Origin of the sequence: Pseudobutyrivibrio sp. AR14 (assembly GCF_900101325.1) — a bacterium.
In the GTDB taxonomy this organism is placed as follows: domain Bacteria; phylum Bacillota; class Clostridia; order Lachnospirales; family Lachnospiraceae; genus Pseudobutyrivibrio.
On record NZ_FMUY01000003.1, the window covers coordinates 115,343 to 230,685 of the forward strand.

Sequence of the window (115,343 nt, forward strand, 5' to 3'; positions counted from 1 at the left end):
GCATGCAGACAATGTGGGAGTTAAAGTAGGAGATACTATTAAGGTAGACGGAACAGAAATGAAAGTCTCTGGTTTTGTTGCCCTTGGTGATTATAGCACCTTATATGAAGATAATAGCGAAATCATGTTTAACGCCCTTACATTTGATGTAGCTTTGGTTACTAAGGCGGGCTTTGACAGTATTAAGGGCCCAACAGTCTATCAGTACGCATACAAGTATAATGACAAGCCAGCAGATACTGAAGAAGCAAAAGAAAAATCCGATGATTTTGTGGAAGAGTTATACAAGCTTGCTGTAACTGGAGGAGATGTAGATAATCCAGATTTTGATAATCTAAACGAAGTCACTGGATATTTGCCGGAGTATTTGAATCAGGCCACCCACTTTGCGATGGATGATATAGGACAAGACAAGGTAATGGGCGAGGTGCTTCTTATTATTCTGATAGGTGTTATAGCATTTATTTTTGCAATCGCTATAAGTAACACAATTATAAATGAAGCATCTGTTATAGGTACACTTAGAGCATCTGGCTATAGAAAAGGAGAGCTTTTGCGCCATTATGTTGCTGTGCCAATATATGTGACACTTTTAGCAGCTATTATTGGAAACATTTTGGGCTATACCTGTTTTAAGAATGTAGTAGTGAACATGTATTACAATTCATATAGTTTGCCAACTTATGAGACCCTTTGGAATACAGATGCATTCATAAAAACTACCGTATATCCGGTATTGCTTGTAATTGTAATTAACATATTTGTAATTTCTTCTAAGCTTCGCTTTTCTCCTCTTAATTTTTTGAGGAGAGATTTGAGTAAGTCAAAGAGAAAGAAAGCAATTAGACTTCCAAAATGGAGCTTCTTAAATCGCTTTAGATTGAGAGTTCTTATGCAAAATGTGACAGGATACTTTACACTGTTCCTTGGAATTTGTCTTGTTATGATTTTGCTTAATTTTGCAGTAGGCCTCCCAGCTACATTAAAGCATTATCAAGACAATGCCCCTGAATATATGATTACCGATTATCAATATATTTTAAAGAATACTATTGATAAAGAGGGCAATGAAATAACAACAAATACTAAGGGGGCAGAAAAATATAGTTCTAGAGGCTTGCTTACAGTAGATGGTGTCCATGTGGATGAAGAAGTTACCGCCTATGGATTCAATAAAAATAGTAAGTATATTAATCTTCCTTACGATGGGTCAGATCATGAAGTATGGATATCAGAATCTTATGCTGAAAAGTTTGGTCTGAAAGAGGGAGATAACATTACCCTAAAGGAAAGATATACAAGTGATACCTATGATTTTTCTATAAAGGGAATTTACAATCAGCCGGGAATGATTGCCATTTTCATGCCAAACGACAATTTTAATAGAGTATTTGATTATGAAGATAATCATTTTACCGGATTCTTCTCTGACAAAGAGATAGATGACATAGATGATGATTATATTCTTTCTATAGTTACTATTGATGATATTCTAAAAATGGCAAAGCAGCTTGACCATTCTCTTGGAGCCTATATGAATTATTTTGGATATGGATGTATGGCTCTTTCAGTTCTTTTGATATTGCTTTTGACAAAGATAATTATTGAAAAGAACATGGTGTCTATATCAATGCTAAAGGTTTTGGGATACAACAATTCTGAGATAAACAGCGTCTTTATTAGACTAACCACAATAATGGTAGTAATCTTTGCTATTATTTCAACTAAAATTAGCGGCTTGGTTTTAGATGAAATATGGAAGAATGTAATGTATAACCTTAACGGTTGGTTTACCTTCTATGCTGAAGTGATTGATTATATAAAAATGGTTGGGATGGTTGTTGTGGCTTACTTGATTGTAGTTCTTCTTGATGTACGTCGAATTAAGAAGATTCCTATGACAGAGGCATTGAAAAATATTGAATAGATTTAATAAAACCAGTACTGCTGAATGCAGTGCTGGTTTTTTGTTTTTACAGGACCGCAATTGAACTTATGGAGTTAGTTTATCCCACAAAAAACTAAAAGTGTGAAACTTTAGTTAGTTGCTTGCAACTATAGTTAGAAGGTGGTATATTATATTTGCGTTAGAAGGAGCTAACACGAATTATATAAATGAAATCGAGGTTAGATAATGATGCCATTAGTTGTAGCACCAGCTGGTGAAGAACAATTGATTAAGAGAATCGGTGGTAGCGAAGTGGTTAAGCGCCATTTACAGGAGCTTGGATTTGTTCCGGGCAGCTATGTCACTGTGGTAAGTGAGATTGGAGGCAATCTCATTGTCAATGTAAAGGAATCTAGAGTGGCTGTAGATAAGCAGCTTGCTCAGAAGATAATGGTTTAAAAAGGAGAAAAAATTATGACACTGAAGGATGTTAAGACCGGTGACACCGCAAAAGTTGTAAAAGTTTGCGGTGAAGGCGCGGTAAAGCGCAGAATTATGGACATGGGAATCACAAAGGGCGTAGAAATTTTTGTTCGCAAGGTCGCACCACTTGGAGATCCTGTTGAGGTAACAGTTAGAGGTTACGAGCTCTCAGTACGTAAGGCTGATGCTGAGATGATTGAAGTAGAGTAGGAGGAAAGAAAAGTGGGAATAAGAATTGCGTTAGCAGGTAATCCAAACTGTGGTAAAACAACATTATTTAATGCCCTTACTGGATCAAACCAGTTTGTGGGTAACTGGCCAGGTGTTACTGTAGAGTACAAAGAGGGAAAATATAAGGGAGATAAGGAAGTTAAAATCGTTGACCTTCCAGGTATCTATTCTCTTTCTCCATACACTTTAGAGGAAGTTGTATCTAGAAATTATCTTATCGATGAGAAGCCTGAGGCAATCATCAATGTTATTGATGGTACAAACCTTGAGCGAAATCTCTATCTTACAACTCAGATTGTTGAGCTTGGTATTCCAGTAGTTATCGCTATCAACATGATGGATGTGGTTGAGAAGAATGGCGATAAAATTAATACAAAGAAGCTTTCAGAGGAGATTGGCGTTCCTGTAATCGAGATTTCTGCTCTTAAGAACAGAGGTCTTAAGGAAATCGTTGATGCAGCAGTTAAGGCTGCCAAGGAAGCTAAGCCACAGTCTCCAAAACATAGATTTAATGGTTCTGTTGAGCATGCATTTGCTCATATTGAGGAGCTTTGCTTACATGGCATCGAGGACGAGAATGTTCAGAGATGGTATTCAATTAAGTTATTTGAGAGAGACGAAAAGATTCAGGAGAAGCTTGGTCTTTCTTCAGATGTAATTGACCATATCGAAAAGGATATTGCTTCTTGCGAGAAGGAGCTTGATGATGATGCAGAGTCAATCATCACAGGTGAGAGATACAATTACATCGGCACAATTATCAATGACTGTGTTAAGAAGGCTGCAAAGGGTCTTACTATTTCAGACAAGATTGATAAGGTAGTTACAAACAGATGGCTTGCACTTCCAATATTTGCAGTAGTAATGTGGCTTGTATACTACATTTCAGTTACAACAGTTGGTACATGGGCTACTGACTGGGCAAATGATGGTGTGTTTGGCGATGGATGGCATTTATTTGCTATCGGTTCTAGCGATTACGCTGATGCGGCTGATGAGTTTACAGCAAATCAGCTCATTGTAGATGGATATGATTTATATGTAGAGGAAAATGGCTCAGAGCCTACTGGTGATTTTGAGTATCCAGTAGAGGATGAGGAGACAGCAGCTGTTGATTACGAGACAGCTAGCCTTGATGATTATGCAGCAGCAAAGGCATATGTTGAGTCAAATGAGGAGCCAGATCCAGCAAATTATGGTGTATGGGTTCCAGGTGTTCCTGTATTTGTAGAGGCTGGTCTTGATGCTATAGGATGTAATGATGTGGTTAAGGGACTTATCCTTGACGGTATTGTAGCTGGTGTTGGTGCAGTTCTTGGATTCGTTCCACAGATGCTTGTACTTTTCATCTTCCTTGCATTCCTTGAGGCATGCGGTTATATGGCAAGAGTTGCATTCATCATGGACCGTATTTTCAGAAAGTTTGGTCTTTCAGGTAAGTCATTCATTCCAATGCTTATCGGTACAGGTTGTGGTGTCCCTGGTATCATGGCATCACGTACTATCGAAAACGATAGAGACCGTAAGATGACAATCATGACAACAACATTTATTCCATGTGGAGCTAAGCTTCCATTTATCGCAATGGTAGCTGGTGCTATCTTTGGTGGCGCTTCATGGGTTGCTCCATCAGCATACTTCCTTGGAATATTTGCAATTATCACTTCAGGAATCATGCTTAAGAAGACAAAGATGTTTGCTGGCGACCCAGCACCATTTGTTATGGAGCTTCCAGCTTACCACTGGCCAACACTTGGCAATGTTCTCCGCAGCATGTGGGAGCGTGGCTGGTCATTTATCAAAAAAGCTGGTACAATCATCTTACTTTCAACAATCGTAGTTTGGTTCTGTACATTCTTCGGTGTTGTTGATGGCGCATTCACAATGCTTGAGGAAGATCAGATTGATCACTCAATTCTTGCAGGACTTGGCAGATGCCTTGCATGGATTTTCCTTCCACTTGGCTTTGGCGATTGGGAAGCAACAGTTGCTTCAATCACAGGTCTTGTTGCTAAGGAAAACATCGTTGGTACTCTTGCTATTATCTACGGTGCTTCTGGAGATGTTTACGAGACAATGCGTGCAGCATTTACAGATGCTTCAGGTTTTGCATTCCTTGCATTCAACCTTCTTTGCGCTCCTTGCTTCGCAGCTATGGGTGCAATCAAGCGAGAGATGAACAATACAAGATGGTTCTGGAGAGCTATCGGATATCAGTGTGGTTTCGCATGGGTAATTGGACTTATCGTATATCAGGTGGGTAAGGTATTCACAGGCGAAGGATTCACAATCGGAACAATCTTTGGAATCGCAGCTATCTGTGTACTCCTTTATGGATTGTTCCGCAAGGACAAATATAACAAGTAATACTGGTCACAATAACAAGCATTTATGTTTTCCGCTAGACTACATGTCTTGCTTGAGAATAAAATAGCTTGTTATCTATCAGTGATTATTAGCAGTACACGTCAGCTTGGCTGACGATTTGAGGTAATTAATATGGGTACAGTTATAGTAGTATTAATTTTAGCGTTGGTCGTTGGCGCGATTGTGCGTTCAATGGTTAAGGCTCACAAGCGTGGTGAACACCCAGCTTGCGGTGGTGACTGTGGTCATTGTGGCGGAAGTTGTGGGTGCCACTAAATTTAATATTAAAAATATAGTTCTTTTACCGATATAACATTTGTAGGATTATAACTTAGTAAAAGGATTTACGGGTATCAATGGATTGATTTCTGTTGATACCTTTTTTTATTGGGTATAGCCTGTTTGAGATGGTAAGCAACAATTGAAGACTCCTATATTTTTATTTAAGAAAATATTAATGAAAGGGCGTGGGATTAATGGATAAAGTGCTTTTAGGTGCAAGTATTAAAATTGAAAATTTCAATTTTGAAGTACCGAATGATAGCAAAAAAGATAAGGTTAGATTGGGAGAAGAAATAGCTTCTAAAATTAGAGAACAAGTCCGCGAGTCTAGCAATGATAAATCTCAGAATGACGAAAAAATGATGAGGAAAATCATGGCAAAACTTAAGAGCGGAAAAAAGCTTACCACCAAAGAGGAAAACTATCTGAAGCAGCATAACCCTGAATTGTATTTGCAGTATCTTCGCATAAGACGAATGGCAGAAGCTTTGGAGAGCAGACTTAAAAATGCAGACTCAAAAGAAGAGGTAAATGACATTATTATGGAATCCTTGTCTGCAATTTCGGACAAGGACCCATACAAGGAATACATTATAGCTGCCCTTGATGAGGTGGCTAAGGAATTTAAGAATTCTGATGGATATGAGGCCCTGCCTGCCACATCGGAGGAGGCATCAGAGAAAGCGGGCTCTTCTGGTAAATCTGAGGGCAAGAATGACTCTTCAAATGATAAGAATTCCGAGGATGATTTTGATCCAATGAGCTGGTCGCCCCTCCAGGAAATAGTAGATTCTATGCCTACAATCGACTTCCCAGCATAGGAGAATGAAAAAAACATTTGGCAGTTGCTACTACAATTTGGCGGCTGCCATTACTATTCGGGACAAGGTTTTGCATTGACGGTGATTATAATTTATCATATTAAATAATTAAGATTGTCAGAGATAGTTAGGAGAAAAGGGGATTGAGCATGTCAAAAATAAAAGACAAAGCGCTGGATGAATTGTTGGCTGAATTGGATAAGGTAGGTGCTGATAAAGCTGAAGAGGAAGATACTAGACGATATATTAAAACTCTTAGAATATGGGAGCTGGCGGAATTGCTAGTTCTTGCGGTTTCGATTTTTTCTTTAATAAAACCTGAATTTGTGATACCTAAGGGTGATATTATTCTGCCTGTTTTGGTGGCAGTTGTAATTATAGGATATATTTTCTTTTTGCAAAAAAGAAGAAAATATATTAGCACCATTTTACTCCAGGATTGCAATGTTGAAAAAATGCTTGGAGTTCAGAGAATATCTATTCTCAAATTCCGGAACAAAAGGGAAAGAGCTAGGAATTTTTACACCATGATTAAAACTCTAATCATGGGTGGCTATACTGATTTGGCTCAAAAATATATAGATAAAATGGCTGAGTATGCCGAGCCTCATTTGTCACGTATATACGGAGCGATTCTCAAGATGGAAGTATATTTAAAGCTTGAGGATTTTCGCGCCATGGGACGTGAGATGACAGAGATGAAAAGGATAAATAAGGAGGAGAGAATTACTCCAGATATACTTCAAATATATCGCAGTGGCGCGGTAATCTATGAGCTTGCAAGCAAGTGGGATATGGAGGAGTATGAGGCTCTTTTAAAAATGCTTGAGAAGGTTGCAACTGCAGCGGAGGTGACAAATCTAGCGAGAGTGCGTGCTTCTTACTATGCATATAGAGTAGCCCAAAAGATGGGTGATAAGGAAAAGGAACAGACCTACAAAAATTATGTGATTGAAAATGGTGGTACCACATTCTATAAAAAAGAGCTGGCATCTGCTAATTAATACTGTGGGACAATAATTAAAATCATGGGTATTAACAGCTTGGGCGTTTTTTGGTATCATGGGATTATGAGCGACAATATTAAGTTTTCCGTGATAATGCCTACCTACGGAGTGGGCGATTATATTGGTGATGCCTTAGGATGCTTGATGATGCAGACTTATGACAACTTTGAAGTTATTATTGTCGATGACTGCTCTCCAGACAAATCTGGAGATGTGGCTAGGAGCTTCCTAGAGCGTGATGATAGATTTTACTACTATCGACATGACCACAATATGGGAGTTTCGGCAGCCCGCAACACAGGTATTGAAAAGGCCACAGGCGACTACATTTTGTTCTTGGATCCAGATGATTTATATGAACGAAATTTGCTTAGAGTTTGTGCAGCCATGCTTCAGAGAAATCCTGTGGATTTGTTGGTGTACAGCTTTACTGAGGACTATCGCAATTCTGAGGGAAGAGTTGAGTACATGAAGGGGATTTCCCTTGAAAATATGGACTATGATGATGACACAGTCACCACCAACGACCCAGCACTTATTCACAAGATGGTTATGCAGATGGAAGAGATTACCATGCTTGGATATCCATGGAACAAGTGCTACAAGACCAGCGTGGTTAAGGAAAATGGTGTCAGATTCCAGGACATTAAGCATGTAGAGGATATTCTTTTTAACTGTGATTTCCTTGATTATGTTAATAGTCTTACAGTCATAAATGATGTACTTTATCATTATAGAAATCAGGGCCAGCCACGTCTTACTGGTGGCGCTATCGATGACTATTTTGAATTACAAAAGATTAGAGTAAAGAGAATTTACGACCAGCAGCAAAAATGGAAGAGCTGCGATTTTGAGGTTCTTGGAATTTTATCTAAGGAATATTTTAGAAGCTTTCAGTCAGCTATGGTTCGCCAGCTAGAGGCAGGAGCAAAATGCGATGACATTCTCGCCTGGTGCAAAAAGCAGCAGGGCACAGAGGCATACAGGGAGCTTCGCAAATATTTGCCTAATGATTCTAAAATCATTAAGTTTTTATATAAGCCACTTGCTGAGGGCATGTTTGGCACAGCTCTTACAAGAGCCAGACTTATGGGATATACCAAGCATCATTTCCCTGGACTTTTTAATAGAGCTAAGCAAATCAGATAAGATAGCTAAAGCCACCCCAAGCGGGTGGCTTTGTTGTTTTTTTAGATAGAATTTTTATAATCATGATACGCTTTATTTACTCGAGATGCTTGAGCACTGAGAATGGCTGGAGCTAATGGAATAGCCTTGCGCATCAATGGCGATTTATTCTTGGCGTCATTCCCTGATTACGCGAGGTGGTTCTTTCTGGTATTGTAATACCCTGATTAGCTCCCGTATTATTAGGATTTACGACTACCTTTTGTTTTGCACCAGATAGTAAGCTATTCGATTTAGAATTCTCTTTAGGTTGATAATAATCATGACCTATAACGGAATATGCGGCATTAATTTGACTATTTAGGTATTTTTTATCTACACGATAACGGTGGATAAGATATTTATAATACGTGTTGAATTTTATTGATGCCGTTTTCTTCTTTATAGCTGTGATGAAATTATTCTTTTTTTTATGTTGTTCTTCTTTTTTTATTAGATTGTGGTAACGACTGGTTAAATCATTAATATGTGGTTCGATTTTTGAGTTTTGCTTATCTTTCTCATCCCTTAGTTTATCCCATTCAGGATCGTCTTTAGTGGGAGTTATCGATGTTCTATCGTAGTAATCTTGAACAGTATCTAGTACGTCGTTAAATAAGCTTTCATTATCATCTGTGTAGTTTTCAATTAAGCTTTCATTATCATCTGTGTAGTCTTCAACGAAGCTTTCATTATCATATGGGTAGTCTTCAAATGAGCTTTCACCTAGGTTGTATTCTACCAAGTTTTCACCATCAACTTGGATATCATCAACAGAATCATGTAAGTTATCACCTTCATCTTGGTTATTTACACCATAATTATACAAGCTTATGTTATCATCATCTCGGAAGTTTTCAACAGAATCAAACAAGTTTTCACCATCAACTTGGATGTCATCAACAGAATCTAGCAAGTTATCATCATCAACTTGGTTGTCTATAACTGAATCAACAAAACTTTCATTGTCATCTGCGCTTATATCTGAATTATCATCGAAACTGTTAACAGTTGGGTACGTTTCATGATAAGTATTATTAGAATCAAATGTTACATGCTTATTAGATGCATTAGTCCCAGTATTATTTGTGGGAGAATTAAAATAATCTTCATACAATTTTGTTTTTTGTTCGCTAGGAATTATCTTGCTAGCGAATTTTAGTTTTCTTATGGTTTCAAGGTTTACGTTTTCCGCGTAATCTTCCAACAATTCTTGTCGTTCTTTTGGATCATCGGTTGTCTTTTCAATTCTTTTTTTTTCTTTTACAATTGTTTTAGCATCTTTTTCATATTGTTTAAGAGCAGCGATTCGAAACTTATAGGCATTTATTGTCATTATGTCTTTTGGATTATCACTGTTTAATAACCTGTTTCTAGAATATTGTAATGAAGCAATTTCAGCTCTAGCATTCTTTCGAATTTCTTCTGCTAAAATAAAAATATATGGATCTTTAGTATTGATTAAAGCCATGTTTTTCTCCTTTTCTTTTACTAAGAAATCTTTAACTTCATTTGTATTTCAATAAATAATATTTTATTTTTCCATTTAACATAAAATTACCTAGCTTTGGACGTAGATTTTGGTAGGTTAGATAGAAAATTACCTTTCAGAGCTGATGAGAAAGGCCTAAATTTGATTTATGGTTTGGTTAGCTGTATAATCAACATAGGTTTTTTAAAGAGGAGGTTAAGGATGACAGATCAGGGGTTTTTAATTTTCTTTTTTGCACTTATTCTTTTGGTTGTTATAGTTGCTGTGATTGCAGTTGTTTCAGCGGTGTCTGGAGCGGCAGCGGCGATTACAGATGAAGAGGACGAAGAGGATTCGTAAGTAGAGGTTGTATTTGTAGGGCACCTGTTAGGTGCCCTATAGTTTTAATAGGAGTTAATATTGGATATAAAATTATTAATTGCGTTACACAAGCCTTTTCAGGTGCCAGAGGAGGGGATTTACATTCCACTTCAGATGGGAGCTGATGGAAAAAAAGGAATCAGAGTAAAGGATTGCCCAGGAGCCCATTTGCCAAAGGCACACAAGGAGACAGGGGCAATTTTACGAGATGATGACGGGGACAATATTTCCAAGAAGAATCCATATTATTGTGAGCTGACAGGTCTTTATTATGGATGGAAAAATGTGGAAGCAGATGCAATTGGACTGGTTCACTATCGCAGATATTTTTCTATGAAATCCCGCAACTATATTAAGAGCCACGGAGCTTTTCAGTCAGTGCTTACAGAGGATGAGGCCACAGCTCTTTTGACTAGGGCGGATATCGTGGTTCCTAAGAAGCGTCGCTATTATATTGAGAGTTTGTACTCTCATTATGCACATACTTTAGATGGCAGTCATCTTGATTTGGCCAAGAAAATTGTGGGCGAAAAATACCCAGAGTATATGTCAGCATTAGCTAGAGTTTATGAGCGCTCATGGGGATATATGTTTAATATGGCAATTTTTCCTAAGGAATATTTGGATGAGTATTGCACTTGGCTTTTTGATATTTTAGGAGAGCTTGAAAAAGAAATCGATGTGGATGGACTTGACGCATTTTCTGCTAGATTATTTGGCCGAGTTAGCGAGATTCTTTTCAATGTTTGGATTCTTAAAAAACAGGGGGAGGGTCTTTCTGCTGTAGAATGCAACGTGATAGATATGGAGCCTATTAATTGGCCAAAGAAAATAATGGGATTTTTACAGGCTAAGTTCTTTGGCAAAAAATATTCTAAGAGCATGTAGTATAGTGACTAGCTATGAGCAATTGTTTGTTAGTACACTATCATTATATTAGGTGAGAAATATTATGAAAATTTCTGTGGTTACTCCTTTTTATGAGGGGGATAGATACATGCAGGACTATGTGGACTGCATGGAGAAAAATAGAGAGATGCTAGCACAGGCTGGCCATGAGCTGGAAGTGATTCTTGTAAATGATAGTCCATGGAAGACTCTTAAGGCGCCTGCTAATGGAGGTCAGTATTTTAGGGTTTTAACTAATAGTGAGAATAGGGGGATTCACTACAGTAGAGTCAGTGGACTTACTGAGGCTACTGGCGAGTATGTGATGTTTTTGGACCAGGATGATTTGCTAGCTGAGGACGGTTTGCTGAGACTGATGGAGGTGGCCCTTAAGAATCCTGCTGATATAATTATCGGAAATGCGAATTTAGGTCAGGCGGATGGCAGCAATTTAGTTTGGTATCGCACCGCTGACCATGTGAAGCTTATTTGGGATTTGCAGACATATCTCAATGTGGGGATTCAGATTATTTCCCCTGGCCAGTGTCTTATAAAAAAGGATGCAGTTCCTCAGTTTTGGAAAGAGCATTTTGTCAGAGTAAATGGGGCTGATGATTATTACTTATGGCTACTTATGATGGCAGCTGGCAAGACTCATAGTTTCTGCGGAGGCAGCCCAGTATATAATCACAGATTTACTGGGGACAATATTTCAGCAGATACTACCGCTACTGACGATTCAGTGTATGATTTTTTGGAGTTGCTTTCAGAGTGTGACTATTTCAAGCAGGAGGATATTTTTAGACTCCATGAGATGATTACTTACAAGGCACAGTTTAGAAAAAGCAACTTGTTTGGCAAGCTCACATGCACCATTGCTAACTTAGATATTTTTATTGCCAATTTGAAATTTAAAAAGGTAACAAAAACGGGGTACGGTTTTAACCGATAATTTTGGAGAATGTTTATGAAAAATATTGTTGTCTTATTGGCTACATATAATGGTAGTCAGTACTTGAGAGAGCAGTTGGATAGTATCTTTGCTCAGAGTTTTCAGGACTTTAGACTGGTGGTTCACGATGATGAATCAACTGATGATACCACTGCAATTATTAACGAGTACTATGAGAAATATCCAGATAGGATAGAGATTATATATGGTAATCGCCTAGGTAGCGCAAAGGCCAATTTCATTTATTTATTAAATAAAAGTGAAGCTGACTATTATTTCTTGTGCGACCAGGACGACGTATGGCTTCCTGACAAAATGCAAAAGATGATGGATGCCATGATGGAGACTGTCTCTGGGAATGATACTGTTCCCGCTGCAGTTTTCACTGATATGTATGTGGTGGATGATAAATTATCTACCATGTCAGATTCGTTTATACGATATATAGGTCGCTCTCCAAAAAATATCGCATATACGCAGATTCTAATTGATAACCCAGCGGCAGGCACAGCTATGTGTATTAATAGGGGTCTTAGGGATATTGCTATTTCCAAGAAATCTATTAACTGGGAGTATGTGCCAATGCATGATGCATGGCTTTTGGAGCTGGCTGCTATTTTTGGTGAGATTAAATATATTGATGAACCACTTGTTTATTACAGGCAGACCGGATACAATACCATGGGTGCTGAAACTGAGACAACTATGGACAAAATCCGTCGCAACATGGAAGACACTAAGGGGCTCATTGAAAAAAAGAAGGCATTTATTAATGAGGCCAGGTCTTTTGCTAGAGAGGTCCTTAAGCTTGAAAATATTCCAGAGGACAAGCTAAAGGTGCTCAGTGATTTTGTAAATATCAGCACAAGGCCTAAGCTATTTAGAATTAAATTTTACAGAGAAAAGAATTTTACCAGAGCCCATCACAACCTATGGATGAGACTTTGGGTATAGGAGTTTTATTACGTGGAAAAGTCGGCAGTATTTTTTGATATAGATGGTACACTTTGGAACTATGACAAGTACATACCTGATAGCACTCGAGTGGCTATTAAAAAGCTTAGAGAGAATGGGCATTTAGCTTTTATATGTAGTGGTAGAGCCAGAGCTTTTATTCAGGACAAGGATTTGCTTAGCCTTGGATTTGATGGCATCGTTTGTTCTTGCGGTTGCCACATTGAAATTGATGGCAAAATTATCTACGAAAAAATATTAGATAAGGGATTTGCCAAGGAAACAATCGAGCTAGTTCGTAAATACGGTATTCGTCCTATATTAGAGGGGCCTAAGAAAATCTATATGGACGATAGCGAGTTTGGATTTGATGATGGATTTGGCAATATACTTCGTAGAGATGTAGGCGAGGATCTTGTGCCAATCGGTGGCGATTATTACGGCGATTGGGTAATCAATAAAATGTCTTGCGCTACAGATATTGAGGCTGACAAAAGAATTGAGTGCTTTGAGAAGTTATCTGAGCATTACTCAATTATTGAACATAATTCAGGCGTATGTGAGCTTGTGCCAGCAGGGCACAGTAAGGCAACTGGAATGCTTAAGGCCTGTGAACTGGTAGGTATTGATCCTAAGAATACATATGCAGTAGGCGACAGCGAAAATGATTTGGAGATGCTTCAGACAGCAGCCTACGGTATTGCTATGGGCAATGGTACAGACAGAGCAAAAGCCGCAGCGGACTATGTCACTACGGCCTTTGATGAGGATGGCATTTACAATGCCCTTAAGCATTTTAATTTAATTTAGTTATCAGAACTAGAACTGTCTTCCCAGGTGGAGTCAGTTCTTTTTTCCTGTAATGAACAATCCTCATTACAAGATTCATTTGAATTATCCTGACCAGCGGAAGAATCATCGCTGCTGGAGTTAATAGGTGTTTCAGATTCGGAAGTTTCTTCTTTGTTAGATTCTTCTGAATCTTCTGAGTCACTAATTACAGTTACTTGGCATGATACAGTTTCAACATCTTTTTTACTAATGCTTTCAATCTTTACTTTGTTATCCGCATATACGTATGCTCTGATTTCAAAACTATTGTCTATGTTATTAGATAGCTGATCTACAGAAGAAATAATTTTCCTAACTTCTGGTGAGATATCATCTAAGTCAACAGCTAGAGGCACCCCTTTTTTGACACTGAAACTAGCTGAAAGTTCCATCACTTCCAATTCCCCTGTAGGGCACAAATTTTCAATGACGTAGTATTCTTGATTATAGATGATATCTATGTGGCAGATATCGGTGCAGCTTTCTTCAGTAACCTCTAATAGAGAATCGCTGGTATCTAAAGCGTCGTTCTCAGTTTCTACCTCAGAGTCATCAGAATCTAAATCCTCGTTCTCTGTTTCTGTCTCAGAGTCATCAGAATCTAAATCCTCGTTCTCAGTTTCTGCTTTAGAATCAGTAGAACCTAAATCCTCATTTTCAGTTTCTATTTCAGATGCGTCAGAGTTTAAATCCTTTTCATCAGAATCTAAGCTGTCTTCATGATTGTCATCACAACTGGTGGAACATATATTATTATCTATAGTTTCTTCAGCGGCCACTACTGTGGTTGATAATGAATATCCAAAAATTGCAGCGCATATTATGACTATTCCAATTTCTCTTTTTTTCATGTGAAAATCTCCTCTATAATTTGAAAATATCAATTGGTTTTCTTTAATATTTTATGGTTATATAGTTGAAATTGATGGTGGAAGTGGATTTGGCACCCTGACCAATTTCCATGCCTGAGCGATATTCATCCTCCGAGTACATGTTGATTACTACATAGGCACCATCAAGCTCAGCGTCAGAACAGCCACTTAGGTCAAAGGTATATTTTGTCTCGCCCTGATAGAGGGACAGGAGGGTAATTGTCTTTATTGCACCACCTTTTTTGTTATAAATGGTAAATGTATTTTTTGAACCGGAAGCTGAGATAGTAATAGATTTTGCACCTGGTTTGATATATCCGGAGGAAAGAGAGCAGGTGCCGGATATTGAGGTGTGGAGAGTGAAGCCTGCTCCAGTATATATTTTAGATACGGACTGAGAATCGTGGGTCTTTCCAGAAATGGCATTCTTATCACTTGCTCTATAAGTATAGGTTCCAGTTGATTTTTCTACTCGAGTGCTTCTTGGAGCAACAGGAGTATGGGCAAAATCTGCGGTGTAAATATAGGCAGAACTGTCTTCAGTTTTTGATAAAGAGGAATCCACAAATGATTTTCTGTCACCGCACCCACGACAAATTCCCTCTGCAGTACATGATTGGTGATTGGAATCGAAATGGTATGAATATTGATAATCGTGTCCGTTTACCTCACATTTATTTAAAACTACATAGGTCCAATTTACACTAGTAGTCTCCTCGCCAGAGTAGCATGCCCCAACGCCAATTAGTTCTCCTTTTTTCTGGAAGTATGATTCTACGTAGACTGAAATAGAAGAGGACCATATATATTTGGCGTCCAGTTTTATTGTAGGAGAAACACTATAGTTTTCCATATTCTCAGAAATAACAGTACCGGTTGCGGTGTCCACGATTTTCCATTTGTATCCCTTGGCTTTTGAAGTGAAGCTAATATATTCAACTCCAACAGGCTTTTGAACTGTGGCATAACCGGTGGTGCTGTGGCCAGGACAATTGAATCCAGCCTTGTTAGGATTCCACACCGCTTTGTTACAGCCTGGCATAGTAGCAGACCCGCAAACTATCGTCTCTGTTTGTCCTTGCTTTGCGATGGCGTTAGCTACGCTGCTTGTGGCTCCAGTTGAAGAATGCTTTGCATAGTATCTAAGAAGCCATTCTTTTTTTAGGATTGCAGCAGCTGAATCTCCATCTGTGAAAGTTCGGATTCGACTCCAAATACCATCCCCAGAAAAGCATATATTATATGCAAACCAGTCATAGTCTCCATCACCTAGACTACTTCCGTTGTAATCGCAATCTGCATCGCCGCCGAAGATTCCATTTAGATTTACTTCGGTGTAGACATCAGATGTGCGGATGTCTCCGGTCTTCTTATTTGCAGAAAAAATATTATTAAATAATTCGCCTATACGAATTTCATTATTGCTATTTGCATAGCTGAAAAATTCTTGACCTTTTGTGGAATTGAAACCCTCGTTTGAAATAGTCATTAAGTTATATAGGTCTTCGTTGTTATTTTTTGCAGCAATTGCACTAGCGCCTCGTGATTCATAGTCGGGAATGAGATAAGGCAAATAGGTTTTGCACCAGTTCTTTTGTGTGGTGCTGATTTCATTCCATTTGAAAGAGAGAATGGCAAGCACCTTCAAATCCCAATAATCTTTATTCGTAAATCCGTATTCGAAAATGTTATTGGTTTTTTTGTAGCCACCTCCCAACATGTAGCCATTTTTAGTTAAGTCCACAATACCATCGCAGAAAACAGGGTGGTTTTTATAGCCGTTGCAATAACCTTCAAATACAGTTGGGATTGTATTTATCCAATTTGAAATAAAATCAGAATTTGAGGTGATGGTTCTATAAAGAAATGGATCAAAGCTGGAATTGTATGTTACCTGAGTGTTTTTAGAAGAGAGGGTGATGCCTGTTGAACTGGTGTAGTCACTGTAGTAGGTGCTAGACCAGTTGGGGGTGTCTGTCTCTTCTTTAAATAATCTAAACCATTGAGACTGGATGATGGTATCTTTGTTTCCGGCATTGCTAGTAACATATTTTACTAAATCACTTCTAAAGGGGATGAAAATCTTTTGACCTTGGGATTCTTCCGCTGAAGAAATGGTTCCGGTGTTTATAAATGTTCCTGCTATGATGGTTCCGGATAGCAGGATGTTAATTGCGGTTTTTAGAATTTTTTTCATAACTCTATCCTCTGTTAAAATGGTTTGAATTGGCCGTTGACGTAATATCCGTAAGCACCTGTCTGTGAGTTATAGCCGAATTCAAAAGTCATATTGTTATCGTGAAGTAAATCGTTGATTGCATCAATCTGAGCCTGAAAATCATTACCCTGATTGCTGATTGTCTGATTTACAGTGTTAATCTCATTTGAAAAATATGCATTAGAATCATTTATTTGATTAGTGAGATTTTGATTTGAGTCGTTGATCTGGTTAGTGAGATTCTGGTTTGAGTCGTTAATTAGGTTTGTCAGATTCTGGCTAGTATCATTGATTTGATTGGTTAAATTTTCATTAGTTTCATTGATTTGATTTGTAAGATATTGATTTTGCTCAGCCAAACTTTCTGAAAGTTCCTTGTACATTCTTTCCATTTCTTCGAAAGCTGTACGCTGCAAATTACTAATGATTTCATCCAAATCAGATAGCTTCCAGTTATCAGCGTTCTCAGGTGAGGATGAATTGTTATCGATTGTTGAGATGTAAAGGCGCTCGTTGTAAATTACATAATCGCCTGCGTTATAAATATTTTCTGACCCATAATCTTTTGCTCCAAGAGAATTTTCATAAGTACGTCGAAGCTCGTTAATCATTGAATTCAAATTTGAATTGTTTTCAGCCATTCGATTATCGGCGTAGTTTTGAAGCTTTTCGATCTGCTCATTTAATTCCTTGTAATGGGATTCATCGATATTCGTATTTGCGGATATTTCATTTAAAAGTAATTCCTTTAGCTGGGAAATATATTCCTTGTTCTCTGAATATTTATTTTCGATTAGGTTGGAAATGTTTCTGATAGCATTTGAATTTTGATTAACATCTTCATAAATAGTTGTGCTTAAGAGATATTCCTCGATTATGTGATTTAGTGCTTCTTGCTGTTGGTCAGTAAATCCATTACTTGATTCCAAATATTCTGCCAGCATTTTTAAAATGTTCTCTCTGGCCTTATCCTGATTAATATTTCCATCTCCATATTTACTTATGGCATCCAAATAGGAATTTGTAATGTAATCTTGGATTTCTTCAATGGTAAGCTCCGAGGCAGTGACTGTATTCATCTTGCTGATATTTTTAATTCCGTCAATGACGAAGTGTCCCACAGTGATTAAAAGGATTAATGCAAGTGTTGAAATAAACACCGCAACTTTATTTAATGTCCCGTCTGGATAGCGGTAAGTATCCATTATGTCCTGAAAAAGGGTATAGTCTTCCCTTGTTGTTTTTCTTGTTTTTTTCATAAACTCTTTCTCCTTAAAAAATATAGCTGATAGTTAAATAGTTTAGGGGCTTGTCTTTGGCTTAAATTGTGAGATAGTCCTCCTTTCTTTTTAGTTAAAAAAACTGATTAAAAATAAAACCTAAACTGGGTAATTTGGCTGACACGCCAATGAATGTGTCAAATCAACACGAGCGATACTTTATCACAGATCCAAAATGATTACAAGTAAAAATTTTTTTGTTATTGCGAAAGGATATGTAATGAATTGGCGCTATCCCTGTATTTTTCAAGGGAAAATGGCCTTTAGAAAAATTCTGAATTGATAAGGAATAGTGAATTATAAAGGATAAAATATGAAAATATGTGTAAAAATACACAGGTGAGTAAGTTGCAAAAAAGACTTTCTTTTTATGTAATAATTGTGTAATATATTCGAGAGAAATGTGAAATACATTTCTCGAGACAACTTTGTTAGCAACATAAGAATATTTTATTAAAGAGTTTTTATGTTTGCAAATACATTAGCGTCTAAGATGAAGATGACTACATTTGATTTGACTTGAAACAGTAAATGTATTGCGGGATGCTATCCAACAGCGGTGGAGTGCTATTTTTGGGAGAGTTTCTTGGACGCGGGAGTAACTTTTTTAAGGAAGAATGAGGTGTTTATGAAAAACAAGAAATTATGGTTAAGCGTTCCTAGCGTAGCCATGGCTATTACGGTGGCCCTTTGCCAGCCAGTGAAGGCTTGCGCTATGGAAGAGACAGAAGCGCAGGAAGTGACAGAAGTTCAGGAGGCAACAGAGACTCAGGAGGTATCTGAGGAAAGCGCTAGTGCAGTAGTAATAGTAGTTCAGGGTACTGATGCTGCTAGTACTGAAGAAGAGACAGATGAGGAAAAAGTGGCAGTAGAAGATGAGTCTGCAGAAGATGCTGAGGAAACAGAATCTGCTGAGGCGCCTGTGGCCGCAGATATTGATGACATGGACGTGGAAGATACAGATGTGGAAGACGTAGAAGACACAGATGTAGAAGATACAGATGTGGAAGACACAGAAGATACAGACGTAGAAGATACAGATGTAGACGATACAGATGTAGAAGTCATAGACGTAGAAGACACAGAAGATACAGACTTGGAAGACACAGATGTGGATGACATAGACGACACAACAGATAGTGAAAATATTTCGCCTGGATATCCATATGGATATGACGCTGTGGTAAATCCTGAGATTGCAGATGCTGAAAAGTGTGGCGTAAAAGGTTATGATGCTAATCTTTGCTGGGCAGCATCGGCATCAAATGCGCTATGGAATGCAGGCTACCCACAGCATGCCATTAACCCATTAACTAATGAGGTATTTAAGAGTGAGGATGAGGTCTTCGATTTTTTTAGAACATGTTTTACAGATGAGGGCGGCTATCCAGAGTCTGCATTAATGTACTTTATAGATGGAGCATATCCAGATCAGGGAGCGGAGAAGGTAAGCCAGTTGAAGTCCACTGCTCCAGATGGAGGATTTATTCCAGAAATTAATGCGTCAGATGTGATAATTATTGAGGCTGATGATGGTGACTTGAGCACAAATATGCTTGGTACTTACGAGGAATTAGTAGAAGAATATGGCGGCTCTTTAATTCTTACTATTGGTATCTGGGATAATAAAGCCAAGGAGTACTCCGATTATCATGCTATTACAGCAGTATCTTTTGAGAAGGATGAAGCAGGTAATTATACTGGTGTATGGTTTGTTGATTCAAATACCGATTATTATACAGGCATAGCGGAAACTGACGCAGAAAAAGCACAGGCTGCTGCAAACGCACCAAATAGGCTGGAGTATTATCCATTGTCAGCAAAGGAAATTGATAATGGAAATTATTGGGTAATGAATAATTATTTTAGCGACGAATCTGTTATTAATATAATTACATATTTAATGGCGTATAATCCTGAGCTATTTGTAACAATCAATGAAGGTGGTACTGTTGGATTAGGTCAAGGGACTCCGTCAAATTCAATTACTGAAGAAGCATTTACTGCTATCAGAAATATGATGGCTGATGCAGGATGGGTTATCTATTCACCATCTAACACAATCTATGACGCTACAAAGGATACAGGTTACAGTGTATTTGCTAATAGACCAGCTACAGATTTATTAAATGTTTACGTTGATGGTCAGCGTTTAAGTGCTGGTGCAGGCGAATTTAAGGTATACATGAGTCCAAGCGGTGTATTCTCACTTACAATTGATACAGCAATTATGAGATCATTAGCATCAGGTGAGCACACACTTACATTAGACATGAACACAGGCGAAGATATTGTAACAACAATAAATGTACAGTAATAAAAATACTCGAAATAGGATAGGGGAAATGGCAAATGCTTTATATGTCCTTTTCGAGATAAAGCACTCAGATAGCAAAATTAAGGCAGTATCGCAAATGCGGTACTGCCTTATTACCCTATTACCTAGCTTGACAGAATGGGGAATTTTTTCTATTATTAGTTAAGTTTAAATGCATAGATGAAGAGGAGTACGCAGAGCTCGTTCTGTAGAGAGGACCGCTCACCGGCTGAAAGGTGGTCTAGAATAGAATTGCGGAAGGTAGCTTCGGAGCAGGTGGTGAACAAAGCGTCCTATGGTCGTACAAGCCAACCCGAGTCGTTCCCGTAAGGAATAAGATGAGTGATAAATGCAGGTGGTAACGCGTGATAATCAACGCCCTGTGTACAGCAATTTGCCGTACACAGGGCGTTCTTAATGTGGTGGCTAAATACGCCAGTTACGGCTACAAGCCTTAGATTCTCTTCGCTCAGCGTAAAATGCTTCGCTTAAGAGAACTAAGAGCTTGATGCCTACTGGCTTAGTTTGCAAAGCGGCTACATAGCCATGGCCTGCGGGAGCATGAAGAAATAAATTGCCGCGTTACTATTAACGGAGAAAGGATAGTTAGAGATGAAAGAATTAGCAAAGACTTATGACCCTAAGGGCCTAGAAGATCGTTTGTATAAGAAGTGGGAGGAGAATGGCTATTTCCACGCTGAGGTGGACCGCAGCAAGAAGCCATTTACTATTGTAATGCCACCTCCAAATATTACGGGACAGCTCCACATGGGACATGCCCTTGATAATACAATGCAGGATATTCTTATTAGATATAAGAGAATGCAGGGTTACTCTGCGCTTTGGCAGCCAGGTACTGACCATGCAGCTATCGCTACAGAGGTAAAGGTTATTGAGCATCTTAAGAAGCAGGGCATCGAAAAGGACGACCTTGGTCGTGAAGGATTCCTTGAAAAGTGCTGGGATTGGAAGGATGAGTACGGAACACGTATTATCAACCAGCTTAAGAAGATGGGTTCTTCTGCTGACTGGGAGCGCGAGAGATTCACAATGGATGAGGGCTGCTCAAAGGCTGTAGAGGAAGTATTTGTTAAGCTTTACAACGAGGGCTACATCTACAAGGGCAACCGTATCATCAACTGGTGTCCAGTTTGCCAGACTTCTATTTCAGATGCTGAGGTTGAGCATGAGGAGCAGGCAGGACATTTCTGGCACATGAAGTACGAAATCGTAGGTGAGCCAGGTAGATTTGTAACATTTGCTACTACACGTCCTGAGACAATGCTTGGTGATACAGCTGTAGCTGTAAACCCTAAGGATGCCCGCTATCAGGATATCATCGGAAAGACTGTAATGCTTCCATTTGTAAATCGTGAGATTCCAGTTGTTGCTGATGAGTATGTAGATATGGAGTTTGGTACTGGTGTAGTTAAAATCACTCCAGCACATGACCCTAACGATTTTGAGGTTGGAAAGAGACACAATCTTCCAGTTATTAACGTTCTCAATGACGATGCTACTATCAATGCAAATGGTGGCGAGTTTGAGGGAATGGATAGATATGAGGCTCGTGACATCATCGTTAAGAAGATGGATGAGATGGGACTCCTTGTTAAAATTGAGGACCACTCACACAATGTAGGTACACATGATAGATGTAAGACTACTGTTGAGCCTATGGTTAAGCCACAGTGGTTTGTTGCTATGGAAGAGCTTGCAAAGCCAGCTATTGAGGCAATCAAGACAGGTGAGCTTACATTCGTTCCAAAGAATTATGACAAGACATATTTACACTGGCTTGAGAACATCCGCGACTGGTGTATTTCACGTCAGTTATGGTGGGGACACAGAATCCCAGCATACTACTGCGAGAAGTGTGGTGAGACAGTTGTTGCACGTTCTTCAGAGGCACCAACAGTTTGCCCTAAGTGTGGACACACTCACATGAAGCAGGATGAGGATACACTTGATACATGGTTCTCATCAGCACTTTGGCCATTCTCAACACTTGGTTGGCCAGAGAAGACAGAGGAGCTTGATTACTTCTATCCAACAGATGTACTTGTTACTGGATATGACATCATCTTCTTCTGGGTAATCAGAATGGTATTCTCAGGATATGCTCACACAGGAAAGAGCCCATTCCACACAGTACTCATCCACGGTCTCGTTCGTGATTCACAGGGCCGCAAGATGTCTAAGTCACTTGGAAATGGTATTGATCCACTTGAGATTATTGACAACTACGGTGCAGATGCACTTAGACTTACACTTATCACAGGTAACGCACCTGGTAACGACATGCGTTTCTACAACGAGCGTGTAGAGAACAGCCGTAACTTTGCAAACAAGGTATGGAATGCATCAAGATTTATCATGATGAACCTTGCAGACAATGCAGTAACAGAGCCAGCCGATGCAGACCTTGCTACAGAGGATAAGTGGATTATCTCTAAGGTAAACACACTTGCCAAAGATGTTACTGAAAATATGGACAAGTTTGAGCTTGGTATCGCTGTTCAGAAGGTATATGATTTTATTTGGGATGAGTTCTGCGATTGGTACATCGAAATTGTAAAGCCACGTATGTACTCTGCAGAGTATACAGCTAGCAAGAATGCGGCACTTTATACTGCAAAATATGCACTTACTAATGCTCTTAAGATGCTCCACCCATTCATGCCATTCATTACAGAAGAAATCTTCTGCACACTTCAGAGTGAGGAGGAGACAATCATGCTTTCAGCTTGGCCTGAGTATGATGAGTCTAAGAACTACCCTGTAGATGAGGCAAAGGTAGAGCGTGCTAAGGATGTAGTTCGTGGTATGAGACAGCTTCGTACAGATATGGATGTTCCACCTTCAAAGAAGGCTGCTATCCACATCGTTGCTGAGGATGCTGATGTACGTGCTACATTTGATGAGATTACACCTATTTTTGCAACACTTGCTGGTGCAACAGATGTAATTGTTCAGGCAGACAAGCTTGGTATTGGTGATGATGCTGTTTCAGCTGTTATCCCAGATGCAACACTCTTTGTTCCACTTGAGGATCTTGTTGATTTCGAGAAGGAAAAAGAGCGTCTTACAAAAGAAAAAGAAAAGCTAGAAAAAGAACTTGCGCGTTCTCGTGGCATGCTCTCAAATGAAAAGTTCATGAGCAAGGCTCCAGAGGCAAAGGTTGCTGAGGAGCGCGAGAAGCTTGCTAAGTACGAGGCAATGATGGCGCAGGTTGAGGCACGCTTAGCTTCCATGCGTTAGGAAACTTACGCCGGTTACGGCTACAAGCCTTAGATTCTCTCCGCTCATCTAAAACGATTCGCTTGAGAGAACTAAGAGCTTGATGCCTACCGGCTTAGGTTACGAGGGCTGCTCAACCTTTATGGCGACGGGGTTACGGCTACAAGCCTTAGATTCTCTCCGCTCAGCGTAGAATGCTTCGCTTAAGAGAACTAAGAGCTTGATGCCTAACGGCTTAGGTTACGAGGCGGCCACAACCTGATGGGACGGTGGTTACGGCTACAAGCCTTAGAGTTTGATGCCTACCGGCTGGTATTACATGAACAGCCACACAACCTTGGCAAGCGCGAGCAAGAGGGCCCCATGGGTGCAACAGAGGGGACCCACGCCGGCGGGGAGTTTCTGTTGCGACCAATGGGAGTTGGCTTGCGGGAGCACGGAAAACTACGGGGCTGTTCGATTTAAAGGAGGATTATAAATAATGGATGTAAAGAATATTTTAAGCAAGTGTGACCATACTCTACTTGGTGTGGATGCAACATGGAATGACATAAAGGGTATTGTTGATGATGGAATGAAGTACGAGACTGCTTCAGTTTGTATTCCAGCTAGCTTTGTAAAGCAGGCTGCAGACTATGTTAAGGAGCAGGGCGGACATCTTCCAATCTGTACAGTTATTGGTTTTCCAAATGGCTATGCAACAACAGCTTCAAAGTGTTTTATGGCAAGTGATGCTGTAGATAATGGTGCAGAGGAAGTTGATATGGTTATCAATGTTGGTTGGGTTAAGGAAGGCAGATATGATGATGTTCTCGCTGAAATTAATGCAATCAAGGCTGCATGCAAGGGCAAGCTTTTAAAGGTTATTATCGAGTGCTGTCTTCTTACAGATGATGAGAAGATTAAGATGTGTGAGGTAGTGTCAAAGTCAGATGCTGATTACATCAAGACTTCTACTGGTTTCTCTACAGGTGGAGCTACATTCGATGATATCAAGCTTATGGCAGACCATATGACAAATGGTAAAAAGATTAAGGCAGCAGGCGGTATCGCAAATCTTGATGATGCTCAGAAGTTTATTGACCTTGGAGCAAGCCGTCTTGGTACAAGCCGTGTAGTTAAGGCTGTTAAGGGCCTTCCAAACGACGGAAAGTACTAAATTGTGCCTAATAATGAAAATTTAATGAAAATTCTGTTATTGTTTGAAAATTCAATGACAAATGACGAATAAACTAATATAATTAATATGATGTAACATAAACTAATTTTAGGCATTTCATGGGGGACCTATGGCTGAGGCTGTTAGCGCATTTGCTCCAAAAGTTCAAGTTTCGTCCGATGGATTGCAGGCAACTATGACCTTCAAAATCCCGGATGGAAAAAATGATGTACCCAAGTTTTCTGTGCAGCAGTTACTTGGGTTCTTGACCAGTGCCAATGTTTCCTTTGGCATTGACCAGGATGCAGTTGCGCGCCTTGCTGAGAGTCCTGTATATGGAAGGCCTATTGTTGTTGCGGAGGGAACTGCTCAAGTTCAGGGTACACCAGGATATTTTGAATATTGCTTTGAGACTCAGTTCAATCACAAGCCTACCATTAGGCCTGATGGAACTGCAGACTACATGAGTATCAAGACAATTGAGACTGTAAAAGAGGGTGATGTGATTGCAGTTTATCATCCAGCTGTACAGGGAGCTCGTGGTATGTCTGTCCGCGGTCAGGTCCTAGAGCCAAAGCCAGTTAGAGATTTACCACCACTTATCGGTAGAGGTTTTGAACGCTCAAATGACAACTTGACTTATACTGCAAAGCTTGATGGCAAAATCGAGGTTAACCAGGGCAAGATAAATGTATCTCCTGTTCACGAGGTCAGCGGTGATGTTGGCATTGAGACAGGAAATATCAAATTCAATGGAGATGTTATTGTTCATGGTGGCGTTCATGATGGAGCTATTATAGACGCTGCTGGCAATGTAATTATCCATGGATTGATTGAGGATTGTGATATCAGAGCAGGCAAGGATTTGTTCTTACTTTCTGGAGTTAAGGGCAATGAAAAGACTGTCATTAGTTGCAAGGGCGATATAACAGCTCAGTTTGTGGAGTATGCAGTTATAACTTGCTCAGGCAATATTAGTGCTGACTATTTCTTCAAGAGCAAAATAAGTTGCGAGGGAAGAATAGAACTTACTGGCAATAATGCCTCTATCATAGGCGGATTTGTCTCTGCAGTGCAGGGTATTGAGGCCAATGACATAGGTAATTCCTTTGGAACAATAACAAATGTTGCAGTTGGTGTGGATGAAGAACGTTTGGCTGAATTTGATATTCTTGCCAAGAAAATTGAGTCAATATCATCCAATGTTGCAAAGATTAAAAAGGGTATCGAGGAGTTTGACCGTCTGGGAGAGCAGAGGGGAATCAACTTCAAAGAGGATCCACGACGCATGCAGCTTCTTAGAGTTAGAATACGAGATGAGGCTGTTGTACAGGAAGAGACGAGGCGTCTTGCTCAAATGAAAGAGATAATTGTCTCTGGTAAAGATGCAACTATCAAGGTGTATAGAAGAGTGTATGCTGGTAGCAATATCACTATAGATAATCACCATGTTTCTATTAATGATAATCACGAGAGAGTCGAGATTTCTAAGAGCGAAGAAGGTGTTAAACTCACCAGACTTGTTGAACAAGCAGCTAGCAATTAATGAGGTACAAAAGTGATTGATTTTGAAGAAGAATTAAAGAAATATGAGCCTGCTATCGAGGTAGAACAGGCGGAAGCAGACATAAAGGCAAGAGATTTGACTGATTTGACAGACCTCTTGTACAACATGACTGCTCAGCAGAATAACGGGACTAAATAAGCAGGTTTACGGAGAATAATAAATGCAATGTTATATGTGTGGTGCCGAGGTGGGAAATAGCAAAGTCTGTTTTAACTGCGGCGCCGATATTTTGTTATATAAACAAATCATTTACACGTCATATGTGTTCTACAATCAGGGCTTAGAGAAGGCAAAGGTAAAGGATATATCTGGTGCAATAGAAGCCCTCAAATCTTCTCTGCAATACTATAAGTACAATACCACAGCCAGAAATTTACTTGGACTGTGCTACTATCAGGTGGGGGAGACAGTAAGAGCTATCAATGAATGGGTTTTATCCAAGAATCTTCAGGAAGATAATAACCCTGATGCTGACAGATATTTAGCGGAAATAGAAAATAATCCAGGTCTGCTCAGTAAGGCTAATTCCACCATCAAAAAATATAATCAGGCTATTGAGTACTGCAAGGCCGGCAGCCGTGACTTGGCAATGATTCAGCTGAAAAAAGTTATCAGCCAGAATCCTAATTTGATTAAGGCTAATCAGCTGCTTGCCCTTTTGTATATACAGGACAAAAAATATGCGGATGCAAGGAAGATTCTTTCTGCTATTTCTAAAATAGACAGTAATAATACAACTACCATTCGCTATATCCATGAGGTAAAAGAGCGTCTCAAGGCTGAGAATACTGGCCGTAGGAAAAGGAAAAACGATGTTGTCACCTTTGCTGATGGTAACGACACAGTTATCATGTCAGAGCATTCCTTTAGAAGTATGCTTGATAACTCCAAGGCTAGCTTCATGAATATTCTTATGGGTCTTGTGGTTGGTCTTTTGATTTGCTTTTTCCTTGTAGTTCCAACTGTAAAGGAAAATGTTACTGGCGGTAATACTCAGACAGTGCTTGCTCTAGACGAGGAGCTTTCGTCTGCTAGATCTGAAAATAAGAGTCTTCAAAATGAGATAGACAGTCTAAGAGAAGACCTTAGCGCATATGATAACAAACAGGATATTCCTACTTCATATGAGAATCTTATTGCCGCTCAGAATTTATATGCTGACGGGGATGCACAATCTGCCAGCGATTATATTCAGCTTGTTTCCAAGGATGTTTTGGGAGAAGCAGGCAAGAGGGCATATGACAGTCTATATGAAGAGTTAGCACCTACTATTATCGAGGGTTACTACAACGATGGTAATACATTCTACACAGAGGAGAACTATGACAGTGCCATAGCAAATTTCCAGACTGTAGTAGATATAGATGAATCATATAAAGACGGTGCTGCACTTTTCCTGTTAGGAGATAGCTACAGACTTACAGGAGATACAGAGGCAGCCCTTGAGTGTTTTGAAAAGGTAGTGGAGCTTTATCCAAAAAATAAATGGGGCAAACAGGCTGCGGTTTACATTGCGGCAGACGATACCGAGTTAAGCGCAGCGGATGTTGGTGAATAATTAGGGTATTGCTAATGAGAAAGATTAATGTTGGGGAAATTAAACCTGGAATGATTCTGGCGGAGAGAATCGTCAGTCCTAAGGGGCAAGTTTTAGCTGAGCCTGGTACACCAGTTACCGCTCAGCAGCTCTTGCACGTGACTTACTATGGCTTGGAACAGCTTGCGGTGCAGGATGAAAAGGATGCCATTAAACAATACGATTTTGAAGCGCCAGATGAATTTATAGGTGAGACACAGTCATGGAGAATCGTTAACAGCGAGGAGTTCCATGAGTTTAAAAGAGCCTACAACAAATGCTCAGATAAGTTGGAGGCTATAGTAGAGGATTTTGTAAATCATCAGACCCCTCTTAAGGATGAGGAATTAATCGAAGATTTACATGTTGTATTTAAAAAACATGCAACAGGTCTAGGCATCATGGCTATGATGCTTAATATCCAAGAGATAGACACAAGTACATACAAGCATTCTGTCAATGTTGCAATCATCTCTAGAGTCCTAGCTACTTGGCTTGGAATAAAGGATGAAAAGGAACTTGATGTGGTTACCATGTGTGGACTCTATCATGATATAGGAAAGGCTTTGATTCCTCAGAGTATTCTTACTAAGCCGGGGGCGCTTAACGCGGAAGAATACGGACGAATGGCTGAGCATCCAATTCTAGGCTATAACATGTTAGATGGTGTGCCTATCGACAGGCGCATTAAGCTAGCTGTGCTTCAGCATCATGAGAGAAATGATGGAAGCGGATATCCTTATGGTCTTACTAAGGATTTCATCGGCCGATATTCCAAACTTATTGCAATTACAGATGTTTATGATGCCATGACTGCGGATAGATGTTATCGAGCAGGCATTTGTCCATTTGAGGTTATCGCCCAGTTCCAGAGGGAGGATAGGACAAAATATGACCAGGGCATATTACAGGTATTCCTGAAAAATATAGCTCAGTCCTATATAGGGACAGGTGTACTTTTGTCGGATAATTCTCGTGGTATTATTACAATGGTTGAGGATAAAGCATTATCAAGCCCGCTTGTTAAGCTTGATGATGGCTCTTTTATAGATCTCCAGGAACGGACTGATTTGTTTATTAGGGCTTGTATTTAGGAGTGTGTAGGTGTCACTTGGGGACAAAATGCTTTTTTTTTAATTAAAAAGAAGTATAATATTTGTTATAAGAGGACATTTGACCTTTTTGGTTTGCACATAACAGTTTATTATGTATACATATAAACTGTTATTGTAAATAAATACAATAAACAAAAGAGAAGAGAAGGAGAAATCTAATGAAAAAGAAGATTTTATCAGTACTCATGTGCGCTGCAATGGCAGTGTCTTTGATGGCCTGTGGTGGCTCATCAGACAAGACATCTAATTCAGGAGCAGCTACTTCAGAGGGAGGAGCAGCAGAGAGCTCAGAATTAAAGATTGGTCTTGTTACAGACGTCGGTGGTGTTAACGACCAGTCATTCAACCAGTCAGCATGGAAAGGTCTTCAGGATGCAGAGAAGGACTTTGGCGTAACAGTTAACTATCTTGAGTCAAAGACAGATTCTGACTACAACGCTAATATTGAGTCATTTATCGATGAGGATTATGACTTAATCATCTGCGTAGGTTACATGCTTGCAGATGCTACAAGAACAGCAGCTGAGGCAAATCCAGACGTTAAATTTGCAATTATTGATGATGCTACAAACGCAGATCTTGACAATGTAACATGTCTTACATTCAAGGCTGAGCAGTCATCTTACTTAGTAGGTTATGTTGCAGGTCTTACAACACAGAAGAACAACGTAGGTATCGTCCTTGGTATGGCTTCTGAGACAATGCACGGTTTTGGTTACGGTTATGTAGCAGGTGTTCTTGATGCTAACCCAGATTGTAAGGTACAGCAGATTAATGCTAACACATTCTCTGATTCAGCAGTTGGTAAGACATCAGCTAACACAATGATCACAAACGGCGCTGATATCATCTTCCAGGCAGCTGGTGCTACAGGTATCGGTGTTATCGAGGCTTGTAACGAAGCTGGCGATGGCATCTATGCTATCGGTGTAGATCAGGATCAGGCTTACCTTGCTCCAGATTCAGTTCTTACATCAGCTATGAAGTCAGTTGACGTTTCTGTATATGATACAGTTGAGAATCTTGTAAACGGCACACTTGAGGGTGGTAACGTAGTATACGATCTTGCATCAAACGGTGTTAATATCGCTCCTACACAGGACCTCCTTACAGATGATGTAATCGCAGCAGTTGAGGATGTTAAGGCTAAGATCATCAGCGGCGAAATCCAGGTTCCAGCTACACAGGCTGATTTCGAAGCTAAGTACGGCGATGTTTACGAGTTAGACTAATTTAGATAGACATAATTTAAAATTTAAGTGACAATAGCCACTATACTAGAATACCGAATCGGGGTCTCCCTGGTTCGGTATTCTTAATCAAGGAGGAGAAATCATGATTAGACCAATTTCTAACGATAGAGTTGAGAAGACTCGAGAGGAAATATTAGATATTATTAAGAGTTCAACTCTTACTCATGAGCAGAAGGTAACATGTCTTGCTAACAAGGCAGATTCATTGCTTGAGGTTCTCGATGAAGTGCCAGGACTTGATGAATTATTAAATTGCCCACAGGAAGACAGATGCATCTGTGATTTATCAGAAGGACATGCACCACTTCGTCCTAGATATATTGCTCCAGATTATCAGAAGCTTATGAAGGAAGGCTGTACATATTTGAACTTGGCTCCTCCTACTGATTTATACGAGGCATTAAACACACTTTTGATATTCTATAAGCACGTTCCTAGCGTTACCAACTATCCAGTATATTTAGGGCAGCTTGATGATTTGATTGAGCCATTTATTGACACAGTTGATGAGAAGACAGCTGCAAAGCTAATCAAGCTTTTCCTGTTAAATGTAGATAGAACAGTTTTAGATTCATTTGCTCACGCAGATATTGGACCAAAGCCATCTAAGACAGCTCACTTTATTTTTGAAGCTGAGAAAGAATTAGAAGATGCGGTTCCAAATCTTTCCCTCAAATATCAGGAGGGGGTTAGCTCAGATGAATATTTAAAAGAAGCGGTAGAATGTGCATTAGTGTCTGCTAAGCCAAGCTTTGCAAACCACAATATGTTCTCTAAGGAATTCAAGGGAGAGTATGTTATTGCCAGCTGTTACAATGGTCTTTACCTTGGTGGCGGCTCATACACACTTTGCCGTCTTATTCTTGGAAATATTGCAAAGCGTTCTTCTTCAATAGAAGACTTTAAGACAAAGCAGCTTCCATATGTTATGGATGTTATGGCTAAATACATGGATGCACGAATCAAATTTGAGGTTGAGGAAAGCGGTTTCTTTGAAAACAATTTCCTTGCTCGAGAAGGATTTATTGCACGTGATAAATTTACAGCAATGTTTGGCTTAGTTGGCATGGCTGATGCTGTTAATATGCTTCTTGAAAAAGAAGGCAAGACAGGTCGCTATGGTAGCGATGAGGCTGCTAACCAGCTGGGTGTTGAGATTATGGAAATCATTGATAAGTTCAACCAGTCTCACACTAACAAATACTGTGAGGCAACAGATGGACACTTCCTCCTTCACGCACAGGTAGGTTTGGCAGAGGATGTTGGAGTTACACCAGGTACACGTATTCCAATTGGAGAGGAGCCAGAGGAGCTTATTGATCAGCTTAATGTTCTCTCTAAGTTCCATAAGTATTTCCCATCTGGAACAGGTGATATTTTCCCAATAGATTTAACTGTTCACCGCAATCCAGAGTACGTTATGGATATAATAAAAGGTGCATTCGCAAAGGACATTCGCTACATGTCATTTTATTCTAGCGATAGCGATGTAATCAGAGTTACAGGATATTTGGTTAAGCGCTCAGAAATGGAGAAGCTTGACGCTGGAAATAATGTAATTCAGGATACTACAGCGCTTGGACTTGGAGCAGCAAAGAACGGCCATATATTAGAAAGAAAGGTAAGATAAAATGCTAGGAGTTGTTACCAAAATAATTCCTTTCAGTTCGGTTGACGGACCTGGAAATCGAACCGCTATCTTTTTACAAGGTTGTAATATAAACTGCAAATATTGCCACAATCCAGAGACAAGAAATCACTGCGTTAACTGTGGGTTGTGTGTACAAGTATGTCCTCAGAAGGCACTTTCCCTTGAAAATGGGAAGGTGTCTTTTGATGCGTCTGCGTGTATTTCTTGTGATACATGTATCAAGACATGTCCTCATGGCAGCACTCCAAAGACCAGGCTAATGACAGCTGAGGAAGTCATGGAAATAGTGAGAAAACAGGTACCTTTTATCAGAGGTATAACTGTCTCTGGCGGAGAGTGCATGTTGCAACCAGATTTTGTTGCTGAGTTGTTCAAATTGGCGAAAAAAGAAAATCTGGGGACATTAATCGACAGTAATGGTACAATAGACTTTAGAGAGTACCCTGATTTGTTATCGGTATCTGATGGAGTGATGCTGGATATAAAGGCATTTTTCCCAGAAGACCACATGAATGTGACGGGTGCTGATAATAATAAAGTACTTGAAAATGCAAAGTTTTTAGGGGAAAATAATAAGTTGAGTGAAGTCAGAGCAGTTATTGTTCCTGACTTATATGACGTTGTGAAAAACGTAAAAGCAATGGGAGAATTTCTAGTCCCATTATATAAGATAAATCCATTTCGAATTAAAATCATTGCTTTTAGACCAATGGGTGTCAGAGAAGAATATGCCGATATGCAGGTACCTACTAGACAATTACTCGAAGAGCTTAGAGGCATTCTGGCGGATATGGGTTTTGAAGATATAGTTATCATCTAAATCTAATTCAAGGGAGGTATAAAGATTGGAAAAGATGAGCCATATGGATCCAAATACTGTTGTAGTTGAAATGAAAGAAATCGTTAAAAGATTTGGCAACTTCACAGCTAACGATCACATTAATCTGAAGGTACATAAGGGTGAAGTACATGCAATATTGGGTGAAAATGGTGCAGGTAAGAGTACATTGATGAATGTACTTTATGGCCTTTACAAGCCAACAGAGGGCGATATTTATATCAATGGTGAGAAGACTGATATCCATAGCCCAAAGCATGCTATTGAGCTTGGAATAGGTATGGTACATCAGCATTTTATGTTGATTCAGCCATTTACAGTTACCGACAATATTATCTTGGGAGTTGAGCCTCGCAAGGGTATTGTGGTAGATAAAAAGCTTGCAAGACAAAAGGTTTTAGAGATTTCTGAGAAGTACGGTATGGCTGTTGATCCAGATGCTAAAATCGAGGATATTTCTGTAGGTATGCAGCAGAGAGTAGAGATTCTTAAGGTTCTCTACAGAGGTGCTGATACTCTTATTTTGGATGAGCCTACAGCATCTCTTACTCCACAAGAGATTGATGAGCTTATGGAGATTATCAAGAATCTTACAGCAGATGGTAAGAGCATTATTCTTATCACTCACAAGCTCAAGGAGATTAAGGCTTGCGCGGACAATTGCACAATTATCCGTCTCGGTAAATATATCGATACTGTCAAGGTAGGCGAGGTTACAGAGAATGATCTTGCAGCCATGATGGTTGGTAGAAATGTTAATTTCAAGGTAGAGAAGAAGGAACAGGAAGCTGGAAAGCTTGCCCTTTCTATCAAGGATCTTCACGCCAAGGATTACCGTGGAGTTGAGATTCTTAAGGGACTTAGCCTTGATGTTCATGAGGGCGAGATTGTTGGTCTTGCCGGTGTAGATGGTAATGGTCAGACTGAGCTTGTAGAGATTCTTACAGGTCTTAAAAAGGCAGAGTCTGGTGAGATTACTATGGCAGGAACAGACATCTTCAACAAGACTCCAAAGGAGACTTTTGAGGCAGGTGTTTCATCTATCCCAGCTGATAGACAAAAGCATGGTCTTGTTCTTGAGTTCTCAGTTGCTGACAATCTTATCCTTCAGCATTTTGAGGAGGCTCCATTTTCTAAGAATGGTATCTTAAGCAAGAAGGCTATTGCAGACAATGCAAGCCAGCTTGTTGAGAAGTACGATATCAGACCCCCACACTGTGAGAACCGTCCTGCAAAGACTCTTTCAGGTGGTAATCAGCAAAAGGTAATCATCGCTCGCGAGGTTACTAATGACAAGGAATTACTCATAGCAGTCAACCCAACACGTGGACTTGATGTTGGTGCTATTGAGTTCGTTCACAAATACATTGTTGAGCAGAGAAATAAGGGAAGAGCTATTCTTCTTGTTTCTTTCGAGCTTGATGAGATTATGAGTTTGTCAGATCGTATCGAGGTTATTTTCGATGGTCAAATTACAGGAAGCGTATCAGGCAAAGATGCTAATGAAAAAGAGCTGGGCTTCTTGATGGCAGGAGGTAAGAACCATGAATAAGAAAACCAGTATTTTACATAGCAATTTTCTTTATACAATCATTGCGATTTTAATTGGATTTATCATAGGTGCAATCTTCCTTGTATGGGCAGGCGTTAGCCCAATGGAAGCATACTTTAAGATTCTTGATTCAGTAATCAGCAAGCCAAAGAACATTATCACAACACTTGCTTATGCTGCACCAGTTATTCTTACAGGTCTTTCAGTTGCATTCTCTTTCCGTACTGGTGTATTTAATATCGGTGCTGAGGGACAGTTCGTTGTAGGTACACTTGCAGCAGCACTTATTGGTATATTTGTAGATGTTCCAGCAGTTATTCATATTCCACTTTGTATAATTGCAGCAGCTGCAGCAGGTGCTTTATGGTCACTTGTCTGTGGTGTAATGAAGGTTAAGAGAGGTATCCATGAGGTCCTTTCCTTCATCATGTTCAACTGGATTGCTTATTATCTTTCAAATTACGTTGTTAATATCGAAGGCGTTAAGAAGGAAAGCGGCGGAGAGGCTACAAAGGATTTGTTAGATTCAGCTAGATTGATTGTAGACGGCAACAATTGCGCTATTTTCATCGCAGTAGTTCTTGCTGTTATTACATGGGTTATCATCGAGAAGACTACTCTTGGTTACAAATTAAAGGCCGTTGGTTTCAACAAGTTCTCAGCTCAGTACGCTGGTATTGATTCAGGCAAGTCAATCCTTACAGCTCTTGCTATTTCAGGTGCACTTGCTGGTATTGGTGGAGCGGTTCAGGTTATGGGTATGGGCGGACGTGTCGCTCAGTTTGCCAGCCAGGAAGGCTACGGATTTGAGGGTATTACAGTTGCGCTTATCGGTGCATCTAACCCACTTGGAGTTATTTTTGCCGGCATCTTCTATGGTGCTATGAAGTTTGGTGGATCAAAGCTTACAATGATTCATGCACCTTCAGAGATTATCAATATTATCATGGGTTGCGTAGTTATCTTTATAGCTATCGCTCATGTATTCAAGGCATTATTCTTAAGCATTGGTAAGAAGAAGGAGGCAAACTAATGGATATGTTAATTACAAATTTAGGTATATTAATTAATGCAGCGCTTATTGCTACACCTCCACTTCTTTTTGCAGCTCTTGGCTCATGCTTCTCAGAGCGTAGTGGTGTTGTAAATATCGGTATCGAGGGTATGATGACAATCGGTGCTGTTACTGGTGCTATCACAGCACTTACAACTGGCAATGGTCTACTTGCATTCTTATGCGGTGGCTTGGCCGGTGCGTTATTTGGACTTATTCACGCAATTGTCTGCGTATCATTACATGCTGACCAGACAATCGCAGGTACAGCTATCAACTTTATTGGACCTGGTATTGCTGTATTCTTGTGTAGAATCCTATACAATTCTTCAGATACACCAGCTATTGATGCATCTGCTAAGTTGCCAAAGCTTTTTGATGGTATGTTCAAATCAGGTAGCTTTGCATACAACGTATTTAGCGTATATATCATGGCTTATCTTGTATTTGTTGTTGCATGGATTTGCTGGTTTGTATTCTACAAGACTAGATTTGGCACACATTTAAGAGCCTGCGGTGAGCACCCAGAAGCTTGTGAGTCACTTGGTATTGATGTATACAAGGTGCGTTATATTTGCGTTATCCTTTCAGGATTTTTAGCAGGTCTTGGCGGAGCATTTGTTACACTTGCAACTGTTTCTCAGTTCAGACCAACAGTTATCGTAGGTCAAGGTTTCATCGCTATTGCAGCAGTTATCTTTGGTAAGTTCTCTCCAGAGGGAGCTTTAAAGGGATGCTTGATTTTCGGTATTTGTAACGGTGTAAAGTCACTTGCTACACAGAGCAATATTATTTCAGTAAATATTATTTCAATGATTCCATACGTTGTTACAATCATTGCACTTATCGCATTTGTTGGACGTGCTAACGCTCCAGCAGCTAATGGTAAGCCATACATCAAATCTCGTTAGGAGGCATTGTTATGGTGTCATATGATGAGTTGATTGCCCAGGCCCTTGATGCCAGGGAATATGCATACACACCTTATTCTCATCACAAGGTAGGGGCTGCGCTTTTATGCACTGACGGTAAAGTTTATACTGGCTGCAATGTGGAAAACGCAGCATATACACCTTGCAATTGTGCAGAACGTACTGCAGTTTTTAAGGCTGTTAGTGAGGGACATAAGGATTTCAAAGCCATCGCAATTGTGGGTGGCTTTGATTCTACAGAAAAGCTACCTTTCTGCGCTCCGTGTGGAGTTTGCAGACAGGTATTAATGGAATTTGTGGATCCAGCTACATTTGATGTGGTACTTGGCACAAATGTACCTGGAGAGCAAAAGGTCTTTAAGTTTCAGGAGTTACTTCCACTAGGCTTTGGACCTGACAATTTAGGAGTATAAATAATTAAGGAGTTAGAATGCCAGTAGTTGCGGAAAAGATGCCAAAGATAGATTTGCATTGTCATTTGGACGGCTCGTTAGATTTAGAGGTTACACATAAGCTGCTTGCAGAGCGTGGAGAGAACTACGATTTTCAGGAGTTCAGAAAGCTTATGCAAGTGGACCCTGATTGCCAGAATCTGGCTGAGTATCTTAAGAGATTTGACTTGCCAAATCGTTGCCTTCAGGATGTGGAGGGGATTAAGACATCTGCTTATCATTTTGCAAAAAATGCGGCACTTGAAAATGTTAAATACATAGAGGCTAGATTTGCCCCTGTTCAGTCTATGAAGCAGGGACTTAAGCCTATTGAGATTATAGAGGCTGTTGAGGCTGGTTTGGCTCAGGCTCGCGGTGAATTTGATATTGAGACCGGTATGATTATCTGTATGATGCGTGGAATGGATGATGAGTTTAATTATTCCATTGCAAAAGCTGGCCGCGAGATGCTCGGTGCCGGGGTAGTTGCATGCGATATTGCTGGAGATGAGGAGTCTTATCCAATGTCTCAGCAGATGGAATTATTCAGATCGGTTAAGGCACTAGATATGCCTTTTACAATTCATGTAGGCGAGACAGGTAATGCTCAAAATGTACGTGATGCTATTGATGTAGGGGCAGTTAGACTTGGTCATGGTATTGCCATGGCAAGGAATGAGGAGCTTATGAAATATTGTGCTTCTCGTCATGTTGGAGTGGAGATTTGCCCTACTAGCAATCTACAGACAAAAGCATACAGACACATTAAGGATTGTCCGATTTGCCTATTTATGGAGCATGGCATTCCAGTGTCTTTAAATACTGATAACAGAACTGTTAGTAACACTAATCTTTCTACAGAGTTTGACAAGGTAAGTGTTAGCTTTAGACTTACTGATGAGCAGATTCACAAGATTTATACTGACTCTGTTGAAATGAGTTTTGCATCTGACGATGTTAAGCACAGGTTGCTTAGTAAATGGAGATAGTATGTCATTAGAAGAGAACATTAGTCGAATTATGGAATTGCAAAATAATTTGCCTAGGGAACAATCAGAGGCCCTTAACAAATTACTTAGCAATGCACCACGCTGGGTTCTTGAGTCTACACAGATTGTCAAAAAAGAAAAAAATACCATTTTCGTAGAGGAGAACACTCCTGCAGATACTGTCTATATACTTGTGGACGGTACAGTTAGAGCTATTGATTATAGAATTAGAGGAGTGGTCTATGACTACATGTGGTTTCATGCCATAAAAGTATTTGGTTCAATGGAGATTTTCTTTGAGATTCCTCTATATATGACTACTCTTAAGACGGTAACTGATTGTACTATGCTTGTTATGAGCAGAGCTAGTTTTGATCGTTGGATTTGGGATGATAAAAATGCTCTTCGAATGGAGATTGCCAGAATTGGAGATTATCTTTTGGAGGAGAGTAGAAATGAGCGCGTTATTCTGTTTTTACAGGGTGCAGACCGCATTATTTATCTTCTGACTAAGAGTTATGAAGCTAAGAATCCAAAGGATGAATATATAGTAAATATCAGCCGTCAGGAGCTAGCAGAGCGAAGCGGATTTTCAATTAAAACTGTTAATCGCTCAGTGCAAAAGCTACAGCAGGATGGTTTTATAGGACGTCGTGGTAGACGAATAGTTATTAGTAGAGCTCAATACGATAGTATGATTAACTATCTGGAGCCTATCATAGCCCATGAGTGGGAGAAAATTTAATAGCAAATAATAAGGGCACCGCTTATACGGTGCCCATTTTATATTCAATTATATTAGGTCTCGATATATGTGCTAGAGCTAACAGTAGAAATATTTTCCATGTAGCTTAAGTTATATCCGCCACCACCATAGTTTGGAGCAGTGTTGTCATTTGCTGACTTGTAGTTGCCATCTTTCCACTGTTTAAACTTATCCTCTACTGCATCATATGTCTTTGAAGAAATCTCTGGCAATTCCTTACCCCAAGTGCCTGTAGCTTCCTTATAACCTTTTTTGAAAGCATCCAAAAGCATATCTGCCTTTGATGTGTCGCCACCTGAAAGTGCAATTGCGAAATCAACGATTCTGTCGGAAGTCTTGTTTACGCCCCAGTAACCATCTTCTGAAATGTCCTCTTTTGCCTTTTCAATTGTCTCAGGATCTGCTGTAAATTTTCCCTCTGCAAGGAACTTCCACATGTCATCCTGTGTAGCGATTGCAAAAGTGCTACCCTGACCCTTGATGGTCTTCATGACAATGTCAAAAAGATTGTTAATCATCCTTTCTTGGTCAGCCTTAAGCTGCTGAATAAGGGCTGTTCTATCTGATTTTTTGTATGTATCTGTTGTGAGAGCTTTGTCATCAGATTTTTCATAAACGGCTGCAGCATCAGAAAACTTAGATGCTTTAACCTCTTCTTTTGATGCGCTGAATTCAAGAGATTCTGTCACAGAACCATCTGCATTAGTGGTCTTTTTATAGGTTCCTGCAACATTCGAAGAAACGCTGCTATAAGTACTAACATCCATAATCTAACCTCCTTGTTAATGTGGCCAATACTACTAAACCAGACGGAAATCCTTTTCCTAATCTATTTATCGGATCTTTAATGAGAAAAAATCACTAGTAGATTGTATTTATTTTAATACAAAAATCTTGTAAATGTGTGGTATCTTTGTTAAAATTTATTAAGATTGAATACAAAATACACGCAAGTGCAAAATACATGGATGTACAATGGATAAAATAGATGTTAAAGCATTAGCAAAAATCAATATAGGCCTTGATGTTACAGGCATTCGAGATGATGGCTACCATGAGGTCAAGATGATTATGCAGACGGTGAATCTCTTTGACAAAATCACCATTTCCAAGGTGATAGAGCCGGGAGTTTCCATGACCACCAATCTTAAGTTTTTGACTGTTGGAGATGACAATCTCTGTATTAAGGCAGCCAAGCTACTCATAGAAGAGTTTGATATAAAAGAGGGTATTAGAATTTCCCTTGAGAAGCATATTCCTGTAGCTGCTGGTATGGCCGGGGGCTCTACCGATGCGGCAGCCATTTTATTTGGCATGAACAAGCTGTTTAAGCTTGGACTTTCTCGCAAGGATATGATGGAGCGAGGTGTCAAGCTGGGAGCTGATGTACCTTACTGTGTTATGAGAGGCACAGCCTTGGCAGAGGGCATAGGAGAGATACTTTCTCCACTTCCACCTATGGTGAAGTGCCCAGTTTTAATTGCAAAGCCAGGCATTGCAGTTTCTACAAAGCAGGTCTATGAGGCTTTGGATTCATGTTTTGATAAGGTGGTTCATCCAGATATAGATGGAATTATTGAGGATATTAAGAATCAGGATTTAGCATCCATTTGCAGCAAGATGGGCAATGTACTGGAGGATGTTACCATTCCTATGCATCCAGTTATTGCAGACATTAAAAAATGCATGATGGATAATGGGGCTGTTGGCGCCATGATGAGCGGTAGTGGTCCTACAGTATTCGGATTCTTTAATGATAACAAGACAGCTAGAGCTGCCAAAGAGGCACTTACCAAATCGGGGATGGTAAAGCAGCTTTATCTTACTACGTTATTCAATAACAAGAATTAACCTTGAAAAGGAGAATAAATATAATGACAGAAAATCTTACACTTCAGATGGACGATTATTTGCCACTCAGAGATGTAGTTTTCAACACACTTAGGGAGGCAATCTTAAAGGGGGAACTTAAGCCGGGCGAGCGACTTATGGAGATGCATTTGGCTACAAAGCTTGGGGTTAGTCGTACTCCTATTCGTGAGGCAATACGTATGCTTGAGCAGGAGGGGCTTGCGGTTACAATTCCTCGCAAGGGTGCTCAGGTTGCTAAGATGACAGAAAAGGACTTGCAAGATGTGCTAGAGGTACGAGATGCCCTTGATGCTCTTGCAGTAGTATGTGCATGTGAGCGTATGACAGATGCTCAGTTTGTGGAGCTCAAGGAGGCTATGAAGGCTTTTGAGAATGCTACCCATACAGATGATGTACGTAAAATCGTAGAGACAGATGAGGCATTTCACGATGTGATTTATGCTGCAGCTGCTAATCCAAAGCTTGAGAATATTATCAATTCAGCTAGAGAGCAGATGTATCGCTATCGCTACGAGTATGTTAAGAACCCTTCAGTGTATGCCCAGCTTATTGCAGAGCACAGAGCTATCATTGAGGGATTTAATAGACGTGATGTAGAGTATCTTAAGAGCATCATGCACACACATCTTTCAAACCAGATTAACGCAGTTCGCGTGGTTATTAGAGAACAAGTATAATAGATAGGAATAAATATGGCAGGAACATCTTGTAAGATTTCGCTGTGTTCTAGGCAGCGAATGGGTGGTGATCAGGAGATATCAGAGGAGAGCTATTTGGGCTCATTTATAGAGCGAGGAGACAAGAAATATCTTTCCTATAAGCGCACCACGGAGGATGGAGTTGTGGACTGTTTGATATCCTTCAATCGCAGGGAATTTACCCTTACACAAAAGGGCAGCCTCAGTTCTAAGATAGAGCTAAGACCAGGAGAGAAGACTGTTAATAAATACAGCACCTCTGTTGGCAATCTATCAATAGAAATATTTACTCGCAGGTATGAGTTAATCGAGCAAAAGGATGATATTCGAATCGGAATAGAGTATGACATTATAACAGGCGCTGATTCGATTCAGACCACAATGGATATTAAAGTAAAAATCAAAGGAGAAGCTTAATTATAGCTTCTCTTTTTTGTTTGCATCTGAGTTGGAGTTTTGCGAAGCAAAACTCTGTTTTTGTATAACTCAAAGAGGGGATAGTCGCTCCAAAATGGGAATTATTTTGAATAATTTAGTTAAAAACTCTTAGGTAAGTTTGTGAGATTTATACAAAAAATGAGGGGGTTCTCTTGTGCGAAAACGTTATACAATATAACAAAACTTGCCAGATGATGTTAGTTTTTGCCTACATATGGAAATCTACTAACCAAAACTGCTACATTTTGTGCTAGGGAATTTCACAGATTGTCTTGGCTGAGAAAAATGACAATTTGTGATATGAGTTGTGGAGAAGTGAAGTTGTAGTTTCAAGAAATGGTTAGTAGGAGGACTTGTATGAAGAAACATGTGGTAAAAGGGCTATCTTTGGGCCTATCAGCAGTAACACTTGCTGGTTCAACATCAATCACTGCTTTTGCAGATGAAATTGATGAATTCAAGGATGGAGAGCAAACACAAGAAAGTCAGCAGGAAGCCAATCAGGCAGAAAAAACTTTCGCTGATGCGACAGAATCATTAAATGAGGACTTTAATGAACAGGAGTTTTCAGGGGTTGGTTCTGAAGAGGATGCAACAGGTGTGGCAGAGTTAACTGAGATTATGGCTGATGAAATTGACTCAGAGGACTCTCCAGTAGCAGGTGAGACTTGCACAATTACAGTTGTTGATGAGTTTGGCAATGTTGTAACTGATGAAGAAACAGGAGATGTTGTTACAGAGGACGTTACATTTGGCGAGGCAGCAGATATGGCTGCAGCAGTTACAGACGATGCAGCAGCAGATATTGAGAACTTGAATCAGGCTGCTCAGAATCTTTATACAGCAGCAGGGGAGATGGATGCGGCTGAGAAGAATGCAAACTCAGAAGTAGGGGATGCAAATCAGGCAGCTGAGGACGCTGAGGTAATTGCAGGTGAGGCACTTGCTGCTTCAAATGCGGCACTGGAGGCCGTAGAAAATGAGTCTAAAGAAAATGCTGCTTCTATTATTGCTACAACACAGGATACTTATGACAAGGCAGTAACAGATTTTGAGGATAAAGAAAAGGCTTACAATACTGCAAAAACAGAGTATAAAACATACGAGCAGGAGTTCCAGCAGAAGGTTGCAGATTACAATAATAGTTTGAATTCTGCTTATACAAATCTTGAGTGGGCTGAAGAGGATTTGGCAGCTTCTAAGCAGAGACTTGCAGATCTTCAGGAAAACTTACAGAAGGCTTATGATGCTTATCTTTCATCAGCAGCAGGTGTTCTTGCTACAGCAGAGCAGACATATCAGGATAGCGACAAGACAGATGATGACAAGAAAGAGTATCTTAAGGCGATTCTTGAAAACTACTACATTAAGGCAGAAGAAGGCCAGACAGTTTCAGTTACTGAGATTGGGGATTTCGTAGATTACGAGGGAACTGAAAAGGATCTTATTACTGTTAAATATCAGATTATCGATGATGCTACTGGCACAGTTGTTGAGGACAAGAAGATTAATCTTGGCTACGATATCAGTGGCACTCAGGTAGATCTTTACGAGAAGGTTACTTACTATGATTATTTAGATGAGGATGGAAATGTAGTTCACATCACTCAGGAAGATATAGATACAGAATTAGCAAAGCCAAAGGCTGAGCAGAAGATTGTTAAGAGATATAAGAAGACAGTAGAGGTTGATGGTGAGGAAAAGACATCATACCTTATTGCTGATGCTTATGACAAGCTTACTGACGAAGAGAAGGCTGAGTACACACTTGATTATATTGTTCTCGGAGATTGGGACTGGGATAATGCAACAGTTTCAGGTCTTGATAAGACATATACATCTTATACAGATTTAGATGGCAAGACAGTTGAGGGTGCAGTTGCTTCAGAAGAAATTGCAACAGATGATGAGGTAATTAGAGTTTACTCATTTGATGTAGATGGCAATTATATTTGCACAGCTACAAACCTTAGTACTAAGAAGGTTTACACATATGTAAACAACAAGCTTTCAGCAACTGAGTATTTAAAGAGCACTGATTCAGCTGCAACTATTGCAGCATCTAAGACAGGCTATCAGATTCTCGATGCACGAGATGTATTTAAAGCATCTGGCTACTATGTGCCAAGATATGTAAGAGTAGTTTCATATAGTGCAAATCGTGAATTAGAATGGTCTGCAGACCTAAAGACCAAGACTGTTCTTGGAGTACCTTGGCCAGATGGTGTTACTCCACATGCTCAGCCAACAGCTGCAGAGGCCATTGTAAATGGTAAAAATAATGCAGCAGCCAATGCTGGAAATCCATATGATGATAAGTATGAATATTATGGATTTACATTTGACGGCTATAATAATGATTGGACAGCGGTTAAAACTGCTGAAGACGCTCCATACAATGTGACATGGTTTGTATTTGATGGAAGTGTTACATACCATGTGGCAGGTACATACAATATTTCCTACGACATAGTTACAGATGATACAGTACATTACACTGTAGGTGATGGATGGAATGACTTCTGGACAAAGGTAGGAAACTTCTTTACAGGAGCTGATAAGGAGACTACTAAGGAAGCAATCATCAGACAGTATGAGGAAGATAATCATACAAAAGTTGTTGGAGTTAAGAGCTGGAACTGGGATGCAAAAACTGCAGAGTTCTATGTTGTTAAGCCTACAAATGTAAATACTACAGGTAGCACATATGCAGCAGTTGAGGTAAACACTAATGTAGATGCAAATCTTAGCAATCTTACATATGGAAGAGATATTAGCTATGTAGGAAAATCTACTGCTACATCTTCTGATGAGTACAACAAGGAAGCATCTATCGACCAGAATGTTACAGATGAATTCTTCTACAACAATGGCGATGCAGTATTTAGCAATGCAGCAAGAGCCTATGTAGAAGGACTTGAGCAGGCTGGCGCAACAATGACAAAATTCTTTGACCTTATTAATCTTGTTAATACTGCAAAGGAAGCAGTGGAAGATGCTCAGCAGCAGTGCGAAGAGATTAGAGCTCATATCGAGGACCTTAACAAGACATTGGCTCTTGGTGATTTGGAAGTAATGCCAGAGTTAGCTGAGTGGGAAGGAAAGCTTGAGAAGGCAGAGGAAACCTACGATAAGGCTAAGGAAGATCTTGGCAAAGCTAAGGATAACTTAGATAAGGCTAAAGAAAACTTCAAGAACAAGTATAGTGATGATGAAACAGGAGCAAATGGTGAAGAAGGTACTGGAACAGAGGGTGCAGGCACATCAACATCTGGTGGCGCAGCAGGTGGTACTTCAGGAACTGATTACCCAGCTGCAACATTAACTATCACTGACCCAGCTACACCACTTGCAGGTGACACAACTGCAGATAATACTACAGCACCAAACAGAAATACCAGAAGAAATGCCGCTAATAATGCCGCTGCAAACGCAAACGCAAACGCTGATGCTAATGCAGACGCTGATGCAGATGCAGATAATGCAGTAGTAGCAACTCCAGAGACAGATGAGGACGAGGAAATCAAGCGTATTGCTGATGAGGCTACACCTCTTGCAGCTGAGAAAGAAAGCTCAACTTCAAAATTAGGTTGGTGGATTTCAATTCTTCTTGTTATTGTTGTAGTAGCAGGTGCAATCGCATACTACAAGAAACAGCTAGATGCTAAAAAGCTTGACGACAAATAATCGCCAGCACTAATCATTTTTCACATATCATTTTTCAAAAATAGGAGGTACTTCTTTCGTGAAGTACCTCCTGTTTTGCATTAAGAGATAATAAATTATTTTGTAGTGGCCATATGTTTAATGTAGTCCATAAGAGTTCTAATAGGTGGAAGTATAAGTACAATGTATGTTACAAAAGCCTCTGCAAAAATATAGATGCCATTGTAAATAAGTGAATAAGGAAGCGGACTCATGTTGTAATCAGCCGCATACTCACCAAAGAAAAGACAGCCAGAAAGAACGGCAAAGAAATATCTGCCCAGTATTGCAATACCGTATCCCTTAAGTAATCCGTTTTTAGATTTTGCAAAAAATCCTGAGAGGCCAAGTGCCGCAAATGCAAGGATATAATCTACGATTACTTGTGCAGGGAAAAGAATATATGGATCTACAATCAGATTTAAAAGACCGTAGGCAATGCCGGAGATAATTCCAAGAATTGGTCCGAACCAAAAGCCTGGAAGACATGCTACAAGCATAGAAAACAATGTGATTGAGCCGCCCATTGGAAGCTTGGTGAATTTGATGTTAGAAAGGACAAAAGCTAGTCCTATTGAAGCTCCGCAGAATGCTAATTGCCTTGCGGTAAAAATAATTTTTGAGTTGAGTGTTGATGCTTGATTACTCATTAAAAAATCTCCCTTCATACAAAATGATGCCAGGAGATCCACTAAGCTTCCTTACGCTGGTATTGTCCAGTTCAAGTAATAAGGGTCGGTGTAAATCACCTCTCAGCAACTGCGCCCCTAGCAACATATTTATTTAGCTAGATACAACATAACACTAGAGTATTGGGACGTCAATATGAGATGACGAATAGCTCTGAAAAGATAGTAATTACGGTTGTATAGATGAGAAAAGATAATTTTATAGTGGATATATACAAATGAAATTAGATTTTTTATGTTTACTATATAAATGGAAAAGGCTCTTTTTCTGTACTATTATTAGTATTAACCTATGTCAGAGAAGTGGCTTATTTGTAGTTTTTTTACGGATAAGGGCTGCGCAAGATAAGCGTCGCTCTCGATAATGTAGAACATAATAATTAAAGGAGAGTACAAAATATGGATGGAAAACCTATTGATTCATTTGCGTGTAGATTAAAGATGGCATTAAAAGAAAGAGGTATAACACAAACATATCTATGCAAATTGACAAACACACCTAAATCTTCAATGAGTCAATATTTATCTGGGAGGAATCTACCTAAGACAGATAGGATATACAAATATTCAGAGGTATTAATGGTAGAGCCGAAATGGTTATTAGGCTATAACACTCCTATGTTAAGAGAGGAGACATTAGATAATAATGCAATTGATGCAAATGCTTTCTGTACAGACTTTGATATCGACCGCGTTGAGGATAGTTTGAATGAAGCTTCTAAAGAACAATTAAAAAGGATAATAGCTTATGCTAATTATTTGTTATTGAAGAAAGAAAGCGAAAAATAAGTCTAAATAACTAAGAGAGTAAAAGATTAGTCCTTTAAATAGATATTGAAAGGAAAAATATTATGAATAAAAAATCATCATTGTTGATATATATTTCTTACATAGTAATATACCTTATTTATACAGTGGCAAGTTGTATTCGAATTGGAAAATTTCTTGATGAATACATATATGAATCAATGAAAGTTGATGTTCATAATGTGGGAAGTGTTGTCGCATTTGGAGTAGTTTATAATCCAACAAAAGTGTTGCTAACCACAATCATACCATTTGTAATATTAACTATTTTAATGACTATTTTTACAGTTATATTTTTTACTAGAAAAGAGAAGTCATAGAATTGCAAATGTATTTGTTGATGCTACTGCCTGTAGCGAATTTTATAGATTAGGCAGTAGGAAAATGCTAGGATGTTACTGCCTGTATGGAAAAATGAAAAGTAGGCAGTAGGGGATTTTGGAAAAGTTACTGCCTATAGAGAAAAATGCAGAATAAGCAGTAAGAAAAATGAAAATGGCTACTGCTTAAATAGAGAAATGCCAAATAAGCAGTAGTGTAAAGGAAAAAGACTACTGCCTGCCTAGTAAAATGCCAAAAAAGCAGTAGGAAAAATGAAAAAGGCTACTGCTTAAATAGAGAAATGCCAAATAAGCAGTAGTGTAAGGGAAAAAGACTACTGCCTGCCTAGTAAAATGCCAAAAAAGCAGTAAGAAAAATGAAAAACTACCTTCTGGATTTTTTTTATGACAAAATGATGCAAAAATGATGTTTATTACATATATAATTAAAATAGGGCATAATTGCGACACTAGGAATATTGTAAAAACTAATTTTATTTGGAGGAAAAGTTATGAAGAGAAAAATGATTTTGCAGTTGTTGGTAGTATCTGTAATTGTTACAGGATGTGGTAAATCAGAATCAAGCAATGTGGCAGCTTCTAGCGATGAAGCTATTTCAAGCAATGTTGCAATAAGTGACGAAACCACTGTGGGCGGCGAAGTGAGCCAAACAGACAGTGCAAGTGACTTAAGCGAAGAGACAAGTTCAGAGGACAGCGTGGAGGACAGTGCAGAGGGATATAAGAAAGCATATATTGAGGCAGCTAAAAGTATAAAAGAGAAACATGATTTCGATAGTCTCAAATTTGGCCTTATAGATTTTGATGGAGACGATACGCCTGAATTGGTGGCTAAAATGAGCGGCAGTTGTTGGCTATATACATATGAAGATGGAAAACTCAGATGTCTAATGGATGATTGGGTATATGGTATGGCCGGCGATCTTGGTTATGAGTACGCTCCGGGAAAAGGTATTGTTAGAGATGGGGGAAGTCCTTTTTATGGAGCGTTATACTATAGCGCTTATTTTTCAAAGCATGAAGAAGGTGAGCTGGTGTTAGACTACAAAGAAGAGGAGTATCACTTTGATGATAAAGACGGTGATGGCTTTCCATCTGATGAAGAATTAGAGGGATTTTCAGAGCAGAAAGTTTTCAAGATGGAGTATACATGTGAAAACGGTGAGAATCTAAGTGAGGAACAAATAAAAGAAAAAATCGATAGTTATGATAGCTACACTTTTGAGTTCTTAGAAGGTACATATAGCTACGAGGAGTTTATAAAAGAGCTTTCGTAATCAATTGGAAAAAGGTACCAAGAAATTAGAGTATTTGTAAGAAAAGGAATAACAGACCATGGATAATCGAGCTGAATTGTTGAAAATGGAAGTTGGTGAGAGGTGTTAGAACTGAAAAATATAGTAAAGCGATATGATTCAAAAACGATTTTCGAAGGAGTGAATATGTGCCTTAGAGAAGGCACGGTGACCTGCCTGGTAGGCCACAATGGATGCGGAAAGTCCACGTTACTGAAAGTGACAGGAGGGCTAATTCCAAAGGATGGCGGCGAGGTAATCCGTGAAAAGAATTACAGGATTTCATTCGTTCCGGATCACTTGCCGGTGGCAAATATGAAAGCCGGGGTCTATCTAAATCATATAGCCAAAATGGCGGGGCTAACTTCTGAAAATGAGAGACATAAATTAATCTCAAATTTTGCAGCGGACTTCTTTTTGAGTGACATGCTTGATAAGAAAATGAAAAATCTATCTAAAGGTTCACTCCAAAAAGTAGGTGTAATACAGGCTTTAATAGTCAATCCTGATATTATATTACTAGATGAACCCTTGTCAGGGCAGGACTGTGATTCGCAGCAGGTATTTATCCCAAAAATGCTTGAGTTAAAGGAACAACGAAAGATTATTCTGCTTGCTTCTCACGAACAAAACCTAATTAAGGCCATAGGAGATGAGACCTACACAATTGAAGGAGCTAGACTTATTCCATACACTAGGGCAAATCATAAGATGTATAGCATTGTTTTAGAAGATGATGGAAGATGTATCCCTTCAGATGAGATGCATATGGAAAATGGCAATTATATTGTTAAAACAACTGATGGATTACTGTCTATAACCATAGATAGATTGATGCAGGAAGGATGGCATATCAAAGGTGTTTACGAGGTTGAGTAATAGAATTAATTTTAGGATGAGTGGGTATTTTGGAGGAACAGGTGCTGTTATTCCTGTGTTGATGATTCTATGTTTTACAGCTGTTATGTACTCTATTAAACCTGGAAATATTATAGATTCTTACATAGTTTCAGGGGTATTTGCCTTTTGTTTGATGGTATTTGTAGCGGTTGGCATTGGAGGTAAGGAAAATACAGTTCAAGAACAGATTCTTTTTCTTATAGAGAAGCGATGGGTAGACTACTACATTGCCAGGGAACTTTCTTTAATAGTAATAACTATAGTTTATTGTTTTTTTATAGCACTAGGTCCGGTATATGCAAATCTAGTTTATCGCTTTTCCTTTTTTACTAGAATTCTTACGGTAAATGATGTTATTGCAGGATTCTTTGTGGTTTTGGCAGGTGGCTTGTCAGGATATACAATAGGAGACTTTCTGAACATTAGAGTTATGAAAAATAGAAGAATGGCATTGATGCTGACTGTGTTGATTGCGTTACTTACCACTGTCTATGAAGGGATTTGCCAGGAAGTACCTAGGGTGGCTATTTTGGGTTATCTTTTCCCACCAGTAATGCTGCCGGCAAAGGAATTTATAGGAGGAGAGATTTTTGAAGCGGGCAAAGTATTTGCAATAGTAATGTATACAATTGTCTATTGTCTTGTACTTTCGACAATTAAAATTGTTCTGATGAATAGAAATAGATTCGAATAATAGACCTTATCATCCGAAAAATGTTATTATGGAAGAGGTGGGATGGCCCATCTATTTATAAATAGGAATTAGGTCAATGATAAATACAGAGAAGATAATTGAAAAAGTAATATTAGTTGCAGTCTGTGAGGGTGATGAGGTAGAGGCTAAGGATTCTATAGATGAGTTGGCAGAGCTTTGTGAGACTGCAGGAGCGCAGGTGGTTGGTCAGATTATGCAAAATCTTGAGCGCAGAAATCCAGGTACCTATGTAGGCACTGGTAAGGTTGAAGAGATTGCAGACTTAATCTGGGAAACTGGGGCTACTGGTATTGTGTGTGACGACGAGCTTACACCGGCCCAGATGAGAAATTTGGCAGACGCTCTTGATACAAAAGTTATGGATAGAACCCTTATTATCCTTGATATTTTTGCAGCTCGAGCAGGTACAGCCGAGGGTAAGATTCAGGTAGAGCTGGCACAGCTTAGATATGAGATGACCCGTCTTACAGGATTTGGTAAAAACATGTCTCGAGTTGGTGGTACTGCAGCAGGTGGTGGTGGAGCCATCGGTACTCGTGGACCTGGTGAGAAAAAGCTGGAGATGGATAAGCGCCTTATTGCAGGTCGTATTTCTCAGCTTAAAAAAGAGCTTGCTGATGTGGTAAGTCACCGTGAGCTCACTCGTGCTAAGAGACAGAAAAATGGTGTCCCAGTGGCTGCTATTGTAGGCTATACCAATGCAGGTAAATCATCTCTTTTGAATAAACTTACTGATGCAAATATTTTGGAGTGGGATGCGTTGTTTGCCACTCTTGATCCTACTACTAGAGAGCTGTTTTTAGATAATGACCAAAAGGTGCTCCTTACTGACACTGTTGGTTTCATTAGAAAGCTTCCACATCATTTGGTTGATGCATTCAAGAGTACACTTGAGGAGGCAAAATATGCTGATTACATTATCCATGTTGTAGATGTGAGCAATCCGCAGATGGATAGACAGATGGAGATTGTGTACGAGACTCTTGATAAGCTCGGTGTTAATGACAAGCCTGTTATTACCATATTTAACAAGGTTGACAAGGTGTTAGACGAGCACGACTATCATGATTTAAGGGCGGATTACACGGTACACACATCAGTGAAAACTGGTAAGGGCCTTGATAGAGTAAGAGAGATTCTGGCTGAACTTCTCCGAGATGGAAAAGAGTATGTTGAGAAATTGGTTCCATATTCAGAGGCTGGCAGTATTGCGAAAATAAGAGAAAATGGAGAGCTTATTTCAGAAGAATATCGTGAAGACGGAATTTTTATCAAAGCATATATATAATTTTAAAAGAATTTTACGAAATACTTAGACATTCTTTACTAGTCATGTTAAACTATCTTCGGACAAATAAGAAAAGGTTTAATTATTTATTTCTCGTGAAGGAGAAATACGGTAGAAGGAGAAAGAAATGACAATTGCACAATTCTTATCACTGCTAGGTGGAGTGGGCTTGTTCCTTTTTGGAATGTCAATTATGTCCACTGGACTGAAAAATAGTTGCGGTGACAATCTTCAGATAATCTTGGAGAAGGCTACTACAAACAAGCTAGTAGCTGTTCTTGTGGGAATCGCTATGACGGTTCTCGTTCAGAGCTCTTCAGCCACAGATGTTATGGTTATCGGCTTCGTTAATTCGGGCATGATGGCTCTTTCACAGGCTATTGGAGTTATCCTTGGTGCCAATATTGGTACTACAATCACAGCACAGATCACAGCTTTTAATATCGCTACATTCACACCATTCTTACTTTTCATTGGTGCTGTAATGTATCTTTTCATTAAGAATAATCTTACCAAACATATTGGTTCAGTTATCATGGGATTTGGTATGCTCTTTCAGGGTATCACAATCATGAAGACTGCTATTGCACCACTTTCACAGTCGGCGCTGTTTGTTAATTTCCTTACAACACTTAAGAATCCATTTTTAGCATTGCTTTTCGGTATTGCATTTACTGCATTACTTCAGAGCTCATCATCTTCAACAGTTATCTTCCAGGCTTTTGTAGTCCAGGGAATTCTTGATTATGATGTTGCAGTATATTTGGTAATCGGTGCTGCTATCGGTTCTGTTACACCAAACCTTTTAGCATCACTTACAGCCAATAGAAATGGTAAGCGTTCTGCTATTTTGAATTTGTTATTCAATGTTATCAGAGCACTTGTAATTATTGTGGTTATAAATGTAACACCACTTTTGTCATGGATTCAGTCTACATCAGCTGACCCAGGACGTCAGATAGCTAATACACATACAATCTTTGCGTTGATTGCAGTGTGCATTATCTTTCCATTTACAGATTACATAATCAAGCTTACATACATGTTTATCCCAGAGCTTCCAGAGGAGACTCGTGCAGCAGAGGATAGACAGCTTGTATTTATGTCGCAGGTGACAAATGTACCACCTCATATGGCTATTCACCAGGCACAGCTTGAGGCAGCCAGAATGGGTGCTATTGCAGCAGAGAACTTTGAAAAGGCAATCGATTGCTTCTTTGACTATTCACCAGAAAAGGTGGAGGATGTTGAGGAGCGTGAGGAGACAGTTAATATCCTCAATCATGCTATCCAGGATGCTATGGTCAAGCTTCAGGCTCTCAACCTTACACCTGAGAACCTCCGTAAGATATCAGCTATTACAATCGCTGTAACTGATATGGAGCGTATTTCTGACCACGCTGAGAATATTATCGAGTACGCTACTCGTATGAAGAATAAAAAGACCAAGCTTTCTAAAAAGGCAGCCAAGGAACTTAAGGATATGGCTGAGAATTCTATGGAAGAAGTTGAGCTTGCACTTGAGATTTTCACTTCAGAGAATTACGAGAGCTTGCCTAAGATAGAAAAGCTAGAGGCTAAGGTAGATAAGCAGGAAAAGCAGCTTATCAATCATCACGTAGAGCGACTTATGGACAACAAATGTGAGCCTATCGCCGGAGTTATTTTCTCTGATATGGTTACTGACCTTGAGAGATGCGCTGACCACGCTATCAATATCGCATATGCGTTAAAGGATCACTAGTGGACCAGGGGGACGGGGTTCATGGTCCATTTTATAAAAGGTTAATTTAACCCCTCTTTACCAGATAATTGGTGAAGAGGGGTTTTCCTTTATAAAACATATATGCATTAAGAAAGGTATTTTTATGATTTGGATGTTGATGTTTGTTGGAGCGGCAGTAGCTTCAATTCTAGGAATTATCTATATGACAAATTCCATTGCCAAGTTTAAAGTGATTAAAAATAAACTTGTGGCGTTTTTGATTTTGGTGGCTTTATTTTTGATATTTACATTTACTTTGGAATGGATAAATGCGCTTACCATCACAATCTATACCACGGGCTTCTTCTTGATTTTTGGGTTACTTGGAAGAATCGTAAGGCGTTTTTCTAAAAGAGAATTTAAAGTACACTGGCAGGGAGTGCTTGCTATTTTGTCATCTATTTTATTTCTAGGTACTGGATATTACCTGTGCGCTAGCGTGGTGGAAAAAGACTATAACTTGACTACAGAAAAAGATACTGGAGATATAAAAATAGCAATGATATCAGACTCTCATATTGGCACTACATTTGATGGAGAAGGATTTGCCAAGCATCTAAAGACTATTGAGGCTCAGTCGCCGGATATATTGCTTATAGTGGGAGATTTTGTGGATGATAGCTCTAAAAAAGAGGATTTGGAGGTTGCCTGTAAGACTATAGGTGAGATGGATTTAAAGTATGGCGCATGGTTTGCATACGGCAATCACGACAGGGGTTACTTTAATCATAGAGATTTCACAGCAGAGGATTTGGAAAATACACTTCTGAAAAATGGAATCCATATTCTTGAAGATGAATCCGTATTGATTGACGATAGGTTTTATCTAGTGGGACGAGCTGATAAGGGATATAATCCTGACCGATTGACAATGGACGAGCTCTTACAGGATTTAGACACCAGCAAATACATAATAGTTATGGACCATGAGCCTGCCGATTATGTTGCTGAGGCCCAGTCTGCTGCTGACCTGGTACTGTGCGGTCACACCCACGGCGGACAGATGATTCCTATCACAAAATTTGGGGTATGGTCAGGGATAGACGACAGTACCTACGGATTGGAGGAACACAATAATACAAATTTCATCGTATCCTCAGGCATTTCCGACTGGGCTATCAAGTTCAAAACAGGAACTAGGTCAGAGTATGTGGTCGTAAATGTGAGCTCTAAAATGGCCCACTAACCCCGTCCCCTAGGGCCAAAATTATAAAAAACTATTGCATTAAACGTGGCTTGCGCATATAATACAGGAAAATTAGAAATGCAGAGTAGACTGTAAAGCGTTAAGTGCTGTGTGAACAGGGAGTTGTCACGCAGACGAAGGGTAACCCGCGGTTTTATGGTCGCATCCCGCTGCTACATAGCGAGGTTTATATACACCTTCATTGTAGACAAAAGGAACTGCAAAGGAGGTGTATTTTTTATGAAAAAATTATCTAACACTAAAACACTCACACTTGCAGCAATGCTTACAGCAATCGGTATTGTACTTGGTTATTTTAAATTTCCAATCAATCAGTTTATTGAAATCCGATTTGCTTTTGTGCCACTTTGCTTGGCAGGTCTTTTGCTTGGACCTGGTATTGCTGGAGTTATGGGAATACTTGTGGATGTAGGAGGATTTTTGATGTATCCTACTGGCCCATTTTTCCCTGGATTTACATTCAGTAGTATGATGACTGGTGTGATTTTTGGACTTTTCCTTTACAAGAAGAGAGTAACACTTCAGCGCATGATTGTGACTATGGTTACATACACAATGGTTGTAGGTGTTTTACTTAATAGTATCTGGCTCAACATGCTTTATCTAAAGCTTGGATACTTCAACACTATTCTCTACCGTCTTCCTAAGGAAGCAATTATGCTTGTAGTTAACACAGCTATTATTTACACATTGTTAAAGGCGTTTGAGAGCGTAAAACTTTATGAAAAAATATAGTTACCAAGAGGCAATTTCTTTTTTTGAGGAATTGCCTCATTTTAAACCACCAAAAAATACAGGGACACCTGTGAAGGATATGTTTTCCCTTGATGCAGAGCTTGCCCTTCTAGAACAACTAAATAATCCACACATGGATTTGGAGTATATTCATGTGGCAGGCACCAATGGAAAAGGCTCTACGGTGGCTTATATTTCGTCCATTTTAAATCAGGCGAAACTGAAAATAGGCACTTTCGCATCTCCATTTTTACACAGATACAATGAGCTATTTGTGGTAAATGGAAAAGAGATTACAGACGATGATTTTGCTGCTGTTTTTACAGAGGTAAAGCCTGCCTACGACAAGCTTGCTAAAAAAGGCATCCTCCCTAGCGAGTATGAGATTCTCACAGTAATGGGTTTTTTATATTTCAAAAAACGTAAATGCGATGTGGTGGTTTTGGAGGTAAGCATGGGTGGCAGAGTTGACACTACCAATGTCATCCCCGCGCCCATAGTGACGGTTATAGCACCAATCAGCTACGACCATATGTCGATTCTGGGGAATACTTTGACGGAAATAGCCACAGAGAAGGCTGGCATAATTAAACCTGGCACCAAGGTGGTATCTGCCATTCAAGAGGCGGAAGTAAAAAAGGTGCTAAGTCAGACATGCAAAAAGCAAAAGGTCCACATAGATTACATTAAAAAACCTAAATTAATCAGGCAAAATCTTAGGGGCCAGATATTTGAAATAGACCGTATTTACGAAACTTCACTTCTTGGAACCTATCAGATTGAAAATGCTGCACTTGCCATTCTTGCAATAAAAAAGTTTAACGAGTGCTTTAATAGCAAGAAATTCCATATTTCAGAAGAGATGATAGAGGATGGAATAAAGGATACTAGATGGTTTGGAAGATTCACTCTTGTAAGCAGGCAGCCATATGTAATTGTGGATGGAGGTCACAATAGACAGGGGGCTAGGGTCCTTAGAGAATCGTTGCAGCAGTATTTCCCTGATAAGAAGATTACCTTTTTAATGGGAATACTAAAGGATAAAGAGGTGGATATTATCCTTGATGAATTGCTGCAAGTAGCGAAAAAATGCTACACCATGGCGGTGCCAAATGACAGGACCATGTCGCCCGGAGAATTAGCTGAAAAAATAAAAGAAAAAGGTGTTGAAGCTCAGGTAATTTCAGCTGCGGATACAGACAGATTAGATGTGGATAAGCTAGTAGAAAAAGACGATGTTTTGTGCATATGTGGTTCATTATATTTACTAAGTTTTTTCACATTTTAATGCTACAATCAACAAAAATAGGTTGACTGTGTCTTAAAGGCCGGGGGGTAGCTATGAGTGACAATTACTACATTACAGATATGAGTGGGCGTTTGCCAGTTGGTTTACCAGGTGGATTTTTCATATATGAAGCGGGCGGAAATGAGCAAATACTCTTTGCAGATGAGAATGTAATTAGGCTCTTTGGTTGCAAAACTTTTGATGAATTTTTAGAGTACGTGGATGGCACATTTAAGGGGATGGTTCATCCTGATGATTTTCACAAGATTGAAAATCAGATAGAAGCTCAGACTATCTACGCTGAGAAGCGCCACGATTATGTGAGATATAGAATTATTCCTAAGAATGGCGATGTCAGATATATAGAGGACTTTGGACATCTTTTACATTGGCCAAATGGCCGAAGCTTTTACTATGTATTCATAGTGGATGTTGAGGAGAATGAGTATGCCAATAATGCAAGCAACTCGTTTGCCGAGGCAGAAGTACTTGCCGCCAATCGTGAGACTGATGAACTTACAGGCTTGCTTACCATGGCATTTTTCTATAACAAGGTTCAGGTGCTTCTAAATTCACCGGATTTTAGACGTCAGGATGTGGCCTTTATTCATTTTGATATTCCAAATTTCAAACTTTACAACGAGCGCCATGGATTTATCATGGGTGATGAAATCCTAAAGGATTTGGGAAAGACAATCCGGACAGTTTTTAGCGGCGCTACTGTAGCCAGATTCTCTGATGATCACTTTGTTGTATTTACAACTACTCCAAAGGACGAGGTAATTGAAAATGTAGAAGAAATCTACAGAAAGATGCTTCTTACAGAGGATGTAAATAAAAAGGTAAAGGTCAAGGCTGGTATTTATTTCATGGAGGACCCTCACGCTGAGGTTGGTCTGGCGTGTGATCATGCCCGACTAGCTTGTAATAGTATAAAGAATCGTCATGATGTAAATTATTGTATTTACGATGACATAATCCGTGATGGCTTGCGCCGTCAGCAGTTTGTTGTTGACCATATTGATGAGGCTATTGCCAATGACTATATAAAGGTATTCTACCAGCCTATTATTCGTGTGGAGACTGGTAAAATATGCGGATACGAGGCTCTTGTTAGATGGATTGATCCAAATGATGGAATGCTTCCTCCTAGCTATTTCGTGGAGACGCTTGAGAAATTCCACTTGATTCATTTTGTAGATGAATTCGTGGTAAAAAAAGTATGCCAGGATATCAGGAGACTTGCCGACCAGGGGGAGGAGCTAGTTCCAGTTTCTATCAATGTGTCAAGACTTGATTTTGAAGTCTGTGATGTGTTTAAGCTGCTTTCTGATTTCTGTGAGATATATCAGATTCCGCATAATATGCTTGAGGTGGAAATTACTGAGAGCGCATTTAATGATAATACAGGTATTATCAAGGATGCCACTAAGAAGATTAGAGAAGCCGACTTTGATGTTTGGATTGATGATTTTGGAAGTGGCTACTCGTCTCTTAATACAATTGCTGAGTATGAGTTCGATGTACTAAAGCTTGATATGGTATTTTTAAGAGGTTACGAGAAAAATCCAAAATCAAAGCCTCTTATGAAATACATTGTAAGTGCTACCAATGCCATGGGAATTCTTCCGCTTTGCGAGGGCGTTGAGACTGAGGAAAGCTATGAATTCTTAAAGGAAATCGGATGCAATATGGCTCAGGGATACTATTTTTCAAAGCCAATGCCACTAGATGCGTTAATTGATTCTATGTACGCTAAGGGGTATGAATGGGAAGAGTTAGGATAACTGATTTTTAATGGAGTCTGGAGAAATCCAGGCTCCTTTTTTTCCGGCTTTCGTACTTTATTTTCAACATGAAAAAAATTATAATAATTTCATGAGATTATCACAGTTATTAGAATTCGAAAATATAATAGTTCAGTGCCACAACAATCCTGATGCAGATGCTTTGGCGTCTGGTTATGCGGTGGTCAAATACCTGAAGGCCAAAGGGAAAAACGTCAGGTTTATTTACGGCGGCAATTTTGAAATTTCCAAAAGTAACCTTAAGTTGATGGTGTCAGATTTATCTATCAAAGTTCACTATATTCGTTATCAAGAGCAGATAAATGAATTGTTAGGTATAGAAAAGGGACAGCTTCCAGATGTGATTGTCACAGTGGACAGTCAGTATGGAGAGGGTAATATTCAGAAGTTCGAGGCGAAAAATATTGCCATCATTGATCATCATCAGGTATCTCGTTCCCTTCCAGAACTTTCAGAGATTCGCTCTTATCAGGCAAGTTGCGCTACTGTAGTTTGGGATATGCTTCGTCAGGAAGATTTTCCGGTTAACGATGATATTCTTTTAGCTACTGCATTGTACTATGGTCTCATGACAGATAGTAATGGATTTTCCGAGGTTCATCATCCTCTTGATATGGATATGCGAGATGAGCTAAGATTCAGCACTTCTATCATTACAAAGTTTAAAAATTCAAATATTTCCCAGGATGAGCTTAGGATTGCAGGTATCGCCCTGCTTGGTTCTGAGTATTATAGGGATTACCATTATACAATCGTTAAAACTGACCCTTGTGACCCTAATGTCCTTGGTATCATTTCTGATATGTTGCTTGAGGTGGAGGATGTGGACTGTTGTCTTGTCTACTCTATTCACGAGGGTGGTATCAAAATCTCAGTGCGCAGCTGTGTCAGAGAAGTAAAGGCTGACGAGCTAGCTAAGTTTATCTGCAACGGTGTTGGAGATGGTGGCGGACACAGAGTCAAGGCCGGCGGTTCCATTAGACGTGCTCTTTTAGAGCTTCAGGAAATGGACTATGCAGCGCCTACTATTCAACAGTTCTTCAGAAGTCGCATGCATTCTTACTTTAGAAATACTGAGATTATCTATGCTGACAGCTATAAGGCAGATACTTCTAGTATGCAGTCATATCGCAAGAAGCGAATTAAGGTGGGCTATGTGAAGGCCACAGATGTGGTGCCTGCAGGTACTCGCAGCATTATTCGTACCCTTGAGGGTGACGTGGATATGCCAGTTACTGACGATACTGTTATTGCTATTGGTATTCAGGGTGAGATTTATCCTATGAAATGGGATGATTTCATTAAAAAGTATGAGCCTATCTCTGAGCCATACAATTATCCAGGTCAATATGCGCCTACCATTAAGGCTGTGGAGACTGGCGATAGCAAGAATCTATTGCCATTTGCTCATTCATGTATTTCCCTTGGCACCGGTGAGATTTATGCCAAAGAAATCAAGATACGTACAAAGGTATTTACTCGCTGGGACCCAGATAGCTATTACCTTGGCAAGCCAGGAGATTTTATGGCAGTATCAAAGACCGATACTTCAGATGTTTACATCATTGAGCGAGATATTTTCAGCAAGACATACGAAATAATAGAATAAATAGAGTTTTGCTTTGCAAAAAAAATGGGCTTTGGGATCCAACTAAACTGGGAGGTACCAAAGCCCTTTATAATTTAGCGCCAATGGCGCATTTTACATTAAAATTTAATTAGAAAGAAACAATAGAAAAACCGTCTTTTAGGCCCTTGACCTGCAGATAGGATTTTACATTGATAACTCTTTTGGTCAGCTTGTGGCCTGTCTGGGTAAATCCATCAGATTCCACTTCATTGAAAATAATGTCATTACCTTCTTCGATGCCACGTCTGTCTGTAATATGGTATTTTACAAGGCCAGTTGCAATACCTGCAAATTCTTCCTTAGACACTAAAACACTGACTTCTGTATTGCCACCTGCGGCACCAGTTCTAAGGGTGTTGGTGTCTGCGAAAAACTGACGGCCCAGTTCATCTTCTTTAGAGCCATTCATTGCTTGACTTAATCCTTTAATCAGGTCTTCTCTGCTATCCATGAGCCATCCTCCTGTAGGTGAAATATTTGAGTTTCAGTACATATAGAATACAATGTATGTTTGAATAAACTGTGATAAAAACATGAAATCTGATACAATAAAAATCGAGGGCAAATGGCCTATTAGGATTTGGAATAATAGTGTATGAGAAGAATTAACGAAGATATTAAAAATGAAAAATTTAGAAATTTATATTTGCTCTACGGAGACGAGGAATACCTGAAGCAGCAGTTTAAGGACAAGCTGATTAAGGCTCTTGTCAACGAGGGAGATACTATGAATTTCTCCAAATATCATGGCAAGGATATCAGTGATAGAGAGATTATCGATTTGGCTGAGACCATGCCTTTTTTTGCCAAGCCTGTAGGTGCTGATGGCACTCAGTATAGAGTTATTCTTTTAGAGAGATGCAATCTGGCCAGCAGATCTGCTACTGCTAAGAAAAAAGATGAGCCAGATTTAATAGAGTATTTTGCTGCATTGCCATCTCATGTTATTTTTATAGTACTTGAGGACGCAGGAATTGGCCGCAGCAAGCTATTTAAGACTGCAAGCTCTGCTGGACTTGCAGTTGAGTTTACCATGTTAAATGATGCGGACCTAGCCAAGTGGATTGGCGCCAAGCTCAAGGCCGAGGGCAAGATGATGAAGCAGGATGCTTTTCAGCTTTTCCTTAAGATGACCCATGCCAACATGAGCAACATGGATACAGAGCTTGAAAAGCTCATTAGTTATGTGGGAGACAGAGAGCAGATTCTATCTGAAGATGTGTCTGCTATATGTGTTGCCGGCGTAGAGTCCAAGGTATTTGATTTGGTTAATTCCATTTCAGAGAAAAATCTGAGACAGACCATGGACATTTACCAAAAGCATTTGGCTCTTGATACTAATCCTAGAGAGATTTTAGGTGCTTTGATTGCTGAGTTTAGACGCATGCGTGTAATCAAAGAATTGTATGATGCTGGTGACGATTATCGCACCATTGCAAATAAAATGGGAGCGAAAAGTGAGTACGGCATCAAGATGACAATCCCTAGAGCAAAGCTTATGACTATATCAGAGATTGACGGTATTTTGAATGATTCAGCCCAGTATCTACAGCAGATTAATACTGGACTTTTAAACGATAAAATGGCTATTGAACTGCTTATTATGAAATATGCAGGCAAGACTTCTTAAGCTAGAAAGGAAAGTGTATGAGTTTTGTACATCTGCACACCCATACAGAATATTCACTGTTAGATGGTTCAAATAAAATAAAATCCTATGTAAAAAAGTGTGTGGATATGGGCATGACTGCTGCGGCAATCACTGACCATGGAAACATGTATGGTGTAGTTGATTTTTATAAAGAATGTAAAAATGCAGGCATTAATCCTGTTATTGGCTGCGAGGTGTATGTGGCACCTGGCTCTAGATTTGACCGTGAGCGTGTTCAGGGTGAGGATAGATATTATCATCTTATTTTATTGGCGGAGAATAATGCAGGTTATCAGAATCTGATTAAGATAGTCTCAGCGGGATATGTGGATGGTTATTATTACAAGCCACGTGTGGATTTTGAGATTCTCGAGAAGTACCACGAGGGTATTATCTGCTTGTCTGCTTGCTTGGCAGGTGAGGTGGCAAGAGCTCTCAATCGTCAGCAGTATGATGAGGCAAAAGCAGTTGCTCTTAAATATTTAGAGCTTTTCGGTGAGGGCAACTATTATCTTGAGATGCAGGATCATGGTATACCTGAGCAGCAGACTGTTAACCAGGGGCTTATGCGACTTTCTCGTGAGACAGGCATTCCTCTTGTTGTTACCAATGACTGCCATTATACAAATAGAGAGGATGCAGACAGCCATGATGTACTGCTTTGTATTCAGACAGGCAAAAAGCTTAACGATGAGGATCGAATGAGATTTGAGACTCAGGAGTTTTATGTTAAGTCTGAGGAGGAGATGCTTGAGCTTTTCCCTTACGCCAAGGAAGCAGTTGCTCGCACTCAGGAGATTGCTGATAGATGTCACGTGGAGTTTGAGTTTGGCGTGACCAAGCTTCCTCATTTTGAGGTGCCTGAGGGATATGATTCTTGGACTTATCTTAACAAGCTCTGCTACGAGGGACTTGATAGACGCTATGGAGATAGAGCACAGGAGCTAAAGCCTCGTCTTGAGTATGAGCTTGATGTTATTAAAAATATGGGATACGTTGATTACTTCCTTATAGTATGGGATTTCATCAACTATGCCCGTACCCATGGAATTCCTGTTGGACCAGGTCGTGGTTCTGCGGCGGGAGCATTGGTTAGTTACACAACAGGTATTACTAATATTGATCCAATCAAATATTCACTTGTGTTTGAGCGTTTCCTTAATCCGGAGCGTGTCAGCATGCCTGATATAGATATTGATTTTTGCTTCGAGCGACGCAGCGAGGTTATCGACTATGTAGTTCGTAAATACGGTAAGGACTGCGTTACTCAGATTGTTACCTTCGGTACTTTGAAGGCTCGTGGCGTTATTCGCGACGTAGGTCGAGTTATGGATTTACCTTATGGATATGTGGATTCCGTAGCCAAGATGATTCCTACCGATTTAGGTGTTACCTTGGACAAGGCTCTTTCCATGAATCCTGAGTTGAAGGCTCTCTACGAGGCGGATGATCAGGTGAGAAATCTCATCGATGTTGCCCGAACACTTGAGGGTCTGCCTAGAAATACTGGTATGCATGCTGCCGGTGTTGTTATTGCCGGCAAGCCAATGGATGAGTATGTTCCACTTTCTCGCGGCGGTGATGGTACCATTGTTACTCAGTTTGTCATGACTACAATCGAAGAGCTTGGCCTTTTGAAGATGGACTTCCTCGGCCTTAGAACTCTTACTGTTATAAATGATGCTGTTAAGCTTGTGGAGAAAAACTACGGCAAGAAGCTTAACATGGATGAGATTGATTACAATGACCAGGCTGTTATGGATATGATTTCTGCAGGTAAATGCGAGGGCGTTTTCCAGCTGGAATCTACCGGCATGAAGAACTTCATGAAAGAGCTTAAGCCTCATTCTATCGAGGATGTTATCGCCGGTATTTCCCTTTACCGTCCAGGCCCTATGGATTTCATTCCAGATTACATTAAGGGTAAGAACTCAGGTGAGGAGATTACCTACGACTGTCCTCAGCTTGAGCCGATTCTTGCTCCTACCTACGGATGTATCGTTTACCAGGAGCAGGTTATGCAGATAGTTCAGCAGCTTGCTGGCTATTCTCTTGGTGGCGCTGATGAAATTCGTCGTGCCATGAGTAAGAAAAAGCAATATGTCATCGAAGAGAATCGTGAGATTTTCGTTAACGGTGGACAGATTGAAAATCACATCACAGGCAAAATTACTAAGATTCCTGGCTGCGTGGCCAATGGCATCTCGGCAGAAGTTGCCAACAAGATTTACGACCACATGGTTGATTTTGCCAAGTATGCATTTAACAAGAGTCATGCAGCAGCCTATGCGGTTGTTGCCATCCAGACAGCTTACCTCAAGAGATACTACCCACTTGAGTTTATGGCTGCCCTTATGACATCTGTTATCGATAACAATGGCAAGGTTTCTGAGTACATTGCAGTCTGCAGAACCAACGGAATCGATGTGCTGCCTCCTGATGTAAATAGCGGAAGCGGAAGATTCTCTGTTGATGATGGCAAGATTCGATATGGCCTTTACGCTATCAAATCTGTCGGTCGCAATACTATAGATGCTATTATTTACGACAGAGAGAAAAATGGTCCATTCAGAGATTTGGAGGACTTCATCAATCGCGTTAGCAACTACGACGCCAACAAGCGTACTATTGAGAACCTGATTAAATCAGGCGCTCTTGATTCTATGGAAGGAAATCGTCGTCAGAAATGTTTGATTTTCCCTTCTATTTTAGATTCAGTTAACAGCGGCAAGAAAAATAACATTCAGGGGCAGATGTCACTTTTTGATTTTGCAAATGATGAGCAAAAAGAAGATTTGAAAATTGCCCTTCCTGAGGCAGAGGAATTTGACAAGGAAATCAAGCTTGCCCTTGAAAAAGAGCTAATGGGTGTATACGTAAGTGGACATCCTCTTGATGATTATATTGGATTGCTTGAGAAAAATATTACTGCAAAGGCTTCCCAGTTTATGGTGGATGATGAGACAGGTCAGGCAGCGGTAGAAGATGATAGTGTGGTTGTAATTGGCGGCATGATTAGTGGCGTTACTATTAAATACACCAAGCAGAGCAAGGCCATGGCATTTATCAACTTGGAGGATTTGACCGGCACAGTAGAGGTGGTTATTTTCCCTAACAGCTACGAGAAGGCTCGCTCTCTAATTTCAGAGGGTAATAAGGTATTCATTCAGGGTCGAGTTCAGGTTGAGGAAGAAAAGGATGCCAAGCTGATTTGTCAGGATATCAAGTCTTTTGATGATTGTGGAAGAGAAGTTTGGATTCGTTTTGCCAATAAAGATGCTTATGAAGCTGCAGAGGGCCAGTTGACTGAGATTATCAGACAGATGGATGGAAGCGATGGACTGGCTATTTACCTTACAGAAGAGAAGGCGATAAAGCGTATGGGTCCTAACTGGACGCTGGCTGCTTCCCTAGAAAATCTTGAGGTTCTATACCAAAACTTTGGACAGGAAAATGTCCAGGTGGTGGAAAAGAAGATAAAATTCGACAGTGGAAAGCGTAGATACTAGCAAATAATTGATAAAATGCCTATTGAAAACGTTTACAAAAGAGTATAAAATTACAAGGAATTGTTTTGAAGCGGGATATTAGGAGGAATAATCAAAATGGCAGATAAAGTAAAAACTATCGGTGTTCTTACTTCAGGTGGTGATGCCCCTGGTATGAATGCGGCTATCCGTGCCGTTGTTCGTCAGGCTATTGCCAGAGGAAAGACAGTTAAGGGAATCAGAAGAGGTTATGCGGGACTTCTTTCTGGTGAAATTATAGATATGAATGCACACAGCGTTTCTGAGACTATTCAGCGTGGTGGTACTATTCTTCAGACAGCACGTTGTTTAGAGATGCTTGATCCTGAGTATCAGGAGAAGGCAGCTAAGAATGCAATCGCAGCTGGTATCGACGGTCTTGTTGTTATCGGTGGTGACGGTTCTTTCAAGGGTGCTCAGAAGATTTCTAAGTTCGGAATTAACACAATCGGTCTTCCAGGTACTATCGATCTTGATATTGCTTGTACAGAGTACACAATCGGTTTCGATACAGCTGTTAACACAGCTATGGAAGCTATCGATAAGGTTCGTGATACATCTACATCTCATGAGCGTTGCTCTATTATCGAGGTTATGGGACGTGGCGCTGGTTATATCGCTCTTTGGTGCGGTATTGCTAACGGTGCTGAGGATGTTCTTCTTCCAGAGAGATATGATTACGATGAGCAGAAGCTTGTTAATCACATCATCGAGGGACGTAAGAAAGGTAAGCAGCACCACATCATTATCAATGCTGAGGGTATCGGTCATTCTACTTCTATGGCTAAGCGTATCGAGGCAGCTACAGGTATTGAGACACGTGCTACTATTCTTGGTCACATGCAGCGTGGTGGTTCACCTACATGTAAGGACCGTGTATATGCATCTACAATGGGTGCTATGGCAGTTGACCTTCTTTGCGAGGGCAAGACTAACCGTGTAGTTGGTTACAGACACGGTGAGTTCATCGACTTTGATATCGATGAGGCACTTGCTATGAAGAAGGATGTTGATGAGTATCAGTATCAGATTTGCAAGTCTTTGAACAATGATTACAAGTACTAATAACAATCAGATTAAAAACATAATTGCACTTAACAAAAAAGCCAGAGAGCGTCGCGCTCAAAGGCTTTTTGTGGTTGAGGGGATTCGCGCGGTAGCTGAGGTGCCGGGCGACCTTTTGCATGCCATCTATTATATAGAGGGCTTTGGCGACTCTGTCGATGGCAAAGAATTTTTGGCCGAGATTAAGGCAAAAGCTTCTGATGTGCCTTGTGAAGAGGTGGCAAAATCAGTATTCAACTCAATGTGTGATACAGTTACACCACAGGGAGTGCTGGCATTAGTTAAGATGCAGGATTTCTCTTTGGAGGATATTTTAGGAGCCACTTCAGGAAGGCCAGCGCATATTATTATCCTGGAGTCATTGCAGGATCCTGGCAACATGGGCACTATTGTCCGCACAGCTGAGGGGGCAGGTGCCACTGGCATTATCATGAATAACACTACTGTAGATATCTATTCTCCAAAGGTGGTGCGCTCTACAATGGGCAGTATTTTTAGGGTGCCACATTTGATAGTTTCTGATTTGGGAGATACAATCAAGACACTTGAGGATAAATACGGTGTGGCTGTATATGCAGCACACCTCAAGGGAGACAAGTTCTATACTGAGCTTGATTTTAAGGGGCCTACTGCATTTATGATAGGTAACGAAGGCAACGGACTTACAGATGAGATGGCAGACTTGGCTACCTCATATCTTAAAATACCTATGGAGGGACAGCTTGAGTCTCTCAATGCATCAGTTGCCGCCAGTCTACTTATGTACGAAACACATCGTCAAAGATATTAATTACTAGAGAGGTTTTATGCGTATTTGGTTTAAATCATGGAAAGACAATCATATGCTTCAGGATTATGTGTGGGAGGACTACTCTGAGGAGACTCGCACACACAAAATCTTTGCAGCAGTAGATAAGGCAAGCTACGAGTTCGACACCAGCAAGCCAGTATGGCTAGACTCTACCATCCGCGAGTTCAAGCGCCACGGCAAGGCCCGATTCACTCGCGACAACTTCGTAGACGAAATCCCTTTCGACTACTTGGAAATCCACATCCTTGACGAAGACTAAATATTTCCCATCTTATAGGATTAATCCACGCCCAGCAAATAGGCACAGGTGCGGTTCTTCTATGGTGGGAGTTCTTTCGATTATTTTGCAATTCTGATGCTACAGTTCGTGGAAGACAGACACATATATTTTTAAATATAGCTTCCAAGGCAAGATTAGGAATAATTGCGTGATTTTGGAGTGAGCTTAGTGAAATAAAAAAGAGTTTTGCAATGTATTAGCACGAGCCGCCATGGACGGCGGCGAGAGTACGAAAGCAACACGACGTTGCATAAAGTACGGTGCTAATACATACAAAACTCATTTTTTTAATTTCACTTAGCGAAAGGATTATGAACGCAATTATCCTAATTCTTGATTGGAAGCTTTTTTATATATCATCCATGTCTGTCTTACACGTACAGCATCTTCGAATGGCAAAATCAGTGAATGGACACTCACTGGATGGCGCACCTGTGCCTATTTTTTGGCGCGGCTAGGGATTATCTGGGCGGATGGGAGATATTTAATAAAGTATTAATAAAAATTAAGGGGGATTTATGGTAATATATAAGTGGGAGCCTAGATGGGAGGTGGAGAATTGTGGACATGAATATGTTTCAGGACGATGGCGTGAATTCTTGGAATACCGTCATGCTTTTGTATGAATCCGCGATTAAGAAATTCCGTACCAAGGTTGAGATTTTAAATGATGAGTTTCAGCAGGTACATCAATATAATCCAATTGAATATATTAAGACTAGAGTTAAGACTCCTGAGAGTATTGTTAAGAAGCTTAAGAAGAATGGCTACGATGTTTCGATTCCTAGTATGATTGAGCATTGTAATGATATTGCAGGTGTCAGAATTGTATGTTCCTTTACATCAGATATTTATGAGATAGCAGAGATGATTGGTCGTCAGACTGATGTTACTGTTATTTCGATTAAGGATTATATCAAGAATCCTAAGCCTTCGGGTTATAAGAGCTATCATATGCTCGTTAAGATTCCGATTTATTTGTCAGATAAGACAGTAGATACAAAGGTGGAGATTCAGATACGTACAATCGGTATGGATTTCTGGGCCAGCCTTGAGCACAAGATATACTATAAGTTCGAGGGTAATGCGCCTGATTACATTAGTAGAGACTTGAGAGAGTGTTCTGAGATTGTATCTATGATGGATACTAAGATGCTTCAGCTTAACGAGGCAATTATGCAGACCAAGTTAGAAGAGGCTGAGCGTCAACGTGAGGAGAAGCGCCATACTAATGGATGGCAAGGGAAAGTTGTAGAGGGTAATACCCTATAACATTTTCTTATACAATTGAATATGATATGATAAACACTGTTGGGATTTCCCGACAGTGTTTTTCTAATTAATAAGACACAATAACCTCCTAATAGCTTGTAGCTGTAACTAGGAGGTGTTAATGGAGGATAGTGGAATGTTAGAAATTATAAAAGCTATTTTGTTTGGTATCGTAGAGGGAATTACAGAGTGGCTTCCTATTAGTAGTACTGGACATATGATTCTTTTGGATGAGATTGTAAAGCTTGATGTTTCTGAAGAGTTTTACAGCATGTTCCAGGTGGTTATTCAGCTTGGTGCCATTATGGCGGTAGTGATTATTTTCTGGAATAAGATTTGGCCATTTGGCAAGAAGACAAATGTGGCTCCACTTAGCAAATCGGGTGTGGGCGCGTGGGTTAAAAAAGATATTTTTGTACTTTGGTTTCATATCTTACTGTCATGTATTCCAGCGGCTGTTGTAGGAGTGCTTTGGGATGATTTGTTTGAAGAACTTTTCTATCACCCAATTCCAGTGGCACTTGCTCTTATTGTTTTTGGTGTGGCATTTATTATTGTTGAAAATATGAATGCAGGTAAAAATGCTAAGATTACTGCTGTTGCAGATATTTCTTATATGACAGCTTTCCTTATAGGTATGTTTCAGCTTATAGCTGCTGTTTTCCCAGGTACATCTCGTTCGGGAGCTACAATTGTTGGTGCTTTGATTATCGGCGTATCAAGAACTGTTGCAGCTGAGTATACATTCTATTTGGCAATTCCTGTTATGCTGGGAGCTAGCTTACTTAAGATAGTAAAGTTTGGCCTTGATTTTACGGGAATGGAAGCAGCCATCCTATTGGTGGGAATGGTTGTAGCATTTGTAGTTTCAATGTTTGTAATTAAGTTTTTAATGGGCTACATCAAGAAACATGATTTTAAGGTATTTGGATGGTACAGAATTGCACTTGGAATTATTGTGGTTGCTTGTGGTGCACTTGGCTTGATCCAGTAAAATACGCATAGTAAAAGCCCCGTTGTGCATACGCATAGCGGGGCTTATTTTAATGAGCTAGTAGTTCACAAGCTCTTAGTTCTCTCAAGGTAATCGTGTTAGATTAGCGAAGAGAATCTAAGGCTTGTGAATGTAACTAGCGGACTATAGGTAACTAGCGGCCTATAATTCTGATGTACAGTGTGGGCAACGAGTTGCCTTAATATCAATTTTGCTGAAGCAGTATGGGCACTCCTTTTCTGTAGGAGCAGCAGCCTCAGCATCTTCTTTATTTTTCTTTACAAGAGCAGCAGCCTTTTCTGATGCCTTGTTGATTGATTTGATAATGATAAAAATAACAAAAGCAGTAATAAGGAAATTAATAACTGCTGTAATGAAATTTCCATAAAGAAGAGTAGGTGCATTTTCGCCAGAGCCAAGTGTTACTTTTAACTCAGAGAAATCTGTTCCACCAAAGATACCAAGGATTGGTGTAAGGATATCCTCATTCAAAGAAGTAACGATAGCTGTGAATGCGCCACCTACGATAACACCGACAGCCATGTCCATAACATTACCGCGAAGAATAAACTCTTTAAATTCTCCAATAAAACCTTTCTTTCCGCTCATAGATTACCTCCCTTTCTAAGCTGAAGTGTCAATTAATTGTCAGAATTATTATAGCAGTATATTTATAGAAGAAAAAGCCCCAAAACTGTGTAAAATCTGAATAAAAATAAAAGCTACAATATTTATATTAGATATGTTAAGCTAGTACATAGAGTGCGTCAAAACGCATTAATTTTATTCAAAACGCGGAGGTTTATGATGGAAAAATCAAAATTAGGTATTGCTAAGGAACTTTTAGCAGCAGGTATCTTTGTTGGAGCCCTTGCTGGCGGTTACGTTTTCGCTGGTCTTATGGTGCTTTATGTACTGTTAAAGGAGGATGATCAGTGGCTTAAGGAGATGGCAGTTAAGGCTATCGTTACACTTATGGTATTTAGCTTTTTCATGAATGCAGTTTATCTTTTACCAGATGTTGTTAGATGGTTTGGTACATTAGCAAACGTTCTCGATGCTGGTTGGGATTCATACAAGCTTACAAGTGGTCTTGAATTAATTACAGATGTTATTGATATTGTGAGAACTATCTTTTTCTTAGTACTTTCAGTTAAGGCTCTTAAGCACCAGACTATCAATGTTCCAATCGTTGACGACTTAATCAAAAAGTATGTTTAAAATAATTACTTGATATTATTTTAATAATATGCAATAATGTTTCTAGCGTATTTTTAATCTATAAATAGGGAGGACAGGAATATGGCATTTTGTAAATATTGCGGAAGCCAAATAGAAGAAGGACAGGTATGTAATTGCGAGGCAGCACAGGCAGCTAGAGCAGCAGCAGCGGCACCACAGCCACAGGCAGCTCCACAGCCACAGGTAGCACCACAGCCTCAGGTTACAGTTTCAGCACAGCCTACACAGGCATCAGTTATTGCTAGCAACATAGGACCTCAGATGGGTAGCCTCATCAAGAAGTTCTTTACAGCACCACTTGCAGGTGTAGAGGAGGCTTATGCAGCTACAACACATGCAGCTCAGTTTATCTTTGGCGGCATTTTCATTGTGCTTTCACTTCTTTGCTTCAGCTTATGCTTTAAGGATTTTGTTTTAGCTCTTGAGATTACTTTATTAGTTCTTGGAATTAAGCTTGTCCTTGCAGTTGTTTCATTTTTGACAAAGACCGTTGAGGGTGGTTTCCTAAATACACTTTCAGCTTTCAGTTACACAACACTTACATCTAGCTTATTTACAGTTCTTATTAGTATTGTGTTTGGACTTAAGGGCTATTCATTTGCAATCGCACTTGTTGTAGTTTGGGTTGTTATTGGTGCTGTTCATACAGCATATGTATTCCATGTAATGCATACAGGTTCAGAGAACAAGGGCGCTATTGTATATCTTATTACAGTTGGTATTGTTACAGTAGTAGCTGCACTTATCGCTGGTAAGATTGCTTCAGCTGCAGTTATGTCACTTGTTGAAGATATGATTTATGGCTCTTTCGGTAGTATGTTTGGTTATTAATCCGGTTTAGAGAGGTAGTTAAAATGTTTTGTGAAAATTGTGGTACAAAGTTAGAAGACGGTACATTGTTCTGTACTAATTGTGGTGCTAAGCAGGATGTTCCTGAGGTTGCACCAGAGTTTACACCTGAGGAGCCTGCTGCTTCAGAGGTGGTTTCGGAAGTTGCTTCTGAGGTATCTGCAGAGGCTACACCAGAGGTAGCTCCACAGCCTGCAGTTGCTCCACAGCCAGTAGTTACTCCACAGCCTACAGTAGCTCCACAGCCACAGGTTGCAGCTCCAAAGAAGCCAAGCTTCTTTAAGAAGATTCCTACATGGGGATATATTGTTGGCGGTATTGTACTTGTTGCTCTTATCGTTGGCGCTTGCTTCTTATTTAAGTTTGTAAATGAGAAGAGACATACAGTTAATGTAGCAGATTATCTTACTGTTGAATTTGAAGGTTACGATACTGTTGGTAAGGCAACAGTAGAGCTTGATGAGGAGTTCTGGGAGGTAGTATACGAGAAGGCTAGCTTCAAGGATAAGTCAAGATACGAGAAGGAAGACTATTTCACATCTTACTTCACAGAGGCTGAGTACATGGAGAGCGAAATTGGTCCATGGTTCTCATATGAGATTGACAAGAGCTCAAAGCTTTCAAACGGCGATGAAGTAAAGGTTGAATACAAGGTTAAGGCTGAGAAGATTAAGAAGAAGTATGGCGTAATCATCAAGGCTGAGACTCAGAAGTTCACAGTAGATGGACTGGAGGAATGTGATACATTTGATCCATTTGAAGATATCGAAATTAAATATACTGGTGTATCAGGAAACGGTGAAGTTGAATACGAAATCGTAAATGATAGAGATGTATATGATGATGTTACATTCTCATTTGACGAGGATTATTACCTTGAGGAAGGCGATGAGATCACTCTTACATTTGGACCATACTATGACGAGGACGAGCTCCTTGAGTACTGTGCTGAGAATTATGGATGCATCCCAACAGCTACAGAGAAGAAATACACTGTAGAGGGACTTGGTTCATACGTTAAAGATGCTAATGAAATCAATGAGACTAATGCAGCTGATATGATTAGCGAAGCTACAGAGAATATCAAAGAGGATTTCGAAGATAGCGTTGGCGATAAGTATACATTAGAGAACGTTGAGTATATTGGTGCCATGGTAGCAGATGATGACGGCTATGCTGAGACTTTCTTCGCTTTCAAACTTACAGTTTCTAATGGCAGCAAGACTGTTGACGCATATGTATACAATCAGTATTACAAAGTAGTTATCAGTGCTGATAAGGCAACATGTTCTTATGAGTATGATGAAGGACCTTCATACAGCATCTATGAATCAGTAGAGGATCTTAAGGACTCACTTAGCTACTATGATAGATACTACGATACAACATATACTTTCTAGGTTTAGCTAAAAATTAAATAAATTTAATAATTATTAAATCTTTGCCATCCGGCCCATTTCGGGCTGGATGGTGTTTTTTTTTACCCCAAGATAGACTATAATGTTAAAGATTACTAAATTAAGGAGAGTTTTTGTTATGGGTTTATTTGACAAGAAAAAAAAGGAGCATTCAGCTGAAAAGTCAGAGGAGAAGCTTACATTAGAAAATACAGAGATTACTGATGAGGATAGTACAGAACGCTTTTCTGTATTAGTAGAAAATGTCACTACTATGCTAGATGGTGAGGGGCGAGTTGTTATTGGTACACTGAATGGTAAGATTACAAAGGCTGATAAGGTTTTTATTTATCAACCAGGAGTGCAGCCTGTTAGTACCAAAATCATTGCTATCGAAGCTAAGCTAGATAATAGAACAGCTATTGTGGATGAGGCAGAAGATACTACTGTTTCCCTTCAGCTTGAACTTGATTCGGATGTTGCGATTAAAAAGTTTGCAGTACTTACCAACGTAGGACCTGAGGCTGATGCAGGTGTTAAGACACTTGTAGAAAATGCGGCATTATCTGGCGTTATTACAGGTATGGCTTCATATGGCAAAGACAATAATTACCATGCAGTATTATCTTATTGGGTTAGCCATGCTCATTTTATTACACCTATCAAGCTTGACGTTGAGCCAAAGCTTAATGATAAGGGAATAGCTCAGATAGATAAGAACACTAAGGTGGCATTTTATATGCTTAAGTCTAGCGTTAAGCTTACAGGTACACCTGAGGGCAAGGACAGCATGGTGCTTCCATTATTTACAGATTGGGAGTCTCTTCGCAGATGGGAGGGACTTACTAAGGATGGTCAAAAAGTCCACACACAGATACTTAGTTTCCAGCAGCTTTATGGCATGCTTAAGCGTGGTGATGTATATGCAGGTATCGCTATCAATCCATTTAATAAGGTACCTTGTACACTTCCAATTCCATACCTTGATACAATCACAAATACCCCTGGATATAAGCACGAGTTTGGAGAAAATCAAGGCGAGATGATTCATGAGGAGAAGCAGAAGGCAGGTCAGAAGATTCTTCTTGGTCTTCCAAAGGAGACAGAGGAGATTACCGCTATCCGCCAGAAGCTTGTTGAATATGGAACAGGCCATGAGGATATCTTATCAATTGGCTTCCTTACAAAGGTTGAGGAAGCTACAAAAGTAGTACGTCATTTGATAGTACTTGAGTTCAATGATGAATATACACCAGAGCAGATGAAGCCACATATGGAGGCGATTTTCAAAGAGATTAATCCTCTTACACAGGAGATTAAGCAGATTGAATATGCTGTTAAGGGTAAAATCAAGGCAATTGATGACATTGTTGCTCAGCATAAGGACAAGATGGTTATTTATAGTAAGTAGTTAGTTAGGAGTTATTTATGTCAAATCAGGATTTTAGAGAGTTTGACCCAGACGAAAATACAGTAGATATTTCAGATGAAATTATAGAAGAAGTAACTGGCCACGAGGATGGCAAGAATGGCAATAATGATAAAAAGGATGATAAGCCTATTGAGTTTTGCTACATGTGTCATAGACCAGATACTATCACAGGTCCACTTATTAAGATGGCGCCAGGTATGAGCATTTGCAAGGATTGTATGCAACGTACCTTTGATACAATGGGAAGCTTTGGATTTGGTGGCGGCGATAATTCAAAGAACAATATGGACATGAATAAGATGCCAAATATCAGCTTCTTAAATCTCGGTTCTCTCTTTGGTGAGGGACCTAAAATTAAAAATGCACATGGATATGGAGAGGCCAAGGAAAAAGAGGATAGACCGGCTCCTGCAATTGATATCAATAATATCATTCCACCTCACAAGATTAAGGCCATGCTTGATGAATATGTTGTGGGACAGGATTATGCTAAAAAGGTTATGTCTGTAGCTGTTTACAATCACTACAAGCGTGTAGCTACTGGCACAATGGATGATATTGAAATTGAGAAATCAAATATGCTTATGCTTGGACCTACAGGTTCTGGTAAGACATATTTAGTTCGTACATTAGCAAGACTTCTTGATGTACCTCTTGCTATAACTGATGCCACATCTCTTACAGAGGCAGGCTATATCGGTGACGATATTGAATCAGTTGTCAGCAAGCTTTTAGCTGCATCAGGCAATGATGTGGAGAGATGTCAGCAGGGTATCATTTTCATCGATGAGATTGATAAGCTTGCTAAAAAGAAAAATACTAATCAGCGTGATGTAAGTGGTGAATCTGTTCAACAGGGTATGTTAAAACTCTTAGAGGGAGCAGATGTGGAAGTACCAATTGGAGCGTCTAGCAAAAATGCAATGGTACCTACCACCACAATAAATACTAGAAATATTCTCTTTATCTGTGGCGGTGCATTCCCTGCTATGGATGAGATTATAAAGGCTAGATTGAATAAGCATTCTTCAATGGGATTTATGGCAGATCTCAAGGATAAATACGATGAGGATAAGAACATTCTTCAAAAGGTTACTGTAGAGGACTTGAGAGAGTTCGGTATGATTCCAGAGTTTATCGGACGTCTTCCTATTGTCTTCGCAACAGAGATGCTGGATGAGGACATGTTGGTTCGTATTTTAAGAGAGCCAAAGAATGCGATTATAAAGCAATATCAAAAGCTGCTTGAACTAGACGAGGTAAAGCTTGAATTTGATGATGGCGCCCTTCATGCTATTGCTCGAAAGGCACTTGATAAGAAACTGGGAGCTAGAGGACTTCGTTCAATCATTGAGGAGTTCATGCTAGATATCATGTATGAGATTCCTAAGGATGATAATATTGGACAAGTAATAATTACAGAGGACTACATAGAGAAAAAGGGTGGTCCAAAGATATTAGTTAGAACGACTGGCATTTTGCCCGAAAAAGCGGCTGCTCAGTAAAGTGATTTTTACCAAGTGACCAAACTCCAATATGTAATAAGTAACGAAATTTGAAATTTGTTCAAAATATTCGGACATTTTCTTTACTTTGAAAAAGTGTTCTGTTAAACTAAATTTAGTCGAGCAAAGCTCGGCAAGTAATATATTGGAGGTACTTTAGCATGAGCAAAGGTACAGTTAAGTGGTTCAACAATTCAAAGGGCTACGGATTTATCTCAGATGAAGCTGGCAACGATGTATTCGTTCACTTCAGCGGCATCAACTCAGAGGGTTTCAAGACTCTTGAAGAGGGTGCTACAGTTGAGTATGAAGTAACTGATGGGGCAAAGGGACCACAGGCTGTTAACGTAACTGTTGTACGTTAATCAAGTTTTCATTAATCATATGTTTTGGGATACCTTTGGTTATGTTATGAAAAACAAGCTTTAGGCAATACAAAGAATGATTAAGGGGGAGAGGCAGCGTTAGAGATAACGCTGCCACTTTTTTTACTTAAGTAGGAAATTACTTTGTAATATCCTATTAAGCAAAAAACAAGCTGCGCTTGAAAGATGTGTTTCGCTGGCAGATGAATTTAATTGCTTACAGCAATTGCCAGCTCCCACTGCTGGAGTTTTGCAAAGCAAAACTCTATTTTATAGAGAGGTGAGTTATTGAAGAGATTTATACTAGTTCTGCTTAGAACTCTATCCACTTTTATGATAATTGCGGGATTACTCATAGGTGGAAAAGCACTATTAGATAAGAAAATAAATAATAACCAGACGGTTGAATATAATCTTCCAGAACCAATTACAGTGCCTAGCGTATCTTATGATAGATATGCATATCAACATATTTCTGAAGTTGCACAGAAGACTTATGATCAAATTTACAACTGCATAATTAATTACAATAAAAGTGTGGTGCTTACTACTACGGATGAAGATGTGCTTGCTACTGCATATGAAGCTATGATGGCAGACTATGGTAACCTTTTTTGGGTTAATGGTTATCAGTACAATTCATATACTACCGGGGAAAAGGTTGAAAGCCTAGAATTTTTGCCAAGATACACTATGACTGAGCAGCAAAAGAAGGCATATCAGAATAGTGTGGATGAGGCTGTATCACAGTGGCTGTCTGGAATCAGCACAGATGCAAGTGATTTTGACAAGGCGCTTTACGTATTTGAGACTTTAATTGAAAAGGTTGATTACAAAGAAGATAGCAAGGAAAACCAAAATATTCTCAGTGTATTCTTGTATAACGAGACTGTTTGTCAGGGATATGCTGATGCAGCATGGTATCTGTTAGATCAGCTTGGCATCAGAAGTACAATAATCAGCGGCACTGCTAATAATGAGAATCATGCATGGAATCTTGTATATCTGGATGGTGCATACTACTTCATGGATGTGACCTGGGGCAATAGCAAATATTTGAACCAAAATCAGGATACTGCAAAGAGAGTGAACTATGCATACATGGCTATGACTTCCGAGGAGATAAGCCAGAATCATGTAATTAACAGTAGCTTTGAGATTCCTGAGTGTATGTCAAATGCAGACAATTATTATGTTCACCAGGGACTTTACTACGATTGGTTTGGAACAGACTCTATTGGTACTAGACTTGCTGAGTCATATAGGGCAGGTGATGACGAATATTCCTTAAAGTTTAGCAGTTCTGATTTGTATAACCGAGTGATTGAGTATTTCTTTGAGGAAAAGCATATTTCAGAATATGTCCCAGAGATTAGTTCTATATATTATCTTTTGGATGAGGACGCAAATGTACTGACAATTCAGTGGAAAGAGTAAGGAAAATAGATAATATACAGATGTGGTTTTGAAAACTACGTGATGGATTAATAAAAACTATTTACGTGGTATTCTTTTGGTGGTAAGATATACCTGTTAAGAAATCCGGAGGAATACTATGTATAAAATTATTGTAGACAGTTGTGGCGAGCTCACAGAGGAAATGAAGAAAGACGGACATTTTGTAAATGTGCCTTTGACCCTCGAGATTGATGGTGAGCATATTATAGATGATGAGACTTTTGATCAGGCTTATTTTATAGATAAGGTGGCTAAGAGCCCTAATGCTCCTAAATCTGCCTGTCCATCACCTAATGCATTTATGGAGGAGATGGAATGCGACGCAGATAATATTTACGTTGTAACACTTTCAGCAGAGCTTTCAGGTTCATACAACAGTGCATGCCTTGGTAGAGACCTATTTGAGGAAGAGGATGAGTCAAAGAACATCCACATTTTCAATTCCAAATCTGCTTCTATTGGAGAGACTCTTATTGCTCTTAAAATTGCAGAGTGTGAGAATGCAGGCATGTCTTTTGAAGAGGTTATAGCTACAGTTGATAAATATATTGCAGAGCAGCATACTTTCTTCGTGCTTGAGACCCTTGAGACTTTCAGAAAGTCTGGACGTTTATCTGGACTTAAGGCAGTGCTTGCTGATACATTAAATATCAAGCCAGTTATGGGTTCTACAGATAATGGTTATATTCAGCAGCTTTCAAAGGGCCGCGGCATGAACAATGCAATTGATAAGATGACAAAGTGTGTAATGGATGTTACTACCAATTGCGAAGAGAAGATTCTTGCAATTTCTCATTGCAACTGCCCAGAGCGTGCTCTATCATTAAAGAAAAAAATGGAGTCGATGGCCAAATTCAAAGACATCTTAGTTGTAAATATGAGAGGTGTCAGCACTATGTATGCTAGCGATGGTGGAGTTATTTTGGTCGTCTAGTTACGAGTGATGACATACGAACAGGTAGTTAATACAATTGATAATAAACGCCGATTTGGTAAGGCATGTGGAAGGGATGTTACCAGAGAGTTTATGACTGCTTTGGGCCATCCTGATAGGGGGATGCATTTCATCCACATTGCTGGGACCAATGGCAAGGGATCAGTAGCAGCTTTCGTGAGTAGTATCTTGCAGGCTGCTTCTTTTGCGTCTGAAAAATCATTTAAGGTGGGACTTTTTACATCCCCTCATTTAATAGATTATACAGAGCGCATTCAGATTGATGGGGTCCAGATTCCAAGAGAAGAGGTAAGGCGAATCGGTGAATCACTTCTTGGAATGGAGCTTAAGCTTGAGCCTACAATGTTCGATTATTGGCTAGCTATGGCCATAATTTATTTTAAAGAACAGCAGGTTGATTATGTTGTGCTTGAGACAGGACTTGGGGGCACCAAGGACTCTACCAATGGACTTAGTCAGCTTCCAGATGTGAGTGTCATCACATCTATTGGTCTGGAGCATACTCAGTATCTTGGAAATACACTTGCTGAGATAGCAGGAGAAAAGGCTGGAATCATTAAGCCTGGCGTGCCTGTAGTTATTGGCCAGATGGATGATGAGGCGGCCGAAGTCATAGAGGCTCGTGCCCGAGAATTGGGTTGTATACTTCATCTGGCTGGTACTGTGGATAAAGATGTAAAATTAGGACTATTTGGTGGATACCAGAGAAAGAATGCAGCAGTTGCAATAGAAACAATAAGGCGTCTATCACTTCCTGTGGATAATCAGACGATTGCCACTGGTCTTGCAAATGCCAGATGGCCAGGCAGGATGGATATCATTAGTGAGGATCCATTTATTTTGATTGATGGCGCCCACAATCCTTCTGGTGTAAGGGCTCTGGTAGACAGTCTAGTGGGAGAATTTCCAAATATTAAATTTTCATTTATAATGGCAGTAATGGCAGATAAAGATTACGTTGAGATGGCGCAAATAATTTCGCCTATAGCAGAGCGTATTTTTACTGTAACAATCGATTACTCTAGAGCATTGCAAGCAGAGACGTTGGCAGATGACTTGAAAGGGATAGGTATGGAGGCTACTGCCTGCAAGGATTATAAGGATGCTATTAATAGGGCATCTGCACAGGATAATCCTATAATTGTTATGGGGTCATTGTATTTTATTGGAGAGGTTTTAAATGATAAGGACCAGGTATGAGGCGTGTTTAGCTCTAGGACTTAGCGATGGAGCGACGATTACTCAGATAAAAGCAGCATATAAGGATTTGGTCAAAAGGTGTCATCCCGATGCCACAGGCAATCACGATGCTACTATTTATAATAGAATAACTGAGGCATATCAATTTTTGATGACAGAGCACAAGGGCAAGGCTTTGACCCACACAAAAGTAGTTGGAGGGGCAAAGTCATCTACAAAGTATGGGCGTACCGCCAGCAATGCTGATTACGTAGCTTTTCAAAAGAAGGTCCAGAAGGCCAAAAACAAAAAAGCTGAAGAATTTGAACAAAAACAAAAAGATTTTTCTGCAAAGATAAAAAAGCAGGAAGCTGATTATAAAAGAGCCATGGAAGCTATAGATGCAATACGTGTTGCCAGGGCTATCGAATCCATGGTTTGGGCAAATGGATTAGGAAAAGAGAATCTTAATGATAAAGACAAGGACTGGTGAAAATATATTTTGGGCAGTGGTAACTGTGGCACTTCCTACTATGCTAGAACAGATTTTATCTGTTCTTATGCAGTATGTAGATACTGCCATGGTTGGAAGACTTGGCGCTGATGCCACAGCTGCTGTATCTACATCTACCACCATTACATGGTTAATTGGAAGTATGCCTTACGCTTTTGGTGTGGCAGCTATGACACTTATTGCTCAGGCAATAGGGGCAGGTGAAGAGCATCAGATAAAGGATGTGGCAAAACAAAGCCTTTTATTTGCTATTGGCGTCGGTGTAGTGCTTGAGGTTATATGTCTTGCACTGAGCCCATTTGTTGCTACATGGATGGGAGCAGAAGAGGCTATTCGTCCTGTGGCTACTAGATATTTCTTCTGGATATCGGTGCCAATTATTTTTAAATCAATCCAGTATATTTTGGCGTCGGCTATCAGAGCTACAAAAGATACCAAGACCCCTATGTTTATCAGCATCATAATAAATGGAATCAACTTGGTGCTTGATTATATATTTATTTATATATTTGGATGGGGAGTAGATGGTGCAGCATACGCTACATGTATTTCTGCAATTCTAGGTGGAGTATTTACTCTAATTGTATTCTTTAGGAATCCGTATTTACGTTTTAGAGGTCATTTGTTAAATACAGATAGAGAGGTCACTAGGAAAATGTGGAATCTATCTCTGCCTGTACTTCTTATAAATATAGCGTCCACATCTGGATATGTGGTTTTTGCAGGTCTTGTATCTCACATGGGAACTATTATATTTGCAGCCCATAGTATAGCTGTTGGGGCAGAGGAGCTGTTTTATATTGGCGGATATGGATTTAAGTCAGCTGCCACCACTATGGTAGGAATATCATTTGGCGAGCAGAATCACGAAAAATACCGCAAGGTTTGTACCAGCAGTGTGATAAGCACGTTGGCTGTTATGACACTTAGTGGAGTGCTTTTGTTTATATTTGCTGAGCCTCTCATGTCCTTTTTTACAAAGGACGCAGATGTAATTGCCCTTGGTACAAAGGTCCTCAAGATGGTAGCTTTCAACGAGCCTTTCTTTGGCTTATATATAATTTCCGAGGGTATCTATTATGGATTGGGACGCACCAAATATCCATTTATAATTGAGACAGTTGGAATGTGGCTAGTACGCATTTTATCTACTTATATCGGCATCCATTTCTTTGGAATGGGCCTGATAGGTGTTTGGTGTTGTATGATAGCCGATAATGTGCTGAAGGCTATTTTCCTTACAGCTCCGGTTGGATTGCTGTGGAATAAATCTGTAAATAATGGAAAAGTATAACAAAAAAGAAGTGGTCACTTCAAAAGTGCCACTTCTTTTTGTTTATCATATTATGCTTTCCAAAGTCCGTGTAAATTGCAATATGCATATACGCCTACAACTGAATCACCCTCAGCAAGGAAAAATTCTGTGCATGGCTTCTCGCCTGGCTGTAATACATTGCGCTGGCAACCTTTCTTGGTCTCAATAGCGATCCACTCGATGAAATGCTCTGGAGCCATTGGGTGCTCAACTGAGCCTACAGTGACAGTAACCTTGTTGCCATCAACTGTATAAACTGGCACATGCTTTTCTACAGCGCCATCAGATGTACCAGGCACAAGCTCTGTCATCTTTTGGCCACAGCAGGTCATAGGTGCACCGGATTCTTTGACCATCTCTACAAAATTTCCACATACCTTGCATACAAAAAATTTCATACTCAACCTCCTAATAAATTATTAGACCCCATAGTTCTTTATTCCTAAACGATAAGCTACATATGCCAGTATATTTATATAAATGTAGATTATTCGTTATTAGGCAGTTCAACTTGGAAGAAGCGGATATTTTCTGTGAGCTGTTCAGCAATATTTTGAAGCTCCTCAGCCTGTGTTACAACAGCTTCCATGTTGCTATCAAGCTGGGTTAAGCTAGCGCTTGTCTCTTGGGTTGATGCTGCATTTTCTTGAGAAATGCTTGAAAGAGAATCAACAGAGCTTAATATGCTGTTCTTATCTAAGTTAACTGATTTAACGAGCTCAACAATCTGCTTATTTCCAACTTCAGTTTCCTGAAGAAGTTTAATCATTTCGTCAAATGTCTCACTCATATCTGAAAGAGCTACAGCCTCATTAGAAGTTGCCTCCTTGATGTCCTCTGCCAGTTTTTTGTTTGTGTCAGAATAATGAGTGATAGTTGCAAGCATGCCTGTGATTTCCCCGGCAAGGTTGTTGGTTTCCTCTGCCAGGTTTTTAATATTGTCAGCAACAACGGCAAATCCCTTGCCTGCTTCACCTGCTCTGGCAGCCTCAATAGAAGCATTGAGCGCAAGCAAGTTTGTCTGGCTTGAAATATTGATGATACCCTCGGCTGCTTCTGTGATTTGAGCAACAACAGTTGCTGTTTCACCAACGGAGCTTGCAACTTGCGATGCAATAGCATCAGTCTTTTGATCTTGAATCTTAATCTGCTCTAATTTTTCTTTGATTCTAGTAGATTCGTCAAATACCTGCTGGCCCTTATCCAAGTTGCCATTTGCAGAATATAAAACATTTTCTACAGAATCACCGATGCTAGCTGTGATAGTAGATGTCTGAGAAACATCCTGAGCCATAGCTGTTGCACCTTCGGCAATGTCATAAACTGCTGAGCTGATATCGTTTGTTGTGTGCTGAGAAGCGGCGATATTGTCCTTTGTTTCCTCAGCTTTATTATTAACGCTTGTAGCATAATCAATGACTCTTACTAAAGCATTTCTCAAATCATGTCTCATAGATTCAAGAGAAAAACCTATTTCGGCAAAGTCAGTGATAATTGTCCTTGGTTTAATTTTTGTAACAAAATCACCTTCAGAAATACGACGAACTGCATTTCTAATACCCTTCATATTTCTTGAAATATTCATAAGAATGATAATAGTAAATATGAAGAGAATCACAGCTATAGCTGCAAATACTATAGAAGAAATTAAAATTGTATTTTGAATCTTAGCATCAGTTGCACGATTTTCATTTTGCGCCCATGTGGTTACGATAGAATCCATGATAATGAGCTGATTTCGGCTGGCTGTATAGCTTTGCGTCCATGGCTCAGCAGTAGCGGCAGAGGTAGTTTTAGCGTAATCCTCTTTCCATTTAGCATAGGATGTAGTGAAGTTATCGTAAGCTGTGGCGAAGTTGATGCCATCTTCAGTTGTAAGCTTTGACCAAAGTTTATCGTTGGTTTTGGCCATTGTGATTGCCTGATCAAGTTCCGAATCAATGTTATCAACCATTGTCTGCCAATCGGCATCCATTGCCTCTAAAACTGATTGAACTACGAATTCTTTATAGGCAAGTTTCTGTGTTCCAAGAAGCTGAGCCTGTGTAAAATCACGCTCTGCTTTTATTAGATTAGAACTGATGCCATAAAGCATGTTGTAGTAGGTCTCTTCTGTAGTTTTCTTGATTCTGTAGGTGTTGAATGCGTTAAATACATTGCAGATGATTAGTGCTGCAATAAGTGGAATTGCGATTATTAGAATTAAAATATTCAGACTAACCTTTGCTTTTTTCTCGTTTCTGTCTTTCATTTGTGCCCCTCTCCTTACCCCTATTGTTATAAAAAATCAAAAGCATTCAGTTGATGTGTATATATTTTACAATAAAAATCTGACAAAATGAATAGATTGATAAAAAAATGATTCTATTACTGTGTATTAATAGATAGTTCAAATTATTGAAGTTTATATTGGAACATTTTTGGCAAGAAGTGCGTTATAATGGCAAATTCTATTGAAAATTAGTGTTGACATATAACGAAAATCGTGATAAAGTGCTATTGTTTTGTGGATATTATTGGTTTTGCACAGTTTCGAGAGGTGAAATATGGAACTTACAACACTTAATAAAGAATACAAATTATTACGTGCCGACAGCGGCGATAAGTTTGTTAAGATGAGCATGATCGACCCAAAGGTTAACTTGGTTGAGGAGTATTGGATTACATCAGACCATACTCTTGGTAATAGTCGAGCATATTTTGATTCATATGAGATGAGTATTGAGTACGCTCTTGATAGAGTTGATTACAGAATGACACTTAATGCAGATGGACAGAAGCCATTCATTATTCTTGTCAATGGTAAGGCTATCAATACTTACGGTCAGCTTGAGAACTTCTTAAATGGAGAGTTCACAATCAAGGCGACTAATATTATCGAGAGCAACGTAAAGAAGCTATATTCATAATTTTTATTTCACTTATTGCTTCAGTAGATTATTCTACTGGAGCCTTTTTTATTTTGCAAAGTAAAACTCTATTTTTGGTAGTTATATAGTGAAAAAACTGTGTCCGATTGGACAAGTTGTATAATTTTTGTCATTTTTAGCAAAGGGTCTATAATATTTGCTATAATTACCGATAAATAACGTGTTGGACAACGTTTATGGAGGGAATAATAATGGGAGAAAAATTTCATTATGCGGAAAGAAGTGAGCAGGTAAAGCGAATCAATCGTCTAATGATTCTTACATTTGCGGTATATTTTACCTTGCTTACAACAGTTGTAGTTATAGCTTATTTAAGAGAATTTAGATCTCTAGGCTATTTGCTCACAATATGCGGATTAGAGGTGGCTACTCTTTTAACACTCTCTATTATTTATGTGAAGAAACAGGATTCAGTGGCTATTAGGTGGGTATCACTTGCATTTTTGGCTGCGATTGGTCTCCTCAGTACTTATGGTTTTATAAGCTATTATGTACGATTTGCCATGGTGGTGCCAATGGTTCCATTTATCCTATATTATGATAAGAAATTTATTAGAATTTCTGCACTTGTATTGGCATTGGTAGAGCTTGGAACTTATGCTATGCATTTTATGGAGCCAGCAATGTATACTTCAGATGAGGCAATAGATAATGCTGCAGCAATAGGTTGTTCTTTTGCAGCTGTTGTCCTTTGTGTTTGCATAGAGAATATGTTTGAGACCTTTGAAAGAGATGTGGTAGGTCTCATGCAATACCAGGCAAAGAAACAATCAGATATGATGTCTGAAGTGATAGATGTGGCATCAAGGGTTAATGAAGGTGTTAGCCAGGCAATGGATAATATGAACAAGCTTGATGTTACAACTGCTACTGTTAGCGGTGCTATGGATGATATTTCAAACAGTACCCTTTCAAATGCTGAGCACATTCAGGAGCAGACAATTATGACTCAGAATATTCAGGATCTTATCGAAGAGACTGTTGCCCGTTCTGAGGAAATGGTTGCTGTGGCAAGCGAGGCTAGCAACATCAACAACGAGAACTATGAGATGATGAAAGAGCTGAAGGAGAAATCTGAGACTATCGGTCAGATTAATAGCAATCTTGGTGATGCTATGACAGTGCTTGTTAAAAAGGGCGATGAGATGAAGTCTATCACTGAGGTGATTTTGGATATCAGCACCAGAACTAATTTGCTTGCCCTTAATGCTTCTATTGAGGCTGCTCGTGCAGGCGAATATGGTAAGGGATTTGCTGTTGTTGCCAACGAAATTCGAGATCTTGCTGAGAAGACAAAAAATGCTACTGAAGATATTACTCGTATGATTGATGAGTTTGGCAATAACGCTCAGCAGGCTGAGTCAGCTGTACTTCAGGCATGCGCTGCATCTGAATTACAGGGTGAGTTGATTGAACGTTCGGCTGCAAGCTTCATTCATTTGAATGAGGATGTAAACAATCTTACAGCTAATATAGAGGGCGTTGAAAAGATGATCGAGAATCTTGCTGTTTCTAACAACAAGATTGTTGAAAACATTTCACAGCTTTCTGCCATAACAGAAGAGGTTACTGCAGCAGCTACACAGGCAGCAGAGCTTTCTAATGACAATAAGAATCTTTCTAACGAAGCAAGAGAATTGCTTGTTAGTGTACAAAATACAGCAGCGGCTCTTGATAAATATAACAAGGATAAAAAAGCAAGTAGTAAGGAACAGGCTGTCAGTCAGGAAAAGGTGAAAAAAGAGCCTAGAGCAGTGCAGGCTGCTAGAGAAATTAGAGAGTCAAAAGAGTCTCAGGCTGATAGCACAAGAGAGCACAAAGAACCAAGAGCAGTTAAAGCCGCAAGAGAAATACAAGAAGCTAGGGAAGCTCGAGAAGCTGCAACAAAAACTAACGCTGTAAAGGCTGTTGAGGCGCCTACAAGACCTGCAAGGGTTGGTGCTAATGGCGACACTGTGTCAGTAGACAATACAGTAAAGACAAGCGTACGTAGTGCTTCAACAGAAGTATCTGCAGATGCTTCTGTAGAGGCAAATAAAGATAAAGGCTTAAATTTAGCTTAGTAATTGAATTATATAATTGATAAATTGGCCCCCATAAGTGGATATGTAATCTGCTTACGGGGACTATTTTTATTGGATTTTAAAATGTAACAATTTTGAAATAATTTCCAAAATATGTTAGAGTGTTTGGATACAAAGAAAGGAGGCAATGAGTTATGAAAAATAGATTTATTACTATGTGTTTAATAGGTTCTGTATCCATGGCTTTCATAGCATGCGGAAATCAGAAGGGCGATACTGTTGAAGAAACAGCTCCTGTAGCTGTAGAGGAGACAGTTGATGAAGGTGCGCTAATAGAAAACCTAAATGAAGAGGTTGAGTCTGAGGATAATCAGCCTGAAGAAGTTGACTATGAAGTGTTCACTAGCAAGGGTTCAGAAGCCGTAGAAGAATATGCCAAAGAAATAAAGGATGCAGCTCTTGACGAGGACTGGGACACTATCGGAGATATGATTGCTTATCCCATTGGTTCAAAAGAAGATGGGACTCTCTGTGAGAACAAGGAGGATTTTATTGAGTATGCTACAAATGTAGGATTTGACCAGAGCTACTATGATTCTCTAGAGGAGTGGTCTTTGGAAGATTTATGGGCTAATTACCAAGGTGCTATGCTGGATAATGGAAATATCTGGTTCGCAGATGTATATGTGGATGATACCAATTGCGAGTTGAAAATTATTAGTTTTTGGGGATTGCACAATAGTTAAAGCGATAACAGAAATAAAAATCCAAGGTCTATTTGACCTTGGATTTTTGTGTATATGCTTTTGTTGTAATTCTAAGAGTTCATCTGCTTGATTCTAGTCTTTTGAAATAGAATGAGAGAACCTGCAATAAGGACTCCTACAAATGGTAAGAATCTATTGAAATTACCTAGTAGAACACCAGGAAAGGCAATTAGGAATATCGCATATACGATAATCTCTAATACGAGAATTCCATAAACCATTTTTATGCTGCCTGGCTCATCGCATCGATCAGCAAAAAGAATGCATGTGCAGGTTGCAGCTATAAGGATGAATCTTGCCAGATATCCTGCTACAGCTGGTACATTTTCAGTGTGTAAAAGAGAAGCTCTCAAAGCCTCTAGCACAGCGTAGGAATAGATAGTCCATTTGAAATGCTTGGTGGTACTTTTCTTCAGATGGCAGACAAAATAGAAAATAAATAGTGCGCAGGTTACAGCTTGACCAATATAAATAATCAACCTGTTTACATCTCTTGATTTAACAATGGCTACGATTGTTAAAACTAGTGCAACTACTAAAAGCAGTACCTGAAAAAATAGACCAACCCCAATCTTCTTATTAACCCCAGTACTTTCGTTATTCATAAAAACCCTCCCTATAATTAAATATTTAATTGTTTATAGTATAACTGATTTTTATGTGGAATTGTTGAAAATTAAACTCTAAGATTATCCTAAGCAACCTATTTTTGTCTTAAGAATTGTTTTTCTTTGCAACTAAATGTAACAAGAATTGTACAAAATGTATGGTTTGGTTGGTGGATTACTGAAAGCAAGGTAGATATAATAATGTTAACAATAGTTGCGAATGTTATATTTTTATTACAAGGTGGAAATATATGAATAATGATAAACAAACAGCTAGAAAGGATTATTTGGAGAATATTCGCTGGATTACGGTTGTGATTGTTGTTTTATACCATGTATTATATATGTACAATGCTGAGGGTGTGTTAGGGGGAGTTGGTCAGATTACAAAATTATCAACTCAGCCTTACGATATCTTCCAGTATCTGGTATATCCGTGGTTTATGCCGGTGCTTTTCATTGTGGCAGGTATAAGTTCAAGACTGTATCTGGAGAAGCATACAAATAAGGAATTCATAAAAAGTAGAACTACTAAGCTCCTTGTTCCTTCTACAATAGGACTATTCGTATTCCAGTTCATTCAGGGATATGTAAGTATGCATCTGGCAGATGGAGCAAAAGAGCTTGCAGCCATGGGAGTTCCAAAGTTTGTTATCTATCTGATTATGGTTGCGTCAGGAAGTGGAGTACTCTGGTTTGTTCATCTACTTTGGATATATAGTGTGGTGCTTGTACTTTTGAGAAATATAGAAAAAGGAAAGCTTATCGAGGTCTGCTCAAAGACACAGATATGGCTGATGGTTCTTTTCTTCTTCCCAATCTGGGGAGCTGCACAGATACTTAATACACCAATCGTTCAAGTCTATAGATTCGCTTTCTATTTTGTATTCTTCATTATGGGTTATTATGTATTTTCTAATGAAGAAGTAATGGATAAATTAAAGAAATACGCAGTAGTATTTATAGTAATCGGAGTAGCACTCTGCATTACATTTGCGGTAGTTAATTTTGTTATCCTTGGTGGAACAAATTATGCCGATAAGCCGGTTAATAGAGGTCCACTATACGTGGCATGCTCGTACTTTGGTTCCCTGGCGATGCTCTCCAGTATGGCAAGATACGGAGACTTCAGTAATGATTTCACAAAGTGGATGAGTAGTCATAGCTTTGGGTTATATGTATTCCATTATCTTGGAATATCCACAGTTGCACTTGTTTTCGCAAAGAATGCACTCCTTCCGGCGCCTCTTTGCTACCTACTTAGTTTAGTAGCAGGATTCTTATTTGGATATGGACTTTATGCCATTATCAGTAGGATTCCATTCTTCAGATGGGCAGTTCTTGGAATCAGTAAGAAAAAGGTTAAGAATACGAGCCGGTAGGCGAGACCTCGAACCGACCAGGGCCGTATGGGACTACGCACTCGACGGGAATAAATGGTTTATCTAGATTATGTAATGTGTAATGCGCGAGACGGGGTGCGGGTGTCCAGTGGACACCTCTGCGAAGCAGAAGCACCGACCGAGCCGGCAGGCGAGACCTCGAACATTCGAGGCCCGTATGGGCCTCGTTAATTAAAAAAGGACATATCCATTAGGATATGTCCTTTTAATTAATAAGAGCGCGAGACGGGACTCGAACCCGCGACCCCCACCTTGGCAAGGTGGTGCTCCACCAACTGAGCCACTCGCGCTTAGTGTTCTTGCGAACAATGGTTATTCTATAGGAATATTAGCCATAAGTCAAGGGATTTTCTAAAGTTGCAAAGCTTTGGAAAATCCCTTTGATTTTCTGACAATTATTCTTAGTTCTTAGGGCTATCGTATTCGATAGAAATAAGGCTTTCTCCATCGAAAATAAATACGAGACCCATACCATCTTTTTCATACTTCATAGAGCCTGTTTCCTCTGATGTTGGCTCACCATATGCAGCGATAATGTCATCTCTAGAGCTTGAAAGGTCAATACCTTCAGCTGTGGCTACATTATCTGTTCTAAGCTGAACATAGAGTACTAAATCCTTGTCACCATCTGGGTATGTCTGGATTTCAAAGTCATTATATGTATATAAATGACCATCACCCTGACCTGCACAACTTGGTGATGTGAATTCATCTTTTGGCTCGCCAAGAGCATCTAAGATAGGAGCAACATCTGCGTCTACAGGAATTGCTGTTCCATTATACGTAAATACGTATCCAGCTGAGGCTGTAGAACTGCTTTGACCTGCCTGTGCAGAACCGTTTGATTCAATTACTTTTGTGTCGCTAGAGCTACCGCAGGCAACCATTGAAAGGGCCATTGCAGCAGTAAGAGCTAATACTAAAAATTTGTTTTTCATTACATTACCTCCTTGGGGTTATTGAATTGTTGGATATTTGCTAGGGTCATAATTGTGGGTGTTGCCGTGGGAATTTGAATATGCCCATAGGTCGGCATCATGCCAATAGAATATAAGTGTGCCATCAAGCTGCAAGTTAGGATCATAGTGATACCAACCTTCACCTACGTCTATCAATAACCAATAATGACCACGTGTATCGCGGATTTTTTCAATTTCCATATTTTTAATGCCTAGTCTGTTGAGAAGAACTTCGGCAGTCTTTTGCTTTACAGTACAATCACCAACATGATAATACATGCCCTTGTATGCGGCTGAAAGTAAATCATCAATACCGGCTGATTCTGAGTATGTAATATTGTTTACAACCCAGTTGAATACAGCTCTGGCCTGAGCTTTTTGGTCCATTCCATCAGTAATAATCTGAGCAAGGATATCATCTGCTAAGGCATATACAGTTTCTTCTGTAGCTGCAGCAATTTTCGCTGAAACTATTCTAACGGTAGTTGTTTTTTCTGTGACATTTCCTGCATCGTCAGTTGCAATATATCTGACGGTGTAGACGCCACGCTTGTCGACATTTACCTCAGAACTGTCCACCTCAAGGGTAGGATTTGGATCTAGATTGTCAGTGACTTCTATATTTTTCTTGTAGGAAACTGTGTCGCCCTGTGCAATTTCAATTGGCGCGATGCCAGTGATTTCTGGAGGAGTGATGTCCTCGACAACAGTGCATGGCACAGTGATCTCAGTAGCATTATTTGAAGTGTCAGTTACAACAACAGTTATATCAAATGAACTTTCAGAAGAAAAATCATAGGCTTCTTTGTAATCGATTGAGCAGTTTGTTATATCGCTAACTGACTCAACCAAGTCTGCTGCAGTTGGTGCTGGAGCAGTGGTGTACATTTGAATGGATTCAGTTGTAAGCGTAACTTCTGGAGCGGTAGTATCCTGTACATGTAAAACTGTATCATATGTCTGTTCTCCGAAAACAGGCATTTTCCACTTGATTTGCAATTTGTAATCTCCAGGAACATTTGCATCAAAAGTAGACTCTTTGGTAAAAGCAGCTCCTTTTACATCTCGCTTTAAAAATTCTTTAACATTACATGTTGATGTGCCAGCCTCCACATAAACTTCAGAATAAACCAAATCTGAATTGATGTTATAGTAAGCGATTGTGCCAATGATTGCAGCCAAAATAATCAATGCAATTGGCAAAATAATAATTATTAATTTTTTCCGTTTCATATTTTTTCTCGCCATCTAATAGAATTTAACTACAAAATTATATCATATTATTAGAAGAGAAAAATATATCTTATTGTTTTTATAAAATACAAGGCAAAATACGGGAAAAAGTTTAATTGAGAAAAATAGTACAGGAAGTATATCTTTAAAATATTAGATATTTCCTGTATTCTTATATGTGAGTAAAATTTAGGATTAGAGGGATGAAGAAGGGGTTAATAGTTCATGAATAGGATTTTTGTTAATCAAGTAGGGTTTTTACCAAATGCTTCAAAAAAGGCAGTGCTGAATTTTCCTTGTGAGAGTTTTAGTGTTTTCGACACTGATAATCATGTGGTTTTACAGGGGAGGCCAGTACATTTTGGCGGCGATGATATATCAGGTGAAGATGTTTTTGTCGCTGATTTTAGTCAGCTTACTAAACCAGGCAAATATATAATTGAGGCAGAGAAAAATAAAAGCGCAACATTTGAAATATCGCAAAATGTATTTGAAAAACTTACCCATGACGTGTGCAAATGTTTCTATTATCTCAGATGCGGTCATGGATTAGATCAAAAATATGCAGGTAAATATTTCCACAGCCCATGTCATTTGACCAAGGCCACTGTATATGGGGAAGATGTTGAGTCTGTTGATGTAAGTGGCGGCTGGCACGATGCAGGAGACTACGGAAGGTATTCCACTGCTGGAGCTGTTGCTGTGGCGCATCTTTTGTATTCAGTCAGATTGTTTGAGAATTTCATTAATCTAAAAATAGACATTCCAGAAGAAAATTGTGATAAAGGGATTTTACCTTCAATTCTCTCAGAGGTGAAGGTTGAGCTTGATTTTCTCATGAAGATGCAAAGAAAAGATGGCTCTGTTTGGCATAAAGTTACTACATTTAATCATGCCCCTTTTATTATGCCTGAAGAAGATAAGGAAGAGTTGTTTTTGTTTAGCGTTTCTTCCCTTGCTACTGCAGATATAGCGGCAGTTTTTGCTTTGGCATATACAGTGTATAAAAATTTTGATATCGCATATGCGGATTTATTATTGGAAAAATCTCTTAAAGCGTATGAATGGCTGGAGAATAATCCGGAACCATTATTATTTAAAAATGCTGAGGGTTCAAATACCGGAGAGTATCCAGAGCCTGAGGATTATTCTAATAGATTTTGGGCGGCTTGTGCATTGTACGAGGCCACAAGTAATAAGAAGTATTATGGGGCAGCACTTGGCCTGAAGGATAAGATAGTAAAATACGATGAGAATGCAACCGATAAGGGCTATCAAGGCAATGTGTTTACTTGCTTTGGCTGGGCTGATGTTGCAGGACTTGGCTCTCTTTCTTTGATTTTGAAAGATGAAAATAGCGATTTAGAAAACTATGTTAGAGATTGTTTTGGCAGTGAAGCTGATAGACTATTGAACAATGCTGAGGAAAATGGATTTGGTCTTTGCATGACCAAGGAAGATTTTATCTGGGGCAGTAACATGGAGCTGCTGAAATACATGATGGTACTGTGCGTTGCTGACACTATCAATCACAAAGCGGAGTATGAGAATGTCATAACTTCTGGGCTTGATTATTTGCTGGGATGCAACAGCATGAATGTGAGCTATGTTACTGGAAATGGGGAAAATGCATTTAAAAATCCACATCTTAGACCGACAGCAGTAGATAATATAGATGAGCCATGGCCTGGACTGGTTTCGGGTGGCCCTAATGTAGGACTTCAGGATGAGTTGGCTATGAGTATTCCAAAAGACACAGCTCCAATGAAGTGCTTTCTTGATAAAGTAGAATGTTATTCATTGAATGAAATAACTATCTACTGGAACTCGGCATTAGCTTTTGTTATAGCTTCTTTTTATAATGGGAATAGTTGATTTTTAAGGCGAATATGATACAATTCGATTGTTCACAATCGTTTGGGTAACTAGAATAATTTTTATATAGGAGGACAATTATGGAATTTCAACAGGTAATTGACGCTAGACAGAGCGTTAGATCATTCAATGGTAAGCAGGTTTCAGAAGAAATTTTGCGTGAGATGGTATCAGCTGCACAGGCTGCACCTTCATGGAAGAACACACAGACTTCTAGATACTACTGCATTTCTACTCCTGAGCAGGTAAGCAAGTTCAGAGAAACTGTACTTCCTGAGTTCAATCAGAATAGTACAAAGGATGCAACAGCATATGTTGTTACAACATTTAGAAAGAACATTTCTGGCTTCAACAAGGCAACTGGTGAGGCTGACAATGAAGTCGGAAACGGCTGGGGAGCATATGACCTTGGATTACACGATATGTTGCTTTGCGCAAAGGCTGTAGAGCTTGGCGTTGATACACTTATCATGGGTCTTAGAGATGCTAGCGTTGTTGCAGATTTCTGCGGAATCCCAGAGGATGAGCAGGTTATGAGCATCATTGCAGTTGGTTACAGAAGCGAATCTGTAAGCAACAAGCCACCTCGCAAGAGTGTAGATGATGTAGCAAAGTTTATTTAATGCAAAAAATGAGGCCATCCAAATGGATGACCTCATTTTTCGCATTAAAAGAGCGCGAGACGGGACTCGAACCCGCGACCCCCACCTTGGCAAGGTGGTGCTCCACCAACTGAGCCACTCGCGCATTGTACTAAAAATATTCACTGTTCTTGCGAACAATCGTTATTCTATAGGAACAATCGCCTTGTGTCAAGAATAATTTTAATTTTATTGTCCATTTTTTTATATAATGCTAACATTTACTTATATTTGGAGATGGGAGTAATGCAATGGAGAGGATTTTACTTCAAAATGAATATGTAAGTGTAATTAGAGCGGGTGAGCCAGATGGCTCATGCGGGGGCAATCAAAACTGGTTTAGAAACACACCTCTTGAGTATGCTGCCAATCAGGGCTGTGGAATGATTGCAGCAGTTGATGTTGCAAATTTTATGCAAAATAGAGGCAGGATTTCCTACGATGAATATGAAAAATGTATTGTTAGTTTCATAAAGCAGCATCCTTTTACTAAACTTTTTTTACATGAGTTCAGGAGAAGGAGTAAATCCGCATTTGCGATAGGGATATTGCCAAATCAGATTAGTAGATTTTTAAATAAAGGCGACAAGAAAGCAGGGGTTCCTGTTAGATTTAAATGGAATGGTTTTCATGGCCACAAAAATATGTACCAAAAGATAAAAGCAATGATAAATGCAAACATTCCTGTGGTGTGGGCAATATATAGCAGAAAGGGCAGACTGAATCTCTATAGATTTAATCAGGCCACTAGCAAATATGAGGTGATTGCATCAACCAACAATCATTTTGTAACGGCTATCGCGGTGGAAGAATCCCATGAAGGTCAAAAGTTAAGAAGAATGATAGAAGTATCTAGCTGGGGAAAAGGATTTTACATTGATTACGATGAGTATCTAGAATTTGTAGGCAGCAGCCTGATAAACAAATACTGTTCAAATATTATGGTGAGAAGATAAAAAAGGCGCCGAGGGAAATCTCGACGCCTGTAATTTTATTCTTGAAGTGAACCTAAATATTCCTGAAGTGCACTAGAATCGATTTCGTAAAACTGCGATGTGGCATTTGCCTCTTTTGAATCCTCGACTTTAGTGTAAACTGAAAAACCAATCCAAGCTACAATACCAACAGCGATAACGCAAACACATGCGATGCTTAAAAACTCCTCAAGCTTCTTCTTTCTAAGAAGTGATCTACGGTGAGTTTTCTCAAATTTCTTTTTATCAACTTTTTCCTGACTCATTTCTTCTCCTTAGCTAGTATCGTATATTTTCCAAAGAATGATCTAGCCATAAACAACTACAAAATATAGTAACCTAATGAGACTCATTTTTCAAGGTGAAATCCTTACTGGAGAATATTTACTAACAATAGGAAAAAATCTATTCAAAACCCAAGATATTGTGGTAGAATTTAGTTTGAAAAGTTATAGCATAGAATACTTATGGCTATCTTTAGATTATAAGGAGAGGATAATGAGTAAAGCAGATATTATTTTCAAAAATATGTGCCGTGACATTTTGGAAAATGGCACAGATACAAAAGATGAAATCGTGCGACCAACTTGGCAAGATACAGGCGAAAAGGCCTACACTATCAAGCAATTTGGCGTTGTAAATAAATATGATTTGAGAGAGGAGTTTCCAGCTCTCACTCTCAGAAAGACAGCCCTTAAGTCATGCATGGATGAGGTGCTTTGGATTTATCAGCGCAAGTCTAACAATATCCATGATTTGAAGCCTCATGTATGGGATGAATGGGCCGATGAAAATGGCTCAATCGGCACTGCCTACGGCTATGTTGTAGGTGAGAAATTTGAATATAAGGGAGAGCAGATTGATCAGATGGATTATGTGCTCAAGCAGCTTAAGGAGACACCATATTCTCGCCGTATCATGACTAATCTATATCAGTTCCATGACTTGGCTACCGGTCATTTGGACCCATGCTGCTATTCAGCTACTTACAATGTCACCAAGGACAGGGAGTCAGGTAGGCTTGTTCTTAACATGGTTTTAAATCAGCGTTCTCAGGATATTCTTGCTGCTAATAACTGGAATGTATGCCAGTATGCAATTCTTCTTATGATGGTTGCTCAGGTTAACGATATGATTCCAGGTCAGCTGATTCACGTTATTGCTGATGCTCATATATATGATAGACATGTGGATGCAATTAAGGAGCTTCTTAGTCGACCAGAGCTTCCAGCTCCAAAGGTTCGTCTCAACCCAGAGGTGAAGAACTTCTACGATTTTACAACTGACGATCTTATCGTAGAGGGCTACGAAGCCGGCGAGCAGATACGTAACATACCTATAGCTGTTTAAAATCGCTGCATAGACTCGGCGAGCGAGAGTAGGATGGCCTCCGGGGATTGATAAAGTAGATTGGCTGATTGGAGGAGAATAATGAATTTAATTGTTGCAGTAGATAAAAACTGGGCCATAGGCAAGGACAATAAATTGCTTGTGAGCATTCCAGATGATATGAAATTTTTCCGTGAGACTACCAGCGGTAAGGTGGTGGTGATGGGAAGAAAGACTCTAGAGAGTTTCCCAAATGGCAAGCCTCTTAAGAATAGAGTCAATATAGTTTTGACAAGAGATGAGAATTATCAGGTCAAGGACGCTATCGTAGTTCATTCTAAGGAGGAGCTGGATAAGGAGCTTGCAAAGTATAATTCCGATGATATTTTTGTTATCGGTGGCGAGAGTATTTACAGAATGCTTCTCGATGATTGCAACACAGCATTTGTCACTTATATTGACTACGCTTACGATGCTGATACATTCTTCCCTAATCTGGATGAAAAGCCAGAGTGGAAATTGGCGGAGGAGTCAGAGGAACAGACATATTACGACATAGAATTTTATTTCAGAACATATACAAAATAGTAACCATTAACAAGCACTAGATAAGGACGTAAATAATGGCACTTAATATTACAGGACGAAAGTTATTTGTTAAAGCTTTGAAGGAAGAGGGAGTAGACACAATATTTGCCTACCCAGGCGGCATGATTACTGATATTGTGGATGAGTTATACAAGACCGAGGGCATTCGAGTCATTCTCGGTCGTCATGAGCAGGCTCTAGTTCACGAGGCTGAGGGCTACGCTCGCGCCACAGGTAAGACAGCAGTAGTTTTGGTGACTTCAGGTCCTGGTGCCACTAATACAATCACAGGTATCGCAGATGCATATTATGACAGCATTCCTATGGTTATTTTTACTGGTCAGGTCCCACTTCATCTGATTGGAAACGATGCTTTCCAGGAAGTTGACATTGTAGGTATGACCCGTTCTATTACAAAATATGGCGTGACTGTCCGCAATCGTGATGATATGGGACGCCTTATTAAAATGGGATTCCAAATTGCCTCAACTGGCAAGCCAGGTCCAGTTCTCATTGATATTCCAAAGGATATACAGACTACTAGTGGAGCTCCAGAGTATCCATCTCAGGTTGATATTCGTGGATATCATCCAAATGAGACAGTTCACATCGGTCAGTTGAAGAAGGCTTATAGACTTTTGAAAAATGCTAAGCGTCCACTTATCTTAGCAGGTGGTGGTGTGAGAATTGCAGGCGCTCAGAAGAAGCTTTTGGAATTTGCTTCAAAGATGAATGTGCCAGTTACCACAACAGTTATGGGAAAGGGTGTTATGCCAGAGGACAATCCTCTGTTCATCGGCAATTGCGGAATGCACGGTAGATATGCTGCCAACAAAGCAGTCACAGAATGCGATGTGCTCTTCTCAATTGGTACACGTTTTAATGATAGAATTACAGGTGAGTTGGATGAGTTTGCGCCAAAAGCTCAGATAGTTCACGTTGATATAGCTTCTGCATCTATTTCGAGAAATGTAGTGGTAGATGTTCCGGTTACAGCAGACGCTAAGATCGCGCTTGAGCGATTGGTGGAATATGCTGAGCCAATGAAGACAGATAAATGGATTGCTAAAATCGGTGAGTGGGAGCAGGAACATCCACTTACCATGCCAAATACTAAAATTGGCAATTGTCCTCAGGATATTTGCGAAGGAATCAATGAGGTCTTTCCAGATGCTAACATTGTTACTGACGTTGGTCAGCATCAGATGTGGGCTAGTCAGTTTATTAGACTTCATAAGGGCCAGGAGTTCATTACTTCCGGAGGCCTTGGTACCATGGGATTTGGATTCCCAGCTGCTATCGGTGCAGCTGTTGGTGCCCCTAAAAAGCCTACAGTCCTCATTACAGGTGATGGTGGTTTTCAGATGAATATGCAGGAGATGGCTACTGCAATGTCTGAAGAAATTCCGGTTGTTATATGTATATTTAATAATTCTAATCTCGGCATGGTTCGCCAGATGCAACAGCTATTCTATGGCAAGAGATACGAGATTACCGATTTATCTGCTAAAGACGGCGGCTATTATCCAGACTTTTTGAAATGGGCTGAGAGTTATAGTTGCAAGGCAATTAGGGTTACTTCCTCAGAGGAGATAATTCCAGCGCTTAAGGCTGCTAGAGCTAATAAAGGCAAGCCAACAGTAATTGACTTTTTAGTTTCACCAGATGATCTGGTACTTCCTATGGTAAAAAGTGGTACACCACTTAGCGAGATGATTTTGAAATAGCCGTTGATTGAGGTGAATATACGATGAAAAATAGATGGATTGCATTATATGTTGAAAATCAGGTAGGTGTTTTGGCGAAGGTTTCTGGATTGTTTTCTGCAAAGTCATACAATCTTCAGACCCTTACAGTAGGCACAACTGAGCGTGATGATGTTTCTAGAATGACTATATCTGTTATGGCAGATGATGTGACATTTGAGCAGATTAAAAAGCAGCTTAATGCCATGGTAGAGGTAATTAAAGTTATAGATTTAACTACTATTCCTATCCACATGAAGGAAATCCTTTACGCAAAGGTAAAGGGATTGGACGCTGCTGGTAAGACAGAGGCTTTCCAGATAGCAGAGGTTTTCAATACTGGGGGAATGGTTAGAATTACAGATATAGGTACAGACAGCGTTTTGTTTGAATGTACCTTGACAGAACGCAAAAACAATGATTTAATATCACTTCTTAAAACACGCTTTAAGAAAATAGAAGTGGTTAGAGGCGGAGCGGTTGCAGTAGAATCTATTTCAAGCTCCTGCCGATAGGAGAAGGTATGAAAAAACTTCGAGGATGTTTGGCTATCCTACTACTTGCTTCAATGTGTCTGATGGACACATCTGTTAAGGCATCCCAGTCTGAGGTTGATAGACTTCACGATGAATCTGAAAATGCTTCTCATGCTGTAGATGACCTAAACAATCAAGTTCAGCAAGTGCAAAATACTGTTAATGAATTGGAGGGGCAGGCCAACACATTATCAGGACAAATTAATAGCTTAAATACTCAGATTACAACTGTTGCAGGGGAGATATCTGATACAGAGGAAAATATAGCCCTTGTACAGGCTGATATTGACGTGTTAAATGAGCAGTTAGAGACAACTCAGCAGGATTTGGATTCTCAACGAGAGGCTATGAAGACCCGTATCCAGTATATGTATGAGAATAGCTCTACCAACACACTTGTCAATTACCTTGAGAGTGGCTCCATGTCTGGCTTTTTACAGCGCTTAGAGTATATGTCTGAGATCGTTTCCTATGACCAGATGGCCATTAAGAAATTTGAGGAGACTCAGCAGGCTCTTGAAGAGACAAAATCCCAGATAGAGGAGAAAAATACAGAGCTTACTGCGTACCAAGGCACACTTGAGTCCAAAAAAACTGAGCTTGGAACTCTCGTTAATTCCACAGCGTCAGCTCTTGATACTACCAATGGTCAGATTGCAGACAGTCAGGCTGCTCTACAACAGCTTAAACAACAGTTGGAAGAGGCTAAGGCGTATGAACAGCGTATACAACAGCAGTATCAGGCGGCTCAAGCAGCTCTTGCTGAAAAGCTAGCAGGTGAGCATGGTGGATACAGCGGTGGATATAGTACCACAGATGAGGAGACCTTGCTTTTGGCTGCTCTTATCCAGGCGGAGGCGGATAATCAGGGTACTTCGGGACGATTAGCGGTAGGTTCGGTAGTTATGAATCGAGTTGCCAGTCCGAAATTCCCTAACTCGGTATCTGGAGTTATATATGCTTCTGGTCAATTTGCGCCTGTTACTTCAGGACGTGTGGCTCTTATTCTTGCTCAGGGACCAAATAGTGGCTGTCAAAAGGCTGCGGCTGATGCAATAGCAGGAAATATCAATACAGACGCTTTATTCTTCTGCACATATTCATATGCGCAGAATTTACATAACACTCAGGTCGCAGCAGCCGCTGAGGCGGGGGCTCCTACTGACGGTGTAGGTTTCTTAGATAGAACATCGGGTACAGTAATTAATGCCCATTACTTCTATAACTATAATTAATAAGGAGGAAAATAATTATGGCAACACCACATAACGAAGCCAAAAAGGGTGATTTTGCAAAGACAGTTCTTATGCCAGGTGATCCACTTCGCGCAAAATTTGTCGCTGAAAATTTCTTGGAGGATGTAAAGTGTGTCAATACAGTTCGTAACTGCCTTGGTTTTACAGGTACTTATAAGGGTGTACCTGTATCAGTAATGGCCAGTGGTATGGGTATGCCTTCAATCGGTATTTACTCATATGAGCTTTTTGCATTCTATGATGTAGAAAATATTATTCGTATTGGTTCTGCTGGAAGCTACACAGATAAGCTTAATGTTCTTGATGTAGTAATTGCAGAAAGTGCCTTTTCAAATAGTACATTTGCTAAGTATACAAACGGTGTGGAGGAGACAACTCTTTACCCAAGCAAAAAGATAAATGACGTAGCAATAGCAAAGGCTAAGGAGCTTGGCATCGATGCTAAGCTTGCAAAGGTTCATTCTTCTGATCAGTTCTATACAGCGCCAGAAATGGGCGGTTGGAAGGCTGTTAAGGAGCGCTGCGGTTGTGACTGTGTTGAGATGGAGAGCTTTGCCCTTTTCAACAATGCTAATATGCTAGGCAAGAATGCAACATGTATGCTTACTATTTCTGATTCATTTGTAACTTCTGAGGAAATTCCTGCAGAGGATAGACAGAAATCGTTTACGGAAATGATGAAGCTTGCGCTTGAGACGGCAATTGCCCTATAAAGCCTTTAAAATCAACGATTATACAGCCATTCTTATTTGATTTAATTAACTCTTAGTAAAGAGTATTAATCAATAGGAATGGCTGTTTTTTATTGAAAAAATGCCGTTAGACAACTTATAGATACCGCTAATGGACTTAAACGTTTAATCGTGGTTTTTCACGTTATAATCATATCATCGTAGAGCTCTAGAAATATTTAAAATGCAAGGGGGTTACATTATGGATGCATGGGGACAGCAAATATTTGAATGGATGCGTGGATAAGTAAGGGGGACGTCTTATGAGCAAGATTCAAATTGTATTCAACAGATATGAGAAAAAATATTTGTTGGATGAAAAAACATATCATATGTTCAAAAAAGAGTTGGAAGAATATATGGAAATGGATGTATATGGGCTTCACACTATTAGGAACATATATTATGACACGAAGAGTAATGAGCTCATTAGGACATCCATAGAAGGTCCAAAATACAAGGAGAAGTTTAGGGTTCGTTGCTATGGGGAACCGGACTATGACAGTATGTGCTTTTTAGAGATTAAAAAGAAATACAAAGGTCTGGTAAACAAACGGAGAGTTGCAGTTCCAATGGAAGAAGCCGAAAGGTTTTTAATCGATGGAATTTTGCCATCCAAACCAAATCAAATATTTAAAGAAATTGATTACTTGTTTAATCATTATGACTTGGAACCAAAACGCTATATTGCGTATGACAGAATAGCTATGTTTGGCAAAGAGGATCCTGATTTTAGAGTCACATTTGACAAGGATATACGCAGCCGCGTATTTGATTTGACTTTATACAAGGATGATGAAAATGATTACCTTTTGCCACCTGGTTACAGGTTAATGGAAGTAAAAATTGCGGATTCTATGCCAATTTGGTTTGCTAAGCTTCTATCAAAATATGAGATTTACTCAATTTCGTTTTCCAAATACGGAAATTTTTACAAGAAGCAACTACTTACCGAAGCGGACGGTATAGTTGCTAGAGGCGCAGAAGCTAAGAGCATTCTAGGAGGCGCAGTAATCTAATAATTTGCAAAAGGGAGAAGGACTAATGGAATCATTTTTTTCTGCATTTGTGTCATCAGGCACAGATACTAGTTTATCAATTTGGGGAGCTATCGGGTATGCTTTGGTGGCGTGTGTTTTAGGAATTATCATTTCTGTTACATACATGAGAACAGGAGTGACATCAAAGAATTTTGCGAGAACACTTATTGTCTTGCCAGTTCTAGTATGCGTAGTCATGCTTGCGGTTAATGGAAATCTGGGAACAGGACTTGGTGTTGTAGGCGCGTTTTCGTTGGTAAGATTTAGATCGTTGCAGGGAAGTTCACGCGACATTGGATTTGTATTCTTTGCAATGGCAATTGGAATTGTTTGTGCCATAGGCGAGTTGCTTTTGGCAGGAATATTTACAGTATTAATATGTGTTATTCATATTATCTTATCAGTCTGCAAATTTGCGGAAGCAGATTCAAATGAAAAGGATCTTAGAATAACAATTCCAGAGAATCTTGATTATAGTGAAATCTTTGATGATTTATTCGCTAAGTACACTAAAACACATCTTTTATTATCAGTTCGCACCACCAACATGGGCTCGATGTATGAGATCGAATATAGAATTAAGCTGAAAAATGACTTGGAGGAAAAGAAGTTATTGGACGACATTCGAATGAGAAATGGCAATCTTACTGTTATTTGCGGTAGATGCGATATGAGTGATGTTGGTCAGCTTTAAATTACAAAGGGGCGCTGTTGCGCCTCTTTTTTTTATTAATTGTTGCGAAAAATGCCCGAAAAAGTTGATTTCGAAACTTTTTCTTAGTACCATACTTATACCGTAAATGAAATATTGGTTTGTATTTTCTAGGGGGTATTTGTCTATGGGAAGAACGACAATAGGGATTTGCGATGATGAGCTTGAAATTTGTAATGCTACAAAGAAGATGATTTTGTCCTTGCTGACAAAGTTATATGGAGATGATGATGAATACTTTGCTTTAAAGATTTATGATTCTGCAGCAGGCTTATTGCACGATATAGAAGATATAGATATAGCTTTCCTTGATGTGGAAATGCCTGTGATGGACGGAATGGGTGCTGGAAATCGTATCTATAAAGTAAATCCGAATTGTAAAATTATAATTGCCACAAGTAATGATAAGCGCTACAGTGAAGCGTTTAAATTTAATGCCCATAGATATTTAAATAAACCTTTACGAGAGAGCGAGGTAGAGGAGGCAATTGTTTCTGCTATCAATAAAACTGTTGGAAATTCTACCCTAGAGCTATTTCGAAATCGAATAAAATATAATGTTAAGCAGAGTGATATTTTATATATCAAATCTTTCAATGGCTCTGTTGAGGTATATACGGCAAATAACGTTTTTACCAAGAGTGTCTCATTAGACCAAATAGAAAATGAATTGGATGAAAGGATTTTTTATAGAATACATAGACAATATATCGTTGGTTTTAAGAATATCAAAAGCGTGTCAAAAAACATTATAGAATTGACCAATGGAGAAAAATTGACAATATCTAGAAGAAAGCTACTTAGCTTTGAAAAGGCGTACATAGAATATGACTTGAATTTTGGAGGCTGATATGAATTTTTTTATGTCCTTGATTGAGTTTGCTTTTTTGCTTACAGAAGCAATATGGATAATTAAATGTGCAAATTTGCAGATGAAAAACAAGCGCTTTATTGCGTTTGGATTTTTAGCTGCAATAGCAACAAGCGGATTTTTACAGGACAAGATATCATACGGCTCTCTATGCCTAATAGAGCTATTTCTAGTATATATAATTGTATTTTTGATAATAGACAGTAGCATTGTATCGAAAATAGAATCTACTGTTTTAGTGCTTCTTATTAATAACTGTATAATTCTTTCTATAAAAGCATTTTTTCCAGATGGAGCATATTTTCATATAGGAAATAAGTGCGTTGATGTATGTTTAAATAATCTGGTGGAGCTTTCTATTGTATTGATTTTTGGCTTTTTGACAAAGAGATTTTTAGAATCCCTTATTAATGAAAGAAGAAGGAAAGTCGGCAAATTTTTAGATTATGTAATAACAATCGGCTGCCTGGATATATTTATATGTATATTCAGTATTTACAATTTGATACAGATATCATATTTCAAAGGAATTTTTGCACGAGTTGTCACTTCCATTGCCGCCTTGTCCTTGTTGCTTTTAGAAATCAATATCCTATATAAGAAGTGGCTGGTTGAAAAGGTGCAGGAATATGCTAAGGCCGAGCGAGAATTATACGAGACTCAGAAAAATTATTATATATCGTTACTGGATAAGGAAGCGGAGACAAAAAAATATCGTCACGATATGAATAATCATATGATCTGCCTAAAGAGTCTAATGGATGACGGTAATTACGATGAGCTGAAGCAGTATATCGAGAAGTTGTATGATAAGACCAGCGTTTTGGTAAACAAAGGATATAGTATCGGAAATACGATAATCGATGCTCTGACTAATTATTATGCGGAGCATTTAGATAAGGATATAGAGCTAAGGCTAGAGGGAAGGTTGATGAGGCCTATCCTCATTGATGAGATTGCTCTCTCTTCTATTTATTCAAATATGATTGTAAACGCCATTGAGGCGCAAAAGCACATTGCTGGAGACAGGGAAAAATATATACATATTCATTTAAGGGAAGGTAATAAATATGCTCAGTTGACTGTGAGAAATTCTATGGCTTACGAAAGAATAGATGATATTGATGCTATAGAGACTACGAAGTTAGACAAAGAAAATCATGGTTTTGGGATTAATAATATAAGAAAGAATGTTAATGATAACCATGGTGATTTTACAATAGAAGCAAAAGATTACGAATTCTGTGTGAAGGTCACGCTACCTTTAAACACCAAGAATACAGATGGAGCAACTGTCAGTTAACGGCAGTTGTTCTTTTTTGTTGCAAAAAACTTGAATATTCAAGGTTTGTAGGGATTTGGCGTGTATGAATTTAATTAAAATTTTCACGCTGATAGACACAATTTAGAAACTGATTTTTGCAGGAAAAGTTTCCATTTAAACGAAAAATCAAGGTTTCTTGATAATTTTTTAACGAGCAGAGTGTGAGAATTGGCTAAAAGGAAGAAGAATATTCAGAAAAAAGTCATTGTCTATACAATAATGACGAAATTTTTGATTGTAATTTAAAGTCAGTTATGTTAATATTTTCACAACGGCGGCGTACTGAGGTCTATTTTTTTGAGGAATGTTCGTTAAAAAATTAACAGATTTTCGCAAAGCAATTTGTCTAATTTGTACAACGTAATTTTGAAGAATTATTAGATGTTAGTCACCGGAAACAAAAAAGTATTTCTTAAAAAGGAGAAAGAAACATGGGAAAAAAAGTAGTTATTGCTAGTGCATGTAGAACAGCAATCGGCACTATGGGTGGATCACTCAGTGCAATTCCAGCAGTTGACTTAGGTGCTACAGTAATTAAGGAAGCAGTTAAGAGAGCTGGTATCAAGCCAGAGGACGTAGAGCACGTATACATGGGTTGTGTTATCCAGGCAGGTTTAGGACAGAACGTTGCTCGTCAGGCAGCTATCAAGGCTGGTCTTCCAAACGAGACAACAGCAGTTACAACAAACGTTGTTTGTGGTTCTGGTCTTAACTGTGTTAACCAGGCAGCACAGATGATCATCGCTGGTGATGCTGATGTAGTTGTAGCAGGTGGTATGGAGAACATGTCACTCGCTCCATTTGCACTTCCAAACGGACGTTATGGTTATAGAATGACTTGGCCATCAAACAGCCAGGGCGCTTTAGTAGATACAATGGTTAAGGATGCTCTTTGGGATGCATACAATGACTATCATATGATTAAGACAGCTGATAATGTAGCTGAGCAGTGGAAGCTTACAAGAGAAGAGCTTGATGAGTTCGCAGTTAACTCTCAGAACAAGGCTTGCGCAGCTATCGAGTCTGGTGCATTCAAGGATGAGATTGTTCCTATCGAAATCAAGAAGAAGAAAGAGACAGTTATCTTCGATACAGACGAAGGCCCAAGACCTGGTACAACAATCGAAGGTCTTGCAAAGCTTAAGGCTTTATATCCAGACGGAGTTGTTACAGCTGGTAATGCTTCTGGTATCAACGATGGTGCAGCTGCACTTGTTGTTATGTCAGAGGAGAAGGCTAAGGAGCTTGGTGTTAAGCCACTCGCTACTTTCGTAGCTGGTGCACTTGGCGGATGCGCTCCAGAGATCATGGGTGTTGGTCCTGTTCCAGCAACAAAGAAGGCTCTTGCTAAGGCTGGTCTTACAATTGATGATCTTGATGTATATGAGGCAAACGAGGCATTTGCTGCACAGTCAGTTGCAGTAGGTAAGGATCTTGGCTTCGATCTTAAGAAGCTTAATCCAAACGGTGGTGCTATCGCTCTTGGACATCCAGTTGGAGCTTCAGGTGCTCGTATCCTCGTAACACTTATCTACGATATGATTCACAATCCAGAGTACAAGAAGGGTCTTGCTACACTCTGCATCGGTGGTGGTATGGGTTGTGCTACAATCATCGAGAAGTACGAAGGCTAATCGTTAAGACGATAAGCGACTTTTGAATATTTATATTATTCAACAAACTAAAAAATTTAAGTGAGCGACAGCTTCTTAAGCAATCTTCAAAAGCGCGAGCAGGAAGGCCCCATGCCGGGTAAGGAAGGGGCCTACACCGGGCGGGAAGGTTTCCTTACCCGAGTATGGGAGGTGGCCTGCGGGAGCTTTGAAGATTGTATAAGCTGGAGCGTACTAAAAATATTAGGAGGAATAAAAATGAAAGTAGGCGTAATTGGCGCAGGTACAATGGGCCAGGGTATTGCTAAGGCATTTGCTCAGGTTGATGGTTATGAAGTAGCTCTTTGCGATATTAAGCAGGAGTGGGCTGAAGGCGGAAAAGACAAGATTGCTAAGGGTTATGCAAGACTTGTTGAGAAAGGTAAAATGGAGCAGGCAGCTGTAGATGCTATCTTAGCTAAGATTACTCCAGGCCTTAAGGAAAACCTTTGCAAGGATTGTGACCTCATCGTTGAGGCTGCATTCGAGAACATGGAAGTTAAGAAGACTACATTCAAGGAGCTTGATGAGATTGCTAAGGCTGATTGCATCTTCGCTTCAAACACATCTTCACTTTCAATTACTGAGATTGGTAACGGTCTTAACCGTCCAATGATCGGTATGCACTTCTTCAACCCAGCTGACAGAATGAAGCTTGTTGAGGTAATTGCAGGCGTTAACACTCCACAGGAGACAGTTGACAAGATCGTTAAGATTTCTGAGGAGATTGGAAAGACTCCAGTACAGGTTAACGAGGCTGCTGGTTTCGTAGTTAACCGTATCCTTATCCCAATGATTAACGAAGCTGCTTTCATCAAGATGGAAGGTGTTTCTGATATCGCTGGTATCGATGCTGCTATGAAGCTTGGTGCTAACCACCCAATGGGACCACTTGAGCTTGGTGATTTCATCGGTCTTGATATCTGCCTTGCTATCATGGATGTTCTTTACAATGAGACAGGCGACAGCAAGTATCGTGCTTGCCCACTTCTTCGTAAGATGGTTCGCGGTGGCAACCTTGGTTGCAAGTCTGGTAAGGGATTCTACGTATACAACGCAGATCGCACAAAGACAGCAGTAGATGCACAGTAATTCGTTACGTTAATAAGCCAGATGAGGCTTTAAATTGTTTATATAGATCCATTGCTCAAAGAGCTTAAATAGCCTGTAAGCAACAAGCTCTAATATTTCTCAAGCGAGACATGTAGTCGAGCGGAGAAATCATTAGGCTTGTAGCTGTAACGGGCGGGAGATCAACTAAGGGCAATGGATTGTTAATAAAATTAAGGAGATTCAGATCATGGATTTTACATTAGACAAAAAGCATGAGATGGCTAGACAGTTGTTCAGAGAGTTTGCTCAGAACGAAGTAAAGCCACTTGCTCAGGAAATTGATGAGACAGAGCAGTTCCCTCGTGAAAACGTTGAGAAGATGATGAAGTACGGTTTCATGGGTATTCCAATTCCAAAGGAGTACGGCGGACAGGGCTGTGATGTTCTTACATACGTTATGTGTGTAGAAGAGCTTTCAAAGGTTTGCGGTACAACAGGTGTTATCGTTTCAGCACATACATCTCTTTGCTGCGATCCTATTCTTACATATGGTACAGAAGAGCAGAAGCAGAAGTTCTTAGTTCCACTTGCTAGTGGTAAGAAGCTTGGTGCTTTCGCACTTACAGAGCCAGGTGCTGGTACAGATGCACAGGGTGCTCAGTGTAAGGCTGTAGAGGATGGAGATTCTTGGGTACTTAACGGTTCTAAGTGCTTCATCACAAACGGTAAGGAAGCTGATATCTACATCGTATTCGCTGTAACAGATATCGTTGAGGATGCTAAGGGACGTAAGTCTAAGAAGTTCTCAGCTTTCATCGTTGAGAAGGACACACCAGGATTTACATTCGGTACAAAGGAGAAGAAGATGGGTATCCGTGCTTCTTCTACATACGAGCTTATCTTCCAGGATTGCCGTATTCCAAAGGATAACATCCTTGGACCAAGAGGTAAGGGATTTGGTATCGCTATGCACACACTTGATGGTGGACGTATTGGTATCGCTGCTCAGGCTCTTGGTATTGGCGAGGGCTCAATCGATGCAACAATCGATTTCGTAAAGGAAAGAAAGCAGTTTGGTCGTCCAATCGCTGCATTCCAGAACACAGCATTCCAGCTTGCTGATATGAAGGCTCGTATGGATGCTGCTAAGTATCTTGTATACAATGCTGCATGCACAAAGGACATTTATACACAGGATCACAGAACAAGCTACTCTATCGAGGCAGCTGAGGCTAAGCTTTTCGCAGCTGAGGCAGCTATGGCTGTTACTACAAAGGCTGTACAGCTTCACGGTGGTTACGGTTATACAAGAGAGTACGATGTTGAGCGTATGATGCGTGACGCTAAGATCACAGAAATTTACGAAGGAACATCTGAGGTTCAGAGACTTGTTATCTCTGGCGCAATGCTCAAGTAATTAACACTTTTTTAGTTAAAGGAGATTAAATACATGAATATCGTAGTATGTATTAAACAGGTTCCTGATACAAAGGGCGGCGTAAAGTTTAACCCAGATGGAACTCTTGATAGAGCTTCAATGCTCGCAATTATGAATCCAGATGACAAGGCAGGTCTTGAGGCTGCTCTTCGTCTTAAGGATGAGACAGGTGCAAAGGTAACAGTTGTAACAATGGGTCTTCCAAAGGCTGATGATATGCTTCGTGAGGCTCTTGCTATGGGTGCTGATGAGGCAGTTCTTATCACAGATAGACGCCTTGGTGGTGCTGATACATGGGCAACTTCTTCTACAATTGCAGCTGGTCTTAAGAAGCTTGATTACGATCTTATTATCACAGGTCGTCAGGCTATCGATGGTGATACAGCACAGGTTGGTCCTCAGATCGCTGAGCACCTTGGCCTTCCTGTAATCTCTTATGCTGAGGCTATCAAAGTTGAGGGTAACAGCGTTATCGTTCAGCGTCAGTATGAGGATAGATATCATGAGATCAAGGCTCAGATGCCTTGTCTTATTACAGCTCTTGCAGAGCTCAACGAGCCACGTTACATGACTCCAGGCGGAATTTTCGATGCATTCGATAAGGAAGTAACAGTTTGGGGTAGAGATGATCTTACAGATCTTGATGATGCTAACATCGGTCTTGCTGGTTCTCCAACAAAGATTGCTAAGGCATCTGATAAGGTACGTAAGGGCGCAGGCGAGAAGGTAGCTCTTGACCCTAAGGAGTCAGTAGAGTACATCGTTAGCAAGCTTAAAGAAAAGCATGTAATTTAATAAGAGGAGGCAAATAGAATGTCATTAGAAGAATACAAGGGCGTAGCTATATTCGCTCAGCAGGTTGATAATAAACTTAGCTCAATTGCCTTCGAACTTATCGGCAAGGCACACGAGCTTGCAGCAGATTTAGGAACAGACGTAACAGCAGTAGTACTTGGTAAGGGTATCGCAAACCTTGCAGATGAGCTTGGTGAGTACGGTGCAGACAAGGTTGTTGTTATCGATGATCCAGCACTTGAGACATATCGTACAGAGCCATATGCACAGGCTCTTACAGCTTATATTAATGAGTACAAGCCAGAGATCATGCTTGTTGGTGCAACAGCAATCGGTCGTGATCTTGGTCCTACAGTTTCAGCTAGAGTTCAGACAGGTCTTACAGCTGACTGTACATCACTTGAGATTGGTGATTTCCCACTTCAGGCTAGAGAAGGTCAGGAGCAGAAGCACAATCAGCTTCTTATGACTCGTCCAGCATTCGGTGGTAACACAATCGCTACAATCGCATGCCCAGACAACCGTCCACAGATGGCTACAGTTCGTCCAGGTGTTATGCAGAAGCTTGATAAGGTTGCTGGCCGCAAGGCAGAAGTTATCAACTTCAACCCAGAAATCAAAGAGAACAACAGATTCGTTGAGATTCTTAATATTGTAAAGAACGTTGCAACAACAGTTGATATCATGGATGCAAAGATTCTTGTATCTGGTGGTCGTGGTGTTGGTTCTGCAGAGAACTTCAAGCTTCTTGATGATCTTGCAGAGGTTCTTGGCGCTACAGTATCTTGCTCACGTGCCGTTGTAGATTCAGGCTGGAAGCCAAAGGATCTTCAGGTAGGTCAGACAGGTAAGACTGTACGTCCTAACGTATATTTTGCAATCGGTATCTCTGGTGCTATTCAGCATACAGCAGGTATGGAAGAGTCAGATATTATCATCGCTATCAACAAGGATGAGACAGCTCCTATCTTTGACGTAGCTGATTACGGTATCGTTGGAGATCTTAACAAGATCGTTCCAGCTCTTACTGAGGCACTTAAGGCTGAGTTAGCTAACAAGTAATTCGGTCCAATTAAAATGGGGTAATATCTACTCTTTCCGAAGATTAGATTTTTCCTATAATTTCTTTCTTTAATTTTATTAAAGGCGAGTCCAGATGGGCTCGCCTTTAAGTATTATAAGAGTTGATTTTCATTGAAAGTTTGCCATTTACACTTTTTTTAGCCACAAATATATATTAATATATATTTATTATAATAGGTTTACTATGGAGTAGTGTGAATGGAAAAGAGGCATATCTTTACAATTCTATTTTCAATTATAGTAACTGTAATGGTTGCTATTATTGTTATGCCTATAACTAGTAATGCCCAAACCCTCACTCAAGCTGAAGATATGACAAGAGTTAAATATCGAACTCTTAGCGAAGATGAGGTTAACATATTAAAAGTATTTTTTGATTATGATTTTTATAAAAGGAATAATAGTGATGTAGTAGATGAATATGGCGATAGTTATGAGGCTTTGCTTAATCACTTTATTAATTATGGTGTTTTTGAAGGTAGAGACTGCTGCCCATTTTTTAACCCTTCAGCATATCGAGCTTTGAATCCGGATTTATATATTGAATTTGGAAATAATCCAGTTAAATATTATGAGCATTATCTTATTTATTTTGATAGTGAAGATAGAATTGAGCCTACATTAGAGGCATGTGCTAATAGAAATATTACTGTTGTTTCATTAGCTGATTCTTCTATTATAATTACACCAGCAGTATATTTTGCTGCAAAGTTATTTGGTACTGATAGCTTTTATGAAGTTGCTGAGGTGGTTTATGGAAAGAGGCTTGAAGTAACTTCAGTGGAGACTCCAGGTCCACCACCAAGTTCAGCTCCTGCTCCAGCGCCAGCTCCAGCTCCAGCTCCAGCGCCTGCTCCAGCTCCAGCGCCTAATCCAGCACCAGTGCCAGACCCAGCGCCAAGTCCAAATCCAACGCCTGATCCTGCACCAACTCCTTCAGGGCCAATAGTTGTACAAATGGTGTCTGGAGATACAGTATATTATTATATTTTACATAGTGAAAATGATCAGTCAGTATATGGGGCATATCAAGGAGTTGGAGACCGATTTAATTTGACATTAGTGTGGACATCTTCTGATGAATATAGTGTTTCGGGAGAGTATGAACCAACAGCTGAACATACACCAGAAAGATGTCCGAACACGGTTGCATCATTAATTTATGATTTCCCAACACAGGTAGGAAATGAAGAGAAGGTACAATATATTGCAGGATATCAATCATCGTCAACTATTGAGGAAAATGTGGAAAATAGTGAAGATGTAACTGTTGGAGATGTGTTAGGTGTGCCAATGGGAGGAACTGCAAAAGCAAATGTGCATGAAGGAACATTTCATAATGCAGGGGATTCATTTTCCGTAGAGGCAACCACAGAGTTTACTGTCAGTGATGAAGGAAATATATGCGTTGATACGGTGATTTCAAATAGTGATAATTCTGACCAATTTGTTAGTGTAGAATTGGAAGTTAAGTGATAAAATCATTACTATGAATACAAGTAGAAGACTAGACATGACCCACGGCCCACTATTGGGCAAATTGATAATTTTCACAATTCCAATAATCCTTTCTGGAGTATTACAGCTTCTGTTTAACGCAGCTGATGTAATTGTTGTGGGTAGATTTGCGGGGCAAGCAAGTCTTAGTGCTGTGGGTTCCACTTCATCTCTTATAAATCTAATGACAAATCTTTTTATAGGAATGTCTGTTGGTGCTAATGTGTGTGCAGCTCAATACTATGGCGCTAATAATGAAGTTGATGTTAAGAAAACAATTCATACAAGCACAGCCTTTTCCCTTATATGCGGAATAGTATTAATATTTGTTGGTGTTTTTGGAGCCCGCCCAATGCTTTTACTTATGGGGTCTCCTACCAATGTTATTAATCTAGCTGTTCTTTATGTGCAGATATATTTTATTGCTATGCCAGCAATAATGCTTTATAACTTTTTAGCTGCTATCTTAAGAGCATCTGGAGATACAGCGCATCCACTTTTCTTTTTAACAATAGCAGGTATAGTGAATGTATTATTAAATCTCGTTTTAGTAATCGGGTTTAGGTTAGGAGTAGCAGGCGTTGCCATTGCAACTGTTACATCAAACTACATTTCCTGTGGAATGCTTGTGGTCTTTTTGATGAGAAAAAATGACTCCCTTAAGCTGGATATTACTAAGATATCTATAGACGGCAAGATTCTTAAGAAGATAGTTACCATGGGATTGCCTGCAGGTATTCAAGGTTCCTTATTTTCACTATCTAACGTAGTTATTCAATCTGCAATTAATTCTTTTGGAGAAGCCGTTATGGCAGGCTCTGCAGCGGCATCTTCCATAGAGGGATTTGTATATATTTCTATGAACTCAGTATCTCAGACCACTGTGACATTTGTTGGTCAAAACTATGGCGCAGGTGATGAGAAGAGAGTTAAGAGAGTTATTTTTGATACCTTAGCAATTGTTAGTGTTGTAGGTCTTACTATGGGAAATCTTGCATATCATTTTGCGCCTCAATTGTTGCCGATTTATATGGATAGCAATGAGGATATTACAAGAGCGGTAGCTGCAGGTACCGTGAGACTGCTTTGGGTATGTTGCCCTTATCTTTTGTGCGGAATAATGGATACACTCTGTGGTGGACTTAGAGGCTTGGGCCATTCTACAGTTCCTATGGTTGTATCATTGCTTGGCGCCTGTGTTACAAGACTTATTTGGATTGCTACATATTTTCAGAGTCATCATACAGAAGCTGTACTGTTTTTCAGCTATCCAGGTAGCTGGTTCTTGACGTTGACAGTACATAGTATCTGCTTGATTATAGTGTATAAAGCTTGGGTTAAGAGGAAAAATAGCGAAATTAGAATTTAGCTGGGGAGGATTACATGGACTTCAAATCTATGCTACATGCTATTAGCAGACCGAGGAAAAATGCCGTTTCCTATGATCTGTCTACAGACTTTAAATATACTGGGTTACAAGAATATCCTAGGCCACAGCTGCAGCGTAAATCTTACATTAACTTGAATGGTAAATGGGATTATAGGATTTTGAGCGGTCAGGGGCAGGTTATTTGTAGCGGACCAATTGAGGTGCCATTTTCGCCTGAGACCAGCCTTTCTGGCACTGTTCAACATGTGCTTCTTCCAGAGGAGACTTTGGAATATACAAAGGTATTTACATTAGAAAAGGTCAAAAAGTCTAAAAATCTTATTTTGCATTTTGGGGCAGTAGATCAGGTCGCTCATGTATCTATTAATGGAATATCCCTCGGAACACACGAGGGAGGTTATACCTCATTTTCATTTGATATAACTGAATATGTAGTAGAAGGTTCTAATGAAATCAAGGTAAAAGTCCGTGATTACACAGATAAGGTAGGCTACGCAAGAGGTAAGCAATGCTTGGATCCTCACGGTATGTGGTATACAGCACAAAGCGGTATCTGGCAGACTGTTTGGATGGAGTGGGTTCCAAAGGCTTATGTTACCAATATGAAAATAACTCCTGATATAGATAGAAATAGGGTGGATTTCATATTTAAGGTCTCAGAAATGAAGGGACAGATAGTTGCTAGTTCCTCTAATCAGGATTTAATTAAAAGATATAGTATCGATAAAATCAGCGATGATCATATCTATGCACATATAGAGCTAGATAAATATAAGCTTTGGACTCCTGAGGAGCCTAATATATATTTTGTAAATGTGGAATATGGCAAAGATTGTTTTTCAACATATTTTACTATGCGCCATTTTGGAGTTGATGTAGATGAGAATGGTATTCCACGATTGACTCTTAACCACAAGCCATACTTTATGAATGGTGTTTTGGATCAAGGGTATTATCCTGAGAGCCTTATGACTCCACCAAGTGATGATGCCATGATTTTTGACATAGAGACCATTAAAAGCTTGGGCTTTAACATGATTAGAAAACATTGCAAGCTTGAGCCAATGCGCTGGTATTTTCACTGCGATAGAATCGGCATGATTGTATGGCAGGATATTGTAAATGGTGGTACTGAGTACAATATGAATATGATTTGCAATATTCCTACTCTTGTGCGACCTTTTGGAAATACAAAGGACAAGAACAAGATTTTCCTAAAATTTACAGGTCGAAATACAGAGAAATCCAAGGAATTATGGCGTATGGAATGCAGGGATATGATGAAACAGCTTTACAGTGTCCCATGCATTGGTCAATGGTGCTTGTTTAATGAGGGCTGGGGACAGTTTGATGCAAAGGGAAAC

General features: G+C 39.6%; 102 protein-coding genes, 2 tRNA genes and 2 riboswitches (2 of these 106 running past the window's edge). Of the genes, 88 read left to right on the forward strand and 16 right to left on the reverse strand.

Annotated elements, in window-relative coordinates:
• The 8 genes from BLP50_RS03850 to BLP50_RS03885 all read left to right on the forward strand — a co-directional run.
• Positions 1 to 1,927, forward strand: the 3' portion of a protein-coding gene (locus BLP50_RS03850) for an ABC transporter permease (protein WP_090151314.1). It extends 410 nt beyond the left edge of the window; the window shows 1,927 of its 2,337 coding nt (coding positions 411-2,337); the start codon falls outside the window, past its left edge; the stop codon is at positions 1,925 to 1,927.
• Positions 1,928 to 2,137: 210 nt separating this feature from the next.
• Positions 2,138 to 2,347 carry a FeoA family protein gene (locus tag BLP50_RS03855; RefSeq protein WP_334292332.1) on the forward strand — a complete coding sequence of 70 codons (210 nt, stop codon included), beginning with the start codon at positions 2,138 to 2,140 and terminating at the stop codon, positions 2,345 to 2,347.
• Positions 2,348 to 2,359: 12 nt separating this feature from the next.
• Entirely contained in the window at positions 2,360 to 2,581 is a 222-nt protein-coding gene (locus BLP50_RS03860; RefSeq protein ID WP_090151320.1) for a FeoA family protein, read from the forward strand.
• Positions 2,582 to 2,593: 12 nt separating this feature from the next.
• On the forward strand, positions 2,594 to 4,969 hold the full coding sequence (gene feoB / locus BLP50_RS03865; RefSeq protein ID WP_090151323.1) for a ferrous iron transporter B: 2,376 nt from the start codon (positions 2,594 to 2,596) through the stop codon (positions 4,967 to 4,969).
• 132 nt (positions 4,970 to 5,101) lie between these two features.
• Positions 5,102 to 5,245: a FeoB-associated Cys-rich membrane protein gene (locus tag BLP50_RS03870; protein WP_090151326.1), complete on the forward strand. Its 144-nt coding sequence runs from the start codon at positions 5,102 to 5,104 to the stop codon at positions 5,243 to 5,245.
• Between the two features lie 200 nt (positions 5,246 to 5,445).
• On the forward strand, positions 5,446 to 6,072 hold the full coding sequence (locus BLP50_RS03875) for a hypothetical protein (RefSeq protein WP_090151329.1): 627 nt from the start codon (positions 5,446 to 5,448) through the stop codon (positions 6,070 to 6,072).
• Between the two features lie 149 nt (positions 6,073 to 6,221).
• Positions 6,222 to 7,076 (forward strand): hypothetical protein, encoded by an 855-nt coding sequence (locus BLP50_RS03880; protein ID WP_090151332.1) that lies wholly within the window; start codon positions 6,222 to 6,224, stop codon positions 7,074 to 7,076.
• Between the two features lie 66 nt (positions 7,077 to 7,142).
• Positions 7,143 to 8,228, forward strand: a complete 1,086-nt coding sequence (locus tag BLP50_RS03885) for a glycosyltransferase family 2 protein (protein ID WP_176753671.1) — start codon at positions 7,143 to 7,145, stop codon at positions 8,226 to 8,228.
• Between the two features lie 133 nt (positions 8,229 to 8,361).
• On the opposite strand, the gene BLP50_RS03890 is transcribed toward BLP50_RS03885, so the two are convergent.
• Positions 8,362 to 9,717 carry a hypothetical protein gene (locus BLP50_RS03890; RefSeq protein ID WP_090151338.1) on the reverse strand — a complete coding sequence of 452 codons (1,356 nt, stop codon included), beginning with the start codon at positions 9,715 to 9,717 and terminating at the stop codon, positions 8,362 to 8,364.
• A 222-nt stretch (positions 9,718 to 9,939) separates the two neighbouring features.
• On the opposite strand from BLP50_RS03890, the gene BLP50_RS14280 reads away from it, so the two are divergent.
• The 5 genes from BLP50_RS14280 to BLP50_RS03910 all read left to right on the forward strand — a co-directional run bounded on the left by BLP50_RS14280 (position 9,940) and on the right by BLP50_RS03910 (position 13,702).
• Positions 9,940 to 10,077: a hypothetical protein gene (locus BLP50_RS14280; RefSeq protein WP_176753672.1), complete on the forward strand. Its 138-nt coding sequence runs from the start codon at positions 9,940 to 9,942 to the stop codon at positions 10,075 to 10,077.
• Between the two features lie 60 nt (positions 10,078 to 10,137).
• Positions 10,138 to 10,986 carry a DUF4422 domain-containing protein gene (locus BLP50_RS03895; protein WP_207645735.1) on the forward strand — a complete coding sequence of 283 codons (849 nt, stop codon included), beginning with the start codon at positions 10,138 to 10,140 and terminating at the stop codon, positions 10,984 to 10,986.
• Positions 10,987 to 11,050: 64 nt separating this feature from the next.
• Complete coding sequence (locus tag BLP50_RS03900; protein ID WP_090151345.1) at positions 11,051 to 11,938, forward strand: glycosyltransferase family 2 protein; 888 nt, start codon at positions 11,051 to 11,053, stop codon at positions 11,936 to 11,938.
• A 15-nt stretch (positions 11,939 to 11,953) separates the two neighbouring features.
• Positions 11,954 to 12,892 carry a glycosyltransferase family 2 protein gene (locus tag BLP50_RS03905; protein WP_176753673.1) on the forward strand — a complete coding sequence of 313 codons (939 nt, stop codon included), beginning with the start codon at positions 11,954 to 11,956 and terminating at the stop codon, positions 12,890 to 12,892.
• Positions 12,893 to 12,904: 12 nt separating this feature from the next.
• The gene (locus BLP50_RS03910; protein WP_090151349.1) at positions 12,905 to 13,702 is read left to right on the forward strand and encodes a Cof-type HAD-IIB family hydrolase; all 798 of its coding nucleotides are present in this window, start codon (positions 12,905 to 12,907) and stop codon (positions 13,700 to 13,702) included.
• On the opposite strand, the gene BLP50_RS03915 is transcribed toward BLP50_RS03910, so the two are convergent.
• The 3 genes from BLP50_RS03915 to BLP50_RS03925 are packed head-to-tail and all read right to left on the reverse strand — an operon-like array spanning position 13,699 to position 18,072.
• Entirely contained in the window at positions 13,699 to 14,574 is an 876-nt protein-coding gene (locus tag BLP50_RS03915) for a hypothetical protein (RefSeq protein WP_090151351.1), read from the reverse strand. The two genes, BLP50_RS03910 and BLP50_RS03915, sit on opposite strands and share 4 nt — an antisense overlap.
• Before the next feature lie 43 nt (positions 14,575 to 14,617).
• The gene (locus tag BLP50_RS03920) at positions 14,618 to 16,792 is read right to left on the reverse strand and encodes a hypothetical protein (protein ID WP_090151354.1); all 2,175 of its coding nucleotides are present in this window, start codon (positions 16,790 to 16,792) and stop codon (positions 14,618 to 14,620) included.
• Between the two features lie 14 nt (positions 16,793 to 16,806).
• The gene (locus BLP50_RS03925; RefSeq protein WP_090151357.1) at positions 16,807 to 18,072 is read right to left on the reverse strand and encodes a hypothetical protein; all 1,266 of its coding nucleotides are present in this window, start codon (positions 18,070 to 18,072) and stop codon (positions 16,807 to 16,809) included.
• A gap of 649 nt (positions 18,073 to 18,721) precedes the next feature.
• On the opposite strand from BLP50_RS03925, the gene BLP50_RS03930 reads away from it, so the two are divergent.
• From BLP50_RS03930 to BLP50_RS04005, 16 genes are all read left to right on the forward strand, one after another.
• Complete coding sequence (locus tag BLP50_RS03930) at positions 18,722 to 20,410, forward strand: hypothetical protein (RefSeq protein WP_090151360.1); 1,689 nt, start codon at positions 18,722 to 18,724, stop codon at positions 20,408 to 20,410.
• A gap of 612 nt (positions 20,411 to 21,022) precedes the next feature.
• Entirely contained in the window at positions 21,023 to 23,671 is a 2,649-nt protein-coding gene (locus BLP50_RS03935) for a valine--tRNA ligase (RefSeq protein WP_090151363.1), read from the forward strand.
• Between the two features lie 460 nt (positions 23,672 to 24,131).
• On the forward strand, positions 24,132 to 24,809 hold the full coding sequence (deoC, locus tag BLP50_RS03945) for a deoxyribose-phosphate aldolase (protein WP_090151368.1): 678 nt from the start codon (positions 24,132 to 24,134) through the stop codon (positions 24,807 to 24,809).
• A 130-nt stretch (positions 24,810 to 24,939) separates the two neighbouring features.
• Complete coding sequence (locus BLP50_RS03950) at positions 24,940 to 26,355, forward strand: DUF342 domain-containing protein (RefSeq protein ID WP_090151371.1); 1,416 nt, start codon at positions 24,940 to 24,942, stop codon at positions 26,353 to 26,355.
• Positions 26,356 to 26,367: 12 nt separating this feature from the next.
• Positions 26,368 to 26,514 carry a hypothetical protein gene (locus BLP50_RS14285; RefSeq protein ID WP_176753674.1) on the forward strand — a complete coding sequence of 49 codons (147 nt, stop codon included), beginning with the start codon at positions 26,368 to 26,370 and terminating at the stop codon, positions 26,512 to 26,514.
• Between the two features lie 22 nt (positions 26,515 to 26,536).
• Entirely contained in the window at positions 26,537 to 27,934 is a 1,398-nt protein-coding gene (locus BLP50_RS03955; RefSeq protein ID WP_090151374.1) for a tetratricopeptide repeat protein, read from the forward strand.
• A 14-nt stretch (positions 27,935 to 27,948) separates the two neighbouring features.
• Positions 27,949 to 29,046, forward strand: a complete 1,098-nt coding sequence (locus tag BLP50_RS03960) for an HD-GYP domain-containing protein (RefSeq protein ID WP_090151376.1) — start codon at positions 27,949 to 27,951, stop codon at positions 29,044 to 29,046.
• A 179-nt stretch (positions 29,047 to 29,225) separates the two neighbouring features.
• The gene (locus BLP50_RS03965; RefSeq protein ID WP_090151379.1) at positions 29,226 to 30,299 is read left to right on the forward strand and encodes a BMP family lipoprotein; all 1,074 of its coding nucleotides are present in this window, start codon (positions 29,226 to 29,228) and stop codon (positions 30,297 to 30,299) included.
• Between the two features lie 106 nt (positions 30,300 to 30,405).
• Positions 30,406 to 31,950 (forward strand): YjjI family glycine radical enzyme, encoded by a 1,545-nt coding sequence (locus tag BLP50_RS03970; RefSeq protein WP_090151639.1) that lies wholly within the window; start codon positions 30,406 to 30,408, stop codon positions 31,948 to 31,950.
• 1 nt (position 31,951) lies between these two features.
• Positions 31,952 to 32,791, forward strand: coding sequence for a YjjW family glycine radical enzyme activase (locus BLP50_RS03975; protein WP_090151382.1), 840 nt, complete (start codon positions 31,952 to 31,954; stop codon positions 32,789 to 32,791).
• Between the two features lie 34 nt (positions 32,792 to 32,825).
• Positions 32,826 to 34,361: an ABC transporter ATP-binding protein gene (locus BLP50_RS03980; protein ID WP_330386053.1), complete on the forward strand. Its 1,536-nt coding sequence runs from the start codon at positions 32,826 to 32,828 to the stop codon at positions 34,359 to 34,361.
• Positions 34,354 to 35,394 (forward strand): ABC transporter permease, encoded by a 1,041-nt coding sequence (locus BLP50_RS03985; RefSeq protein ID WP_090151385.1) that lies wholly within the window; start codon positions 34,354 to 34,356, stop codon positions 35,392 to 35,394. Before BLP50_RS03980 ends, BLP50_RS03985 begins: the two co-directional genes overlap by 8 nt.
• A complete protein-coding gene (locus tag BLP50_RS03990; protein WP_090151388.1) occupies positions 35,394 to 36,326 on the forward strand; it encodes an ABC transporter permease in 933 nt (310 codons plus the stop codon). The genes BLP50_RS03985 and BLP50_RS03990 overlap by 1 nt, the downstream gene beginning before the upstream one ends.
• Before the next feature lie 11 nt (positions 36,327 to 36,337).
• The gene (locus BLP50_RS03995) at positions 36,338 to 36,760 is read left to right on the forward strand and encodes a cytidine deaminase (RefSeq protein ID WP_207645737.1); all 423 of its coding nucleotides are present in this window, start codon (positions 36,338 to 36,340) and stop codon (positions 36,758 to 36,760) included.
• Between the two features lie 17 nt (positions 36,761 to 36,777).
• Positions 36,778 to 37,767, forward strand: coding sequence for an adenosine deaminase (add, locus tag BLP50_RS04000; protein ID WP_090151391.1), 990 nt, complete (start codon positions 36,778 to 36,780; stop codon positions 37,765 to 37,767).
• 1 nt (position 37,768) lies between these two features.
• Positions 37,769 to 38,512, forward strand: a complete 744-nt coding sequence (locus tag BLP50_RS04005; protein WP_163927245.1) for a Crp/Fnr family transcriptional regulator — start codon at positions 37,769 to 37,771, stop codon at positions 38,510 to 38,512.
• A gap of 53 nt (positions 38,513 to 38,565) precedes the next feature.
• Here the strand turns inward: BLP50_RS04005 and BLP50_RS04010 are convergent, their stop codons facing one another.
• The gene (locus BLP50_RS04010) at positions 38,566 to 39,300 is read right to left on the reverse strand and encodes a hypothetical protein (protein ID WP_176753675.1); all 735 of its coding nucleotides are present in this window, start codon (positions 39,298 to 39,300) and stop codon (positions 38,566 to 38,568) included.
• A 208-nt stretch (positions 39,301 to 39,508) separates the two neighbouring features.
• Here BLP50_RS04010 and ispE point away from each other — a divergent pair, with 208 nt between their 5' ends.
• The 4 genes from ispE (at position 39,509) to BLP50_RS04030 (ending at position 45,228) form a co-directional block, all read left to right on the forward strand.
• The gene (ispE, locus tag BLP50_RS04015) at positions 39,509 to 40,384 is read left to right on the forward strand and encodes a 4-(cytidine 5'-diphospho)-2-C-methyl-D-erythritol kinase (protein ID WP_090151396.1); all 876 of its coding nucleotides are present in this window, start codon (positions 39,509 to 39,511) and stop codon (positions 40,382 to 40,384) included.
• 23 nt (positions 40,385 to 40,407) lie between these two features.
• Positions 40,408 to 41,082, forward strand: coding sequence for a GntR family transcriptional regulator (locus BLP50_RS04020; RefSeq protein ID WP_090151399.1), 675 nt, complete (start codon positions 40,408 to 40,410; stop codon positions 41,080 to 41,082).
• A 15-nt stretch (positions 41,083 to 41,097) separates the two neighbouring features.
• Positions 41,098 to 41,520 carry a YwiB family protein gene (locus BLP50_RS04025; RefSeq protein ID WP_090151402.1) on the forward strand — a complete coding sequence of 141 codons (423 nt, stop codon included), beginning with the start codon at positions 41,098 to 41,100 and terminating at the stop codon, positions 41,518 to 41,520.
• 378 nt (positions 41,521 to 41,898) lie between these two features.
• Positions 41,899 to 45,228, forward strand: a complete 3,330-nt coding sequence (locus BLP50_RS04030) for a hypothetical protein (RefSeq protein WP_090151405.1) — start codon at positions 41,899 to 41,901, stop codon at positions 45,226 to 45,228.
• A gap of 95 nt (positions 45,229 to 45,323) precedes the next feature.
• Here BLP50_RS04030 and BLP50_RS04035 read toward each other — a convergent pair whose 3' ends face one another.
• Positions 45,324 to 45,896 carry an energy-coupled thiamine transporter ThiT gene (locus BLP50_RS04035; protein WP_090151649.1) on the reverse strand — a complete coding sequence of 191 codons (573 nt, stop codon included), beginning with the start codon at positions 45,894 to 45,896 and terminating at the stop codon, positions 45,324 to 45,326.
• Positions 45,897 to 45,927: 31 nt separating this feature from the next.
• Positions 45,928 to 46,025: riboswitch (TPP riboswitch) on the reverse strand.
• Positions 46,026 to 46,334: 309 nt separating this feature from the next.
• On the opposite strand from BLP50_RS04035, the gene BLP50_RS04040 reads away from it, so the two are divergent.
• From BLP50_RS04040 to BLP50_RS04095, 12 genes are all read left to right on the forward strand, one after another.
• Complete coding sequence (locus tag BLP50_RS04040; RefSeq protein WP_090151408.1) at positions 46,335 to 46,724, forward strand: helix-turn-helix domain-containing protein; 390 nt, start codon at positions 46,335 to 46,337, stop codon at positions 46,722 to 46,724.
• Positions 46,725 to 46,786: 62 nt separating this feature from the next.
• Entirely contained in the window at positions 46,787 to 47,062 is a 276-nt protein-coding gene (locus BLP50_RS04045; RefSeq protein WP_090151411.1) for a hypothetical protein, read from the forward strand.
• 512 nt (positions 47,063 to 47,574) lie between these two features.
• Positions 47,575 to 48,360 (forward strand): hypothetical protein, encoded by a 786-nt coding sequence (locus tag BLP50_RS04050; RefSeq protein WP_090151414.1) that lies wholly within the window; start codon positions 47,575 to 47,577, stop codon positions 48,358 to 48,360.
• 102 nt (positions 48,361 to 48,462) lie between these two features.
• On the forward strand, positions 48,463 to 49,257 hold the full coding sequence (locus BLP50_RS04055; protein WP_143001116.1) for an ATP-binding cassette domain-containing protein: 795 nt from the start codon (positions 48,463 to 48,465) through the stop codon (positions 49,255 to 49,257).
• Positions 49,258 to 49,273: 16 nt separating this feature from the next.
• Positions 49,274 to 49,972, forward strand: a complete 699-nt coding sequence (locus BLP50_RS04060; RefSeq protein ID WP_090151419.1) for a hypothetical protein — start codon at positions 49,274 to 49,276, stop codon at positions 49,970 to 49,972.
• A 67-nt stretch (positions 49,973 to 50,039) separates the two neighbouring features.
• Complete coding sequence (gene hflX / locus BLP50_RS04065; protein ID WP_405374126.1) at positions 50,040 to 51,281, forward strand: GTPase HflX; 1,242 nt, start codon at positions 50,040 to 50,042, stop codon at positions 51,279 to 51,281.
• Positions 51,282 to 51,408: 127 nt separating this feature from the next.
• Positions 51,409 to 53,025 (forward strand): Na/Pi cotransporter family protein, encoded by a 1,617-nt coding sequence (locus BLP50_RS04070; protein WP_090151428.1) that lies wholly within the window; start codon positions 51,409 to 51,411, stop codon positions 53,023 to 53,025.
• 124 nt (positions 53,026 to 53,149) lie between these two features.
• Positions 53,150 to 54,232, forward strand: a complete 1,083-nt coding sequence (locus BLP50_RS04075) for a metallophosphoesterase (RefSeq protein ID WP_090151430.1) — start codon at positions 53,150 to 53,152, stop codon at positions 54,230 to 54,232.
• Positions 54,233 to 54,311: 79 nt separating this feature from the next.
• Positions 54,312 to 54,407, forward strand: a riboswitch (THF riboswitch).
• A gap of 65 nt (positions 54,408 to 54,472) precedes the next feature.
• The gene (locus tag BLP50_RS04080) at positions 54,473 to 54,988 is read left to right on the forward strand and encodes a folate family ECF transporter S component (RefSeq protein ID WP_090151433.1); all 516 of its coding nucleotides are present in this window, start codon (positions 54,473 to 54,475) and stop codon (positions 54,986 to 54,988) included.
• Entirely contained in the window at positions 54,975 to 56,276 is a 1,302-nt protein-coding gene (locus BLP50_RS04085; protein ID WP_090151434.1) for a bifunctional folylpolyglutamate synthase/dihydrofolate synthase, read from the forward strand. The genes BLP50_RS04080 and BLP50_RS04085 overlap by 14 nt, the downstream gene beginning before the upstream one ends.
• 53 nt (positions 56,277 to 56,329) lie before the next feature.
• A complete protein-coding gene (locus tag BLP50_RS04090) occupies positions 56,330 to 58,063 on the forward strand; it encodes a sensor domain-containing phosphodiesterase (protein WP_090151438.1) in 1,734 nt (577 codons plus the stop codon).
• Between the two features lie 91 nt (positions 58,064 to 58,154).
• The gene (locus BLP50_RS04095; protein ID WP_176753676.1) at positions 58,155 to 59,693 is read left to right on the forward strand and encodes a DHH family phosphoesterase; all 1,539 of its coding nucleotides are present in this window, start codon (positions 58,155 to 58,157) and stop codon (positions 59,691 to 59,693) included.
• 109 nt (positions 59,694 to 59,802) lie between these two features.
• Here BLP50_RS04095 and BLP50_RS04100 read toward each other — a convergent pair whose 3' ends face one another.
• Positions 59,803 to 60,165: a hypothetical protein gene (locus BLP50_RS04100; RefSeq protein WP_090151443.1), complete on the reverse strand. Its 363-nt coding sequence runs from the start codon at positions 60,163 to 60,165 to the stop codon at positions 59,803 to 59,805.
• A gap of 144 nt (positions 60,166 to 60,309) precedes the next feature.
• Here BLP50_RS04100 and holA point away from each other — a divergent pair, with 144 nt between their 5' ends.
• From holA to BLP50_RS04135, 7 genes are all read left to right on the forward strand, one after another.
• Positions 60,310 to 61,344 (forward strand): DNA polymerase III subunit delta, encoded by a 1,035-nt coding sequence (holA, locus tag BLP50_RS04105; RefSeq protein ID WP_090151446.1) that lies wholly within the window; start codon positions 60,310 to 60,312, stop codon positions 61,342 to 61,344.
• A gap of 17 nt (positions 61,345 to 61,361) precedes the next feature.
• Complete coding sequence (locus BLP50_RS04110; RefSeq protein WP_090151450.1) at positions 61,362 to 64,874, forward strand: DNA polymerase III subunit alpha; 3,513 nt, start codon at positions 61,362 to 61,364, stop codon at positions 64,872 to 64,874.
• 96 nt (positions 64,875 to 64,970) lie between these two features.
• Complete coding sequence (gene pfkA / locus BLP50_RS04115) at positions 64,971 to 65,957, forward strand: 6-phosphofructokinase (protein ID WP_090151453.1); 987 nt, start codon at positions 64,971 to 64,973, stop codon at positions 65,955 to 65,957.
• Complete coding sequence (locus BLP50_RS04120) at positions 65,941 to 66,747, forward strand: TrmH family RNA methyltransferase (protein ID WP_090151457.1); 807 nt, start codon at positions 65,941 to 65,943, stop codon at positions 66,745 to 66,747. The genes pfkA and BLP50_RS04120 overlap by 17 nt, the downstream gene beginning before the upstream one ends.
• 16 nt (positions 66,748 to 66,763) lie before the next feature.
• Positions 66,764 to 67,027: a hypothetical protein gene (locus BLP50_RS04125; RefSeq protein WP_090151460.1), complete on the forward strand. Its 264-nt coding sequence runs from the start codon at positions 66,764 to 66,766 to the stop codon at positions 67,025 to 67,027.
• A 594-nt stretch (positions 67,028 to 67,621) separates the two neighbouring features.
• Positions 67,622 to 68,320 carry a GTP pyrophosphokinase gene (locus BLP50_RS04130; protein ID WP_090151653.1) on the forward strand — a complete coding sequence of 233 codons (699 nt, stop codon included), beginning with the start codon at positions 67,622 to 67,624 and terminating at the stop codon, positions 68,318 to 68,320.
• A 136-nt stretch (positions 68,321 to 68,456) separates the two neighbouring features.
• Positions 68,457 to 69,314 (forward strand): undecaprenyl-diphosphate phosphatase, encoded by an 858-nt coding sequence (locus tag BLP50_RS04135; RefSeq protein WP_090151656.1) that lies wholly within the window; start codon positions 68,457 to 68,459, stop codon positions 69,312 to 69,314.
• Positions 69,315 to 69,476: 162 nt separating this feature from the next.
• Here the strand turns inward: BLP50_RS04135 and mscL are convergent, their stop codons facing one another.
• Positions 69,477 to 69,923, reverse strand: a complete 447-nt coding sequence (mscL, locus tag BLP50_RS04140) for a large conductance mechanosensitive channel protein MscL (protein WP_090151463.1) — start codon at positions 69,921 to 69,923, stop codon at positions 69,477 to 69,479.
• Positions 69,924 to 70,121: 198 nt separating this feature from the next.
• On the opposite strand from mscL, the gene BLP50_RS04145 reads away from it, so the two are divergent.
• The 11 genes from BLP50_RS04145 (at position 70,122) to BLP50_RS04195 (ending at position 81,504) form a co-directional block, all read left to right on the forward strand.
• A complete protein-coding gene (locus BLP50_RS04145; RefSeq protein WP_090151466.1) occupies positions 70,122 to 70,535 on the forward strand; it encodes a hypothetical protein in 414 nt (137 codons plus the stop codon).
• Positions 70,536 to 70,616: 81 nt separating this feature from the next.
• Entirely contained in the window at positions 70,617 to 71,387 is a 771-nt protein-coding gene (locus BLP50_RS04150; protein ID WP_090151469.1) for a hypothetical protein, read from the forward strand.
• Positions 71,388 to 71,410: 23 nt separating this feature from the next.
• Positions 71,411 to 72,805: a zinc-ribbon domain-containing protein gene (locus tag BLP50_RS04155; RefSeq protein WP_090151473.1), complete on the forward strand. Its 1,395-nt coding sequence runs from the start codon at positions 71,411 to 71,413 to the stop codon at positions 72,803 to 72,805.
• Positions 72,806 to 72,941: 136 nt separating this feature from the next.
• Complete coding sequence (locus BLP50_RS04160; RefSeq protein ID WP_176753677.1) at positions 72,942 to 74,213, forward strand: SseB family protein; 1,272 nt, start codon at positions 72,942 to 72,944, stop codon at positions 74,211 to 74,213.
• Between the two features lie 17 nt (positions 74,214 to 74,230).
• Entirely contained in the window at positions 74,231 to 75,739 is a 1,509-nt protein-coding gene (clpX, locus tag BLP50_RS04165; protein ID WP_090151477.1) for an ATP-dependent Clp protease ATP-binding subunit ClpX, read from the forward strand.
• Positions 75,740 to 75,900: 161 nt separating this feature from the next.
• The gene (locus tag BLP50_RS04170; RefSeq protein WP_028235478.1) at positions 75,901 to 76,104 is read left to right on the forward strand and encodes a cold-shock protein; all 204 of its coding nucleotides are present in this window, start codon (positions 75,901 to 75,903) and stop codon (positions 76,102 to 76,104) included.
• Between the two features lie 288 nt (positions 76,105 to 76,392).
• Positions 76,393 to 77,541, forward strand: coding sequence for a transglutaminase domain-containing protein (locus tag BLP50_RS04175; RefSeq protein ID WP_090151479.1), 1,149 nt, complete (start codon positions 76,393 to 76,395; stop codon positions 77,539 to 77,541).
• Between the two features lie 118 nt (positions 77,542 to 77,659).
• On the forward strand, positions 77,660 to 78,496 hold the full coding sequence (locus tag BLP50_RS04180; protein WP_090151481.1) for a DegV family protein: 837 nt from the start codon (positions 77,660 to 77,662) through the stop codon (positions 78,494 to 78,496).
• 9 nt (positions 78,497 to 78,505) lie between these two features.
• A complete protein-coding gene (locus BLP50_RS04185) occupies positions 78,506 to 79,717 on the forward strand; it encodes a bifunctional folylpolyglutamate synthase/dihydrofolate synthase (protein WP_090151484.1) in 1,212 nt (403 codons plus the stop codon).
• Positions 79,698 to 80,189, forward strand: coding sequence for a J domain-containing protein (locus tag BLP50_RS04190; protein WP_090151487.1), 492 nt, complete (start codon positions 79,698 to 79,700; stop codon positions 80,187 to 80,189). The genes BLP50_RS04185 and BLP50_RS04190 overlap by 20 nt, the downstream gene beginning before the upstream one ends.
• Positions 80,167 to 81,504 carry an MATE family efflux transporter gene (locus tag BLP50_RS04195; protein WP_090151490.1) on the forward strand — a complete coding sequence of 446 codons (1,338 nt, stop codon included), beginning with the start codon at positions 80,167 to 80,169 and terminating at the stop codon, positions 81,502 to 81,504. Before BLP50_RS04190 ends, BLP50_RS04195 begins: the two co-directional genes overlap by 23 nt.
• Before the next feature lie 50 nt (positions 81,505 to 81,554).
• Here BLP50_RS04195 and BLP50_RS04200 read toward each other — a convergent pair whose 3' ends face one another.
• Both BLP50_RS04200 and BLP50_RS04205 read right to left on the reverse strand, forming a co-directional pair.
• Positions 81,555 to 81,923: a desulfoferrodoxin family protein gene (locus tag BLP50_RS04200; RefSeq protein WP_090151493.1), complete on the reverse strand. Its 369-nt coding sequence runs from the start codon at positions 81,921 to 81,923 to the stop codon at positions 81,555 to 81,557.
• A gap of 89 nt (positions 81,924 to 82,012) precedes the next feature.
• Positions 82,013 to 83,776, reverse strand: coding sequence for a methyl-accepting chemotaxis protein (locus BLP50_RS04205; protein WP_090151497.1), 1,764 nt, complete (start codon positions 83,774 to 83,776; stop codon positions 82,013 to 82,015).
• Between the two features lie 295 nt (positions 83,777 to 84,071).
• Here BLP50_RS04205 and BLP50_RS04210 point away from each other — a divergent pair, with 295 nt between their 5' ends.
• From BLP50_RS04210 to BLP50_RS04220, 3 genes are all read left to right on the forward strand, one after another.
• Entirely contained in the window at positions 84,072 to 84,434 is a 363-nt protein-coding gene (locus BLP50_RS04210; RefSeq protein WP_090151500.1) for a hypothetical protein, read from the forward strand.
• Between the two features lie 212 nt (positions 84,435 to 84,646).
• Positions 84,647 to 86,518 (forward strand): methyl-accepting chemotaxis protein, encoded by a 1,872-nt coding sequence (locus BLP50_RS04215; protein ID WP_176753678.1) that lies wholly within the window; start codon positions 84,647 to 84,649, stop codon positions 86,516 to 86,518.
• 155 nt (positions 86,519 to 86,673) lie between these two features.
• A complete protein-coding gene (locus tag BLP50_RS04220) occupies positions 86,674 to 87,225 on the forward strand; it encodes a hypothetical protein (RefSeq protein ID WP_090151505.1) in 552 nt (183 codons plus the stop codon).
• Between the two features lie 71 nt (positions 87,226 to 87,296).
• Here the strand turns inward: BLP50_RS04220 and BLP50_RS04225 are convergent, their stop codons facing one another.
• The gene (locus BLP50_RS04225; RefSeq protein WP_090151508.1) at positions 87,297 to 87,851 is read right to left on the reverse strand and encodes a hypothetical protein; all 555 of its coding nucleotides are present in this window, start codon (positions 87,849 to 87,851) and stop codon (positions 87,297 to 87,299) included.
• A gap of 254 nt (positions 87,852 to 88,105) precedes the next feature.
• Between BLP50_RS04225 and BLP50_RS04230 the strand changes: the two genes are divergently transcribed.
• Positions 88,106 to 89,236: an acyltransferase family protein gene (locus BLP50_RS04230; RefSeq protein WP_090151511.1), complete on the forward strand. Its 1,131-nt coding sequence runs from the start codon at positions 88,106 to 88,108 to the stop codon at positions 89,234 to 89,236.
• A 238-nt stretch (positions 89,237 to 89,474) separates the two neighbouring features.
• Here BLP50_RS04230 and BLP50_RS04235 read toward each other — a convergent pair.
• The 3 genes from BLP50_RS04235 to BLP50_RS04245 form a co-directional block, all read right to left on the reverse strand.
• Positions 89,475 to 89,547, reverse strand: a tRNA-Gly gene (locus BLP50_RS04235).
• A 111-nt stretch (positions 89,548 to 89,658) separates the two neighbouring features.
• A complete protein-coding gene (locus BLP50_RS04240) occupies positions 89,659 to 90,195 on the reverse strand; it encodes a hypothetical protein (protein WP_090151514.1) in 537 nt (178 codons plus the stop codon).
• An 18-nt stretch (positions 90,196 to 90,213) separates the two neighbouring features.
• Complete coding sequence (locus BLP50_RS04245) at positions 90,214 to 91,449, reverse strand: transglutaminase domain-containing protein (RefSeq protein WP_090151517.1); 1,236 nt, start codon at positions 91,447 to 91,449, stop codon at positions 90,214 to 90,216.
• Positions 91,450 to 91,674: 225 nt separating this feature from the next.
• On the opposite strand from BLP50_RS04245, the gene BLP50_RS04250 reads away from it, so the two are divergent.
• Entirely contained in the window at positions 91,675 to 93,324 is a 1,650-nt protein-coding gene (locus tag BLP50_RS04250; protein ID WP_090151520.1) for a glycoside hydrolase family 9 protein, read from the forward strand.
• Positions 93,325 to 93,404: 80 nt separating this feature from the next.
• Positions 93,405 to 93,947 (forward strand): nitroreductase family protein, encoded by a 543-nt coding sequence (locus tag BLP50_RS04255; protein WP_090151522.1) that lies wholly within the window; start codon positions 93,405 to 93,407, stop codon positions 93,945 to 93,947.
• 51 nt (positions 93,948 to 93,998) lie between these two features.
• Here BLP50_RS04255 and BLP50_RS04260 read toward each other — a convergent pair.
• Positions 93,999 to 94,071: transfer RNA gene (locus BLP50_RS04260), tRNA-Gly, on the reverse strand.
• A 145-nt stretch (positions 94,072 to 94,216) separates the two neighbouring features.
• Here BLP50_RS04260 and BLP50_RS04265 point away from each other — a divergent pair.
• Positions 94,217 to 94,921, forward strand: coding sequence for a hypothetical protein (locus tag BLP50_RS04265; protein ID WP_090151523.1), 705 nt, complete (start codon positions 94,217 to 94,219; stop codon positions 94,919 to 94,921).
• A gap of 35 nt (positions 94,922 to 94,956) precedes the next feature.
• Here the strand turns inward: BLP50_RS04265 and BLP50_RS04270 are convergent, their stop codons facing one another.
• Positions 94,957 to 95,205, reverse strand: coding sequence for a hypothetical protein (locus tag BLP50_RS04270; RefSeq protein WP_090151525.1), 249 nt, complete (start codon positions 95,203 to 95,205; stop codon positions 94,957 to 94,959).
• A gap of 232 nt (positions 95,206 to 95,437) precedes the next feature.
• On the opposite strand from BLP50_RS04270, the gene thyA reads away from it, so the two are divergent.
• The 18 genes from thyA to BLP50_RS04360 form a co-directional block, all read left to right on the forward strand.
• A complete protein-coding gene (thyA, locus tag BLP50_RS04275) occupies positions 95,438 to 96,289 on the forward strand; it encodes a thymidylate synthase (protein ID WP_090151528.1) in 852 nt (283 codons plus the stop codon).
• An 81-nt stretch (positions 96,290 to 96,370) separates the two neighbouring features.
• On the forward strand, positions 96,371 to 96,856 hold the full coding sequence (locus BLP50_RS04280; protein ID WP_090151531.1) for a dihydrofolate reductase: 486 nt from the start codon (positions 96,371 to 96,373) through the stop codon (positions 96,854 to 96,856).
• A gap of 35 nt (positions 96,857 to 96,891) precedes the next feature.
• Positions 96,892 to 98,583, forward strand: a complete 1,692-nt coding sequence (gene ilvB / locus BLP50_RS04285; protein ID WP_090151535.1) for a biosynthetic-type acetolactate synthase large subunit — start codon at positions 96,892 to 96,894, stop codon at positions 98,581 to 98,583.
• A gap of 23 nt (positions 98,584 to 98,606) precedes the next feature.
• Positions 98,607 to 99,116, forward strand: a complete 510-nt coding sequence (gene ilvN / locus BLP50_RS04290; RefSeq protein ID WP_090151538.1) for an acetolactate synthase small subunit — start codon at positions 98,607 to 98,609, stop codon at positions 99,114 to 99,116.
• A gap of 8 nt (positions 99,117 to 99,124) precedes the next feature.
• On the forward strand, positions 99,125 to 100,372 hold the full coding sequence (locus BLP50_RS04295) for a cell wall hydrolase (protein ID WP_090151541.1): 1,248 nt from the start codon (positions 99,125 to 99,127) through the stop codon (positions 100,370 to 100,372).
• 17 nt (positions 100,373 to 100,389) lie between these two features.
• Entirely contained in the window at positions 100,390 to 101,106 is a 717-nt protein-coding gene (deoD, locus tag BLP50_RS04300) for a purine-nucleoside phosphorylase (protein WP_090151544.1), read from the forward strand.
• Positions 101,107 to 101,387: 281 nt separating this feature from the next.
• The gene (locus BLP50_RS04305) at positions 101,388 to 102,143 is read left to right on the forward strand and encodes a polyphosphate polymerase domain-containing protein (protein WP_090151548.1); all 756 of its coding nucleotides are present in this window, start codon (positions 101,388 to 101,390) and stop codon (positions 102,141 to 102,143) included.
• Between the two features lie 25 nt (positions 102,144 to 102,168).
• On the forward strand, positions 102,169 to 102,858 hold the full coding sequence (locus BLP50_RS04310; protein WP_090151551.1) for a DUF4956 domain-containing protein: 690 nt from the start codon (positions 102,169 to 102,171) through the stop codon (positions 102,856 to 102,858).
• Positions 102,859 to 102,964: 106 nt separating this feature from the next.
• The gene (locus BLP50_RS04315) at positions 102,965 to 103,726 is read left to right on the forward strand and encodes a LytR/AlgR family response regulator transcription factor (RefSeq protein WP_090151555.1); all 762 of its coding nucleotides are present in this window, start codon (positions 102,965 to 102,967) and stop codon (positions 103,724 to 103,726) included.
• A 1-nt stretch (position 103,727) separates the two neighbouring features.
• Entirely contained in the window at positions 103,728 to 105,050 is a 1,323-nt protein-coding gene (locus BLP50_RS04320) for a sensor histidine kinase (RefSeq protein ID WP_090151558.1), read from the forward strand.
• Positions 105,051 to 105,502: 452 nt separating this feature from the next.
• Complete coding sequence (locus BLP50_RS04325; RefSeq protein ID WP_090151561.1) at positions 105,503 to 106,705, forward strand: acetyl-CoA C-acetyltransferase; 1,203 nt, start codon at positions 105,503 to 105,505, stop codon at positions 106,703 to 106,705.
• Positions 106,706 to 106,942: 237 nt separating this feature from the next.
• Positions 106,943 to 107,815, forward strand: coding sequence for a 3-hydroxyacyl-CoA dehydrogenase family protein (locus BLP50_RS04330; protein WP_090151564.1), 873 nt, complete (start codon positions 106,943 to 106,945; stop codon positions 107,813 to 107,815).
• Between the two features lie 208 nt (positions 107,816 to 108,023).
• On the forward strand, positions 108,024 to 109,193 hold the full coding sequence (locus BLP50_RS04335) for an acyl-CoA dehydrogenase (RefSeq protein ID WP_090151567.1): 1,170 nt from the start codon (positions 108,024 to 108,026) through the stop codon (positions 109,191 to 109,193).
• 33 nt (positions 109,194 to 109,226) lie between these two features.
• Positions 109,227 to 110,009 carry an electron transfer flavoprotein subunit beta/FixA family protein gene (locus BLP50_RS04340; protein ID WP_090151570.1) on the forward strand — a complete coding sequence of 261 codons (783 nt, stop codon included), beginning with the start codon at positions 109,227 to 109,229 and terminating at the stop codon, positions 110,007 to 110,009.
• Positions 110,010 to 110,027: 18 nt separating this feature from the next.
• Positions 110,028 to 111,071 carry an electron transfer flavoprotein subunit alpha/FixB family protein gene (locus tag BLP50_RS04345; RefSeq protein ID WP_090151573.1) on the forward strand — a complete coding sequence of 348 codons (1,044 nt, stop codon included), beginning with the start codon at positions 110,028 to 110,030 and terminating at the stop codon, positions 111,069 to 111,071.
• 219 nt (positions 111,072 to 111,290) lie between these two features.
• Positions 111,291 to 112,568: a hypothetical protein gene (locus tag BLP50_RS04350; protein ID WP_090151575.1), complete on the forward strand. Its 1,278-nt coding sequence runs from the start codon at positions 111,291 to 111,293 to the stop codon at positions 112,566 to 112,568.
• A gap of 13 nt (positions 112,569 to 112,581) precedes the next feature.
• A complete protein-coding gene (locus BLP50_RS04355; RefSeq protein WP_090151577.1) occupies positions 112,582 to 113,958 on the forward strand; it encodes an MATE family efflux transporter in 1,377 nt (458 codons plus the stop codon).
• A gap of 14 nt (positions 113,959 to 113,972) precedes the next feature.
• Positions 113,973 to 115,343, forward strand: the 5' portion of a protein-coding gene (locus tag BLP50_RS04360; RefSeq protein ID WP_090151580.1) for a glycoside hydrolase family 2 protein. 384 nt of this gene lie beyond the right edge of the window; only the first 1,371 of its 1,755 coding nucleotides appear in the window; the start codon lies at positions 113,973 to 113,975; its stop codon lies off the right edge, out of view.

What these genes read in the sequence shown, in the direction of transcription:
- BLP50_RS03875 (WP_090151329.1), top strand. Translation starts at nt 5,446, where the DNA reads ATGGATAAAGTGCTTTTAGGTGCAAGTATTAAAATTGAAAATTTCAAT.
- pfkA (WP_090151453.1), top strand. Translation starts at nt 64,971, where the DNA reads ATGGCAGATAAAGTAAAAACTATCGGTGTTCTTACTTCAGGTGGTGAT.
- BLP50_RS04340 (WP_090151570.1), top strand. Translation starts at nt 109,227, where the DNA reads ATGAATATCGTAGTATGTATTAAACAGGTTCCTGATACAAAGGGCGGC.
- BLP50_RS04310 (WP_090151551.1), top strand. Translation starts at nt 102,169, where the DNA reads ATGGAATCATTTTTTTCTGCATTTGTGTCATCAGGCACAGATACTAGT.
- holA (WP_090151446.1), top strand. Translation starts at nt 60,310, where the DNA reads ATGAGAAGAATTAACGAAGATATTAAAAATGAAAAATTTAGAAATTTA.
- BLP50_RS04210 (WP_090151500.1), top strand. Translation starts at nt 84,072, where the DNA reads ATGGAACTTACAACACTTAATAAAGAATACAAATTATTACGTGCCGAC.
- BLP50_RS04255 (WP_090151522.1), top strand. Translation starts at nt 93,405, where the DNA reads ATGGAATTTCAACAGGTAATTGACGCTAGACAGAGCGTTAGATCATTC.
- BLP50_RS04185 (WP_090151484.1), top strand. Translation starts at nt 78,506, where the DNA reads ATGACATACGAACAGGTAGTTAATACAATTGATAATAAACGCCGATTT.
- BLP50_RS03900 (WP_090151345.1), top strand. Translation starts at nt 11,051, where the DNA reads ATGAAAATTTCTGTGGTTACTCCTTTTTATGAGGGGGATAGATACATG.
- BLP50_RS04120 (WP_090151457.1), top strand. Translation starts at nt 65,941, where the DNA reads ATGATTACAAGTACTAATAACAATCAGATTAAAAACATAATTGCACTT.
- BLP50_RS03955 (WP_090151374.1), top strand. Translation starts at nt 26,537, where the DNA reads ATGCAATGTTATATGTGTGGTGCCGAGGTGGGAAATAGCAAAGTCTGT.
- BLP50_RS04050 (WP_090151414.1), top strand. Translation starts at nt 47,575, where the DNA reads ATGAAGAGAAAAATGATTTTGCAGTTGTTGGTAGTATCTGTAATTGTT.
- BLP50_RS04085 (WP_090151434.1), top strand. Translation starts at nt 54,975, where the DNA reads ATGAAAAAATATAGTTACCAAGAGGCAATTTCTTTTTTTGAGGAATTG.
- BLP50_RS03855 (WP_334292332.1), top strand. Translation starts at nt 2,138, where the DNA reads ATGCCATTAGTTGTAGCACCAGCTGGTGAAGAACAATTGATTAAGAGA.
- thyA (WP_090151528.1), top strand. Translation starts at nt 95,438, where the DNA reads ATGAGTAAAGCAGATATTATTTTCAAAAATATGTGCCGTGACATTTTG.
- mscL (WP_090151463.1), bottom strand. Translation starts at nt 69,923, where the DNA reads ATGAGCGGAAAGAAAGGTTTTATTGGAGAATTTAAAGAGTTTATTCTT.
- BLP50_RS04215 (WP_176753678.1), top strand. Translation starts at nt 84,647, where the DNA reads ATGGGAGAAAAATTTCATTATGCGGAAAGAAGTGAGCAGGTAAAGCGA.
- BLP50_RS04305 (WP_090151548.1), top strand. Translation starts at nt 101,388, where the DNA reads ATGAGCAAGATTCAAATTGTATTCAACAGATATGAGAAAAAATATTTG.
- BLP50_RS04345 (WP_090151573.1), top strand. Translation starts at nt 110,028, where the DNA reads ATGTCATTAGAAGAATACAAGGGCGTAGCTATATTCGCTCAGCAGGTT.
- BLP50_RS04035 (WP_090151649.1), bottom strand. Translation starts at nt 45,896, where the DNA reads ATGAGTAATCAAGCATCAACACTCAACTCAAAAATTATTTTTACCGCA.
- BLP50_RS04125 (WP_090151460.1), top strand. Translation starts at nt 66,764, where the DNA reads ATGCGTATTTGGTTTAAATCATGGAAAGACAATCATATGCTTCAGGAT.
- BLP50_RS04135 (WP_090151656.1), top strand. Translation starts at nt 68,457, where the DNA reads ATGTTAGAAATTATAAAAGCTATTTTGTTTGGTATCGTAGAGGGAATT.
- BLP50_RS03950 (WP_090151371.1), top strand. Translation starts at nt 24,940, where the DNA reads ATGGCTGAGGCTGTTAGCGCATTTGCTCCAAAAGTTCAAGTTTCGTCC.
- BLP50_RS04315 (WP_090151555.1), top strand. Translation starts at nt 102,965, where the DNA reads ATGAAATATTGGTTTGTATTTTCTAGGGGGTATTTGTCTATGGGAAGA.
- BLP50_RS04245 (WP_090151517.1), bottom strand. Translation starts at nt 91,449, where the DNA reads ATGAAACGGAAAAAATTAATAATTATTATTTTGCCAATTGCATTGATT.
- BLP50_RS04155 (WP_090151473.1), top strand. Translation starts at nt 71,411, where the DNA reads ATGTTTTGTGAAAATTGTGGTACAAAGTTAGAAGACGGTACATTGTTC.
- BLP50_RS04095 (WP_176753676.1), top strand. Translation starts at nt 58,155, where the DNA reads ATGAGATTATCACAGTTATTAGAATTCGAAAATATAATAGTTCAGTGC.
- ilvN (WP_090151538.1), top strand. Translation starts at nt 98,607, where the DNA reads ATGAAAAATAGATGGATTGCATTATATGTTGAAAATCAGGTAGGTGTT.
- BLP50_RS04180 (WP_090151481.1), top strand. Translation starts at nt 77,660, where the DNA reads ATGTATAAAATTATTGTAGACAGTTGTGGCGAGCTCACAGAGGAAATG.
- BLP50_RS04205 (WP_090151497.1), bottom strand. Translation starts at nt 83,776, where the DNA reads ATGAAAGACAGAAACGAGAAAAAAGCAAAGGTTAGTCTGAATATTTTA.
- BLP50_RS04160 (WP_176753677.1), top strand. Translation starts at nt 72,942, where the DNA reads ATGGGTTTATTTGACAAGAAAAAAAAGGAGCATTCAGCTGAAAAGTCA.
- BLP50_RS04075 (WP_090151430.1), top strand. Translation starts at nt 53,150, where the DNA reads ATGATTTGGATGTTGATGTTTGTTGGAGCGGCAGTAGCTTCAATTCTA.
- BLP50_RS04005 (WP_163927245.1), top strand. Translation starts at nt 37,769, where the DNA reads ATGTCATTAGAAGAGAACATTAGTCGAATTATGGAATTGCAAAATAAT.
- BLP50_RS03990 (WP_090151388.1), top strand. Translation starts at nt 35,394, where the DNA reads ATGGATATGTTAATTACAAATTTAGGTATATTAATTAATGCAGCGCTT.
- BLP50_RS03915 (WP_090151351.1), bottom strand. Translation starts at nt 14,574, where the DNA reads ATGAAAAAAAGAGAAATTGGAATAGTCATAATATGCGCTGCAATTTTT.
- BLP50_RS03980 (WP_330386053.1), top strand. Translation starts at nt 32,826, where the DNA reads ATGAGCCATATGGATCCAAATACTGTTGTAGTTGAAATGAAAGAAATC.
- deoD (WP_090151544.1), top strand. Translation starts at nt 100,390, where the DNA reads ATGGCAACACCACATAACGAAGCCAAAAAGGGTGATTTTGCAAAGACA.
- BLP50_RS04060 (WP_090151419.1), top strand. Translation starts at nt 49,274, where the DNA reads ATGAGTGGGTATTTTGGAGGAACAGGTGCTGTTATTCCTGTGTTGATG.
- BLP50_RS04080 (WP_090151433.1), top strand. Translation starts at nt 54,473, where the DNA reads ATGAAAAAATTATCTAACACTAAAACACTCACACTTGCAGCAATGCTT.
- BLP50_RS04090 (WP_090151438.1), top strand. Translation starts at nt 56,330, where the DNA reads ATGAGTGACAATTACTACATTACAGATATGAGTGGGCGTTTGCCAGTT.
- BLP50_RS04355 (WP_090151577.1), top strand. Translation starts at nt 112,582, where the DNA reads ATGAATACAAGTAGAAGACTAGACATGACCCACGGCCCACTATTGGGC.
- BLP50_RS04330 (WP_090151564.1), top strand. Translation starts at nt 106,943, where the DNA reads ATGAAAGTAGGCGTAATTGGCGCAGGTACAATGGGCCAGGGTATTGCT.
- BLP50_RS04270 (WP_090151525.1), bottom strand. Translation starts at nt 95,205, where the DNA reads ATGAGTCAGGAAAAAGTTGATAAAAAGAAATTTGAGAAAACTCACCGT.
- BLP50_RS03975 (WP_090151382.1), top strand. Translation starts at nt 31,952, where the DNA reads ATGCTAGGAGTTGTTACCAAAATAATTCCTTTCAGTTCGGTTGACGGA.
- BLP50_RS03925 (WP_090151357.1), bottom strand. Translation starts at nt 18,072, where the DNA reads ATGAAAAAAACAAGAAAAACAACAAGGGAAGACTATACCCTTTTTCAG.
- add (WP_090151391.1), top strand. Translation starts at nt 36,778, where the DNA reads ATGCCAGTAGTTGCGGAAAAGATGCCAAAGATAGATTTGCATTGTCAT.
- BLP50_RS04200 (WP_090151493.1), bottom strand. Translation starts at nt 81,923, where the DNA reads ATGAAATTTTTTGTATGCAAGGTATGTGGAAATTTTGTAGAGATGGTC.
- BLP50_RS03965 (WP_090151379.1), top strand. Translation starts at nt 29,226, where the DNA reads ATGAAAAAGAAGATTTTATCAGTACTCATGTGCGCTGCAATGGCAGTG.
- BLP50_RS04070 (WP_090151428.1), top strand. Translation starts at nt 51,409, where the DNA reads ATGACAATTGCACAATTCTTATCACTGCTAGGTGGAGTGGGCTTGTTC.
- BLP50_RS04350 (WP_090151575.1), top strand. Translation starts at nt 111,291, where the DNA reads ATGGAAAAGAGGCATATCTTTACAATTCTATTTTCAATTATAGTAACT.
- BLP50_RS03890 (WP_090151338.1), bottom strand. Translation starts at nt 9,717, where the DNA reads ATGGCTTTAATCAATACTAAAGATCCATATATTTTTATTTTAGCAGAA.
- deoC (WP_090151368.1), top strand. Translation starts at nt 24,132, where the DNA reads ATGGATGTAAAGAATATTTTAAGCAAGTGTGACCATACTCTACTTGGT.
- BLP50_RS04240 (WP_090151514.1), bottom strand. Translation starts at nt 90,195, where the DNA reads ATGAAAAACAAATTTTTAGTATTAGCTCTTACTGCTGCAATGGCCCTT.
- ispE (WP_090151396.1), top strand. Translation starts at nt 39,509, where the DNA reads ATGGATAAAATAGATGTTAAAGCATTAGCAAAAATCAATATAGGCCTT.
- BLP50_RS03995 (WP_207645737.1), top strand. Translation starts at nt 36,338, where the DNA reads ATGGTGTCATATGATGAGTTGATTGCCCAGGCCCTTGATGCCAGGGAA.
- BLP50_RS04045 (WP_090151411.1), top strand. Translation starts at nt 46,787, where the DNA reads ATGAATAAAAAATCATCATTGTTGATATATATTTCTTACATAGTAATA.
- BLP50_RS04230 (WP_090151511.1), top strand. Translation starts at nt 88,106, where the DNA reads ATGAATAATGATAAACAAACAGCTAGAAAGGATTATTTGGAGAATATT.
- BLP50_RS04335 (WP_090151567.1), top strand. Translation starts at nt 108,024, where the DNA reads ATGGATTTTACATTAGACAAAAAGCATGAGATGGCTAGACAGTTGTTC.
- BLP50_RS03930 (WP_090151360.1), top strand. Translation starts at nt 18,722, where the DNA reads ATGAAAAACAAGAAATTATGGTTAAGCGTTCCTAGCGTAGCCATGGCT.
- BLP50_RS04250 (WP_090151520.1), top strand. Translation starts at nt 91,675, where the DNA reads ATGAATAGGATTTTTGTTAATCAAGTAGGGTTTTTACCAAATGCTTCA.
- BLP50_RS04040 (WP_090151408.1), top strand. Translation starts at nt 46,335, where the DNA reads ATGGATGGAAAACCTATTGATTCATTTGCGTGTAGATTAAAGATGGCA.
- BLP50_RS04110 (WP_090151450.1), top strand. Translation starts at nt 61,362, where the DNA reads ATGAGTTTTGTACATCTGCACACCCATACAGAATATTCACTGTTAGAT.
- BLP50_RS04190 (WP_090151487.1), top strand. Translation starts at nt 79,698, where the DNA reads ATGATAAGGACCAGGTATGAGGCGTGTTTAGCTCTAGGACTTAGCGAT.
- BLP50_RS03985 (WP_090151385.1), top strand. Translation starts at nt 34,354, where the DNA reads ATGAATAAGAAAACCAGTATTTTACATAGCAATTTTCTTTATACAATC.
- BLP50_RS04020 (WP_090151399.1), top strand. Translation starts at nt 40,408, where the DNA reads ATGACAGAAAATCTTACACTTCAGATGGACGATTATTTGCCACTCAGA.
- clpX (WP_090151477.1), top strand. Translation starts at nt 74,231, where the DNA reads ATGTCAAATCAGGATTTTAGAGAGTTTGACCCAGACGAAAATACAGTA.
- BLP50_RS04280 (WP_090151531.1), top strand. Translation starts at nt 96,371, where the DNA reads ATGAATTTAATTGTTGCAGTAGATAAAAACTGGGCCATAGGCAAGGAC.
- BLP50_RS03885 (WP_176753671.1), top strand. Translation starts at nt 7,143, where the DNA reads ATGAGCGACAATATTAAGTTTTCCGTGATAATGCCTACCTACGGAGTG.
- BLP50_RS03870 (WP_090151326.1), top strand. Translation starts at nt 5,102, where the DNA reads ATGGGTACAGTTATAGTAGTATTAATTTTAGCGTTGGTCGTTGGCGCG.
- BLP50_RS14280 (WP_176753672.1), top strand. Translation starts at nt 9,940, where the DNA reads ATGACAGATCAGGGGTTTTTAATTTTCTTTTTTGCACTTATTCTTTTG.
- ilvB (WP_090151535.1), top strand. Translation starts at nt 96,892, where the DNA reads ATGGCACTTAATATTACAGGACGAAAGTTATTTGTTAAAGCTTTGAAG.
- BLP50_RS04170 (WP_028235478.1), top strand. Translation starts at nt 75,901, where the DNA reads ATGAGCAAAGGTACAGTTAAGTGGTTCAACAATTCAAAGGGCTACGGA.
- BLP50_RS04220 (WP_090151505.1), top strand. Translation starts at nt 86,674, where the DNA reads ATGAAAAATAGATTTATTACTATGTGTTTAATAGGTTCTGTATCCATG.
- BLP50_RS03935 (WP_090151363.1), top strand. Translation starts at nt 21,023, where the DNA reads ATGAAAGAATTAGCAAAGACTTATGACCCTAAGGGCCTAGAAGATCGT.
- BLP50_RS04150 (WP_090151469.1), top strand. Translation starts at nt 70,617, where the DNA reads ATGGCATTTTGTAAATATTGCGGAAGCCAAATAGAAGAAGGACAGGTA.
- BLP50_RS04295 (WP_090151541.1), top strand. Translation starts at nt 99,125, where the DNA reads ATGAAAAAACTTCGAGGATGTTTGGCTATCCTACTACTTGCTTCAATG.
- BLP50_RS04025 (WP_090151402.1), top strand. Translation starts at nt 41,098, where the DNA reads ATGGCAGGAACATCTTGTAAGATTTCGCTGTGTTCTAGGCAGCGAATG.
- BLP50_RS03960 (WP_090151376.1), top strand. Translation starts at nt 27,949, where the DNA reads ATGAGAAAGATTAATGTTGGGGAAATTAAACCTGGAATGATTCTGGCG.
- BLP50_RS04195 (WP_090151490.1), top strand. Translation starts at nt 80,167, where the DNA reads ATGATAAAGACAAGGACTGGTGAAAATATATTTTGGGCAGTGGTAACT.
- BLP50_RS04225 (WP_090151508.1), bottom strand. Translation starts at nt 87,851, where the DNA reads ATGAATAACGAAAGTACTGGGGTTAATAAGAAGATTGGGGTTGGTCTA.
- BLP50_RS04010 (WP_176753675.1), bottom strand. Translation starts at nt 39,300, where the DNA reads ATGGATGTTAGTACTTATAGCAGCGTTTCTTCGAATGTTGCAGGAACC.
- BLP50_RS03880 (WP_090151332.1), top strand. Translation starts at nt 6,222, where the DNA reads ATGTCAAAAATAAAAGACAAAGCGCTGGATGAATTGTTGGCTGAATTG.
- BLP50_RS04320 (WP_090151558.1), top strand. Translation starts at nt 103,728, where the DNA reads ATGAATTTTTTTATGTCCTTGATTGAGTTTGCTTTTTTGCTTACAGAA.
- BLP50_RS04325 (WP_090151561.1), top strand. Translation starts at nt 105,503, where the DNA reads ATGGGAAAAAAAGTAGTTATTGCTAGTGCATGTAGAACAGCAATCGGC.
- BLP50_RS03905 (WP_176753673.1), top strand. Translation starts at nt 11,954, where the DNA reads ATGAAAAATATTGTTGTCTTATTGGCTACATATAATGGTAGTCAGTAC.
- BLP50_RS04130 (WP_090151653.1), top strand. Translation starts at nt 67,622, where the DNA reads ATGTTTCAGGACGATGGCGTGAATTCTTGGAATACCGTCATGCTTTTG.
- BLP50_RS04145 (WP_090151466.1), top strand. Translation starts at nt 70,122, where the DNA reads ATGGAAAAATCAAAATTAGGTATTGCTAAGGAACTTTTAGCAGCAGGT.
- BLP50_RS04100 (WP_090151443.1), bottom strand. Translation starts at nt 60,165, where the DNA reads ATGGATAGCAGAGAAGACCTGATTAAAGGATTAAGTCAAGCAATGAAT.
- BLP50_RS04265 (WP_090151523.1), top strand. Translation starts at nt 94,217, where the DNA reads ATGGAGAGGATTTTACTTCAAAATGAATATGTAAGTGTAATTAGAGCG.
- BLP50_RS04030 (WP_090151405.1), top strand. Translation starts at nt 41,899, where the DNA reads ATGAAGAAACATGTGGTAAAAGGGCTATCTTTGGGCCTATCAGCAGTA.
- BLP50_RS03920 (WP_090151354.1), bottom strand. Translation starts at nt 16,792, where the DNA reads ATGAAAAAAATTCTAAAAACCGCAATTAACATCCTGCTATCCGGAACC.